The organism is Parabacteroides sp. FAFU027, from assembly GCF_022808675.1.
Taxonomy (GTDB): Bacteria; Bacteroidota; Bacteroidia; order Bacteroidales; family UBA7332; genus CAXXIC01.
Genome location: NZ_JAKZKV010000007.1, coordinates 57,672 through 173,014, shown reverse-complemented (window position 1 = coordinate 173,014; position 115,343 = coordinate 57,672). Strand labels below are relative to the sequence as shown.

At 43.2% G+C, this 115,343-nt stretch carries 70 protein-coding genes and 4 tRNA genes (2 of these 74 cut by a window edge); 35 read left to right on the top strand and 39 right to left on the bottom strand.

The window, feature by feature from the left end:
• From MLE17_RS12350 to MLE17_RS12335, 4 genes are all read right to left on the bottom strand, one after another.
• On the bottom strand, nucleotides 1-765 hold the 5' portion of the coding sequence (locus tag MLE17_RS12350; RefSeq protein ID WP_243349014.1) for a tetratricopeptide repeat protein. Its footprint begins 2,247 nt before the window's first position; 765 of the gene's 3,012 nt are visible here — the first part of the coding sequence; its start codon is at nucleotides 763-765; its stop codon lies off the left edge, out of view.
• Between the two features lie 179 nt (nucleotides 766-944).
• A complete protein-coding gene (locus tag MLE17_RS12345) occupies nucleotides 945-1,472 on the bottom strand; it encodes an NUDIX hydrolase (RefSeq protein ID WP_243349013.1) in 528 nt (175 codons plus the stop codon).
• 106 nt (nucleotides 1,473-1,578) lie between these two features.
• A tRNA-Leu gene (locus MLE17_RS12340) sits at nucleotides 1,579-1,660 on the bottom strand.
• A gap of 183 nt (nucleotides 1,661-1,843) precedes the next feature.
• On the bottom strand, nucleotides 1,844-2,704 hold the full coding sequence (locus MLE17_RS12335; RefSeq protein WP_243349012.1) for a GyrI-like domain-containing protein: 861 nt from the start codon (nucleotides 2,702-2,704) through the stop codon (nucleotides 1,844-1,846).
• A 207-nt stretch (nucleotides 2,705-2,911) separates the two neighbouring features.
• On the opposite strand from MLE17_RS12335, the gene MLE17_RS12330 reads away from it, so the two are divergent.
• From MLE17_RS12330 to MLE17_RS12320, 3 genes are all read left to right on the top strand, one after another.
• The gene (locus tag MLE17_RS12330; RefSeq protein ID WP_243349011.1) at nucleotides 2,912-4,237 is read left to right on the top strand and encodes a metallophosphoesterase family protein; all 1,326 of its coding nucleotides are present in this window, start codon (nucleotides 2,912-2,914) and stop codon (nucleotides 4,235-4,237) included.
• 411 nt (nucleotides 4,238-4,648) lie between these two features.
• Complete coding sequence (locus MLE17_RS12325) at nucleotides 4,649-5,458, top strand: hypothetical protein (protein ID WP_243349010.1); 810 nt, start codon at nucleotides 4,649-4,651, stop codon at nucleotides 5,456-5,458.
• A 48-nt stretch (nucleotides 5,459-5,506) separates the two neighbouring features.
• On the top strand, nucleotides 5,507-6,082 hold the full coding sequence (locus MLE17_RS12320; protein ID WP_243349009.1) for a hypothetical protein: 576 nt from the start codon (nucleotides 5,507-5,509) through the stop codon (nucleotides 6,080-6,082).
• A gap of 63 nt (nucleotides 6,083-6,145) precedes the next feature.
• Here MLE17_RS12320 and MLE17_RS12315 read toward each other — a convergent pair whose 3' ends face one another.
• Nucleotides 6,146-6,823, bottom strand: coding sequence for a hypothetical protein (locus MLE17_RS12315; RefSeq protein ID WP_243349008.1), 678 nt, complete (start codon nucleotides 6,821-6,823; stop codon nucleotides 6,146-6,148).
• 510 nt (nucleotides 6,824-7,333) lie between these two features.
• Here MLE17_RS12315 and MLE17_RS12310 point away from each other — a divergent pair.
• Together MLE17_RS12310 and MLE17_RS12305 are read left to right on the top strand one after the other, a co-directional pair.
• The gene (locus tag MLE17_RS12310; protein ID WP_243349007.1) at nucleotides 7,334-21,949 is read left to right on the top strand and encodes a PKD-like domain-containing protein; all 14,616 of its coding nucleotides are present in this window, start codon (nucleotides 7,334-7,336) and stop codon (nucleotides 21,947-21,949) included.
• An 11-nt stretch (nucleotides 21,950-21,960) separates the two neighbouring features.
• A complete protein-coding gene (locus tag MLE17_RS12305) occupies nucleotides 21,961-22,869 on the top strand; it encodes a PorP/SprF family type IX secretion system membrane protein (RefSeq protein ID WP_243347065.1) in 909 nt (302 codons plus the stop codon).
• Here the strand turns inward: MLE17_RS12305 and MLE17_RS12300 are convergent, their stop codons facing one another.
• The 6 genes from MLE17_RS12300 to MLE17_RS12275 all read right to left on the bottom strand — a co-directional run bounded on the left by MLE17_RS12300 (nucleotide 22,870) and on the right by MLE17_RS12275 (nucleotide 28,857).
• The gene (locus MLE17_RS12300; RefSeq protein WP_243347064.1) at nucleotides 22,870-23,913 is read right to left on the bottom strand and encodes an acyltransferase; all 1,044 of its coding nucleotides are present in this window, start codon (nucleotides 23,911-23,913) and stop codon (nucleotides 22,870-22,872) included.
• Nucleotides 23,914-23,919: 6 nt separating this feature from the next.
• On the bottom strand, nucleotides 23,920-24,492 hold the full coding sequence (locus MLE17_RS12295) for a pentapeptide repeat-containing protein (RefSeq protein ID WP_243347063.1): 573 nt from the start codon (nucleotides 24,490-24,492) through the stop codon (nucleotides 23,920-23,922).
• A gap of 173 nt (nucleotides 24,493-24,665) precedes the next feature.
• The gene (gene ygiD / locus MLE17_RS12290; RefSeq protein WP_243347061.1) at nucleotides 24,666-25,484 is read right to left on the bottom strand and encodes a 4,5-DOPA dioxygenase extradiol; all 819 of its coding nucleotides are present in this window, start codon (nucleotides 25,482-25,484) and stop codon (nucleotides 24,666-24,668) included.
• A gap of 91 nt (nucleotides 25,485-25,575) precedes the next feature.
• The gene (locus tag MLE17_RS12285; protein ID WP_243347059.1) at nucleotides 25,576-26,148 is read right to left on the bottom strand and encodes a YceI family protein; all 573 of its coding nucleotides are present in this window, start codon (nucleotides 26,146-26,148) and stop codon (nucleotides 25,576-25,578) included.
• 435 nt (nucleotides 26,149-26,583) lie between these two features.
• On the bottom strand, nucleotides 26,584-27,408 hold the full coding sequence (locus tag MLE17_RS12280) for a helix-turn-helix domain-containing protein (RefSeq protein WP_243347057.1): 825 nt from the start codon (nucleotides 27,406-27,408) through the stop codon (nucleotides 26,584-26,586).
• A 120-nt stretch (nucleotides 27,409-27,528) separates the two neighbouring features.
• Nucleotides 27,529-28,857 carry a metallophosphoesterase family protein gene (locus MLE17_RS12275; RefSeq protein WP_243347055.1) on the bottom strand — a complete coding sequence of 443 codons (1,329 nt, stop codon included), beginning with the start codon at nucleotides 28,855-28,857 and terminating at the stop codon, nucleotides 27,529-27,531.
• Nucleotides 28,858-29,225: 368 nt separating this feature from the next.
• Between MLE17_RS12275 and MLE17_RS12270 the strand changes: the two genes are divergently transcribed.
• Nucleotides 29,226-30,062 carry a Cof-type HAD-IIB family hydrolase gene (locus tag MLE17_RS12270; RefSeq protein WP_243347054.1) on the top strand — a complete coding sequence of 279 codons (837 nt, stop codon included), beginning with the start codon at nucleotides 29,226-29,228 and terminating at the stop codon, nucleotides 30,060-30,062.
• Between the two features lie 117 nt (nucleotides 30,063-30,179).
• Here the strand turns inward: MLE17_RS12270 and MLE17_RS12265 are convergent, their stop codons facing one another.
• The 6 genes from MLE17_RS12265 to MLE17_RS12240 all read right to left on the bottom strand — a co-directional run bounded on the left by MLE17_RS12265 (nucleotide 30,180) and on the right by MLE17_RS12240 (nucleotide 42,325).
• The gene (locus MLE17_RS12265; RefSeq protein ID WP_243347053.1) at nucleotides 30,180-30,638 is read right to left on the bottom strand and encodes a pyridoxamine 5'-phosphate oxidase family protein; all 459 of its coding nucleotides are present in this window, start codon (nucleotides 30,636-30,638) and stop codon (nucleotides 30,180-30,182) included.
• A 255-nt stretch (nucleotides 30,639-30,893) separates the two neighbouring features.
• On the bottom strand, nucleotides 30,894-32,693 hold the full coding sequence (gene cysI / locus MLE17_RS12260; RefSeq protein ID WP_243347052.1) for an assimilatory sulfite reductase (NADPH) hemoprotein subunit: 1,800 nt from the start codon (nucleotides 32,691-32,693) through the stop codon (nucleotides 30,894-30,896).
• Nucleotides 32,694-32,856: 163 nt separating this feature from the next.
• Nucleotides 32,857-34,683, bottom strand: coding sequence for an assimilatory sulfite reductase (NADPH) flavoprotein subunit (locus MLE17_RS12255; protein WP_243347051.1), 1,827 nt, complete (start codon nucleotides 34,681-34,683; stop codon nucleotides 32,857-32,859).
• 362 nt (nucleotides 34,684-35,045) lie between these two features.
• Nucleotides 35,046-36,878: an NPCBM/NEW2 domain-containing protein gene (locus MLE17_RS12250; RefSeq protein WP_243347050.1), complete on the bottom strand. Its 1,833-nt coding sequence runs from the start codon at nucleotides 36,876-36,878 to the stop codon at nucleotides 35,046-35,048.
• Between the two features lie 383 nt (nucleotides 36,879-37,261).
• A complete protein-coding gene (locus MLE17_RS12245; protein ID WP_243347049.1) occupies nucleotides 37,262-39,538 on the bottom strand; it encodes a GH92 family glycosyl hydrolase in 2,277 nt (758 codons plus the stop codon).
• 129 nt (nucleotides 39,539-39,667) lie between these two features.
• A complete protein-coding gene (locus MLE17_RS12240; protein WP_243347045.1) occupies nucleotides 39,668-42,325 on the bottom strand; it encodes a beta strand repeat-containing protein in 2,658 nt (885 codons plus the stop codon).
• A 395-nt stretch (nucleotides 42,326-42,720) separates the two neighbouring features.
• Here MLE17_RS12240 and MLE17_RS12235 point away from each other — a divergent pair, with 395 nt between their 5' ends.
• The 6 genes from MLE17_RS12235 (at nucleotide 42,721) to MLE17_RS12210 (ending at nucleotide 55,584) form a co-directional block, all read left to right on the top strand.
• Complete coding sequence (locus tag MLE17_RS12235; protein ID WP_243347043.1) at nucleotides 42,721-43,728, top strand: NAD-dependent epimerase/dehydratase family protein; 1,008 nt, start codon at nucleotides 42,721-42,723, stop codon at nucleotides 43,726-43,728.
• 1 nt (nucleotide 43,729) lies between these two features.
• Nucleotides 43,730-44,737, top strand: a complete 1,008-nt coding sequence (locus MLE17_RS12230) for a phosphatase PAP2 family protein (RefSeq protein WP_243347041.1) — start codon at nucleotides 43,730-43,732, stop codon at nucleotides 44,735-44,737.
• A 351-nt stretch (nucleotides 44,738-45,088) separates the two neighbouring features.
• Complete coding sequence (gene secDF / locus MLE17_RS12225) at nucleotides 45,089-48,094, top strand: protein translocase subunit SecDF (RefSeq protein ID WP_243347038.1); 3,006 nt, start codon at nucleotides 45,089-45,091, stop codon at nucleotides 48,092-48,094.
• A gap of 281 nt (nucleotides 48,095-48,375) precedes the next feature.
• Nucleotides 48,376-51,942, top strand: coding sequence for a hypothetical protein (locus tag MLE17_RS12220; protein ID WP_243347036.1), 3,567 nt, complete (start codon nucleotides 48,376-48,378; stop codon nucleotides 51,940-51,942).
• A 360-nt stretch (nucleotides 51,943-52,302) separates the two neighbouring features.
• The gene (locus MLE17_RS12215; RefSeq protein WP_243347034.1) at nucleotides 52,303-54,171 is read left to right on the top strand and encodes a P-loop NTPase fold protein; all 1,869 of its coding nucleotides are present in this window, start codon (nucleotides 52,303-52,305) and stop codon (nucleotides 54,169-54,171) included.
• A gap of 657 nt (nucleotides 54,172-54,828) precedes the next feature.
• On the top strand, nucleotides 54,829-55,584 hold the full coding sequence (locus tag MLE17_RS12210) for a DUF6261 family protein (protein WP_243347033.1): 756 nt from the start codon (nucleotides 54,829-54,831) through the stop codon (nucleotides 55,582-55,584).
• A 1,318-nt stretch (nucleotides 55,585-56,902) separates the two neighbouring features.
• On the opposite strand, the gene MLE17_RS12205 is transcribed toward MLE17_RS12210, so the two are convergent.
• Complete coding sequence (locus tag MLE17_RS12205; RefSeq protein ID WP_243347032.1) at nucleotides 56,903-60,979, bottom strand: hybrid sensor histidine kinase/response regulator transcription factor; 4,077 nt, start codon at nucleotides 60,977-60,979, stop codon at nucleotides 56,903-56,905.
• Nucleotides 60,980-61,456: 477 nt separating this feature from the next.
• On the opposite strand from MLE17_RS12205, the gene MLE17_RS12200 reads away from it, so the two are divergent.
• On the top strand, nucleotides 61,457-63,310 hold the full coding sequence (locus MLE17_RS12200) for a family 43 glycosylhydrolase (protein ID WP_243347094.1): 1,854 nt from the start codon (nucleotides 61,457-61,459) through the stop codon (nucleotides 63,308-63,310).
• A gap of 24 nt (nucleotides 63,311-63,334) precedes the next feature.
• Nucleotides 63,335-65,368 (top strand): DUF2264 domain-containing protein, encoded by a 2,034-nt coding sequence (locus MLE17_RS12195; protein WP_243347031.1) that lies wholly within the window; start codon nucleotides 63,335-63,337, stop codon nucleotides 65,366-65,368.
• A gap of 509 nt (nucleotides 65,369-65,877) precedes the next feature.
• Here the strand turns inward: MLE17_RS12195 and MLE17_RS12190 are convergent.
• Both MLE17_RS12190 and MLE17_RS12185 read right to left on the bottom strand, forming a co-directional pair.
• Nucleotides 65,878-66,906, bottom strand: coding sequence for an inorganic phosphate transporter (locus MLE17_RS12190; protein ID WP_243347030.1), 1,029 nt, complete (start codon nucleotides 66,904-66,906; stop codon nucleotides 65,878-65,880).
• 61 nt (nucleotides 66,907-66,967) lie between these two features.
• Complete coding sequence (locus MLE17_RS12185; protein ID WP_243347029.1) at nucleotides 66,968-67,594, bottom strand: DUF47 domain-containing protein; 627 nt, start codon at nucleotides 67,592-67,594, stop codon at nucleotides 66,968-66,970.
• Between the two features lie 428 nt (nucleotides 67,595-68,022).
• Here MLE17_RS12185 and MLE17_RS12180 point away from each other — a divergent pair, with 428 nt between their 5' ends.
• From MLE17_RS12180 to MLE17_RS12170, 3 genes are all read left to right on the top strand, one after another.
• Nucleotides 68,023-68,631 carry a LemA family protein gene (locus MLE17_RS12180; RefSeq protein WP_243347028.1) on the top strand — a complete coding sequence of 203 codons (609 nt, stop codon included), beginning with the start codon at nucleotides 68,023-68,025 and terminating at the stop codon, nucleotides 68,629-68,631.
• 66 nt (nucleotides 68,632-68,697) lie between these two features.
• The gene (locus tag MLE17_RS12175; RefSeq protein ID WP_243347027.1) at nucleotides 68,698-69,135 is read left to right on the top strand and encodes a TPM domain-containing protein; all 438 of its coding nucleotides are present in this window, start codon (nucleotides 68,698-68,700) and stop codon (nucleotides 69,133-69,135) included.
• 13 nt (nucleotides 69,136-69,148) lie between these two features.
• Nucleotides 69,149-69,961: a TPM domain-containing protein gene (locus tag MLE17_RS12170; protein WP_243347026.1), complete on the top strand. Its 813-nt coding sequence runs from the start codon at nucleotides 69,149-69,151 to the stop codon at nucleotides 69,959-69,961.
• 55 nt (nucleotides 69,962-70,016) lie between these two features.
• Here the strand turns inward: MLE17_RS12170 and MLE17_RS12165 are convergent, their stop codons facing one another.
• The 5 genes from MLE17_RS12165 to MLE17_RS12145 all read right to left on the bottom strand — a co-directional run bounded on the left by MLE17_RS12165 (nucleotide 70,017) and on the right by MLE17_RS12145 (nucleotide 72,805).
• A complete protein-coding gene (locus tag MLE17_RS12165) occupies nucleotides 70,017-71,111 on the bottom strand; it encodes an NAD(P)H-dependent flavin oxidoreductase (RefSeq protein ID WP_243347025.1) in 1,095 nt (364 codons plus the stop codon).
• Nucleotides 71,112-71,310: 199 nt separating this feature from the next.
• Nucleotides 71,311-71,384 (bottom strand) — tRNA-Asp (locus tag MLE17_RS12160).
• A 12-nt stretch (nucleotides 71,385-71,396) separates the two neighbouring features.
• Nucleotides 71,397-71,469, bottom strand: a tRNA-Lys gene (locus tag MLE17_RS12155).
• Nucleotides 71,470-71,505: 36 nt separating this feature from the next.
• A tRNA-Lys gene (locus MLE17_RS12150) sits at nucleotides 71,506-71,578 on the bottom strand.
• A gap of 69 nt (nucleotides 71,579-71,647) precedes the next feature.
• Entirely contained in the window at nucleotides 71,648-72,805 is a 1,158-nt protein-coding gene (locus MLE17_RS12145) for an AI-2E family transporter (protein ID WP_243347022.1), read from the bottom strand.
• Nucleotides 72,806-72,959: 154 nt separating this feature from the next.
• On the opposite strand from MLE17_RS12145, the gene dacB reads away from it, so the two are divergent.
• The 9 genes from dacB to MLE17_RS12100 all read left to right on the top strand — a co-directional run bounded on the left by dacB (nucleotide 72,960) and on the right by MLE17_RS12100 (nucleotide 83,513).
• The gene (gene dacB, locus MLE17_RS12140) at nucleotides 72,960-74,399 is read left to right on the top strand and encodes a D-alanyl-D-alanine carboxypeptidase/D-alanyl-D-alanine-endopeptidase (protein ID WP_243347020.1); all 1,440 of its coding nucleotides are present in this window, start codon (nucleotides 72,960-72,962) and stop codon (nucleotides 74,397-74,399) included.
• A 156-nt stretch (nucleotides 74,400-74,555) separates the two neighbouring features.
• Nucleotides 74,556-75,113: a hypothetical protein gene (locus MLE17_RS12135; RefSeq protein ID WP_243347018.1), complete on the top strand. Its 558-nt coding sequence runs from the start codon at nucleotides 74,556-74,558 to the stop codon at nucleotides 75,111-75,113.
• A gap of 6 nt (nucleotides 75,114-75,119) precedes the next feature.
• Nucleotides 75,120-75,821 (top strand): 16S rRNA (cytidine(1402)-2'-O)-methyltransferase, encoded by a 702-nt coding sequence (gene rsmI / locus MLE17_RS12130; protein ID WP_243347017.1) that lies wholly within the window; start codon nucleotides 75,120-75,122, stop codon nucleotides 75,819-75,821.
• 40 nt (nucleotides 75,822-75,861) lie between these two features.
• On the top strand, nucleotides 75,862-76,737 hold the full coding sequence (locus tag MLE17_RS12125; protein WP_243347016.1) for a hypothetical protein: 876 nt from the start codon (nucleotides 75,862-75,864) through the stop codon (nucleotides 76,735-76,737).
• Nucleotides 76,738-76,863: 126 nt separating this feature from the next.
• Nucleotides 76,864-77,559 carry a YjjG family noncanonical pyrimidine nucleotidase gene (locus MLE17_RS12120; RefSeq protein ID WP_243347015.1) on the top strand — a complete coding sequence of 232 codons (696 nt, stop codon included), beginning with the start codon at nucleotides 76,864-76,866 and terminating at the stop codon, nucleotides 77,557-77,559.
• A gap of 221 nt (nucleotides 77,560-77,780) precedes the next feature.
• Complete coding sequence (locus MLE17_RS12115) at nucleotides 77,781-80,933, top strand: SusC/RagA family TonB-linked outer membrane protein (protein ID WP_243347014.1); 3,153 nt, start codon at nucleotides 77,781-77,783, stop codon at nucleotides 80,931-80,933.
• 19 nt (nucleotides 80,934-80,952) lie between these two features.
• Nucleotides 80,953-82,338 carry a SusD/RagB family nutrient-binding outer membrane lipoprotein gene (locus tag MLE17_RS12110; protein WP_243347013.1) on the top strand — a complete coding sequence of 462 codons (1,386 nt, stop codon included), beginning with the start codon at nucleotides 80,953-80,955 and terminating at the stop codon, nucleotides 82,336-82,338.
• A 19-nt stretch (nucleotides 82,339-82,357) separates the two neighbouring features.
• Nucleotides 82,358-83,005 (top strand): DUF5011 domain-containing protein, encoded by a 648-nt coding sequence (locus MLE17_RS12105; RefSeq protein WP_243347011.1) that lies wholly within the window; start codon nucleotides 82,358-82,360, stop codon nucleotides 83,003-83,005.
• A 19-nt stretch (nucleotides 83,006-83,024) separates the two neighbouring features.
• Entirely contained in the window at nucleotides 83,025-83,513 is a 489-nt protein-coding gene (locus MLE17_RS12100) for a lipid-binding protein (protein WP_243347008.1), read from the top strand.
• Between the two features lie 78 nt (nucleotides 83,514-83,591).
• Here MLE17_RS12100 and lgt read toward each other — a convergent pair whose 3' ends face one another.
• Both lgt and pheS read right to left on the bottom strand, forming a co-directional pair.
• Nucleotides 83,592-84,419 (bottom strand): prolipoprotein diacylglyceryl transferase, encoded by an 828-nt coding sequence (lgt, locus tag MLE17_RS12095; RefSeq protein WP_243347007.1) that lies wholly within the window; start codon nucleotides 84,417-84,419, stop codon nucleotides 83,592-83,594.
• Between the two features lie 101 nt (nucleotides 84,420-84,520).
• Entirely contained in the window at nucleotides 84,521-85,540 is a 1,020-nt protein-coding gene (gene pheS / locus MLE17_RS12090) for a phenylalanine--tRNA ligase subunit alpha (RefSeq protein ID WP_243347006.1), read from the bottom strand.
• 312 nt (nucleotides 85,541-85,852) lie between these two features.
• Here pheS and MLE17_RS12085 point away from each other — a divergent pair, with 312 nt between their 5' ends.
• A complete protein-coding gene (locus MLE17_RS12085; protein WP_243347004.1) occupies nucleotides 85,853-86,833 on the top strand; it encodes an SPOR domain-containing protein in 981 nt (326 codons plus the stop codon).
• A 95-nt stretch (nucleotides 86,834-86,928) separates the two neighbouring features.
• Here the strand turns inward: MLE17_RS12085 and MLE17_RS12080 are convergent, their stop codons facing one another.
• The 4 genes from MLE17_RS12080 to ilvD all read right to left on the bottom strand — a co-directional run bounded on the left by MLE17_RS12080 (nucleotide 86,929) and on the right by ilvD (nucleotide 91,902).
• The gene (locus MLE17_RS12080; RefSeq protein WP_243347000.1) at nucleotides 86,929-87,660 is read right to left on the bottom strand and encodes an acyl-[acyl-carrier-protein] thioesterase; all 732 of its coding nucleotides are present in this window, start codon (nucleotides 87,658-87,660) and stop codon (nucleotides 86,929-86,931) included.
• Nucleotides 87,660-88,190, bottom strand: a complete 531-nt coding sequence (ilvN, locus tag MLE17_RS12075) for an acetolactate synthase small subunit (RefSeq protein WP_243346997.1) — start codon at nucleotides 88,188-88,190, stop codon at nucleotides 87,660-87,662. Before ilvN ends, MLE17_RS12080 begins: the two co-directional genes overlap by 1 nt.
• A 46-nt stretch (nucleotides 88,191-88,236) precedes the next feature.
• On the bottom strand, nucleotides 88,237-89,937 hold the full coding sequence (gene ilvB / locus MLE17_RS12070) for a biosynthetic-type acetolactate synthase large subunit (protein ID WP_243346995.1): 1,701 nt from the start codon (nucleotides 89,935-89,937) through the stop codon (nucleotides 88,237-88,239).
• A gap of 132 nt (nucleotides 89,938-90,069) precedes the next feature.
• Complete coding sequence (ilvD, locus tag MLE17_RS12065; RefSeq protein ID WP_243346991.1) at nucleotides 90,070-91,902, bottom strand: dihydroxy-acid dehydratase; 1,833 nt, start codon at nucleotides 91,900-91,902, stop codon at nucleotides 90,070-90,072.
• Nucleotides 91,903-92,447: 545 nt separating this feature from the next.
• On the opposite strand from ilvD, the gene MLE17_RS12060 reads away from it, so the two are divergent.
• Nucleotides 92,448-93,326 (top strand): DMT family transporter, encoded by an 879-nt coding sequence (locus MLE17_RS12060; RefSeq protein WP_243346989.1) that lies wholly within the window; start codon nucleotides 92,448-92,450, stop codon nucleotides 93,324-93,326.
• Between the two features lie 7 nt (nucleotides 93,327-93,333).
• On the opposite strand, the gene MLE17_RS12055 is transcribed toward MLE17_RS12060, so the two are convergent.
• From MLE17_RS12055 to MLE17_RS12020, 8 genes are all read right to left on the bottom strand, one after another.
• A complete protein-coding gene (locus tag MLE17_RS12055) occupies nucleotides 93,334-94,197 on the bottom strand; it encodes a YkgJ family cysteine cluster protein (RefSeq protein WP_243346987.1) in 864 nt (287 codons plus the stop codon).
• A 250-nt stretch (nucleotides 94,198-94,447) separates the two neighbouring features.
• Nucleotides 94,448-94,732: a GNAT family N-acetyltransferase gene (locus tag MLE17_RS12050; RefSeq protein ID WP_243346984.1), complete on the bottom strand. Its 285-nt coding sequence runs from the start codon at nucleotides 94,730-94,732 to the stop codon at nucleotides 94,448-94,450.
• A gap of 428 nt (nucleotides 94,733-95,160) precedes the next feature.
• Nucleotides 95,161-96,702, bottom strand: coding sequence for a S26 family signal peptidase (locus tag MLE17_RS12045; protein WP_243346983.1), 1,542 nt, complete (start codon nucleotides 96,700-96,702; stop codon nucleotides 95,161-95,163).
• A gap of 401 nt (nucleotides 96,703-97,103) precedes the next feature.
• The gene (locus MLE17_RS12040; protein ID WP_243346982.1) at nucleotides 97,104-97,973 is read right to left on the bottom strand and encodes an isocitrate lyase/phosphoenolpyruvate mutase family protein; all 870 of its coding nucleotides are present in this window, start codon (nucleotides 97,971-97,973) and stop codon (nucleotides 97,104-97,106) included.
• Nucleotides 97,974-98,147: 174 nt separating this feature from the next.
• On the bottom strand, nucleotides 98,148-98,498 hold the full coding sequence (locus MLE17_RS12035; RefSeq protein ID WP_243346979.1) for a DUF6678 family protein: 351 nt from the start codon (nucleotides 98,496-98,498) through the stop codon (nucleotides 98,148-98,150).
• A 490-nt stretch (nucleotides 98,499-98,988) separates the two neighbouring features.
• The gene (locus MLE17_RS12030) at nucleotides 98,989-101,451 is read right to left on the bottom strand and encodes an immunoglobulin-like domain-containing protein (RefSeq protein ID WP_243346978.1); all 2,463 of its coding nucleotides are present in this window, start codon (nucleotides 101,449-101,451) and stop codon (nucleotides 98,989-98,991) included.
• A 143-nt stretch (nucleotides 101,452-101,594) separates the two neighbouring features.
• A complete protein-coding gene (locus MLE17_RS12025) occupies nucleotides 101,595-102,383 on the bottom strand; it encodes a hypothetical protein (protein ID WP_243346970.1) in 789 nt (262 codons plus the stop codon).
• Nucleotides 102,384-102,701: 318 nt separating this feature from the next.
• On the bottom strand, nucleotides 102,702-103,508 hold the full coding sequence (locus tag MLE17_RS12020) for a hypothetical protein (RefSeq protein ID WP_243346968.1): 807 nt from the start codon (nucleotides 103,506-103,508) through the stop codon (nucleotides 102,702-102,704).
• Between the two features lie 896 nt (nucleotides 103,509-104,404).
• Between MLE17_RS12020 and MLE17_RS12015 the strand changes: the two genes are divergently transcribed.
• The 7 genes from MLE17_RS12015 to MLE17_RS11985 form a co-directional block, all read left to right on the top strand.
• Nucleotides 104,405-105,214, top strand: coding sequence for a hypothetical protein (locus MLE17_RS12015; protein WP_243346967.1), 810 nt, complete (start codon nucleotides 104,405-104,407; stop codon nucleotides 105,212-105,214).
• 335 nt (nucleotides 105,215-105,549) lie between these two features.
• Nucleotides 105,550-106,437, top strand: coding sequence for an AraC family transcriptional regulator (locus tag MLE17_RS12010; RefSeq protein ID WP_243346966.1), 888 nt, complete (start codon nucleotides 105,550-105,552; stop codon nucleotides 106,435-106,437).
• A 135-nt stretch (nucleotides 106,438-106,572) separates the two neighbouring features.
• Nucleotides 106,573-108,051 carry a ketol-acid reductoisomerase gene (ilvC, locus tag MLE17_RS12005; RefSeq protein ID WP_243346964.1) on the top strand — a complete coding sequence of 493 codons (1,479 nt, stop codon included), beginning with the start codon at nucleotides 106,573-106,575 and terminating at the stop codon, nucleotides 108,049-108,051.
• A gap of 632 nt (nucleotides 108,052-108,683) precedes the next feature.
• Nucleotides 108,684-109,805 carry a DEAD/DEAH box helicase gene (locus MLE17_RS12000; protein WP_243346963.1) on the top strand — a complete coding sequence of 374 codons (1,122 nt, stop codon included), beginning with the start codon at nucleotides 108,684-108,686 and terminating at the stop codon, nucleotides 109,803-109,805.
• Nucleotides 109,806-109,838: 33 nt separating this feature from the next.
• Entirely contained in the window at nucleotides 109,839-110,273 is a 435-nt protein-coding gene (locus tag MLE17_RS11995) for a cold-shock protein (protein WP_243346962.1), read from the top strand.
• A gap of 198 nt (nucleotides 110,274-110,471) precedes the next feature.
• Nucleotides 110,472-111,680: an exonuclease SbcCD subunit D C-terminal domain-containing protein gene (locus MLE17_RS11990; protein ID WP_243346957.1), complete on the top strand. Its 1,209-nt coding sequence runs from the start codon at nucleotides 110,472-110,474 to the stop codon at nucleotides 111,678-111,680.
• 100 nt (nucleotides 111,681-111,780) lie between these two features.
• Nucleotides 111,781-115,343, top strand: the 5' portion of a protein-coding gene (locus MLE17_RS11985; protein ID WP_243346954.1) for an AAA family ATPase. Its footprint extends 97 nt past the window's final position; 3,563 of the gene's 3,660 nt are visible here — the first part of the coding sequence; its start codon is at nucleotides 111,781-111,783; the stop codon falls past the right edge of the window.

Sequence of the window (115,343 nt, the reverse complement as noted above, 5' to 3'; positions counted from 1 at the left end):
GCTTTCACCGACGATGCGATACAATTCGCTTAAACGGTAGTTGTCCTGAGTTTGAGTAATCAGGCCTTCACCCGCAGAAATTGCCGCGTCGAAATTGTGTTTGACAAAGTAAATCTGAGTCAGGTAGAAGCGGGCGTTTTCACTGAATTCAGGATTATTCTTCACTGCTTCAAAACCGCTTACCGCCTGGTCGAACTGTTTGTCCCGATAATCAAACCACGCCAGATAATAGGTGGCAGCTTCAGCGTATTTAGGGCTGTTGTGTTGCAATTCACGCATCAGCTTTAGAGCCTCCTGTTCTTTTTTTTCGGCTATATAGGCATAAGCCAGGCGATACTGACAGTCGGCTTTTTCCTCTTTATCCAGAAATTCGGTCTTCACCTCACGAAGCGTACTTATGGTCTCTTCAATCTCGTTTTTGTAAAATGAAAGCGTCCCCAGCAGAAACTTAACCCGGTCCACATGACGTGAATCCGGATGTTTACGTAAAAAGGTTTCGAGTTGGTTCCTGGCTGTTTCTTCTCCGGTCTGGAAAGTAGCAGCGGCCAACATATAGTCGGTTTCACTTAACAAGTTTGTCTGAACAGCTGATGAACGGTATTTTTGCAGTTGCTCTATACAACCGGCAAAGTTTCCGTTTGCAAACATCTCTTTTCCCTGATAAAATAAGGCTTCTTTACCTGTCATTCCGTACGCAGCCGGATGCTGTGCAGAAGATAATCCTACGGACATGGTAAGTGATGCGGCAATCAATATTTTCTTCATGAGGATTTATTTCTTTGTTGAATAAATACTTGCGTGTTAATGAGGGAGGCCAACAGGTGGTCTGATTGCAAATGTAGCTGAAAAAGTTGAGGCAACGGGTCGCATAACCTCTGCTTTTTCAGTTACATTTAAAGGAATAAACGAAGAAGAAGGCCGGAAAGTACAAATTCCGGAGTAGTTTATTTTAATCTTTCGGCAAGGAAGCGTTCCAACCCCTTGCGAACGGAAACTAATCCGAATTCAGCCGGGTTGATTTTATCTAATGGAGCAAAGAACGATTCTTCCACATCGTCATTGGCTTGCAGCTTAGTCGCATCTTCTACCTGAATGGCGAAAAACATATCTAATGTATGCACCTCAAAGTCGGAGTAAACATACCGGTTGGGGAGTGAAAATTGGTATTGCAGCGCTTTTGTCTTAAGGCCGGTCTCTTCTTCGACCTCGCGCATGATAGCCTCTTCGCCGGTTTCGTCCATATCTACAAATCCACCGGGAAGATCCAGCGTCCCTTTGGCCGGATCGTGTGCCCGACGGCAAACCAACAGTTCACCCTTTTCGTTCAGGATAAAGGCTACGGTAGCCGATGAGGGATTGAAGTAATAGATAAATTCGCAATCGTCGCACTTATAGGCTTTGAAATTGTGTTCGTGGAAAGTGGAAGAGCCGCACTTGGGGCAGTGCTTGAATTGATGCAGTGGGTGTTTCATAATGTATAGATTGCTAAACCTCCAAGGTTTTTAAAAACCTTGGAGGTTTGGAAACAAACGGATTAAAAACAAAAAAAGAGGTAATCCAACGGAAAACCTCTTTTTGTGCGGATGAAGGGACTCGAACCCCCACGCCTCACGGCACCAGATCCTAAGTCTGGCGCGGCTACCAATTACGCCACATCCGCTTCGGAATTGCGTTGCAAAGGTAGCGCTATTTTTCAAACCTGCAAATTATTTTTTCATTTGAAATGCGATGGATAAAGGGTTTTGTGTCTTGTTGTCTTGATTATCATTGGTTTATTGAAGTGAAAAGTTTTTCATTTCAGGTGATTTTTTTTTCAGAGCCATAAACATTGTATTCGTGTTTTCTATTCAATCGGCACATAAATTTCTGTTTTTAGTTTCTCCGGAGCGGTAACTTTGGGGTTACTGATGTATTTTTCGAAGCAGGGAGCATCGCGCAACGTGCAGCCGCTACCCGGAAGCCAGTGGCCGAAGATGGTGTCGTACACCGCACCCAAATTGTTGTAGCTGCCCTGATAGAGGAAAATCGCATACTTGCCGCCGCTGATGGTTTTGATGCCGACTTCACCCGATGGTGTGGCTGTTTTCTTAATGATCAGACAGATGTCGGTACGCAACTTATCGCTTTCGGTCACCTTCGGGTCGTCGTGATAGACGCAGATATGCTCAATGCCTGCGCTGAAGAGTTTTTGTTCCTTTACACATCCCCATAGTTTGGTATAAGCACTTTCGAAATCAAGCGACGAATACTCTCCCGTTTGACGGATGTAGAGCGCTGTCTTTTCTTCCAGTTCTTTAATCTTGGGAGCTTTCAGGTTCAATTCGGTGTTAATGATTGCCGGTTTCATAATGATAAAGTTTTTATTGTTTCGAAATTCGGTAGGTGAGATACCGTAATACTGATTAAACACTTTGGTAAGGGAAGAGGGAGAATCGTACCCTACACTGAAGGCAATTTCCTGCACCGGCAAGTCGGTATAGCGCAGTGAGCGAGCCGCCTTTTCCACCCTGAGTCGTCCGATGTAAGCGCCAAGCGGCTCCCTCAGGAATGCTTTTACGATGCGATGGAAGTGATAGGGTGACAGATTGCACATTTGCGCCAGCCTGTTGAGGTCCAGTTCATCCTCCAGATGTTCGTTGATGTATTCGGTCAGGCGGTCGATGCGCCGGACATATTCGATACGGGTGTCGGGTTTCGGATTCATCTTGTTTATTTTGATAAAAACAAAGGTACAACAGGTTTCCTCGGAATACTTTTCCAATCTTGCTGTTTTTGATTTAAGAATTGAGCGGGCAGGAACAGAATGATAATTGGTGATTTCCCAATTTGCTCTATATTTGCAGCGTTTGAAAAATCATACCCTTTCTATCTATAAGCCATCAAGTTTAAAATTCTGTACAATTACAAAACCATGAAGAAACAAAATTTCTGCAACTATGTCATAGCGTTATTTCTAGTATTGTTGATTGGGTGTAATAAGGAAGACGGGAATAATAATGTCCCCAGAACGGTTAAGTTTATGGTCATTTCCGATATTCATTATTTTGCCCCTTCTCTGTTTAGCCTTCCGGCAAATGCCAATTTGCAATCCCTTTTGACAGCTGACCGCAAATTACTATTGGAAAGTAGAGCGATTCTACAAAATGTATTGGCAGATGTATTGGTCGAGAAACCCGACTTTCTGCTTGTAACGGGCGATTTGACTAAAGACGGGGAGAAGGTTGACCATCAGGCGGTAGCCACTCTTTTCAAGACGTTGACAGATAAAGGTATTCAGGTGCTGGTCGTTCCGGGAAATCACGATATAGATAATCCGGCAGCCTCCGGTTTTGTGGGTTCTTCACAGACATCGGTCGCCAATATATCAGCTGTTGATTTTGCCTCTATTTATGCCAATTGTGGTTATGCCAATGCGATTGAACGGGATACCGCCTCGTTGAGTTATCTGTCCGAACCTGTCAATGGAGTGTGGGTATTAGGAATTGATGCTTGTCATTATTTTCCCCTTCGTGAGTCTGCTGGAAGTATTTCGGAGCATACACTCTCCTGGGTAAAATCCGTCATTGCTCAGGCCAAAGTGCAAAATAAGATTTTGTTGACCATGATGCATCATGGTATGGTGGAGCATTTTGCCGGAGAGGGGAGTCTTTTTCCCGATTATCTGATTTCCGATTGGGCGAATATCTCTACCTCCCTGGCCGATATGGGGATGAATGTCGTTTTTACCGGGCATTTCCATGCTCAGGATATTGTTAAGAAGAGTGGCGCGGCAGGTTTTATCTATGATGTGGAAACCGGAAGTACGGTTACTTCGCCGTGCCCTTATCGCATAGTTACTCTAAATACCGTCGATAATACCTTGAAAATCGAGTCAAGATACATTGATAATGTTACTTTCAGTACAATTCCCGCGGGAACCTCTTTTCAGCAATATGCCAAAGATTACCTGAGTGTCGGTATGAAAACGCTTGCCGGTAATATGTTGACCGGTTCACCCCATAATCTGTCACAGACTACCATTAGTTATTACGGACTTGACCGGATATTAGCGAATGCTTTGATGGCTCACTATGCCGGTGATGAATCACCTACAGTTGTTGATAATAGCGACATTCAGACGGTTGCCGGAGTGGTACCAACCCTTGCATTTGTGACTCAAAGTATATGGACAGACCTCCCCCCGGCTGATAACAACATAACGATAAATCTGAACACCGGAGTTGCTATGGCAAATTAGCCAATAAGCAATCAGTCTGAATTATGAGGCGGAGCAATAGTTTCCGCCTTTTCTATTTTTACCCCCCAAATGCTGTTTTTGTTATCTTTTTTACTACTCAGAAATACCCTTGCTCTACTGTTGTTGTACTCTTTATATACTCCTGATAGGATGTTTTCCCAGAGATATCTCAGTGTTATCCCAGTAATATCCCTGTGATGTTTCTGTTTAATTATAAACTGAAATATCTCTGGTATATATATGGAATTACTCAGTTTTTGCTAAATTTGTAAATCTTGTATAGAGTATAGCAAGATACTTACAATCGTATAGGAATACCCGCCTTTCATGTCACATAGTGTCTCCGATGATGGGCGACTGTGTGATTCTCTGTTTCATTTAAAATGAATGTTATCTCAAAAACTGACGATTATGGCAAAAGTAAAAGGAGTAAACCTGATGACCGGCACCATTGGCGGTATCACGATGTACACGATGAAGGGACATGATGGGGTTATCGCCCGTGCAAAAGGGGGCCCGAGTAAATCCAAGATAAAACGTTCGGCCAGTTGTGCAATGGTGCGCTTGAACAATGCCGAATGGGTGGGCTGCACCAAGATGGGAAGTGCTGTGCGGACGGCTTGCTATACGGGCAAGCGACTGGCAGACTACAATACTTCCGGACCGATGAATGCCCTGATGAAACAGATACAGAAACTGGACGAATCGGCAGCGTTGGGGAGCCGGGGCATCTACCTGTCGAAATACAAGGCGGTGATTTCGGGCTTCAACTTTAATAAATACCACCCGTTTGACTCAGTGATGAAGGTGGCTCCGCATTGGGCTCTTGACCGACAGGCGATGAAGGCAACGGTGACCATTCCCGCATTCAGTGGCGTGGTGTCGCTCAATAATTTTACCAAACTCCCCCTCTTCCGTCTTGCCGCATCACTGGGTGTCGTGCCCGATATGAAAGGGTATAACGCTAAGTGGGTCGATTATTCGCCAGTGGGCTGCAGCAATGGATTCTGGTTACGGGAATCGACCACCGAATGGACCTCTGCTAAGGCTTCATTCTCCGAACAGGTACTGGAACTTGATCTGAGCGAATATGCCAGCCAGCTGACTGATCACGATACGCTCATTCTTTGTGTCGGGATTGAGTTTGCTTCCTTGGGTCCGACCGGACAACCGATGCAGGAGAAATATGCGGGTTGCGGTAAGGTGTTGGAGGTGGGGTGAGTGAGAGATACGATGTTTTTATAAGTTGAATTGCAAAATGATTCGAAAATGAGGCGATTAGTTGGGTTGGTTGGTGCTTTTCTTATAGCCATTTTAATAGCAAATGCTTCTTCGGGACAAACAACGGATATGTTATATCTGAATTATGTTGCCGCTATAAATAACGAAAGTACATTTCAATATTTCGTAGTAGTCAAAGCAAAAAATGTCAATACAGGACAGGTTAGGGAATATTGCACAAAAGGAGACTTCATAAAGGGGGCTCTACATCGGGAATATCATCTTGGGTATGATGATTTAAGCATACGAAAAGTAAAGTTGTTGGCTTTAGAAAATAAAGCGAGGTATTTTACATTTAAGAACGATAGTGCTATCTGGAATATTGGTGGATCCTGGGAGTATTCGATGGATGAATTACATCAACTTGAGCAGAACGTAAACTTTGATTCACTGGCTGTAGAAATAAAAAGAAGAAAGAGTTGGTCTAAGCAAATATCAGATGATAAGATGATGCTTTTATACGCACATGCTTTATTCAACAGAGGTGTTTTAACCGGAGAAAATAATTGCTTTGGAGGTATACTTGAATATGTAGATGAGAATACGAAGGAGTTTAATTACTAGAGGTTCAGTGAAACGACAACGCCCGACCTTCAAATCAGAAAGCCGGGCGCTGTCATATAATCTTTATCCCTGAACCGCTAAAGACTGAATGTGCATTTCAATATCAGCCGGTCCCATGTAAATACGTTTCTTGAACGCTTTGTATTTCTCTGAAGCCTTAGACTTGTGCATCGCATAGTCTGCCCAATCGTAAAGCTGCCAGCCAAGTCCGTGCTCGATAGTGAGCTTGTCAATCTGGTATTCAAAACGCTTCTTGCGATTTTCTTCCAGATAATCTAATGCCCGTTTCAATAGACCGACATGACTTCTGCGTTCGTAATCCACAATGTGGGCAATCTCGTGCGCCAGTACGCCAATCTGGGCGTTAAGAGGTACATCTTTCATCAGTACGCCGCTGAAATTCTCCTTTTTATTGATACGGATAATGTATTTACGACGGGCATGGGATTTGCTTTTACGGATAGTAAAGATGGACGGTATGGCAGGGCGGCAGGTTGCTGTCGTTTCCAGATTGGAATACTTCACCTTGATAGGGGTATTCCTCAGTTCCGGATAATATGAGAGTGCAGCAAGCATCTGTAATTTATACTCGTCGGGACAATCCAACTGAGTGGCGTAATCCTGAAGCAGGTCTTTTTGCCACGTTTCGGTTACGTCCAGCTTTTTATCAGCATGGACCGCACAGATGCGTTGAATAGATACTCTTTGAAATAAAGAGCGAATGAGAGAATTAAATACCATTGTAACCATTGAAAACCAGAAAAATAAGATAGGTCAAAGATAAATTAATTGTCAAATGTTGATTCCCGTCAAAATGCTTTTTTAACCACAACTGAATTGATTGGCTCGCTTTTAAATGACTATTGTGTTATCGTAGTGAATTTTGGATGAACGAAAGCTGAGGAAATATCTGATTGGGGATTGTAGTTGGGGTATGCATGGCCGATACGGTTGGGCGTTGTTTAGAATTCAGGTGCTATAAATTCTTATAGTCAACAATGATTCTACTTTTAATAAAAGCCTGAAATGTATTATTAAATATAGGTGCAAATGAGATATACCTCAAATATTCAAGTAAATTTGTGATTCAATACTTCTCGTGAGATGTGTTTTTTTTGAGACTTTTTAGGATTATCTTTGGTTAACCCGAACTCTTGATATTTTATTATGAAACGATTTTGCCTTCGATTTTTGTGCTTGGTGATTTTTATTTGTTGTGGTATTCATTTTTCTGTATATGGTGAGAATGCTTTGACGTTTCCTGCAAGTCAGTCTTTTACGGTAGTGGACGGGCAGTCTGGTGGGGTAAATAAAACTTCAGCTGCAGCGGTCATTTCCGACCAATATAAATGTGATGGTGATAAGATTACCACGGTTAATTTTTCTGGTTTAAGCAATCCTACGTGGACTATTGATAACGCGACCATATGGACAGGCCCGGCTTCCGGGGCCGGAACCATTCCTAATAGTTATGTCGTTAAAAATATAGGCAATACCATTGCCCGGGGAATAATCTCTGTTTATCAGAATGGGACTTTTTATACCAGTTTTAGCATTTATGTTTATCCCAAACCATTAGTAAATACAATAGGCGACATTGTCACCTGCAATAATCAGACTCAACCTAAAATTGAATTTACAAGTCCGCAGGAAGGGACTTTATTTTCCTGGACGATTAGCAATCCCGGGATAGGATTGGGGCTTTCACCTAGCGGAGTTGGTAGTATTCCTGCATTTACTGCGGTTAATAACACCAATGCTCCTGTATCTGCTACCGTAACGGTTTCATCCCTGAACCAGGCTAATTGCCCGGGCTCATCCACTTCATTCAATATTACGGTTAATCCTTCTGAGGATATGGATCAACCTTTAGATGTTGTTTCCTGTAATGATCAGTTTGCCAGTGTCGATTTCACGACTCCCGTTATCACCGGTACAACCACTTATTCGTGGACTAATGATAACACTAATATAGGATTGGGATCGTCCGGTAGCGGTAATATTTTCTTTATTACCAAAAACGCAGATACCAAACCTTTGATCGCTAATATCACTGTCACTCCTTACAATGATGAAGGATGTCCGGGGGTATCCAAATTATTCAAAATTACAGCAAATCCGACTTCGCAGGTCAATCAACCTGCAAACCAGACTATTTGCAATAACGAACCGGTGTCAGTCAAATTCTCAACTGTGAATACAGGCGGAACGACTACTTATTATTGGGAAAATACGAATTCAACTATCGGTCTGCCGATCTCAGGAAGTGGTGACTTTTCGTTTAATGCCATCAATAATGGAACCACACCGGTTACAGCGACTATTGTGGTTACGCCCACTTATTACAACGATGGTAAAAGCTGTACCGGAGCTGCTAAAACTTTTACGATCACGGTCAATCCCTCGGGACAAGTCAATCAGCCCAAAGATGTAACCGTGTGTAACGGACAGTTTACGACGGTGAATTTTGATACCGATAAAAAAAACGGAACCACCACCTACAACTGGTCAAACAACAATACGGCTATCGGATTGTCAGCATCGGGAAGCGGGAGTGTTGAATTTACCGCTCAAAATCAGAGCACATCTCCGATGAAAGCAACGATTACCGTAACACCGGTTTATGAAAACGGCGGGGTAAGTTGTACCGGGCAATCCAAAACATTTACGATCACGGTCAATCCCGTTGCCCAGGTGAATAAGCCGGAAGATATCAGGGTGTGTAGTGAGCAGGTTACTTCGGTCAATTTTACAACCTTAAATACCGGTGGTAGCACGACTTATACCTGGACTAACAATAATCCCTCCATTGGCCTTCCGTCAACAGGTAACGGTGACATCTCATTTATTTCTACAAATACATCGACCGCACCGGTCACCGCTCTCATAACCGTCACCCCGACAATTACCAATGGGGGAATAAGTTGTACAGGGGCATCGAAAACATTTACGGTTATAGTCAATCCGGGGGCACAGGTTAATCAACCGGCCGATATGGTGGTTTGTAATAATCAGATTACCGGTGTGGATTTTGAAACGGAGAATAGTAACGGTACGACTTCTTACACCTGGTCAAATAACAACATCAGCATCGGTCTGGCATCAAGTGGTACCGGAAATATCAACTCTTTTGTAGCCCGCAATTCGACAACAGCGCCTATCACGGCACAAATTACCGTTGTACCCACATATAATAGCGGAGGGCAGATTTGTACCGGTCTCGAAAAAAGCTTTAAGATAACGGTTAACCCTGCAGCTCAGGTGAAGCAGCCTGAAAATGAGGTGGTTTGCAACGAACAACCCCTTTATATTGACTTCGGGACTGATAATATGGGAGGAACTACCACTTATAGCTGGAAAAATGATAATCCGGCCATTGGACTTGCAGTATCGGGAACAGGAAATCTCTCCTTTATTACAAAAAATACCGGGACAATGCCTCAAACGGGCACCATCACCGTGACGCCGATCTTTACTAATGGGGGAGCAAGTTGCACCGGTGAATCGAAGACTTTTACCATTACGGTAAACCCCCAGTCGGCACAAGTCAATCAACCGTCCGATTTGGTGGTGTGTAACAATCAGTTTACTTCGGTCAACTTTTCAACTCTGAATACGGGAGGTATTACTACTTATACCTGGACCAACGATAAACCAGGTATCGGACTCGCAGCTTCCGGAGATGGAAATATAACATTTACGGCGCAAAATACCGGATCAATTCCATTGATAGCAACCATTATGGTGACGCCGAGTTATACTAATGGTGGAATAACCTGTATGGGTGTAACCAAAACATTTAAAATAACGGTAAATCCAACTGCACAGGTTAACCAACCGGCAGATGTATCAGTATGCAATAACCAGACAGCCTCTGTCGCATTTAATACGGTGAATGCCACAGGGACAACAACTTATAGCTGGACAAACGATAATCCGGCTATCGGTCTCTCTTCAAGTGGAACGGGTGATATTTATTCATTTACTGCATTTAACAGCGGCACGGCACCGATTACGGCAAATATAACCGTTACACCTACATATAAAAATGGAGAAACGAGTTGTTCAGGTTCATCGAAGACTTTTAAGATTGTCGTTAATCCTACCGGACAAATGATCCAACCTAATAGTATTGTGTCCTGCAACAATCAGGTAACCGCCGTTGACTTTTCATCAATGAATACCGGTGGGATGACCTCATATACCTGGACTAACGATAACCCGGAAATCGGTCTGGATGCTTCAGGAACAGGCAATCTGTCATTTTTAGCAAAAAATACAGGCTTTACACCGCTTACAGCTAAGATTACTGTTATTCCGTCATTTAATAACGGTGGGGCAGGATGCCAGGGATTATCCAAAACATTTACCATCACCATTAATCCGTCAGCACAGGTAAATCAACCATCCAATATGGTTGTCTGCAATGAGCAAGCGTGTGATGTAAACTTCGAAACGATCAACACCGGCGGCACCACCACCTATACCTGGACCAACGATACACCAGGCATCGGACTTACCGGATCAGGCTCGGGTAATATCAAGTCCTTCACAGCCCGCAATACGGGCACTTCCCCGTTGAAGGCCACCATCACGGTAACGCCGACTTATATCAATGGCGGAAGTTCCTGCAGTGGTCCGTCTAAAACCTTTACCATTACTGTGGATCCGTCAGCGCAGGTCGATCAGCCGGCTAACAAGATCCTTTGTAACGAGGAGCCGACCACCATCACCTTTACTACATCCAATGCGGGAGGAACGACGACCTACAGCTGGACCAACGATAACTTAGCGATTGGTCTGCCAGCCACCGGAAGCGGCAATTTGTCCTTCATGACCCGCAATAGTGGCACTACACCCCTTACTGCTAACATAGTGGTCACTCCAACCTTCAGTAATGGTGGAGTTAGTTGTACGGGTAATCCGAAAGCATTTACCATCACGATAAATCCAGTATCCGCCCAGGTTGATCAGCCCGCTGATATAGTTCTTTGCAATAATGAATCCGGTGTGGTTGAATTTAGAACCATCAACAGCGGCGGGGAGACTACATATAGCTGGACCAACGACAAACCCGGTATCGGACTTGCAGCTTCTGGCACGGGTAACATTGCTTTTGTAGCACAGAATAACGGTTTGGATCCAGTATTTGCTACCGTATTGGTCACTCCAATCTATAAAAATGGGGATGCTGTGTGTACCGGCGTTGCCAAATCCTTTAAGATTACGGTAAATCCGGTAGCCCAGGTCAATCAGCCGGGCGATAAAATCGTCTGCTCGGGGGAAACGGCACAGGTCAGCTTTACGACTTCCAATACAGGAGGGACAACGACCTATAGCTGGTCGAATGACAATCCCCAAATCGGCTTGTCGGCCTCCGGAAGCGGCAACCTGTTATTTACGGCAGTCAATGGTACGACCAAACCCATGATCGCCAATATCCGTGTGGTTCCGACTTACAGCAATGGAGGCAATAATTGCAGCGGTCCGGCGCAGACCTTTACAATCACGGTAAATCCGGTGGGTCAGGTCTTCAAACCAGCAGATCTTGTGATGTGCAGTAACGAACGCAAAGCCATCAGCTTCAGCACGCAGAATAGTGGTGGAACGACTACCTATTCATGGACTAACAGTAATACCGAAATTGGCCTGGCGGCATCCGGAAACGGGGAAATCGTCTTTACGTCACAAAATAGCAGTGCCAAACCGATTACCTCTACCATCACTGTCACACCAACCTTTAATAACGGAATAACCTCTTGTGCCGGTTACCCGGAAACCTTCACCATCACCGTCAATCCGATTGCACAGGTGAACCAACCGGTGGATATGGTCGTCTGCAACGATCAGTTGAGCGATATCAATTTTGAGACCATTAACTCTGGCGGTACCACGACTTACACCTGGACCAACGATACCCCCGGTATCGGTCTGGCAGGTTCGGGCTCGGGAAGCATCAAATCCTTTACTGCACGCAATACGGGTACTTCCCCGTTGAAGGCCACCATCACGGTAACGCCGACTTATATTAACGGCGGTAGTTCTTGCTCCGGCCCGTCCAAAACCTTTTCCATCACGATAAATCCGTCAGCCCAGGTAGATCAGCCGTCCAATAAAATCCTTTGTAATGAAGAGCCGACTACCATTGGCTTTACGTCTTCTAATACCGGTGGCGCGACGACCTACAGCTGGACCAACGATAACATTGCGATTGGTCTTCCGGCATCGGGAAGCGGCAATTTATCCTTTATGACCCGTAATAGCGGTACTACTCCTCTGACGGCAAAGGTTGTGGTGACGCCGACCTTCAACAATGGCGGCACAAGCTGTACCGGTGAGTCGAAAGAATTTACCATCACGATAAATCCGGTATCTGCGCAGGTTAACCAGCCGGGCGATTTGGTACTTTGCAATAACCAGTCCGGCATAGTAGAATTCGGAACCATCAATAGTGGGGGAGAGACGACTTACAGCTGGACCAATGATAAACCCGGCATTGGCCTTGCAGCTTCGGGAACGGGTAATATCTCTTTTGTGGCACAGAATAGCGGTTCCGCTCCGGATGTTGCCACTGTAATGGTCACGCCCATCTACAAAAACGGAGACGCAGTGTGTACCGGCGTTGCCAAATCCTTTAAGATTACGGTGAATCCGGTAGCCCAGGTCAATCAGCCGGGTGATAAGATCGTCTGCTCGGGTGGAACGGCACAGGTCAGCTTTGCCACTATCAATACGGGAGGAACGACGACCTATAGCTGGTCAAATGATAATCCCCAAATCGGCTTGTCGGCATCCGGAAGCGGCAACCTGTCATTTACGGCAGTGAATGGCACTACCAAACCCATGACCGCCAATATCCGGGTGGTTCCGACTTACAGTAATGGAAGTAATAATTGCAGCGGTCCTGCACAGACCTTTACAATCACAGTAAATCCGGTAGGTCAGGTTTTCAAACCCGCAGATCTTGTGACGTGCAGTAACGAGCGCAAAGCCATTAGCTTCAGCACGCAGAATAGTGGTGGACCGACGACCTATTCGTGGACTAACAGTAATACCGAAATCGGTCTGGCGGCATTCGGAAGTGGGGAAATCGTCTTTACGTCACAAAATAGCAGTGCTAAACCGATTACCTCTACCATCACCGTTACACCAACCTTTAATAACGGAATAACCTCTTGTGCCGGTTACCCGGAAACCTTCACCATCACCGTCAATCCGGTTGCACAGGTGAACCAACCGGTGGATATGGTAGTCTGCAACGATCAGTTGAGCGATATCAATTTTGAAACGATCAACACCGGCGGCACCACGACTTACACCTGGACGAATGATACTCCTGGTATCGGCCTTGCGGGTTCTGGCTCGGGAAATATAAAATCCTTCACGGCACGCAATACGGGCACTTCCCCGTTGAAGGCCACCATCACAGTTACACCGACTTATATTAACGGAGGAAGTTCCTGTAGCGGGTCTTCCAAAACATTTACTATTACGGTAAATCCGCCAGCCCAGGTAGATCAGCCATCCAATAAAATCCTTTGTAACGAAGAACCGACCACCATTGCCTTTACGTCTTCTAATACGGGTGGCACGACGACCTACAGCTGGACCAACGATAACATTGCGATTGGTCTTCCGGCATCGGGAAGCGGCAATTTGTCCTTCATGACCCGCAATAGCGGTACGACCCCTCTGACGGCAAAGGTTGTGGTGACGCCTACCTTCAGTAACGGTGGAGTTAGTTGTACCGGTGACCCGAAAGAATTTACGATTACTATAAATCCGGTATCCGCCCAGGTTAACCAGCCGGGCGATCTGGTTCTTTGCAGTAACCAGTCCGGCGTAGTAGAATTCGGAACCATCAACAGTGGGGGAGAGACGACTTACAGCTGGACCAATGACAAACCGGGCATTGGCCTTGCAGCTTCGGGAATGGGTAACATCTCTTTTGTGGCACAGAATAACGGTTCCGCTCCGGAAATTGCCACCGTAATGGTCACGCCAATCTACAAAAATGGGGATGCTATGTGTACCGGCGTTGCCAAATCTTTTAAGATTACGGTGAATCCGGTAGCCCAGGTCAATCAGCCGGGCGATAAGATCGTCTGCTCGGGGGAAACGGCACAGGTAAGCTTTGCCACTACCAATACGGGAGGAACGACGACCTATAGCTGGTCAAATGATAATCCCCAAATCGGCTTGTCGGCCTCCGGAAGCGGCAATCTGTCATTTACGGCAGTGAATGGCACTACCAAACCCATGACCGCCAATATTCGTGTGGTTCCGACTTACAGCAATGGAGGCAATAATTGCAGCGGTATTGCACAAACCTTTACAATCACAGTAAATCCGGTGGGTCAGGTTTTCAAACCAGCAGATCTAGTGATGTGCAGTAGCGAGCGCAAAGCCATCAGCTTCAGCACGCAGAATAGCGGCGGAGCGACTACCTATTCGTGGACCAACAGTAATACCGAAATTGGTCTGGCGGCATCCGGAAGTGGGGAAATCGTCTTTACATCACAAAATGCCAGTGCCAAACCGATTACCTCTACCATCACCGTCACTCCAACCTTTAATAACGGTGTAACCTCTTGTGCCGGTTACCCGGAAACCTTCACCATCACCGTCAATCCGGTTGCACAGGTGAACCAACCGGTGGATATGGTAGTCTGCAACGATCAGTTGAGCGATATCAATTTTGAGACCATTAACTCTGGCGGTACCACGACTTACAGCTGGACCAATGATACACCTGGTATTGGCCTTGCGGGTTCCGGCTCGGGAAGTATCAAGTCTTTCACGGCACGCAATATGGGCACTTCCCCTTTGAAGGCCACCATCACAGTTACACCGACTTATATTAACGGAGGAAGTTCCTGTAGCGGCGATTCCAAAACCTTTACTATCACGGTAAATCCGTCAGCCCAGGTAGATCAACCATCCAATAAGATACTTTGTAACGAAGAGCCGACCACCATTACCTTTACCTCGTCCAATACCGGTGGTACGACGACCTACAGCTGGATCAACGATAACTTAGCGATTGGCCTTCCGGCATCGGGAAGCGGCAATTTATCCTTTATGACCCGTAATAGCGGTACGACTCCTCTGACGGCAAAGGTTGTGGTGACGCCGACCTTCAGCAATGGCGGCACGAGTTGTACCGGTGACCCGAAAGAATTTACGATTACTATAAACCCGCTATCCGCCCAGGTTAACCAGCCTGGCGATTTAGTTCTTTGCAATAACCAGTCCGGCGTAGTAGAATTCGGAACCATCAACAGTGGGGGAGAGACGACCTACAGCTGGACCAATGACAAACCGGGCATTGGCCTTGCAGCTTCGGGAACGGGTAACATCTCTTTTGTGGCACAGAATAACGGTTCCGCTCCGGAAATTGCCACCGTAATGGTCACGCCAATCTACAAAAACGGTGACGCGGTGTGTACCGGCGTTGCCAAATCCTTTAGAATCACGGTGAATCCGGTAGCCCAGGTCAACCAGCCGGGTGATAAGATCGTCTGCTCGGGGGAAATGGCACAGGTCAGCTTTTTCACTACCAATACGGGTGGCACGACGACCTATAGCTGGTCTAATGACAATCCCCAGATCGGCTTATCGGCCTCCGGAAGCGGCAACCTGTCATTTACGGCAGTGAATGGTACGACCAAACCCATGACTGCCAATATCCGGGTGGTTCCGACTTACAGTAATGGCGGCAATAATTGCAGCGGCACTGCGCAGACCTTTACAATCATGGTAAATCCGGTGGGTCAGGTCTTCAAACCAGCAGATCTTGTGATGTGTAGTAGCGAGCGCAAAGCCATCAGCTTCAGCACGCAGAACAGCGGAGGAACGACTACCTATTCGTGGACCAACAGTAATACCGAAATCGGCCTGGCGGCATCCGGAAGTGGGGAGATCGTCTTTACGTCACAAAATAGCAGTGCCAAACCGATTACCTCTACCATCACCGTCACACCAACCTTTAATAACGGCATAACCTCTTGTGCCGGTTACCCGGAAACCTTCACCATCACCGTCAATCCGGTTGCACAGGTGAACCAACCGGTGGATATGGTAGTCTGCAACGATCAGTTGAGCGATATCAATTTTGAGACCATTAACTCTGGCGGCACCACGACTTACAGCTGGACCAATGATACACCTGGTATTGGCCTTGCGGGTTCAGGCTCGGGAAGTATCAAATCCTTCACTGCGCACAATACGGGTTCTTCCCCGTTGAAGGCAACTATTACAGTAACGCCGACTTTTATAAATGGAGGAAGTTCGTGCAGCGGCGATTCCAAAACATTTACGCTCACCATAAATCCGGCGCCGCAAATGGACCAACCTGCAAACCGAACCTATTGTAACGAGGAGCCGACTACGGTTGATTTTACCACGATGAATACCGGCGGAACGACTACCTATAGCTGGACAAACAATAATACCGCGATTGGTCTTCCGGCATCAGGTACCGGTAATTTGTCCTTCATGACAAGTAATACCGGTACGGCACCGGCAACGGCGACTATTGTGGTAACCCCAACCTATACCAATGGAGGAATCAATTGCTCTGGTACCCCCAGAACATTTACCATTACCGTTAATCCGGTGACCGCACAGGTTAATCAACCGGCAGATTTGGTATTGTGTGACAATCAGGCCGGAGTGGTCGATTTTACTACTGTAAATAGCGGCGGTGAAACATCCTATATCTGGACCAATGATAAATCCGTTATCGGATTAGCGGCTTCAGGATCCGGAAATATTTCATTTACGGCAAGAAATTACGGAATAGCACCGGTGACTGCCACCGTAATGGTTACGCCGGTTTACAAAAACGGTGATGCAACCTGTACCGGAGTTGCTAAATCTTTCAGGATAACAGTAAATCCGGTGGCGCAGGTTAATGACGTGACGGACAAGGTTATTTGTAACGGACAAACCACTGCGGTTGAGTTTTCTTCCACGAATGCAGGCGGAGCAACCATCTATTCGTGGACCAATGATAATCCGAATATCGGATTACCGACATCGGGTAATGGCGGTCTGACTTTTACCGCATTGAACACCGGAACAAAACCAATAACGGCTCACATTACGGTTACGCCATCTTTCGGCACAGGGAGCAACCTTTGTCCCGGAGTGGCAAAAACGTTTAGCATTACGGTAAATCCTACCGGACAGATCAATAAACCGTCCAACATCGTTATGTGTACCAATCAAACGGCGGCTGTGGATTTTTCTACGCTCAATACTGCCGGAACCACTTCATACTCCTGGACAAACAGTAACACCGAAATCGGGTTGTCCGCATCGGGCAGTGGTAACATTTCATTCACGACCCAAAATAGCGGTACAAAACCGGTAACGGCAACCATTACGGTGACCCCGACATTTACCAATGGAAGCGCCTCTTGCCCCGGTATTGCAGAAACCTTCACCATTACGGTCAATCCGGTGGCTCAGGTCAACCAGACGGCGGAACAGGTCGTGTGCGACGGACAACCGGTTAATGTGAATTTCTCTACGGCAAATACAGGAGGGGTTACTTCTTATTCTTGGACCAATGATAATTCTGCAATCGGATTAACCGCAACGGGTAGTGATAATTTGTCATTTATAGCCCGCAATAATACGAAAGCACCGGTTAAAGCAACCATTACAGTAACTCCTGTCTTTATTAATGGCGGTGAAATCTGTTCCGGATCGGCTAAAACCTTTACCATTACGGTAAATCCGGTGGCACAGGTCAACCAACCGGAGAATCACCTGCTCTGCAACGAAGAACCGACAGTGATTGATTTCTCAACAACCAATACCGGTGGAATAACGACCTATACCTGGACCAATGATAACACAGCTATCGGATTATCAGCTACCGGTTCGGGTAAGTTGTCTTTTGTAACTAAAAACACGGGAACGGTTCCGCTTACGGCAACAATTACCGTTATACCTGCTTTCAACAACGGTGGAACAAGTTGTACCGGAGAGGCGAAATCATTTACCATTACCGTCAATCCACTCAAAGCGCAGGTGAATCAACCTGAAAACCGGGTGATTTGTAATGAGGAACCTGTTTCTATCGGATTTTCTACTCAGAATACCGGAGGTACTACTTCTTATTTCTGGACGAATGATAATCCGGCAATCGGATTGGATGCTTCAGGAACAGGTGATATTTCATTTATCGGACGTAATACCGGAACTTCTCCGGCCACAGCTGTGGTTATGGTAACCCCGACTTATACAAACGGAGGAACAACCTGTACCGGAGTTGCCCAATCGTTTAAGATTACCGTCAATCCTACAGCGCAGATCAATCAGCCATTGGATGTTCTGGTTTGCAATAACCAGTCTGCCGGAGTGAATTTCTCCACCCAAAATACCGGAGGAACTACTACCTATTCCTGGAAAAATGATAATCCTGCTATCGGTCTTTCAGCAAATGGAAGTGGTAACATCTCTTTCCTGGCTAAAAATACAGGGACACGTCCCCTTACAGCCAATATCATTGTTACACCGACATTCAGTAACGGAGGCGTAAGCTGCACGGGAGATGAGGTCTCTTTCAAAATAACCGTGAACCCAACAGCTCAGGTTAATCAGCCCGAAAATGTGGTGTCCTGCAACGGTCAGGAGACGCTGTTTGATTTTATTACAGTAAATACCGGCGGAGCAACAACCTATTCCTGGACCAACACCAATACGAACATTGGATTACCATCTTCGGGAAGCGGGAATTTGTCATTTACTGCTCGAAATCCGGGAACTGCGCCTATATCATCATACGTCACCGTTACACCTACTTTCACGAATGGTAACAGCGGATGCCCCGGGGCATCAAAGACCTTTAAGGTGATTATTAATCCTTCTGCTCAGGTTAATCAGCCCGATAATGATGTGGTTTGTAATAACGATGTGTTGTCTGTTGATTTTAGTACGATAAACAACGGAGGTACCACAACTTATTTCTGGACCAATGATAATACGACGATAGGACTGGCTCCAAACGGTGTAGGCAATATCGGTCAGTTTACCGTTCAGAATTCAGGAAATATTCCGGTAAAAGCTACCGTTACGGTTACTCCTGTCTATAGTAACGGGGGCATGAATTGCGACGGATCTACCAAAACATTTACCATTACCGTTAATCCGATACCATCGGTTATCTCTTCGCAGAAGGTTTCGATTTGTAGTGGAAGTAAGTTTACGGTGGTACCGATGAGTAGCAGTGATAATCTCATCCCGGAAGGAACGCTTTACACCTGGACAGCTCCTGCTATCAATCCTGCCGGAACCATTACCGGAGGTTCGGCTCAGAATTCTGCCCAACCGTTGATTAGCCAGACGCTGACCAATCATTCCACACAGGTTGCAACGGCAATATATACCGTAACTCCTGTGTTTGGTAGTTGCCGTGGTAATTCATTTCCGGTTACTGTGACTGTATTGCCGTCGCCTAATGTCGAGTTCTCCAAATCAAACCAGACGGTTTGCTCGGGAGAAAGTACGGCTCCGGTTGATTTAACCAGCCGGACTACCGGGAATGTGAAGTTTGACTGGGTGGCTAATATTCCGACGGGCGTTACCGGTGTAATAGAGTCCGGGACCAATATTATTCCGGTGCAAAACCTGGTCAACAATACAAGCGGTCCGCTAACGGTAACCTATTTGGCCAAAGCTACATTTGAAAATGATATGGCTTGTTCGGGTGCCGTTTCCGAATACTCGGTTACGGTTAATCCTTCGTTCTCGGTTTCAACCAATGTCTCGGGTTATAAAGGTTATAATGTTAGTTCATTCGGAGGAAAAGATGGATGGGTCAATGTCTCGGCTACCGGTGGAAATGGACAGTTTACTTATTACTGGACAGGCCCCTACGGATTTACCAGCACTCAACAGAATCTGACCGGATTGTCGGCAGGGACCTATAATCTGAGCGTGAGTGACAAAATTTCCGGCTGTACGAAGACTGTTCCTGTGACGTTGATTCAACCTCAGTTGTTAAGTGTTACGACAGCTACTACGCCGATTGTATGTTATGGGGCTAACGATGCTACCATTAAGGTAAATGTAACCGGAGGTATTGCACCTTATCAGATTCAATGGAGTAATTCCGGTACAGGTCCCTACCAGGAAAACCTTGCTGCAGGTGATTATAAAATCACGGTGACAGATGCTTCCGGCATTCAGAAAATTGTAACTGTTAATATCCCGGAAGCTCCGGTGTTTACAGTAGATCCGGTCGTGAAAAATGTAACGCAGCCAGGCGCTGGTGACGGTAGTATCACACTGAATATTACCGGAGGTAAGGCACCTCTGTCGATTCTGTGGAGTGATAATGGAACCGGAGAGGTTCGTTCCAATCTCAAAGCGGGAACATATGCTGTGACAATCAATGATGGAACGCCATGTTCGATTGTCCGGTCATTTGTCATCCGGGAGCCTCAGGAACTAATATTGTCGGCTGAAATCACCCACGTCACCGAATGCAAGGCCGCCAATAGCGGAATGATTAACCTGACCGTATCCGGGGGAATGACTCCGTATCGTTATATCTGGTCAAACGGTGCAACTTCAGAAGATTTGATAAATGCAGCCGCAGGGACTTATCAGGTGACTGTCACCGACGCCAACGGTTATCTGAAAACAATGAAATTCGAGATACTCCGCCAGTCGGCAATGACAATTAATATCGCACAGAACACGACCATAAACTGCGATACCAAAACGCTGCGTAAAGTTTGTACTGTGCAAGTGACCGGCGGGGTTGCTCCATACAGGTTGACCTGGTCAGGCGGGACGGTCAGCGGAGTCAATAATGAAATCATGACAACGGGCCAAAGCGGCACCTATACACTTCAGGTGACAGATGCATCGGGGTGTACGACTTCTTCCTCATTTAACGTGACTGTGCCAACGCAAATAATCGATTACCAGGTGTCGGATTGTAAAAATCGCGTGTACCAGTTTAATGCTTTAGCGCAAAATGATACCAACGGTGACATGACCTATTTCTGGGACTTTGGAGATGGCTACAGCAGCACGCTCAAAAATCCGAAGCATACCTTTGCTACCCAGAATAGCTATAAAGTCCGGTTGACTGTAACAACGCCGGATTGTAGCGGCACCTTCGAAAAAACGATAGTTACAGAAGAGACACCGGTGTTATCTCTGAGTCAGGAGCCTGCATATTGTCCAGGAGACTCTGTTTTAGTCCGTGTCTTAGGTGCAAATGCTTACGAATGGGAGAATGGTTCTACAGCCGATAGCATTTGGATTAATAAGGAGGCAACTTATACCGTTAAAGGAATTTCAAAAGGAGGATGCCTCTCATATCTAAGCTTTAAATCGACGAGTTTAGGTTCCTATAACTATTCCATCCAGACGGATAAAGAAGAGCTCAGTACTGATAATGCGACTCTCAGGCTGAAGGCAGAGGAAGTTCCTTCTTCGCTTTATTACTGGGATTTGGGGGATGGTACGACTATGTCTGGAAATGATCTTACCCACACCTATACCATACCTCAGGAGGGATACTTTGATGTCCGGTTAAGAGTAATCAATCCAAACGGTTGTGTGGAATATGTGACAAAACGCATTCTGGTTACTCAATCCTCTACATCTATTCCTAACACAATTACGCCTGATGGAGATGGTGTTAATGATGTGTTTATGAAAGGCTCTCACGTCCAGGTCTATAACCGTAACGGAATCCTCTTATACGATGGGACCGAAGGGTGGGATGGCACTTACAAAGGTAAAGCGGTGTCGAATGATACGTATTTCTACGTGTTGGAGTATATGTTAGGTTCCGGAATGAAATATAAATCGGGTTATATTACCGTTGTTCGATAATTGTAGTCAATATGAAGAAGATATTATTAATCAGTTTATTCAGTATATTGTCAGTAGGAATGTGGTCTCAGTCTAACATCCGCCTGAATAATTATTGGGACAATTTGTACAGTATTAATCCGGCCTCAATTAATAATCAATATACAGCGATGGTTACAATTGCTGACCGCAAACAGTGGACCGGATTTGAAGGAGCGCCTAACTCGGTATTTGCTTCGGCTTCAGCCTATATTGAGCATTACGCGACTCAGGTGGGGGTAAAGCTGGTGAGGGATAAGATTGGCTATACCTCAACCTCCAATCTGGGATTAACATACGCTTATGCGGTTACGCTGGATACAGAATGGAAGTTGAATCTGGGTTTATCGGGAAATATTCACAGTCTTTCCTATGATCTGGATCAGATTAATCTGGCTTCAGCCGATGACCCCAAAGTATATCGTGTTCTCCAGAATGCGAACGATTTTAATACTGATCTCGGTTTCGAATTTGTAAGTAAATCGCTGCTCATTGGTGGTTCCAGCCAGAATTTTATTTCACTGTTTGCTCCGGAGAAGAACCGCACATACCCATACACAAACTTCTTATATACGATGTATCGTAACCTGAGTGATAATATGCTGGATTTTGGATTTGGAGCTAATGCCATTCAAAACCGTAACCTGTACCAGATGGAGTTGAATACTACGGCTTATCTGAAGAACTATGAGATGGAGGACTTGTTCAAGTTTGGGTTGTTTTACCGGACAAAGAATGAAATGGGGGCTATTCTAGGAGCGAATCTGGGCAATTCATTGTACGTGTCTTACAGCTATGATTTTAATCTTGGAGGCATCAGTCATAGTTCTTTAGGCACACATGAGTTGATGTTGATTCTGAAACTGGGAAAAATCGACAACTGTCGTTGCCTGAAAAGATAATTAACCTGCAAGTGTTTTTAGGCCTGGTATCTTACGCAACAAAAAGATCAGGGTAGCAGATAAAATCAGACAAACGATTGCAGTCACCGGAATAGCAATCACCGGATGGGTAAAGTTCCAGTGAATCTGAAACCAATTGGCCATGCGTGAAAGCACCAATACATGCACCAGAAAGATGCCGTAACTGTAGCGGCTTATAAATGCCAGCACTGACACAATTATCGTATTCCGGATGTGCAGGGACTTGAAAAAGAGAAATACAGAAGAAGCCAGCAAAATCACGTTAGGAGCAGTGGGGCTGAACCAGTCTCCTGCACGATGTCCCGGATGGTATTTGTCGTAAATGGCCATACAAACGGCAAAGGCGAGCAAGGCTATTGATAAGGATAGAAAGACGAAGCTTTTATGCTTAATCCGATGAAAGGAGGCTTTGGAAAGCAGGTAACCCAGCACCAGATAACCCGGGTAATCGGCGAAATAATCAAGCCGGAGCTTGGGCTTGTATTCAATCAGGTAGGGGGTATTCAGGAATTGAACGACAAACCAGATGGCCAGAAAATAGTACATCTCCTTGCGCGGGCAGTTGCGAATCCATTTGCCCAAAACGGGAATGAAGAGGTACAACCCCAGTATCATGTAAATGTACCAGAAGTGGTACGAACTGCCGTTTATAAGCAGCTTGCCTATCCACGCAGGCACATTACTCCAGTTTAAATGGTGACCGTGCAGGCTTTTGTAATAGAGCGAAACTGCGATATATATCAAACTCCAGAACAGGAACGGATAGAGTATTCGGCTAAACCGTTTCTTCAGGAAATCCTTTACCGGAAGCTCTCGGTCGAGCAGCAATGCACCGCTCAGCATAACGAATACCGGTACGGCAAAGCGTCCCAGCCCGTTGTAAAAGCATCCGATTTCCCAATAGCTATCAGGTACTTTGCCGAATTGCAGCAACAGCCCAGAAGAAGCATGCAGTGTGATTACGGCAATGGTTGCAATGGCCCGCAGGTTATCAGCCCATATCAGTTTCGGTCTCGTTTGCATTTTCCCTTAATCAATACGGATGTCGTAATTGCGCAACAATCCCAATACACCGGGATAGGCAAAGCGGGCTTTCTTGACGCGGTTGATAGCCGGGTCAATCGTATAGTTATTGGCGGTACGGAGGTCTGCCTTTTCAAGATTAGTACGGTCGAAAGCAGCCATGTACAGGTCGCATTGGCTGAATACAGCTTCGGTCAGGTCGGTTTCGGTGAAGTCGGTTTCACGCAGGGAACAGTCGGTGAAACGGGTTTTCTTCATTTTCCGTTGAAAGAAAGAGGAGTAGTCCACCTGGCATTTCTGGAAATTGACCTCAAACATAAACTTCGAACAGGGATGGAAGTCAACCCCCATCACCTTGCAGTCGTGGAAGCAAATATCCTTCATGCCGGTATCGTGGAGCTTCACCATAGTCAGGTTACAATGCTCAAAGGAGCATTCCACGAAGTCATTTCCCGAAAGGTCGGCTTTGGAGAAATCGCAGTGACTGAATGTGCAGCGGAGATATTCATTTCCCGAAATCTCTTGTTCGGAGAAATCCAATTGATGAAAGGTCTGGTCTTCGTGAAGTGTTTCGTGCATGGAGGATTTGCTTTTAGTGATGCAAAGGTAGGATTTTTTGTATCACAGAGGACACAGAGCAGGACACAGAGGGCCACAGAGTTTAACAGAAAGCTAAAAAAACAGAGAGCCGCAGAGTTTGATATTCTCTGTGGCTCTCTGTGAAATTCTCCGCGGTTCTCTGTGATACTATGTCAACCGACACGTACCGAAGTCATCGACAATGACCCGTACACCGCTTTGTCGTTGAAGAAGCTCAGCTCTTCGTTCTCCTTTTTCAGACCTAGGATATAAAGCAATGGCAGGAAATGTTCCGCAGTCGGGATGGCCATTTTTACATCATTGCCCAGTGAGGAGTAGTCAATCAGTGACGTATAGTCATTTTTTAGAATGAGGGATTTGACCTTTTCGTTGGCATTGATAGCCCAATCGTAACCCTCGTTGGGATTGCTCCAGTTGAGGACGCGCAGGTTGTGAACGATATTTCCGCTGCCGACGATGAGTACGCCTTTACTTCGAAGGATGGCCAACTCTTTGGCCAGCTCGTAGTGGTGGCGGGGTGACATCAGGTAGTTGACACTGAGCTGTACTACCGGAATATCGGCTTCGGGATAGAAATGCTTTATCACGCTCCAGGTGCCGTGGTCCAGTCCCCACTTCTCGTCAGGGAAGACGGGTGTACCTGTTATTAGTTTTGTGACTTCATTGGCCAGACCCGGATTGCCCGGAGCGGGATATTGTACCTGATAAAGTTCGCAGGGGAATCCACCGAAGTCATGAATCGTTTGGGGCTTAGCCATAGCGGTAACATAAGTTCCGCGAGTTTCCCAGTGGGCGGAGATACAGAGTATCGCCGAGGGGCGGGGAAGCGTTGTCGCCTGATTGCGCCAACCTGTCACAAATTCATTTTCCTCGATTGCATTCATCGGACTTCCGTGTCCGACAAACAGCATAGGCATTACGACGGAATTATCTCTGTTAAGGTTTAGGTTGCTTAAATCGTTGAGTGTCATAATCAAAGAGGTTACTTCGTTAATACTGGTTTGAGATAGAGTGTTATCGGGCAACCTCTTCACCTACCATAAAAAGAGCTGGTGAGGTTGCTTACTCCTGTGCAAAATCTACTTCTGCGCTCAACTTCACCTGATTGCCAACTACCGCGGCAAAAGCACTGGTACCTACGTTATAGTCCTGACGGTTAAGGGTACCGGTGATAGCAAATCCGTGGTGCATTTTATTATCCATCGGGCTTTTTACAGCGGCATGTACTACTGTGAATGCGATAGGTTTGGTTACACCCTTCATGGTCAGGAATCCTGAAAGTTTGTACACATTTCCTTTTACCTTTTTGAATGAAGTGCTTTTGAAAGTCAGCGTCGGGTATTTGGCTGCATCAAAGAAGTCGGCGGATTGCAGGTGCTGGTCGCGTTTGTCGATTTCCGTGTTGATGGAATTTACCTGAGCGACCATTTCTACTTTAGCATCTGTCAGGTCAGCTTTGGAGGAGGTGACCGTTACGTCAAATGATTTGAAATTACCGTCCACGCTGGAGATACCCATGTGTTTTACACTGAATGCAAGACGAGAGTGATACTTGTCCAAAGTGTATTTGTTTTGAGCAAATACAGAAGTTGCTAATACGAAGATAGCGGCGAAAGTTAATGCAAATGATTTCATAAGGCTTTGAATTTAAATTGTTTTTGTTTTTTGTAGTCAGAGCACCTGATTCATTATCCTCAGATACTCTGACTGTTTGATTGTTTTGATATTGCAAAGATAGGGCGGTGGAGAGAGGTAGGGGTAACACTTTTGAGAAGGGGTGTGGTACTTTTAGGAAAAGGTGCAATATTACGGTCGAATAGCCAGATATACGACGACCGCATAGCCTAATATACGGGCAGTGCATAGCCTAATATGCGACATCCGTATATTAGGCTATACGTTAGTTGCATATTAGGCTATACGTCGGGAATATATTATGGAGTAAAAAGGAGTCTTAGGAAAAGATAGGCACAGATGACACGGATGCAAGCAACACAGATTTACACGGATAAGAAATCTGTGTAAATCGATTCAAATCAGTGTCATCTGTATGCTAAAAAACGCCGCTATTTATTTGAGAATAACGTTATTCATCTGGTTGCGGAATTCTGTAGGTGTGATGCCTTCCTTTTTGGAAAATACGCGGGTGAAGTAGGATTTCTCGTTATACCCCAGCTCAAAGCCAATCTCCGAAACGGTAAGGCCGGAATTCATCAGCAGTTGTTTGGCTTCAATGAGCTTACGGGTCTCGACGATTTCCGATACGCTTTTGTGGAATACATTCTGGCAAATGAGGTTGAGATTACGGACAGAGGTATTCAGCTTATCGGCGTAGAACTGCACGCCAACGGGGCGTTTAAAGTTTTCTTCCAATATCTTGAGGAAGTTGTGAAAGGCAATGCGCTGGTTGTTGGATGCATCGCTGAAGGCCTGGGGTTCGTTGTTGCTTTCAGCTTCGAGCTTGGCCAGCAGGGCAGCCAGCAGGTGGCGGATAATATTGAATTGAGGTACCGGCTTGTTGTATTCATATGCCATCATGTTGCAAAGGTTGAAGATGGGGCTAATGCACTCCATCTGCTCCAGCGAGTAGTTCACCCGGTCGGTAAAGTTGGAGTAGAAATGAAAGCGGCTATCCGGAACCAGCTCATTTTCATAGAGGACAATCCATCCGCTGGCCCCGTCATGAGGAAGAAACTGATGTGCCTTTCCTTTTGAAACATACACAAAGATAGGCGCTTCAATCACTTCACGGTCAAAGTTAATAACGTGGTCGGCTTTACCTTCGGTAAGGATAATCAACTCTTCGAAGTTGTGCTGGTGCATATTCTCGGGCGAGGAGTTGATTTTATCAATCAGCTCTTTATTGACTTCTACGATGCGGAAAGGTTCTTTCATAGCTCTATTCATTTTCGGATAAGCAAAGGTAGCATTTGTCCATAATAAAACCGACCTGGTGAAGAAGTCGGTTTCATTGAACTGCTATAATTAACTGTTTATGCAGGGAAAATGTTTAGTTTAATTGGCTGAAAATGTCCCATCCACCATATTGAGAGTAACATTGTTATCCGGTACACCCAAGTCGGTCCAGAGAGATTCCATGGCTAAGCCGAGGCCGTAGGTTTGAGAATTACCTTCAAGCATACTGATAACACCCAGGATTTGCATTGGAATAGCAGGCTCGTCTCCGGCAAAGTGCGTCATAGCTGACCATGCAAATGCAGGAGCCAGAGCTGCTGCATCAGATTGCGGGAATCCTTTTGACATTAACATATTAGTGAAGTAGATACCCAGATATTTTTGTGAATATAACTGAGCAGCGCTTCCCGGCAGACTGTACGGGAGAATAGGCTGAAATTCAAATTTAAACTTATTGTCCTTGATAGTTAGCATGCGGTAAGCGCATGGATAATTTACGTTTGACCCGGTTTCTACGTCAAAGACGAATTTATCACCTTTTTCCCGTTTGGTGATGTCGTTGGCATGGTAGTGTCCGGTAAAGATGACTTTCAGACCGGCCTCAATCAGTTGGTCAGCAACGGCAGGATAATCATCGATTACATAACCCGGGTCAACAGCGTTTTGCATGCTGTAATGTTCCACCAGGCCATGGTGCATCATACCGACTACCATCTTACCTTTTTCAGCGGCTTCTGCCAGTCTGGCTTTAACCCAGTCTAATGTTGCGGGTTTTATCACGCCGGAAGTAATGGGTTTGTCTGTATTATCATAATACTTGTTTGCATCAATGGCGATAACCCAGAGTCCCTGTATCGGTTCGGCTACATAGCTGAGTGAATTGGGGTCTTTGTACAGCGCTTCAGCAAATCCGAAATGAGAATAGATAACCGGAATTTTATTGGCCTGAACGGTTTCTGTTTTCATCGTCTTGTTCATGGCAAATTTCTTTGCATCACCATTGTTTATGTCATGGTTTCCTATGGTAACCAATACCTTGATTCCGTTCTCTTCCAGTTTTTTCAACTGAGCCTGTACCAGCTCATGGCTTATCAGTTCACCGTCTTTAGTCATATCACCGGGAATTAATACCAGGTCCGGCTTTTGGGATATAAGCTGATTTACAGCCGCTTTAAGAATGTTGTAACTTTCCACTAAATATTTGGGGTCCTGCTGGATATAAGCTTCATAGTCAGGATTGGCTCCAATAAGCAGAGAGGGGTGCATGACGTGCAGGTCTGACATGATAGCAATCTTAATTCCATCTTCAGATGTCACCGACTTCAGCGAAACGGCATCCTTTGCAGCATTGTCATAGACTTCATCACTCTGACAAGCAAAGAAGAGGGTTAAGAATGCGAATGAGATAATGAATGATAATGATTTCATATGTCTTCAGATTTAGGTTAGAATAAATAATTGAGGCGTGGTTTGGGTTTTTAGATGAATGAATAAACAATCGGTTGTAATGCAATACGTAGTGCTGTATTGGGGAGAAACAGGTAGAAAGAAAAGAGAAAAGCTCCGGAATACAGATGACCAGAGGAATAATTCAACAGTTTAGGTTAATACTTTTTTGATATGAAATTCAGTATTGGTAGGTGCAGCCCCTATCGCGGGGGAGATGCTCTTTCATTATACAACAATGATATTTATAAAACAATTCAGAAATGGTTAGGTTGCAGGAATTTGTATAATTAACATGCTGGTTTCGTGGAAATGAGCTAATTTTGCCGCCGGATTCAAAATCGAATTAAATGTCAACGACTACATCATCTACTGACTTAAACTACAAAATGCTGGTGCTCGACCTGGACGACACCTTACTCCGCGATGACCACTCCATCTCTGAAAGAAACAGAAAGATGCTACTCAAAGCACAGGAAAAGGGTGTAAAAGTGGTGCTTGCATCAGGACGTCCCACTCCGGCCATGACTCAATATATCGAAACTCTTCAACTGGATAAATACGATTCATACTTAATCTCTTTCAATGGAGGAATGGTTACTTCGATACGTGATAATGAAGTGATTTTCGAACAAAGCCTCACCAAAGAGGAGATTCACAGTCTGCACGATTTCTGTAAGGTAAACGACCTGCACATTATCACCTATTCAGATAAAGGGGTAATCAGCGAAACCGAATCTGAGTACATCGACGTGGAAATCAAGCTTACCGGGCTTCCGCACCACAAAGTACCCTGCTTCAAAAGCGAAGTGCAGACTTCTGCCGTAAAGTGTATTCTTCTGGAAAATCCGGATTACCTCAAGACGATGGAGACAAAGCTAAAAGCTGAACGTACAGACCTGAGCATAGCCCGTTCCAAGCCCTTCTTTCTCGAAGTCATGCCACAGGGAATTGATAAAGCGGCGAGTCTGGAGCTTTTGTCCAATATGCTGGGGATTCAGCAAAGCGAAGTGATTGCTGTGGGAAATGCAGGAAACGACCTTTCGATGGTTGAATATGCCGGACTTGGTGTGTGGGTGGATAACGTTACTCCGGAACTTCGCGATAAAGCTGATGTTATCGTAGCTTCCAATATGGAAGATGGTGTGGCAGAGGTGGTTGAGCGCTTTATCCTGGGAGAGAATTAATCTTTGCATGATATAATCGCTGAATAAAATCAGCGATATTTGCGAAAAACGCTAATCTGAATCAGTGATTTCTTTAGTGAAATACTGATTTGAATTAGCGTTTTAATGTTTATCTGATTACCTGAAATATTTCCCCGTAATATCAAACGGTTCAATTTCAATGACTCCGGTTGCCTTGAGCATGGCCGGAGGATATGATTTGCCGGCGTGTTGAGGTGTGTATTTGGCTACGACGGCATCAAGTACTTTGATGCAAAGGTCTTCTTCGGTTACCATTTGTGCTTTTCCCTGCATAATAACGCTCTGATAGTCGGTATTGGTGTCGCAAGGCAGTTCGGCATCATGGATCAGTCTATTCATCCGGAAGACCTCAAACCCGACTTTCGGATTTCGGGTCAGGTAGTCAATTTTCTGACCGACGCGTAATCCGTGGATGTATATCTTTTCATCTTTCCAGACAAAGTGTACCGGGGTGATGTAAGGATACCCATCTTCTGAAATGGTGCCCAGGTTACCGACTGATTCTTCTGTAAGTAAAGTCTCTATTTCAGCTCTTGATAGTTGGTGTTCTTTCATTCTGCCTTGCATATTCTTCGTATTTATGATTTGACTTTACGGATTTAATCCAAATACTGTGCCGTAAATTTAGATTCCGGTTGTAATAGAATTAAATATCTGGAAATGAGAACTCTTTTTTTTTAGGCAGAATTCTATGTAAGAAGTGAATGTAACTTTTGGTATGGATAACTACGAAAATGTAGTTAGTTGGTGTAATGAAAAAGGAGAGTATCCGTTTCCGAATCCCCTCCTGATATACTAATCCGGCTAAGATTATTTCTTCTTCTTTTTCTTATCCTTTTTCACGAAAAGAATAGAGTCAAGCGTCTGTTTCTTCTTTGGCAATACTGGTTTGATATCGTGAAATTTTGCCAGTTTGATATTTTGGTGAAAATCAAGTCCGCTGGTGGTTGCCTGCACATATCCTTTGCGGATAACAAAGTCGCCAAACCGTTCGCCTTCCAGTCTCTCTTTGGAGAAACGTTCGAAGATAGGGGTTAAAAGGCCGATTACCTCGTGCTCTTCCACCAGTTCAGCATAGAGCTTGTTGAGGCGTTCACCCGTAAATCCGGCACCAAGGTAAAGATTGTATTTACCCGGCGATTTTCCCACCAATGCAATCTCTCCGAGGAACGGACGGGCGCAACCGTTTGGACAACCGGTCATACGGAAGAGAATATCTTCGTCCAGCAGGTTGTATTTTTCCAAAATCTTTTCGAGCTTGTCTATCAACGAAGGAGCATAACGTTCCGCTTCGGCAAAAGCCATCGTACATACCGGCAATGCCACGCAGGCAATGTTGTTGCGTCGCAATCCGCTGAGCGGCTTGACAAGGTTCCATTTCTCGAGTAAAGCTTCGATTTCCGCTTTGTCCTGTTCGTCGATGTCTCCAACTACAAGGTTTTGATTACCGGTCAGGGTGAAGTTTCCTTTCAGTACCGATGCGATTTCGCGCAATGCAGTTTTGAGTTGCAGGTGTTTATCATCGCGGACTTTACCGCCCTGGATGAAGAGGGTAAAGTACCATTTCCCGTTGTAGCCTTTGCTCCACCCCAGTTTGTCACCGTTGCTGTCAAACTTAAATGGACGGGCTTCACTCAGTTTATCCCCGAGGGCATCTTTGATTTGTTCGTTAAAATAGGCCAGACCCAGACGGTCGATGGTATATTTCAGACGGGAGAATTTACGCTCGGAGCGGTTTCCGTGGTCGCGTTGGAAAATCAGTACAGCTTTGGCAGCCTCCACGATATCCTCTTTTTTGACAAAGCCGATTACGTTAGCCAGTCGTGGATAGGTGGTTTCCATTCCAAAGGTTGAACCCATGCCACCACCCGCAAGGAGATTATATCCGACCAGTTCACCGTTTTCGACAATGGCGATAAAGCCCAGGTCATTGGCGAAAACATCCACATCATTACGTGGTGGAACAGCGATAGCCACCTTGAATTTACGAGGAAGATATGTTTTGCCATACAACGGTTCGTGATCCTCTTTTTTCTCACCTCCGACTACCAACTCGTCATCTAGCCAGATTTCATGGTAAGCAGTCGTTCTGGGTGTGAATTCCTTGTGAATCTTCAGTGCATCGTCGAATACCAGTTGGTGAACCGGAGATTCCCACGGGTTGGCAGAAGTCATCACATTACGGTTCACATCACCGCAACCGGCTAATGAATCGAGCAATGTGGCGTGAATACCCTGCATGGCTGTTTTCATTTTGCGTTTTACCACGCCGTGAAGCTCCACCGCCTGACGTGTAGTCAGCTTCAGGGTAGGCTTGCAATGTTTCTCGGTCAGTTCGTCCAGGTCGAGCCACTGTTTTGGGGTTAGCACTCCGCCCGGTACACGCACGCGAATCATGAAGCTGATAAGTGGTTCCAGCTTTTGACGACGGCGTTCTTCATCGAAGTCGCGGTCAGTTTGCTGATATGCACCATGAAATTTGATCAATTGCTGATCATCGGGAGCCAAAGCTCCGGTTATCGGGTCTGCCAGACTTTCTACTAATGTACCGCGCAGGTAGTTGCTTTCGGTCTTGATACGTTCTAAGTCTGATAATGGTTTGTTGCTCATATTGTGTTTATGCGTTTAGTCGTAAGTAATAAGTCGTAAGTAATAAGTTGTGAGGCGTGAGATTTGGGTAGAGTAGTTTCTTCTAACTCTTTTTGAGTGAAACAATAGTGCCTCTTATCTACTTATAACTCCCTTTTACTCCCAATAACTCCTGAAAAGAGAATCAATACACATCCGTCTGATACCGTTTCTCGCGTTGCAGGTTGTTGATGTATTCCAATGCCAGGTCATGTTTGTAACCGCCCTCTTTTTCAATGATTTTTATCAGGGCATGGTTCACGTCACCGGCCATTTTCTTCATATCTCCACAGACGTAGAAGTGTCCGCCGTTTTCGAGCCAGTCAAATACTTCACGGCTATTTTCCAAAAGTCTGTCCTGTACATACACTTTCTGTTCGGAATCACGGGAGAAAGCGACACTCATTTTCGTCAATGTTTTTTCTTTCAGGAAACGTTGCCATTCCAGCTGGTAGAGGAATTCACTTTCAGAGAAGCGGTTCCCGAAGAAGAGCCAGCTTTTGCCCGCATTATCCTGTTCGGCACGATGCTCAACGAAGGCACGGTATGGTGCAATTCCCGTACCGGCTCCCACCATGATGATGGGTGTTTGTGGGTTTATCGGTAAGCGGAAATTCGGATTCTTTTCAATAAATGCCGGGGCAGTTTCCTCTTCATAAACCCGGTCGGAGAGGAATACCGAACAGAGACCTGTCTTATTACGGCCTTTGTTGTTGTACTTTACAACTCCTACGGTCAGGTGTGCTTCATCGGGATGAGCCAACGGACTTGATGAAATGGAGTACAGGCGGGGCTGTATTTTTCTCAACAGTCCCAACAATTGCTCCGGATTGAATTTTTCAGGATAATGGGTAAACAGGTCCACAATGTCTTTACCATGTATGAATTTCTTCAATTCAGCCGGATCGGTCAGAATGCCTTTCAGCTCTGCATTGTCTGTCGTAGTCGCAAAGCGGTTCAATACATCCGGAGTCAGCGTTGTCAATTCAACCTCTTTATACAATGCATCACTCAGTGTTGTTTCACCACGTTCAGTGGTTATTTTATCATTTGGATTGAGCTGTAAAGTCTCCAATACCTGGTCTACGAGTTCCGGTGGATTAGTCGCGTAGACACCCATCGAATCCCCGGGCTCATACGTAATACCCGAACCTTCGAGTGATAATTCAACGTGCAGAGTCTGGCGGTCGCTGTCTCGTCCGTGAAGGAAGGTTTTATCCAATACCGTTGCCTGAAACGGATTGAGTCGGTTATGCTCCTCATGCTCTTCTGTGGCTACTGCAGTTTGCACTACAGAAATGTTTTGAGTAGCACTACCTGATTCTTTTTCAAGTACACTAAGCAGTTTGGAGATGGCTCTCATGCCTTCACCACGGAAATCCACGTCGCAGTCGGTGCGGTCATTGATTCTTTTCGCGCCCAGTTCGGCCAAACGTTTATCCAAATCTACGCCTACCTGGCAGAATTTCAGGTAACTGCGGTCACCCAGTCCGATGACTGCAAACTGAGTATTATTCAGTTGCGGAGCACGCTTACTGTGGATGAATTCGTAGAACTCTTTCGCCTGGAAAGGAGGTTCACCGTCGCCGTGCGTGCTGACGATAACCAGCAGATTCTTCTCGTCTTTGATTTCGCGGGCTTTGTAGTTCTCCATGCTTTTGAGGGAGACCTCGAAACCCGATTCTACGGCCATCTTTTGAGCCAGTTTGGCTAATGCTTCTCCGTTTCCGGTGCGTGAGCCGTATAATATGGTTAATACTTTTGCCTTTGCGGGGATAGCTTCGGCAACGACTTCAGGTGCAATAACCGCACTTATTTCGGGTGAGGGTTGAGCGGCTATAGCGGGCTTTTGGGCTAACAATCCAGCAAAATAGCCCGATACCCAGTAGGTTTGCTCCCGGGAAAGGTGAGCGATTAGCTGTGATAATTGTTGAGCCTGTTCAGCTGAGAGAGGTGTTGTCAAATTATTCATTATCTGTTGGGTGTAATTTGATGTTATTTAGATTGATGCAAAATTACAGCGATGTGACAGGGGTAACAATACCACAATCCATGTAAATCATATACCCTGAATGTGGTATGTGAAAGAGAGGGTTAGCCAGTTGCTTCTGTAAATTGCTATTTCCACGAGCCTATAAACAGGGAAAAGAGTGCTGGGGTTTAGCCGGATAGGCAGATTTAAGGAAAAATAGGGGAGTGGTTATAACCAAACGGAATGATGGATAAACGAAATGGAGTCTGGATAAAACAGAAAGCGTGAATACCTCGCTAAAAGGATATCCACGCTTTGCTCAATAGTGAATCTTATTTCCCGGACATAATCCGGTAATCAGTTTACTTTTTCACCGAGATGCGGTACAGTCCTCCCGCATGACGTTTCAGTGTCTGGGTGAATTTTCCTTTAAAGGTACCGAGTTTGGCGCCTGACCACAGGTCGGTGACTGTGCATTCACCGTTGATGCCCAATGATTTCAGGTCAACCGACACCTCTGAAGTTTCGGCTGGCATGGGTCCGCTTGGATTCTCGGTAAAGACCATAAACTTGATGGTACCTCCTTCGTTCTGAACGGCGCCGGCATTATCCAGTCCCACCGTTGCGCTGAATCGATCATATCCTTCAGGCAGGTCGTATTCAATCACCGAATTGGCGTGTGTGCCGATGCCGTTGGCATATTTTACCTTATTTACCATCAGGTCGGAACCCGAAACCGCTTTCCCGATGGAGACTTTGCCCCATCCGCAGGACGCTTTCTTCCATTTGAGGGAAGTGAGCTGGATGGAATCTTTTCCATTTGTCAAAACAGGATTAATCCAGTCGGCGTGATCCCATGAGGTACCGTCTTCTCCACCCGAAACAATCAGGTAGAGTTTCTTTTTCCCTTTAATATCGACGTTGATATTGGCGCATTGCCCGGGAGTCTGGCGGGTAATCAGGCCACTGTTGTAAACTGCCTTTTCCTCCGAAATCTGTTTCTGGTCGGCAATGTAGAAAAGTGCCACATATTTGTCCTTGCTCTTGGTATCATCGGCAGCCCACGCCACTTTATCGTTTTGCTTGTAGAGTTCGCGGTTGTTTTTGCTGTACTTCATCACATCAAGCACACGCGGATTAGTAATCATCGAGAGCGTGAAGGCATCATTCGAAGGCAAATCACCTCCAAACATCAGCGGTGAACGGTTGATGCACCAGAGCGACATCATCAGTTGCTGCTCTTCATGGGTGAAGGCGCTCATGCGGTCATTGCCCCGTTCGGCACGGATACCGAGGCGACCCATTGGCAACATATCACCATCGGGGAATGCTCCGTCCATGATGAAAGGCGCCCAGCGGTGGAATACGTCGAAATGCTCCTTCAACTGGTCCCAACTGTCCCAGTAATCACCCACGGTGCGCCACATGTTGGCATGTTGCTGCACGTGTTTGGCTTTATCAATCGGAGTCTCGCCCGGTGAGGTGCTGAAGACGATGTGACGGCCGGTGCGGTCGATGGCCTTGCGTATCATCTCGATTTCACCCTGATGGTAAATCGGGGAGGAGAGGTCATCCACCTTGATAAAATCTACTCCCCACGAAGCGTAAAGTTCGAGGATAGAGTTGTAATACTCCTGCGCCCCGTTGCGACCCGGCACGACGGTGTACATATCGCGAAGCCAGGTACATTGCTCCTCTTTGCTGTAAATGTCGGAGGCTTTGGCCGAGCTGCCTTTGATGGGCAGATTGCGTTTTACTGCTTCGATGGGTACACCGCGCATGATGTGGATACCGAATTTCAGCCCTTTGCTGTGTATGTAGTCGGCCAGTGCTTTGAAGCCTTTGCCATCGGCAGCCGACGGGAAACGGTTTACGGCAGGAGTCAGGCGTCCGTATTCGTCGATGTTGTATTGCGCATCTTTCTCGTTGTAGCCATGCGCCTTGTCATTGCTGATGTACCAGCGGATATCGACGATGACATATTCCCAGCCATACTTTTTCATGTATTTAGACATGTAGTCGGCGTTGGCTTTGACTTCGCTTTCGACCACGGTGGGGCCATAGCAGTCCCAGCTGTTCCAGCCCATCGGCGGGGTTTTCGCCCAGTCGTGATAGTCGCTTTTGTTTTGGGCAAATGTGTTTGTGCTCAACAGGCATGCCAGCAGGGCACCGGAAAGAAGGTGTTTTTTTATCATGGAAAAATGTGTTGTGTGTTATTTGAATACAAAAATAACGGTTTTGGTACAATGAAAACGGTTGGAATTTCCACCTAATCCCGATTGACAATATTTCTGCGCTATTTGACTGATTTACTTCTCCTGTAAATGCTGTTTACTGAATGCAGTGACAGACAAAATGAATTCAAAAACCCATCACTGCGCTCAAGTATGGACAAAAAACTTTCAAAAGCTCATACTTGAGCTCAAGTATGAAGAAAAAAATCTTTGCGGTTCATCGTTGAGCTCAAGTACGAAGAAAAAAGTTTCTACCGCCCATCGTTGAGCTCAAGTATCGTTAAACCTGACAGGTTTTTAAAACCTGTCAGGTTTCGGACTATCTGTCAGGTTTCGAAGAGCATCTACCTCGGACACATCCCCACGCCCCAACCGGACGGTTTAGCCCCCATCACGAAGACCATTTCCCCGCCTTTTACGATATCAAAATGGGAGATATAGTTTTTCGTGTAAGGCTTCCCGTTGAGGGTGACCGATTGGATGTAGATGTTGGCGGGCGAATGATTCTTGGCAATCAGAGTAAATGATTTCCCCTGCGGCAAGGCGATGGAAGCCCGTTCGAAGGTCGGCCCCGAAATCAGATAGTAAGGCGTGGCCGGTGTGACAGGGTAAAATCCCAATGCGGCAAAGATGTACCAGGCCGACATCTGCCCCGCATCATCGTTGCCCGAAAGTCCACCGGGTGTGTCTTTGTATTCGCTTTGCAGATTGGCGTTGACATACTTCTGCGTGCGCCAAACTTCTTGGGTATAATTGAACAGAAACGCCACCTGATGGCAGGGCTCATTACCGTGCCAGTAACGGTTTTGGGTAAACATCGAATCAAGCTTCAGGCGAAAGATTTTCTCACCGCCCATCAGCGACATCAGTCCCGGGATATCCTGCGGCACGTACCAGGTGTAGTGTGCCGGGTAGCCTTCGGTGATATAGCTGGCAAAGTTAAACGGATTAAATTCCTTGATAAATGAACCGTTGGCATAGCGACCACGCGCATAACCGGTGGCCGGGTCTATCACGTTGCGGTAGTTCATCGCCCGTTTGCCCAACGTGGCCGCATCGTCTGACTTGCCCAACTTATCCGCCAATCGCGACAAGGCATAGTCGTCAAAGGCATATTCGAGCGTGCGCGCTACCTGTTCGTTTTTGTGAAATGCCTCTTTCACCGAATCCTCCAACGGCACATAACCGTATTTGAGGTAGGAGGAAAGGGCGCGGCGCCCCATGCCGTTTTTGTAATCTTCGAAATTGGTGGGCGACTCAAAGGCATTTTTTCGTAATCCTTCATACGCCTTTTGTACGTCGAAATTGGTAATCCCTTTCACATAAGCATCGGCAATTATGGCGCCGCAGTGGTCGCCTATCATCGCCGCGGTATAGCTGTTCCAACATGGAAAAATGGGGAACCAGCCGCCCTGCCGGTATTTGTCCACCAACGACTCCATCATATCGGCCGACTCCTCCGGACGAATGATGTTCATCAGCGGATGAAGCGCACGGTAGGTGTCCCACATGCTGTAGTCGTCGTAGTAGTTTCTTCCCTTTTGGGTAAATAGAGTATTGCCTTTGGAAAATGCGGGATAGACCCCATCCACATCGTTCATCACCCGCGGCAGGAACAGCGCGTGGTACATTGCCGTGTAAAACTTGCGTTTGGCGGCATAATCTTTATTGGTAACAGAGACTTTGGATAATGTTTTGTTCCAAGTCTCTTCCAGTTGTGATTTGATTTTATCGAAATCGGGAGTCGGAATCTCCGCTTGCAGGTTCATCTCCGCATGTTTCAGGTCGGTGAAGGAGGAGGCCATGCGGACGATAACCGTCTCGCCCGCCTTCACCGGAAAGCCCACATATCCACCGAGGCGGGGCTGGTTGGCTAGTTCGGTCGTTTGCTCTAAAATCCTGTTTTCCTGAAATACACCATAAGTTGTAACCGGTCGCTCTATTTTCACTAAAAAATGACCGGCAAATCCTGCCGGCTTTCCCCATCCCTGATAAATGCGATGTACCGGATTGGAACCGGTGATGATGCCTTTCGAAGCATTTACCTGAATGGAGCCTTCCCTCTCGTCGCTGTTGGGATTGACGGCAATGTAGGCCATCCCCGCCTTGTGAAAGGTGAAGCGGAAGATAGCGCAGCGGGTAGTTGCGCTCATCTCGCTCTGAATATGGTAATCTTCCAGGTAAACCGAATAATTGGCGGGAGTCGAAATCTCATCTTTATGGCTGAAACGTGATGCCCGTTGTTCCGGCTGGAAAGCCATCTTATCGAGCATCGGCATCAGCGTCATGCTGCCGTAGTCCTGTGTGCATCCGCCCACTATCCAGTGAGAGTTGCGGAAGCCCTGTAGCAGTGTATCTTTATAGTAATAGGGGGCTATACATTTCTGTTCCGTGTCACGGGTTTGCGGCGTCATGAAGTTCATCCCGTTGGGGGCGAGTACTGCCGGAAGGGTCTGCCCAAACTCTTCGGTCTGCTTGCCATGCTTACCGGCATTGTCGGTCGTTGCGGCTGCCGTTCCCACAAAGGTATTGACAAATGGCAGCAGGTATGGCGATTTATTGTTTCCTGCAAATGTGATTTGGGAAAAGAGGAGGGTGGCGAGGAGCAAAGTGTGTCTCATGAGAGTATCGACTGATTTTTAAAAGAGAGCCCAAAGATAGGGAATCATCTAATTGGTCTTACTCCCGGAGAACAAAAAAGCGCTCCGTTTCCGAAGCGCCTTTGATGCATTTTGATACACTCGTATTCTTTATTTCTGAAGAATCACTTTTTGAACTTTTACTGAACCGTTAGCCAAACTAACTTTTACGATGTAAGCTCCATTTGACAATGCCGACAGTTGAAGAGAAGTGTTGTCGTCAGTTGATTTTACGATCTGAACAGTAACACCAGCTACGTTGCTAACTTCAATTGTTGCAGCTTTTGCATTGGTAACATTAATGCTACCTTTTGTCAGGGTAGGATAGATGCTTACTGCACCTGCTTTACCATTGTTGATGGCGGTAGGGACACCAGTTCCATTGTAGGTAAGAGTTCCTGTTGCTTCGGTGTAAGCGTATCCGATAGGAACATTTACAGTTGTGAATCCACCAGCGTAAGAACCTGCATTGATCAATTTGATTGCAGTGCCTACTTCCGGAGCAGTCGCAGCATTTACAGTCACGTTCAGTGTTCCACCGGTAGTTGCAGCACCTGTCACATTAACAACGTTGTATTCACCGGTATTGAATCCATTCACTGTCAGATTGGTTGTTCCTGCAAGTGAAAGTGTGCTTCCGAAGTTAAGGTTTCCTTCAAGTGTTCCGTTTACGGTAGTTGCACCGTTGATGGTACCGGTACCGCTAAGAGTTCCGTTAGCTCCTACAGTTGCAACAACAGCAGTAGTTCCTAAAGATCCATTTACAATAAGTCTACCGGCGCTAACAGTGGCTGTACCTGAAAGATATGCAGAATTGTTTCCTGTCAGAGTTAAAGAGCCAGTTCCTACTTTTGTGATGTTGAGTACTGGTATATTACTCCATGCATCAGCAGCAAAATTTTCAAAAGTACCAGCAAATACAGCATCAGTATTCAAACCTCCGATCGAGTAAGTAAGAGTTCTTAAACGCGCACCCATTATTTTTGATGCTGAAGTTCCTGTCAATTCACCGATAGAGACCGTTGTGGAGCCATCAGTTGCAGGGTTTGTTGTGTAAACCATTGATACATTATCCCCTAAAGCGACTTTGTTGCTGGTGAAATTAATGGTTGAGCCAAACATTGCAGCCGTAAGTGAAGTGCCCACGTTAATCGCTCCGCTGTAATTATTATTCAGAATCGGCATAGAAGAAAATACCCCAGCGGTAGTTACTGATCCGGCTGATGGCAATGCGTAGTTTAATGCATCAACGCCTGTAATGGCAGATGAATAAGTAACATTAGATGTCGGCAGGATATTCAGAGAACCGGTTGCTCCGGTAATAGCTTTGCTAAATGCTGCGCCTGTGCTAAGATTTAATGTTGCTCCGTTTGCAACAGTAAGTTTAGACGCTGCTGCATCTTTAAGGATAACAGCAATACCTCCATTAATGGCAACACCGCCGGTCAGATTATTTGTTAAGTTCAATGAAGCTGTTTCGCCCGTATTTAGATTCAGGTTCAATGTACCTGTACCTGTAAGACTTCCTGAACCTGCAAGAGTATAACCATCTCCTGCAAGATTTACATTATTGCTGCCAAGATCTAAGGCTCCGGTCAGAGATACGCTTTTCTGTGTTGCAGTAGCAGGGAAGGATACCGCATTGCTGTTTTGGTAAGCAAGACTATTGCTTCCGTCTGTTGTGAAGTTTGCTTCTGTTTCGTTCCAGTTTGCACTGCTGGCATTTGTCCAGGTATATGTACCGGCTGTCAAGGCTGTTTTTTTGAATTTCAGATTGATTGCAGAGCCTCCAGATGCAACAACTACATTGTCGGCTGTTGTTGCTGTTGCATCATAAGCATAGTAGAATGAACCGTCATTGAAGGACGCTTTGTCTGTAGAGAGTGCTGGATATGTAGAACCAATAACTTGATCTGCCTCTGTTCTGGCAGTTTTAATAGTATTACCGTCAGTATCCAGATAGTTGATTGTAACATTTGCAGTTCCTGTAATTTCCACCATTTTATAGGTTTTGAAATTGTCAATAGCATTACTAAAAGTAACAGTACTACCATTGGTACCGGTATTATTTGCTCTTGAATTAAAAATACTTATTTTCGAGATATTGGCAGCACTAGTATTTAGAAAGTTAAGACTTCCAGTAGTTTCATAAAATGCGCTTGTTGAATTATTTGTGATTTTTAAATAGGTGACAGTATGATTAGAAATGTCTAATGTCGCTTTGACATTATAAGTGGTTCCTGTAGACCAAGATAATGTGGTTATTGTTGAGGCATTTAATGTGTTACATGACGTATTATCCGCAGCAGCTTTATTGAAGTTTCCTCCACTAAGAAAAGCAGCAGTTGAATTATCTAAATTCTGAAGGTGAAATTTAGCATCGTTACCAGAGAGATACAATCCCAAAATGTCATAACCATTGCTGTCATGTAAGTATAGGCCGAGTGCATTTCTGTACCCAACTGTTGCAGACGTGATTGTCCAATCGAAATCGACATATACAAGTGTTTCTGAACCACTACTTGGATGATTTATTGTAAGACCTCGGTTACCACCACCAGCAGATGCGGAAACAGTTAATTTATCGCTGGCAATTGTTGCTCCGGCAGAACCACCATAAAGAGCTGTTCCTGTACCCCACCCTGTAGGATAAGCAGTTAAGCCGGTAAAAGCCTCATTTACAATATAACTCGGAGCAGTAGTGGCCAATGCGGTCATTGCTCCAATAAACGCCGCCGCAGCGACCAAAAGAAGTCTAATTTTTCTCATAGATAAATTGATTAAGTGATTAACAAAAATGAAAATAATGGTATGATACATACTATTGCAATCTGTCAGTGCAGATAAGCAATTCTCCGTTAAACCATTTGCAAATTAATGGATTAGGCGTGTTGTGGAAAATGGAAAATTGTACTTTGTGATGGAAAGAGATACAGTTGGGAATTTGGTCTTTATTAAGATTGTTTCTGATGATTAAACAGGTGGACAAATTTTCAGAGAAAGTGGATTCTTTTCCAGTGATGTGAAAATCCCAAAGAGAGAGGTGTGAGTTCACGCTGAAAAAACATTATAGAATAGAGGGATAATAAGAGCTTAACCCGAATAGCGCTAAAATTTCCCTATTTTTGCAGCCGCCAAAGTTTTGAAATCAGATATTGATAGTCATGAGTAAGATATTAATCACCGGAGCCAGCGGATTTATTGGCAGTTTTATTGTTGAAGAGGCGTTAAGACGTGGATATGAAGTATGGGCCGGAATACGGAGTACCAGTAGCCGGGAGTATCTTCAGGACTCACGAATTAAATTCATTGATCTGAACTTCGGGAGCCGGGATAAGCTGATTGGTCAATTGCATGACTGCCGTAAGGAATTCGGCGGCTGGGATTATGTGGTACATAATATGGGGGCAACAAAGGTGGCTAAACCGGAGGATTTTGACCGGATCAATTTCCATTTTACTCAAAATCTGGTCGAGGGGTTGCGTATGGCTGGCATTCAACCTAAGAAATTCATTTACATGAGCAGTCTCAGTGTTTGCGGACCGTTTGATGAAGTGACGATGCAGCCGATACAGCCTGATTATTTGCCGCAGCCGAATACCGCTTATGGACTGAGTAAAAGAAAGGCAGAACAGTATCTGGAAAACCTTAAAGATTTTCCGTATGTCATTCTCCGTCCGACCGGCGTTTACGGCCCGAGGGAGAAAGATTATTTTCTGATGATCAAGACTATCAAAGCCGGATTTGATTTGGGTATGGGGCGTGTTCCACAGCTTCTTTCATTTATTTATGTCAAAGATTTGGCCCGTGTGGTGTTTCTTGCCATTGAAAGTCCGGTGACCGGCCGTTCCTATTTTATCTCAGATGGAAAATCTTATCTGGCCAGTGATTTCAGGGAGTTGGTGCAACGCTATTTGCCCAAAAAACGGGTCATTGCCGTTACATTGCCATTACATATAGTAAAAGTTGTATCTTTGTGTGCTCAGAAATGGGCCTCGCTTTTCGGAAAAGTCAGTACGCTGAATGCCGATAAGTACAAAATAATGAAGCAGCGCAATTGGCTTTGCGATATTTCCTCCCTTCAATCGGAGCTCGGCTTTGTACCCGAATACGATTTGTCAAAAGGACTGGAGGAATCCATACAATGGTATAAACAACAACACTGGCTCTGACATGGCTAACAGACTCCCTATCCGATTTCTTGCAGTTGAGAAAATCACATTTGCATATATCCTTTTTACTACCATCCTTATTCTTAGTGTGATGGGCCGATTGGCCAATCCGCTTGAACTGGTGGGATTGCGCCTGATGATTGCTGTGACCATTTTTATCCTCGCTTACTTCAATTCGCTTCGTCACTGGTGGGTAGTTAAGCTGGCAAGATACGCTTTTGTAGGGGCTTTGCTTTCCTTTTGGTATCCCGATACCTATGAGATAAACCGGGCACTGATTAACCATGACTATTTATTGGCGGGGTGGGAGCAGATGATTTTTGGGTGTCAGCCGGCTTTGTTGTTTCGGCAGGCAATTCCGCAGCACTGGTTTAGTGAGTTGGTTAATATGGGCTATTTTGCCTATTATCCGATTATTCTCGGCTCTAGCCTCTATTTCTTTTTTTTCGGGAAAAAGCATTTCGAGCACTTCTTTTTTGTAGTACTTTGCTCATTTTACATTTACTACATCATCTATATTCTGTTTCCGACTGCCGGTCCACAGTATTATTTCCCCGCGATAGGACTTGAAAATGTACATGCCGGAATCTTCCCTGAAGTGGGACGCTATTTTAATTACCATTCTACTTTAAATGAGACGGCTAATAATTCGGGTATCTTTTTTAAGATGGTTGAACATACACAACAGGTGGGAGAACGTCCTACCGCTGCGTTTCCGAGCTCTCATGTCGGTATTTCAACCCTGATTTTACTTCTGATCTGGCGTAAGCGTCGCTATAGGTTGCTGGCAGCCATTATACCTTTTTATATTTGCCTGGTAATGGCAACGGTTTACATTGAAGCTCATTATCTGATCGATGTGATTGCCGGATTGATTACAGCCGGGTTATTTTATTACCTGAGCAATGTGTTATTCGTCTATTTTAACAAAAGGTATCACGGATTGATGGAGCATGCTGAGTTTTTCGAAAAGAGAAAACCGTACTGGAAAACGAAAAGCATTGAGTAAAATATAGTTTGCGGGAAACAATCCGGATTTCAGAATTAGTTGTCAGAATAAATAAGCTTTTCTATTTAATCAAATGGCCGGTTTCTTATTTTGGGTTTTGCTAACTGACAGAAATTCTGATGTATATCGTGTTCGCATGAACAAACCGTACAATTTGCTCTCATTTTTATAGGGAGAACGGAAAAAACATCTATATTTGCAAGCTAATTTAACACTAACCATGGGGTGTAGTTAGTTTTAGATGCTCGTTTTTTCCATTGTTTTGATGGTTTACGATAACTAAATCTAATGTGGTACTCCCGATGAATAGCGTAAAATAATTATTAACCAAACAATAAATGTGATTTTCAAATGTTAAACAGAGGATTCGTAAGAGTATTTTCGGTATTGCTTACCTTAGTCTGCTTATTCTACCTCTCTTTTTCGGTGGTAACGCATCATTATGCCAAACAGGCAGAAGAGGCATCTCACGGAGACAGAGTAAAAATGAGCCAGTATATTGACTCGCTTTCTTCTCAGAAAGTGTGGTTGGGCTATACCTTGAAAGAATGCCGTGAAATGGAAATTAATTTGGGTCTTGACCTGAAAGGTGGTATGAACGTTATTCTGGAACTTAATGTTGCAGATGTATTGAAATCGTTCTCCGGTTACAATCAGGATGAGAATTTCAACAAGGCCCTGGCGGCAGCATCTGCCCGCCAAATGAAAGAACAGGGTAACTATATTGACTTCTTTGCTCAGGAGTACAAGAAGTTGGAGCCAAATGCACGATTGGCAGCATTGTTTAGTTTCCAGTTTAAAGATAAAATCTCGACTACCAGCTCGGATGCAGAAGTAATCAAAGTTCTGAAAACCGAGCTTGAAAGTGCAATCAGCAACTCTTTCAACGTACTTCGTACCCGTATCGACCGCTTTGGTGTGGTTGCGCCGAACATTCAGCGTCTGGAGCAGGATGGTCGTATCCTGGTCGAGCTTCCGGGTGTTAAAGAGCCGGAACGTGTGCGCAAACTGCTTCAGGGTAGCGCTAACCTCGAATTCTGGACAACATACAATCTGGAAGAGGTTTACCAAAACCTGATGACTGCGAATAACGTTATCCGTGACCTCAAGAAATCGAAAAAAGGAGCTGTAGCTGAAGTAACAGATTCAACTAAAGTTTCAGCCGATTCGACTAAAACAGCTTCAGCTGACACTACGGGGACTTCTGAAAAAGCACTTTTGGCAAAAATCAAAAGTAAAGCACAAGGTCAGGGAGCCGGAGAACAAGCTGCAGGTAAAAACGACAAAGATATTAAAGCTCAATATCCTTTGCTCTCTTTGATGAGCATGCAGGGATTGCAGCCCAAAAGTCCGGTTGTTGGTATCGCTCACTACCGTGACACAGCTCAGATCGGAGCATTCCTTCGTATGAAAGCGGTTCGTGACGTAATGCCACGTAACGTTCAGTTCCGTTGGACTGTTAAAGCTATTGATAAGAATGAGCAATTCTATCAACTGGTAGCTATCAAGGTAATTAACCGTAACGGTAAAGCACCTTTGAGTGGCGATGTGGTAACTGATGCAAATGCAGACTTCGAGCAACATGGCGCTAACGCCAGCGTAAGCATGACTATGGATGCTGAAGGAGCTAAAGAATGGGCTCGTCTGACTAAAGAGAATATCGGCAAATCAATTGCAATTGTTCTTGATAATTATGTATATTCTTTCCCTCGCGTGAACGATGAAATCACTGGTGGACGTTCCTCAATTACCGGAAACTTTACACCGGATGAAGCAAAAGACTTGGCAAACGTATTGAAGTCAGGTAAAATGGCTGCTTCCGTGAGAATCGTACAGGAAGATATCGTAGGTCCTTCTTTGGGTAAAGAAGCTATTCATAATGGATTGCTTTCTTGCGGTATTGCCTTGCTGTTGATCTTTATTTATATGATCAGTGTCTATGGAGTTATTCCTGGATTGATTGCAAATGCAGCACTGATTGTGAACCTCTTCTTTACTATGGGTATTCTGGCGTCCTTCCAGTCAGTACTGACTCTGTCAGGTATTGCCGGTTTGGTATTGGCGCTGGCAATTGCTGTGGATGCGAACGTACTTATCTACGAACGAACTAAAGAAGAGATGCGTGGAGGAAAACCGGTTCGCAAAGCCGTAGAAGAAGGATACAAACATGCTTTTGCTGCTATCTTTGACTCGAACTTAACTTCGATCATTACGGGTATTATCCTGTTCTACTTCGGTACAGGTGTAATTAAAGGATTTGCGACAACAACCATTATCGGTATCGTCTGTTCATTCTTTACCTCTGTGTTCCTGACTCGTTTGATGTACGAAAGTGCATTTGCTAAAGGTAAATTCAATGACCTGACCTTTACAACCAAGGCTTTCAAAAATATCTTTGTAAATCCGACTTACAAATGGGTTGCAGTTCGTAAGAAAGGTTATATGGCTTCAGCTATCCTTGGATTAGTTATTGTGGCTTCATTCGTTTTCAATGGATTGAAACCGGGTATTGACTTTACAGGTGGTCGTAACTATATTATTCGTTTTGATAAACCGGTAGAAACTGCTAAAATCACAGACGATCTGAAACCTTTCTTTGGTGATTACGCTGTTGGAGCTATCACGATTGGTTCAAGCAACCAGATACGTGTAACAACCAACTACCGTATAGCAGAGAATGATCCTGCAATTGACACAGAGATTAACCAGAAGTTCTATCAGGGACTCAAACCTTTATTGCCAGCCGGAACGACAATGGAGCAATTTGTTTCTAATAATATCGTAAGTTCTCAAAAGGTAGGTCCTGCAATTGCTAAGGATATTCTTCAGGGAGCGATCTGGGCAGTATTCTTTGCGGTGATTGCAATGGGTATTTATATCTTTGTCCGTTTCCGTGATATGGCATTTAGTGTGGGTACGATTGCATCATTGCTTCACGATACATTAATTATTGTCGGTGTGTACTCGTTCTTCTATAAGATTGTACCGTTCTCTATGGATGTGGACCAGTCGTTTATCGCTGCGGTGTTGACCGTAATCGGTTATTCTGTAAATGACACGGTGATCATCTTTGACCGTATCCGTGAGATTATGCACAACTATCCGAAACGTGACCTGAAACGACTGATGGATGACTCATTGAACTCGACTCTGTCTCGTACCATGAGTACTTCATTATGTACGTCGATCGTATTGCTTTGTATCTTCATCCTTGGTGGTGATACCATCCGAAGCTTTACCTTTGCGATGTTTATCGGGGTGGTAATCGGTACATATTCTACATTCTTCATTGCGATGCCGGTGGCTTACGAAATGATGAAACGTAAACATAAAAAACAGGAAGTAGAAGGCGCTTAATCAGCCCGGCTTAACTGAATTTATTTTCTACTATATAGAGAGCATTCTGCAAAGGATGCTCTCTTTTTTTTGACCTGATTTTAATCATCACCTATTTGAATGATTTTTAGACACGTTTCCTTTCGGTAGAACTTATTTTTGTACTATCCTAAATTGGGGGAGTTTATTTTAGCTATAACCTTATTACCATGTAATTCATTGATAAAAACAGAAATGCTATTATCCATTCCCTCTAAAGAGAAATTCATCCCTTTTGAAATAAAACCCTGTAAAATAAATCTATGAGAAAACTAAAGTTACTTTTTGTGATGGCTTTTGTCGTTCTGGCGGCAAATGCACAAACGATTGTAGGGGGTACCGAAGATCAGGTATCGTCGCCAACAGAAGGCGTTATTAATTCCAGCTTTGTCAGCGAAACGAACATGAAAGGAGACCTGCTGCAAATGCTGGCCAACTTCATGACTTATGTGAAAAACGATTATATAGATGCCGCTGCAACTAATAGTGCAGGAGAAGCTTGCGGTTATTTTAAAGGTGAAAATAGTGCGGGAAGTAATGAGCAAGGTGTAAGACCTAATGCTGATCTTTCCATGATCTGTGCATTTTTGTACAAATACGGAAAAGATAAAGTGACACTGCCCACCGGTGTAACCTGGGACGATGTGAATAATATGGCAAGAAAGAGTTTGATATTTGCTTATTCTACCCATAAGGCCAATAAATTGAAAACCTGTGCGGCCGGTGATTACTGGGGATCTACCAGCACTTCCGATTACGTCTGGGAAAGTTCATTATGGTCCATGTCGGTTGCCTATTCTGCCTTTTTTCAATACGATCAGCTGACAGCTGCACAGAAACAATATGTGTATAATCTGGTAAAATCAGAATGTAACTATGAGTTGACCCGCACTATCCCTACCGGTTTCTCCGGTGATACAAAAGCAGAAGAGAATGGTTGGGAAACCAATATTCTGGCTTGTGCTTTGGGCTTATATCCGAATGATGCTTTGGCTTCGCAGTGGTATGATCGTTTGCGAGCATTTGCCATTAACTGTTATTCTCAGTTTACTGATGTCTCAGATGTGACCGTTATCGATCCGGAGTACAATACGAAGACTGTGAAAGATCTCTATTTAGGAAAAAACCTTTATGACGATTACACACTTCAGAATCACAACTATTTCCATACCTCTTACCAGAATGTGGTGATGCAGGAGTTGGGTGAAAGTGCATTAGCCCTGAAAATGTTCCAGAACGGAATTGCAGGTACTGAGAAATGGAAAACAAATGCCCTGATGCACAACAACCAGAATGTAATGGATAAAGTGCTCAACAAACTTGCCCTTGCTGATGGTGAGTTGGCTATGCCAAACGGCAATGACTGGAGTTTGTTCCTGTATGACCAGATAACTTCATATTCAACGATAGCCTGTTTCCTGAAAGACCCGAATGCGTTGATGCTGGAAAATGTGGCGTATAAAAATATCAAAGCCAGACAAGGAACAACTACCGATGGCAGCTGGTTGTTGCGTGCAGATGTAGGCGCACGTCGTATGGGGGTTCAGGCTCACCGTGTAATGATGAGCTGGCTGATGCACGAAATGGCATCCACTGCTGATGTAACTCCAACGAACTGGACTGACTTCAGAAAGAATCATGACGCAGCTGAAGTGTTTACTTCACAAAATATCGTAAGAGCCAATACAAAAGATCGTTTTACCTGTTTTTCCTGGAGCAGCGGTATCAGTAGCTACACCGGATATTTTACTCAGAATTGTCCGGACAAAAATAAAATCGTGGTTCCGTACAAAGCCAATAACACCGGTAATATCCTGGGTTGGTACACCGTGAGTGGAAAAGCGACCAATGCAGCACCTGTAACAAGCGGCATTTACAATCTCCAAGGCAACAGCTACACCATGAACGGCGTAATTAATACCAACGATGTTTCATTGACCAATAACTTCGCTCTTTATTCTACTCCGGGGAATGCGTTGATCTATCTGGATTATGTAAAAGCCAACAGTGCGGTAACGATTACCGGAGCCAGAGGTGGATTGCTTGCAATCAGTACGGATGACCTGACCAAAGTGAAACGAACAATCTATCATCAGAACGGACGCTATCAAACAGATGGTGCAACGACAGTTCCTTTTGCCACTTCATGGGCAAACATTGACAACCAGATCGGTATTGTAACACCCGGAAATAGCAGCATGGCTTTTGGTGACAGGGCTGCAAATAACTCTATCAATACTACAAATTTTTATCCGTTGTATAGTGCCGCCAGTAGAACAGTGGCTAGTGGAGATGTCGTTGATCGTCGTCAATTGATTTATTACAGCGGAGTTAGCGCCGATAAAACCAAAGAACTGGCAGCTAACACTATTGTGCTGAAAGATTCACTTCCGACAGGATGGAACGGGGTTATTGCAACAGATCCGGACAGTGTACGATATATGTTGGTCAGTAACTTTGTCGGTGCTACAACGGCTGATATGAAACCAATCAGATTATCCGAAGGTGCGCCGGTATTCTCTGTTCCGACCGATATTTCAGGAGGAAAGTCAACTGCTCATTTTAGCCTCGCAACATCCAGAAGTGTAGGTAATGCTCTAAGGGTGTTTGTTACATCGGGTGACATCACCGCTCAGCAAACTGCAGATTCAATCAGTGCATTGCTGATTAATACAACAGCTTCACCAAAAACGATCGGGGTAATGATTATCACGGGTCAGGGTAAAATCACTGGTAACATTGATGTTCCGGCTAATAGCCGCGTCGTAGTAACCGCTAAAAATGGAGAATTGCTAGCTTCGAATGCACCGGTACCGCAGACTCCCAGCAATGACATCACCGTTCTTGCGCTGAAAAATGCCAGCTTCGATGCATCACCGGTAACCTACAACGTGGCGGGAACATTAAATACAAGTGCGGTAAACATGTGGACCGGAGCGGGCTGGACCAGCGCGTATGCCTACAATGTGACCGACTGGACCAACCGCAGTATCGTTTCATCCAATTCAACATTTACAGCAACCTACGCTTTGGGATCATCGGCAACTTTCAATAGTATAGCAGTTCCAAAGACAGATAAAAGCGGCAGCAGTGCCGGAGCCTGCTTAGGTGCATCATCCGGATGGGGTTCCGGTAATGCAGTGCAATTTACCCAGAAAGTGCTATTGCCTGCCGGTAATTACAAAATGAATTACGATGCGTATAACGGCAACACCAGTGCAACTACCCTTCTTGCTAATTTAAACGGCTTTCGTAACGGCTCTGCGACCTATTATGACCCAACGACCACTATCGCGGCATCTGCATGGATAACCTCTTCTGCCAGCGCCTATTTTGCAACACCTACTCAGTGTGAGGTAAGTGTAGGTGCGAGCTGTTCAAGTGGGGGGTCGGGAGCCGGTCCCAAATTATTTTTAGACAATGTCCGTATCCTGACCGACCAGAGTGTGGAGAGTGTAGAAAGCTTTTATTGGGGCATGGCCAGGGACAGCGCACAGGCGGCGATGAATCGTTATCCGACCGTTACAAGCGGTGATTTGTATAACAATCTTCAAACGGCTTTACAGCAGATCTACACTACGATAACAGAATGTGCCACAGCCATACAGACGCTTAAGGATGCAACAGCTAAATTTCTGGCGGGAGCAGGTATTATCAATGGCGTAAATTCGGTAAATGTGAATGGCCTTGAAGATACTCCCCAGACTGTGTACAATGTCTATGGTCAGATGATAGGTTCGAGAAAGTATACAAAAGCAGAAGCTTTGAAAAGCCTTAATAATGGCATATATATCATCGGTCATGAAAAAGTAATTATTCTTTCAAAATGAAGATTCTCATTGCTTGTTTGAATATAGATTGACTCAAACTTATCTATAGGCTACAAGTGTGGACGGAATAATAGAGCCGTTTTGGTGGTGTTCTATTGTTTTTTGATGGTGAGAGCCGCAGCGTGAGTTGCGGCTCTTTTGCTTTTTATGAATGAGCACGGAATGTAGTAAAAGGTTTCTAGTTATTGGAATCGATTCTCAAAACCGTTGTTATGGTTGTGTGCGGTAGAATGTGTTAGGTAGATGTGGCTTTTTATTTTTCGGATTGTGTGGATTCCGGAAGTATTGATTTTTGATAACAATAATCGTAAATTTGGAGAGTATAACCACGTATTCAAGATTTAATCCAAATCAACTATTATGCAGCAACTAGATGATATCCTTAAGTTTTATCTCAGCTCTGACACCAATCACGCATTGATGATTACAGGTGAATGGGGAACAGGAAAGACATTCTATTTTAAAAACACACTTCATTGTCAAATATCAGATACATCTGTTTATTGTAACCAAACAAAGAAATATAAGCCCATTCATATTTCTTTGTTTGGCTTAAAATCGGTAGAACAGATACAGTCAGAAATATTTCTTTCAATTTATCCTTTGCTAAAGAATAAAGCTGTAAAGCTAGGTGCAAGTATTTTTAAATCATTGATTAAGGGGATTTCAAAGTTGAAGCAATTAGATGGATGTTATGAAATAGCTTCTGATATTGAAATAAAAAAAGAGGAATGGATAAGTTTTGATGAGCTGGTAATTTGTTTTGATGATCTTGAGCGAATTAGTGAGTCGTTAAAACTTGAAGAGTTTATCGGTTTTGTGAACTCATTAGTAGAGAATGAGAATGTGAAGATACTGATTATAGCAAATGAAGGTAAAATTGATCACGAGAGATACCATGTTCTAAAAGAAAAAGTTATAGGTAATTGTATTGAGTTTGTTCAGGATTTGAATGCAATCTATGACAGTATTATTTCTGCTAAGTTTGAAGGATCTCCAAAATATAAATCTTTTCTGGAAACCCATAAAGACTATATTCTTAAAGTCTTTTCTCCGTATTCTACCAATCTGAGAACACTCATTTTTGCGCTCTCGTATTTTCAAAGTATATTCTCTAAATTTGAAATCAATATTGATAAGCAGCACATTCTTAGATCAAAAGAGAAGGAGATAATGGAGGCTTTGCTCAAATTTACTATTGTAATTTCTATTGAATACAAAGAAGGAAAAATAACTTATCAAAGACGAAATGATTTGGATTCAGATGGAATTCATATGGTTTTGGGCAGGATAATGTATAATGGAATACAAAATGAACAAGTCGAAGAAGTTGAAAAGGAGAAAACATATTGTGAGATGTTTATCCAAAGATTTTATTCCGATTTAGATTATCATTTCTATGATTCTGTTTATAGTTTTCTGACAGGAGGTGAAATTTTCTCTTTTAATAAACTGAGAAAAGAATTGGAAGAGAAATACAATATTTTAGACGATAAAATATTACCTCAATATGAGCTCTTTAATATGCTGAGTTACCCTTCGGTTTTCTCAATATCAGATGCCGATTATAAGAATTTAGTCATCGAGTTAATGAAATATGTTGATTTAGGTGCGTATAATATAAAAGATTATCTTACTGTTTTTTATTTCGCTTCTACTTTTGGTAATCCAATAGGATATAATTTAGATAGACTAGAGAAACGTGTAATTAATGGAGTAAAGAGATATAAAAATGAATATGTGCCAAATTTGAATGTATTCTTAAGTATTGATGATCAAGCGCAAAATAAAGAAAGACTGCATCGAATAAGGGCTGTTGCTTTAGAAATTAATCAAAGGCTTGAAGAAAAACAATTAAAACTTGAGGCCAAACGATTGGAAGAGTTGTGTTATACGGATTTTTATGCATTCAAGCAAGAACTGTTTAACAATCAAATATTACTTTCTGGAGTGAGAATTCTGTATAAGCCGATTTTGTCATATTTCAGCCCAGATAAGTTTTATAGATTATTTCTTAATGCTGACAATCATATGCGATATGAGATTCGTCTATTTTTACTTAGCCGTTACTATGAAGTTCCACCAGAACTAATTCTGGCAGAAAGAGATTTCCTTACTATACTTAAAAATAAGATTGATCGTAAAAGTAAGTCCTTGGAGAAAAAAGGAATAGGTTACTATTTGTTTGAAAAGTTCCAAAAAGAGTTGCATGATAAAATAGAGTCTTAACATTGACTTATTTGTGAGTATTATAGGAATTAAATATTTGTCCTTGATTCCAAAGTTCCAACCCTCAGAAAGGATTACGCTATTCTCCCCGGAAACTCAGTTTCCAGCTCCCCCTCACCACCCCCTGGAAACTCAGTTTCCAGCCCCAACCGAGGTCGGTTCTTGTCAGAAACTCAGTTTCCAGGCAGAACTGACCTCGGTTCTTATCAGAAACTGAGTTTCCGGGCAGAACCGAGCTCCGTTCTCGTTAGAAACTCAGTTTCCAGGTAGAACTGAGCCTGGTTCTTGTTGGAAACTGAGTTTCCAGGTCAAACTGACCTCAGTCCTGATTGGAAACTGAGTTTCCGGCAATTATTCCTGATTTTTCATTACGAAAAAACGTGCGAAAGAGTCTGGTTGAGACAGAGAGTACATCCAATGAAGCATTCTCTTGCTAAAAAGCAGGAATCTCTTTGTGGAGGCATTATGCAAGGATTCCCGCACTGTCGTTTAAGTCTGTAAATGGGGTCTTATGTACTGTTATATTGAGGTTGATTGTTGTTTGGAGTGATTCTAAATGTTTAATTTGTGGTTAAATTATTCCCCTTTGTGTGTTTAATGTTTCAAATAAAATTCCCAAATTGAGCCACGTATTTTACCACATTAAAACTTTTCTTTATGAAGTATCAACTAGAACCACTCCGCTTGGCGGGTCTGCCTAACCTCGATGCCGGGCAGCTTATCAGACGGCACCTGAGCGATATCGCAACGCTCGATCCGGCTCTGATTACCAACGAGCCGTTAAAAGATTACCTCACCCGCTTAAACGCCAGTGAGGCAACTTATGAAAAAGCACTGTTACAGGTGCAAGTCAATGAAGAGTCAGCTAAAATCGCAGCAGCCGATGGTAGCCGTGATAAGTCAGTATCGGTTATCATATCGGCCATCAGCCTGCATTCCAAATCGGATGATGCGGCTGAAGTGGAGGCAGCACACAGTCTCTCTATCCTGATGAATACCTACAAAGGAATTACGGAAGAGAAGTATGAGGCTGAGAGTCTGGGATTGGATAAAATGGTTGAAGCGTTGGAGAGTGACGCGTACAAGGCGAAAGTCGAATTGTTGGGCATGGGCCGTTACGTGACCCGTGTGAAAGAGACCAATGAGGCATTCAAGTCATTGTTTGGCAATCGACTGGTAGTGGAAGCCGCCACGGTGTCATACAATGCCAAGCTGCTGCGCAAGGAGTTATACTCCCTCTATAACGAGACGACGCAATACATCGTGTCGATGGACAATGCACTGGATACCCCGGAATTTGTCAAAGTGCTGGAGTTGATCAATGAAGCCCGCAGTTATTATGCCAATCAGCTGGCACGTAGCCAGGGCGTGAAAGACAAAGCGACAGAAGAAGCTAAGGGAAGCGTGAATTGATAATTAGCTAAGATAACTTTTCAAAGTTTCAAACTCTGGAAAAATTACGATAGTTGCTAAACCTCCAAGGTTTCTAAAACCCTGGAGGTTTTTCATGTAACATCAGGCTCAGTTTTTCAATTTCTATCCATCCGACAAGCGGCCTGAAGCCGCTGTTCGGTGTGTGCCAGCAATCTTGAAGATTATTTCTTAGGATCAGAGCTGGCAGTTTAGAAACTGTATTAATTTTGAGTCCAGGTTCCCGTTGTGCTCAAACTTGACCCAGGCACTGAGTGCTGATTCGGAAGATTTGAAAATGAGAGACATTATAACACCATAAATAATATGATAAGAAGTGTAAATAGAAACGATAGACGTTTCTCTAATATTTCATCGTTTATAGATTCAATAGTGATATGTTTAATCATTTCGGCTATTATTAGCTTGTTTCTTAATAGCCTATTATTATGGTTGTTTAGCTTTGTAATAATGGGATATATAAGTTCTCTTTTCACTCTGAATATCTTTACTCTAAATGATGATTATATCGAGGTCTGTTATCCTCTTCGTTTATTTAATCGAAAAAGAAGAATAGATTATATGATTATCAGAAGTGTTGTTTATTGCCCAGTTGTAAGGTATAGAGGTGCAGTAATAGGTTTATTAACTACATCAGATAGGATTAATTATTCCAATTCATTTTCTTGTTTTAGACCAAGACGAATTATGAGTGTTTTGAAATATTTACAATTGAAAGGGCTTAAAATAGATATAAGAAGTGATTCAGAAAGGGACAATACTATTTTGGATAAATAATTGAGGTGTATCTAGATTAAATGAATGCCTAAAGGTTGAATTGGAGTTCTAAAAGGGGAGAAATAATTATGATCAAGTTTGTATTACTATTACCATTCTCTATTGTCTGCTTTGTATTGGGATATAATTTTATCTTTAATACTAACAAGACAATTTCAAAATTTGTCTTGTTAGCCAGATATGAAGAGGGCTCAAAATTCTACAACATATTAAAGAGTAAGTCTAATGCAATATGGATGAAAATATGTGGTGTCTTTATGATTGTCTTTGCGTTAGCATTATTATTAGTTGGAGTAATCCGACAAGCGGCCTGAAGCCGCTGTTCGGTGTGTGCTAGCGATCAGCGGCTTCAGGCCGCTTGACGCGTAATAGAGAAATGTAAGTTGTATTGGATATTGATAGTTTGAAAACTTAAAACAGTTTTGATACCACTCACCTCTACATTTCAGCTAAGATTATCCTTTTATTCTTACGATAACCCCCAAAAACAAAGCCGCCGGACAACCATCCGGCGGCTTTGCTATTATGCTTTGTGAGAATCGATATACTCTTTCGGAGTAAGACCAAATTCAGTCTTGAAGCAGCGACTGAAGTATTTCGGGTCATTAAATCCTACCGCATAAGCGATATCCGAGATATTACCCACGTGGTTGACCAGCATTTTTGCGGCGTGCTTCAGGCGGATATTGCGGATAAATTCGCCGGGTGACAATCCTGTCAATGATTTCAGCTTACGGTGCAGGGTCGATTTGGAAGTCCCCATATCGATGGCAAACTGGTCGAAGTCGAAAGCGATATCCGCCAGTTTATCCTCTACCGCTTTCACCGCCTGTTGCAGGAAGGTCTCGTCGATGGAACCGTATTCCATTTCGGTGATGTTGATATCCTGGTTACTTTGGAAGGAAACATTCTTCTGTCTTCTCCGGCTGATCAGGTTTTCGGCACGGGCATCGAGTACACGGAGTTCAAATGGCTTGGAAATATAAGCATCAGCACCGGCATTGTAACATTCGATACGATCCTCGATACTGTTTTTCGCCGTCAGCATCAGCATATTGATGTGGCTGGTGGAGATGTCGTTCTTCACCAGCTTGCAGAAGGAGAGTCCGTCCATCTCCGGCATCATGATATCGCTGATGATCAGGTCCACCTCGTTTTCTTTCAGGAGTTCCAATGCCTGCACCCCGTTTTCGGCAGAGAGGACATTGTATTTCGGACGGAAGTTCTCAACAATCAACGTGTTCAGCTCGCGATTGTCTTCCACTACCAGGATTGTCTGGTTCTCCTGAGTTTCCTGTTGCTCCGGAGTCAGGATCACATCATCGTGTCCGGTGAGTTCGGGTACCGCCGGGATTGTCTCCTGAGGTTCTTCCTCTACATAAATCTCATCGTCGGAGTAGGATTCTCTCGATACCGGGATTTCAAAGGTAAATACAGCCCCTTCGCCCAACTGGCTTTTCACTTCGATATTTCCTTTATGCAACTGGATAAGATCGTAGGTTAATGCCAATCCGATACCGTGACTCTGGCTCTGGTCAGAAGCGCTACTGATGTAAAAGCGCTTAAAGATATGCGGAATATCTTCCTCGGCAATACCTGCTCCATTATCTGAAACGGAGAGGCGGAGGATAACATCCTCCATCCGGGGAATGAAGCTCATCTTAACAGCAATCTCACCACCGTTTGGCGTATATTTAAAGGCATTTGACAGCAGGTTGTAGAGAATCTTATCCAGCTTATCCGGGTCGAAGTAGGCCATGTAGCTCTGCTCGTCCGAGATAATGGAGAATTTGATATTCTTCTCTACCGTCAACGGTTGGAAGTTGGACTGGCAAATGCTATTGACAAATGCAATCACATCGCTCTCCTGAATCTTCAGCTTCATATTTCCGCTTTCTGTTTTCCGGAAAATAAGAATCTGCTGAATCAATCTTTTCAGGCGGTTGGCATTTGCCTTCATAATATCAAACTGCGCAGAGTCGCTTTTGTAGCGTTTTTGCAGCCCTTCGATAATCAGCATGATGATTGTTAACGGCGTCAGCAGTTCGTGGGAGATATTGGTAAAGTAGCGCAGCTTGATTTGCGCCAGCTCTTCCGACTTCAGCTTCTCGATGTTGGAAATCTTCAGTTCGTTACGGAGGCGGATACGGTTAACCACCATTCTTGACATAAAATAAGCCGCAGCACCCAGCAGTGCCAGGTAGATCAGATACGCCCACCATGTTTTGTAAGCCGGGGGAAGGATTTTGATCTCCAGCGAGGTAACTTTATCACTCCAGATGCCGTTTTCATCACAGGCTTTTACCAGAAACGTATAAGTTCCGGTAGGGAGGTTGGCATAGTTGACGAAGCGGCGGTTATTTCCAACATAAGTCCAGTCTTTATCAACGCCTGAAAGCATGTAAGCATACTGAATTTTCCCTGCTGATGCGATGTCAAGAGCCGAGAACTCAATACTCAGGTTACTTTCGTCGCTTTTCAGTACAACTCTGTTTTTACGTGCGTTGAAATGCTGGAAATCGGTATCGTCAAAGATTGATTTATTCTGAATCAGGATATCTGTCAATGCCACCTGTTGTTTACTTGAGTGAGAAGGGTTGATGTGGCTGGCCGGATTGAAGGCGCAGATACCGTTATTTCCACCATAGAGGATTTGGCCTGATTTGAGTTTCAGATGTGAGTCTTTGTAAAAGGAAGAGATCAGCATCCCGTCAGAATTGGAAAAATAGGTCGCAGTATGGGTTTGCGGATTGTACTTGATGATTTTTTTCACCGAAGTAATCCAAAGCATGCCGAAATCATCTTCCAGAATATCCATGATTCCCTCTTCGGTAATGCCGTAAAGACCGCTGATATCGGTAGCGGTATGCTCTTTGGCATTGTAAAAGTAGATACATCCCTCTTTTGTTCCGATATAGATATCGCCGTTTTTCGTACAGCAGATGCTTTGTACGCTCAGGCTTTGGTAGTTATCTATGGTCAGGTTTAACCGGGATGAGGTGTAGGTTATTTTCCCACCCTGATTCTGTGGGTGAAATATATAGACGCCCTCTTTTTCGGTTCCCACCCAGATGTTCTTCTCTTTGTCTTCGCAAATGGTATTTACAAACTCTAACCCGGGCGACATTTTTCGGATATCGGCATTACCTGACTGAATAAAAAGCCCACGGTTTGATCCGATCCATACATTTCCACGAGAGTCTTCGTAAAGCGTTGAAATACTATTTTCAGAGGAGTGTGTTTTATCCAGAGGCAAGGTTTTTACATAATCCAAATCTCCGGAGCTGCTTTTACGGAATGTCTGGATGTAGTTATCCCCTTCATTTGCCATCCAGATTTCATTGTTTTTTGAGATGTATTTCAAAGCACTGATGCTTCTCATGTTTTTGGCAACAGTGTTGGCGGGACGTTTGATATTGCCGCTTTTCAAATCAAACTGGAACAAACCGATCCGGTTGGCTACAATATAGATTTCGCCAGATGGTAGTTCGCAAAAACGGGTGATATAAGGGGCGAAATTGTAACTGCTGATAAACTCGCTCAACGGATAGTTGTTGATGACAAGCTTATTGAAGTCGAGCTTAAACAGACCATCACCAACAGAACCGAGCCACAAATTGCCCTTCCGGTCTTTGATGATTTCGTGAAATAGTTTATTGGAAGAGGAGGTGAAAAACTTATCTGCATCAGATACGACGTAGGAATTCGCGTTATCTTTGGAAATAAGGATTAAACCATTGAATGTGATAGCCCAGATGTATCCGTACTTGTCGTCCTGAACGATACTATATACAATATCATCTACCTTTTTAGACGATTGGGCTGAGACCGGCAAAGGGCGAACCGTGATTCTGTTAGCCGCATCGACTGTCATATTGAAAATGCCGTCGCCCCAGGTACAGACCCAGTAGAGTCCGCTCTTATCCTGCATAATGCGGAACGGATTATTAGATGCACCTATTTGAGGGGCAAATGAGATCTTCTTTCTCGATTTGTCTATCCAGCAAGCCCCGCCTTTCCAGGTTGAGAGCCAGATGCGACTCGCACGGTCTTCGAAAATCTGGCTGACTGAGTTGTATTTTAACTTTAAAGGAGAGTTTGCATCGGTGGAATACCGGATGTAATGTTCTGAATTGGGTTCAAAACACAATACCCCGTTATTGGATGTCGCTACCCAGATGTAGCCTTTAGAATCAATAACCAGGTTGTTGATTCGTTCTTTTTTAAGATAAGGATTATCGAGCGTGGTGATCGAATAGCTTTTCTTGTCAATAATATTAATACCTTCCAGCGTACCTACCCAGATCCGGTTATTATTGTCTTCGGCAATGCATTGAATTTCATTGTTGGTCAATTTGCCGGGAGTAAAAGCGCTCGAACGGAATACTTTCACATCGTAACCGTCAAAACGGCATAACCCGTCTTTGGTCCCAAACCACATGTAACCCTCCTTATCGTTAAAGATGCGGATGACAGAGTTGGATGGAAGCTTATCTGAGTAAGGAAAATTCTCGAAATGGAGACGGGAGGGCTCAGAAAATAGATTCTGAAAGAATACAACTAAAAGAAGAATAAGAAAACTTAGTCTGTATCTGATCATGGTCAATAAATGGTGATGGTGAATTTCACTGCAATATTACGAATTTATAAGGGGTTATCGGGATTTGAGCCTCTGAAAATTGCTTAATACAAAGTACTCCCCGGGGGATATTCGACTGCTTACTCAAGCAACAGAATAGATTTTTCCGTTGTATAATGTGTTATGTAATGAAACTGGCGAAAAATAAATCAGGAGAAGACGATCAATTCAGTTACAATAATAATTCGCCCTGAGATTAATGACAAAATGACCTGATAATGTACTATTCTGACTAATTACTGTATCTTGCTTTTTATTCAATTGCCCTAATTTTGTAATATCAATAGTTGTGCTTGATGATGAGAAAAGCATAATGTTTACAGGTTTTCAAATCTATCGTTGGAATCAAATTTAATCTATAATTAATCATTAACGTACATGAAAAAAGGTCAGTGGAAAAGAGCGCTTCTCTTTTTCTTATTATTTGCCGGCAAATTAATGAGTTCATTCGCTGGAGAATTGTTACCGGCATTACAGCCGAAAGATTTTGTGGCTTATCTTTTTGTCTATTTTACAGGAAATGCCAAAGCCGACGAGTCTATTCACTTTGCCGTCAGTAGCAATGGGTATAACTATTATGCGCTGAATAATAATCAGCCCGTACTGAATTCCGCAGCCATCAGTGAAACAGGAGGAGTACGCGATCCGCATATCCTGCGTGGCGAAGATGGTACATTCTACATGGTAGCGACGGATATGGTATGTGCCAAAGGTTGGGATTCCAACCGTGCTATGGTATTGTTGAAATCTGATAACCTGGTAAACTGGAAATCGACTGTAATCAATATTCAAAAGAAATATGCGGGGCAGGAAAACCTGAAACGCGTATGGGCTCCGCAAACGATTTATGATGCCAATGCAAAGAAATACCTGATCTACTGGTCAATGCAGTATAGTGGCGGACCGGATGTCATCTATTATGCTTATGCCAATAAAGATTTTACCGATCTTGAAGGTGAACCCAAACCGTTGTTTGTTCCGGCTGATAAGAAATCGTGTATCGACGGTGATATCGTTTATAAAGACTCTACCTTTTATCTGTTTTATAAAACCGAAGGCCACGGCAATGGCATCAAAAGAGCGACAACAAAAGATCTGACTTCCGGAAAATGGGAGGAATATGATAAATACCTTCAGCAGACACCAGAAGCTGTAGAAGGAGCCGGAACCTTTAAACTGAATAACACTAACGACTATGTCCTGATGTACGATATGTACATGAAAGGAAAATATCAGTTTACCAGAAGTTCGGATCTGACAAACTTTACGGTAATTGACCAGGATGTGACTATGGATTTCCATCCACGTCACGGAACGGTAATGCCTATTACCCGCCAGGAGCTGAATGCCCTGATTGCAAAATGGGGAAGACCTGCAAACTTCACATTTACTCAGAATAATCCGGTATTAACCGGTTACTTTGCCGACCCAGAAGTGCTTTACGCTAAAAAGACCGGCAAATATTATATTTATCCGACCAGTGATGGCTTTGACGGATGGAGTGGAACTTACTTCAAAACATTCTCATCTTCCGATTTGAAAAACTGGAAAGATGAAGGAGTTATCCTCGACCTGAAGAAAGATGTTTCCTGGGCAAATCGCAACGCGTGGGCTCCCTGTATCATTGAAATGGGCAAAGGCAAGAAGTATAGATACTATTATTATTTTACAGCTGCTCAGAAGATTGGAGTAGCAGTTGCGGATAATCCAACCGGTCCGTTTAAGGATTCAGGCAAACCGATTGTTGCAGAAAGACCTGCAGGCGTAAGAGGTGGTCAGGAGATTGACCCGGATGTTTTTCAGGATCCAGTCAGCAAAAAATGTTATCTTTACTGGGGGAACGGATATATGGCGGTTGCCGAATTGAACAAAGACATGGTTTCAATCAAAAAAGAGACAATCAAAACCATCAAGGTTGACCGTACTTTCCGCGAAGGAACTTATGTTTTCTACAGAAAAGGCACTTACTATTTCTTGTGGTCGGATGATGATACCCGCAGCCCGAACTATAAGGTTCGTTACGGTATGTCTAAGTCTCCTCTTGGTCCATTGGATATTCCGGCTAACAATATTGTCATTGCTAAAGCTCCGGAAAAAGGAATTTACGGAACCGGTCATAATTCTGTTTTGCAGATTCCTGGAAAAGACGAATGGTATATCGTTTACCACCGTTTCCCATATCCTGACGGAATCAAAATGGGGGATCCAGCAGGTTTCCACCGCGAAGTTTGCCTTGATAAGATGGAGTTCAATGAAGACGGAACCATCAAACAAGTTACACCGACTTTTTAATGTCTCAATCAAATTCATAAGAAAATGAGATTTCACCTGAAATTATTTTTGCTTGCGGGTTTCCTTTCAATGGGAATTGCGCAAGCAAATAATCAGGCTGCTTCTAATCCGGAAAACGATAATGTTTTCTGGTTGGAGCAGCCTGATTATGCTTTAAGCCCGAAGACGGGAATGACCCGCAAGCACTGGAAAGATGCCGCTCTTTATCTGTTGAAAGGAACATTCGGTTATGTCAAAACGATAGATGACCCGATGAAATTCCCCAAACAGCCGGGAAAAAGCTATCCGCAGAATGACAATCAGATTCCGACAGAGAAACTGGAAGGTCTTTGCCGTACGCTCTTTGTGGCTGCTCCTTTGCTGAAGGAAGATCCTAATCTGGAAATCAATGGAATCCGGGTAGGGGAATATTACCGCCATCAGATTCAGAATCTGATTGATCCGAATAGTCCGGCTTACATCAAACCCCGTTCTAAGAACGGTGGCCCAAGCCAGATACTGGTGGAGTTTGGTGGTCTTTCGGTAGCTCTTTTTGCCATCCCCAATATCTTGTGGGAGCCTCTGTCGAAAGAGCAGAAAGATGCCCTGGCATCGACCATGCTTAGCTATGGCGATGGCCCTACTGTCGATTCCAACTGGAAGTTCTTCAATATTTTCGTAATGAGTTTTTTCAAGAGCCAGGGATATACCGTCAATGATAAATTGCTGGAGGAGTATTTGCAAAAATCACTCAAAGCATATCGTGGCGAGGGTTGGTATAACGATAGCCCGGCTTTCGATTATTACAGCATGTGGGCATTCCAGATGTATGGCACGCTTTGGTCGGAGTTTTTCGGAAAGAAAAATTACCCGGAATATGCCAAGCAGTTTCAGCAAAACTTTTATGATCTGAAGGATAATTATCCTTACCTCTTTAGCCGTGATGGCAAAATGATTATGTGGGGACGTAGTATCTGTTACCGTACCGGAGCCATTGTGCCGTTTCCATTGATGGGCTTTTACAACCAACCGGATGTTAACTATGGCTGGATGCGCAGGATTGCCTCCGGGGTATTGCTCCAGTTCTTTCAAAATCCCGGTTTCCTCAAAGACGGAGTTCCTACTTTAGGCTTTTACGGTGCATTCGAACCGGCTGTACAGATATATAGTTGCCGGGGAAGTGCATATTGGTTGGCAAAAGCTTTTCTGGGACTTTTAGCTCCGGCCGATAGCCCTTTTTGGACGGCCAAAGAGAATGAAGGCCCATGGGAAAATGAACTTCAGATAGGTCAGGTTTATAATAAATTCGAGAAAGGGTCGAATATCCTGATTACCGACTATCCGAATATCGGAGCTTCAGAGGTACGTGCATGGTGTCATGAGAAGGTAAAAGACGACTGGCAGAAGTTCAGATCAACAGAAAATTACAACCGTCTCTCTTACAACAGCGCTTTTCCCTGGCAAGCTGATGGTGAAAACGGTGAAGTGGCGATGAACTATGTAATTAAAAACAAACAAAACAAATGGGAAGCTCTTCGTCTGTATGATTTCAGGAAATTTGAAAACGGAGTGTACTACCGTGATGTTATCCTAGAGACAAATCCGAACGTAAAACTACAGTTGGCGGATATTCCTCTTGCCAATGGCATTTTGCGAGTGGATCGGAATATCAGCACCGATACCGTAGATATGCGTTTAGGCCACTACGCACTGCCGGAGTTGAATACACCGATTCGTGAGGAAAGCCGGAAGGTAAACGGACATCAGGTGCGCATCATCAATAATGGCGAGTACCAGTTGGCGATGATACCGTTGAAGGGATGGGAGAAAATACAAAATGTTCGAGTCTCAGGATTACATCCGGTCAGCGATAAGAGTGCCGTGATTGATGTCTGCGGCCGCTTTATCCCCGGTGACAAGGGTAAGGGCGTTTACATCACTCTGATGCTTTGGAAAAGGGCAAATGAATTGTGGACTAATGACGAGCTGGATCCGGTGAAGAAGATTATCGGGTCAGGAGACGGACAGACCATTGAGGTACTCTTAAAAACGGGAGAAACTAAAACGGTGGTATTTTAAATATGTAAATTTTTGATTCATGGATAGTACAAAGGCAGGGGATATTCTTCTGCTTTTGTTTTTTACTTGAAGCAATGCCGGAAATGTTTTTGCTGAATAAAAATTAGCTCTTCTCAGAATCGAAATGCCATAATCGACGAAAAATAACTCGTTCTCAAACCTGTGACGCACTTAATTGACGAAAAAATGATTGCTCTCAAACCTTGATACACATAATTGACGAAAAAATAGTTGTTTTCAAACTGTGATGCAAGTAATCAGCCCCAAAATAACCGTTCTAAAATCAAAGAATAGTCGTTTGTCGAGTAATTGATAGTATCTCAAGCTGGAAAATGATTAGTTGACAAATAAACTTCAAGTCAATATTTGATCAGGTTGAGGGTCGCTGAAAAAATAGCGTTGCTGCAAAACAAATCTTTCCAGAGGATCACAAATGAAAACAGCCCTGGCAATATGTCATAGACACAATGCCAAGGCTGTTCTTTTTATAAACCTGAAGATTCTAAAAATCAGAATCCGCAATGTAAAGCTCTGATACCCCAGAATACCAATGCACTAACAATCCCTGCTGCCGGGATCGTTAATACCCATGCCGCTACGATACGGATTGCTGTTTCCCATTTTACACCAGCCAGATTCTGAACAGAACCTACGCCAATAATAGAACCGGAAATAGTGTGAGTAGTGGAAATCGGAATTCCCAAATGAGTAGCGATGAAGATTGAGCAGGAACCTGCTAACTCAGCACAGAACCCGTGAACAGGTTTCAACTGGGTCAGTTTCATACCCATGGTTTTTACAATTTTCCAACCGCCCATCATGGTGCCGGCTGCCATAGCGACCTGACAAGCCATAATAATCCAGAGTGTTTGGTTACCCATAGAAAGCTCAATATCAGGAGTGTAAATTTTACCGGCTACAAGAATAGCAACAATAACCCCCATTGTTTTCTGGGCATCATTGGCACCGTGGCTGATTGAGTAAAGAGCGGCTGATATCAGCTGTCCGGCACGGAAGGTTGTATCTACCTTTTTCGGAGTCCATTTATGCACCAACCAGATTACTCCTATCATTACAAAGAAACCTAAAACAACACCAACCAGTGGTGCAATAGGGATAAAAGCAGCTGTTTTAGTTACTACATCCCAGTTAATGACAGAAGTGCCTTTATATGCAAGTCCTGCACCCACCAAACCTCCAAGCAGTGCGTGAGAGGAACTGGCCGGAAGTCCGTACCACCAGGTGATAAGGTCCCAAATGATAGCTCCAAGCAGTCCTGCTAATACCACATAAATAAAAGCATTGTCGCCTTGGTCTATTTTAATGATTTTAGCAATAGTGTTTGCTACTTTGGGAGCAAAGATAAACATTGCAATAAAGTTGAAGAAAGCCGCCCACATCACGGCAAAGCGCGGCGAAAGCACGCGTGTGGAAACAATCGTGGCGATTGAGTTAGCCGCATCGTGAAAACCATTGATGACGTCAAAAATCAACGCCAGGGCAACAGTAATACATACGACTATAAAGATTGACCCCATAGATTCTTGTTTTTGTTAAATGAATGAACTGATTCTTCCAAAAAAATGAAGGAGTCGGGGATTATGATTGTTCAATGATTACAGTTTCGATGATGTTTGCTGCATGATTCAAACGGTCAACAGCGCGCTCCATACGTTCGAAGATTGATTTCCATTTCAGCAACATCATTACATCGTTTTGTGAAAACAATGCTGCTACTGCTTTACGGTTGATTTCGTCTGATTCATCTTCAAGATCGTGGATCAATACGCATTTTTCACGCATAACCTGATCGTTCTTTTTGATGTTTTTCAACCCGTGCATCGCAACGTCAAGTGCGTCAACTGCAGCAATAATCACTTTTGCAAATTCAAAAGTTTCATTGCGTACTTCTTCCACACCATAATTAGCAAAACGGTATGCTGATGAATTAATGTTGTCGGCAAAACCGTCAAGGCATTTCACCAGGTTAAAGATATCGTCACGATCGATTGGCGTAATAAATGTACGGTGCAAAAGATCAAGACAAACACGTGAGATGCGGTCTGCATCACGTTCCATTTTTTTGATACTTGTCGATGCTGATTCAAAGCTTTGCTTTCCTTCGACCATTTCAAGGAATGTACGACTGATGTTTTTGTTGATATCCATCAATTGATCGAAATAATCGAAAAAAGCGCCTTCTTTGGGCAAAAGTCCTCGTAACATAAATTTTTGTTTTTGGGTTTTTAAAAGCGACATCAAAGATAGGTATTTTATTCGTAACATCAATAAAATCAAGTTGTAACAGGTTTGTAACATCTCTTTCAGAACTGATAAAATGTGTGACAAAATGAAAGCTGGAACCCTCGAAATACCCCTTATAGCTAACCATTTGCGAATTTGTCAACAGGAAGTCCGAAGTTTCATCAAGGGGGACTTATCGCATGTTTAACAGCGTATTTTTTACATTCTTTATTATTCAGGTCGTGGATTATCAGAAGCCTAAAGCCTGGAAACAGGATGGTTAACCCACTTGAGCTTATCTTGCAAAATAAAAAATTCAACCCTCTATTATTCGTCTTTGTCGATTTTATTCATAAGTGTGCTGCATTAGTATTATATTTGCTTTGAATCACTTATAAATTGAATGAATTATGAAACTGTCAAAAGGTTGGATTGCATTAATTGTTATCGTTGGTCTTATTTTTATTTTGGGAACATGGATGTCGGGTACCTATAACGGTATGGTGACAAAGGATGAAGCTGTGGCCAAAGCCTGGTCGCAGGTAGAAAATGTCTATCAACGCCGCGCTGATCTTATTCCTAATCTTGTTAAAACGGTTGAAGGAGCTGCCAATTTTGAAAAATCGACATTGAAGGAGGTAATGGCAGCCAGGGCTAGTGCGACGTCTGTTAAGATAGACCCGACTCATTTGAATGAGTCGAATATTGCGGCTTTTCAAAAAGCTCAGGATGGTTTATCTTCAGCGTTAAGCAGATTGATGGTTGTAGTTGAGCGTTATCCTGAGCTCAAGGCAAACCAGAACTTTCTTGAGTTACAGGCACAACTGGAAGGCACTGAAAACCGCATCTCGGTTGAACGTGGGAAATTTAATGACGAAGTAAATGGATATAACAATGTAATTCGTCATTTTCCGGGAAATATCATGGCTGTAATGTTCAGTTTTGAGAAAAAAGGTTACTTCCAGGCTCAGGCAGGTGCGGAAAAGGCTCCGGGTGTGAGTTTTGATTTTGGGAAATAGGAGTATATTTATTCTGTCATGCTGAAATAAATGGTTTCGGCATGACTAAATCTAAATGAAAAACACATGGGAGCTTCCAGTTATTTTACAAAAGAACAACAGCATAAAATTACAGAGTCTATTCGGCAGGCTGAATTAGATACTTCCGGTGAGATTCGGGTCAGAATCGAACGATTTTGCAGAGAAGACGTACTCGATCATGCAGCCTGGCTATTCTATCAATTGGAGATGGAAAAGACAGTACAACGTAATGGCGTATTGATTTATGTCGCTGTAGAATCCCGAAAGTTTGCCGTAATAGGAGATAAAGGGATCAATTCCATTGTTCCTCCTGATTTCTGGGATAGTGTAAAAGAGATAATGCGGACTCAATTTGCTCAGGGCAATCTGACAGACGGTATTTCACTTGCAGTGCTTGAAGCCGGGAAATTACTGAAACAGCATTTCCAATACCGTAAAGATGATACAAATGAATTGCCTGATGATATTTCATTCGGGATTTAAAATAAACAAGATAATGAAACGTAGAAATATCAGATCTATTTTCCTGATGATGCTGGTTGGGGTGTTTGCGATAACCATTCAGGCGCAGATTCCTGCGAAGCCCAATCCGCCAAGGTTGGTCAATGATTTAGCGGGCATCTTTTCTGATGAACAACGACAGGAGTTGGAGCAGTCACTTGTCGCATTTAATGATAGCACCTCCAATGAAATTGTTATTGTAACAGTTAATGATTTGGGTGGTTATGATAAAATGACCTTTGCCCAGCAGATTGGTTCGAAATGGGGAGTGGGGAAGGCAAAACGCAATAATGGTATCGTGATTCTCCTGAAGCCTAAAAATGAAACCCGGGGCGAAGCCTTTATTGCAACCGGATACGGACTGGAAGGAGCATTGCCGGATGCCATCTGCAAGAGAATTGTAGAGAATGAAATGATACCTTATTTTCGCCGGAATGATTATTTCGGAGGTGTAGTCAGTGCATTGCGGGTGATTATGCCGGTTGCCCAAGGGGAGTACAAGTATAAAACAGAAAGTCCTAAAAAAGGAGGAGGCTCAGGAATCGGACTCGTCGTCATTATATTTGTCATTATCGTCATTGTGCTGATTAAAAGAGGGAATCGCGGCAATGATGATTTTACTGGTCGTGGAGGCGGAAGCTCAGGACCTGATCTTTGGACGATGATTTTCCTTGCCGGCATGGCTAATCGTAATCATAATGGCTCCTGGGGAAATTTTTCCGGAGGAGGTAGTAGTGATAGCGGTGGCGATTTTGGCGGTTTCGGTGGCGGTGACTTTGGTGGAGGAGGTGCCGGTGGTAGCTGGTAGATATAAAAAAGACCTTCAGCATGAACTGAAGGTCTTTCTTTTAGTATATCAATCTTTATTTCTTGATTTTTGCTAATGTTTCCGTTTTTGCTTTTTCAAAACGGCTCATCAGGTCATTGATAGTCTCTTTAACCGATGATATTTTGGGTGCAAGATAAGCATTACTACCTGCAAATGCATAACCATTGTCCAGATTTCCTTTGTAAGCATTGTAAAGTGCAACAATGATGCAATAAGGGCTTTTTTGGTAGTCGCAGGTTCTTAAGCACTGATAAGGGCATGATTTTGGTTTGGTCAAACCTTGTTTTACTTTTTCAAGGAAATTATTCTTTAAAGCACGACCTGGCATTCCCACCGGGCTCTGGATGATCTCAACATCATTTACATCTGCCTTTACATATGACATCTTGAATTTTTCGTCAGCATCACATTCGTGAGTAGTTACAAAACGGCTGGCAATTTGAACGCCTTTAGCGCCTTTCTGCATGATGTTGTACATATCTTCACCTGTGTAGATACCACCGGCAGCAATTACAGGAATTTCTACACCATATTTTTCTTCAAAAACGGCAACCTCTTTTACAACTTCCGGAATCAAGGTCTCCAGAGAGAAGTTAGGGTCGTGAATCTGATCGCTTTTAAAGCCAAGGTGACCACCAGCTTTAGGGCCTTCCACCACGATCATATCGGGTAGATAGTCGTACAAAGATTTCCATTTGTCACAGATCAGCTTGGCTGCTCTGGCAGAAGAAACAATAGGAACCAGCTTGGTTGTACAATCGGGAGTGCGATATTTGGGAAGATCCAATGGCAGTCCTGCTCCGGCAAAAATAATATCAGCTTTTTCCGCAATGGAGGTCTTAACCATATCCGCAAAGTTGGTAAGAGCCATCATTATGTTTACCCCGACTATACCGGATGTTTTTTCTTTTGCTTTTCTGATTTCTTCTTTGAGACCACAGATGCACGCTTCCATATAATCTTTAGCAGTGTTTCTGTAGATAAGACCAAGACCGGCGCATGAGATAACACCGATTCCACCTTCGTTAGCAACGGCAGATGCAAGTCCGTTTAATGAAATACCTACTCCCATACCTCCTTGAATAATAGGTACACGAGCCGTTAGGTTTCCGATTTTTAATGAATTCATATATTAAGATTAGATATAAACTGAGCAAAGTTACATATAAAAAATCACCTGTATTGATTCCGTTTTTGAAAGGGGTGATTTTTAACTGAATTTGGGGATAAATCCTTGTTAATTCGTTATTTATAGCACGTTTGTCAGTTTGTTATTCTGTAATGTTTTTGTATAAACAAAAAAAGCAAGCCTTTCGACTTGCTTTTTGCGGTATGGACGGGACTCGAACCCGCGACCCCCTGCGTGACAGGCAGGTATTCTAACCAGCTGAACTACCACACCGTTTGAGTTTTGTGATCCGCCTGGGGTTCGAACCCAGGACCCCAACATTAAAAGTGTTGTGCTCTACCAGCTGAGCTAGCGAATCATCGGGATTTCCTTTAGAAGGAAAAAATGTTTTTTGTGATCCGCCTGGGGTTCGAACCCAGGACCCCAACATTAAAAGTGTTGTGCTCTACCAGCTGAGCTAGCGAATCATCAGTTGCTTTGTTTTTCAAAAGCGATGCAAAGGTAGGGGTTTATTTTTAATCTGCAAATGTTTTCGCTTAAAGATTTTCCTGGTTTTTGTGCTGAATATCTCTATTTGTCATGGAATCAGCATCGTAGGTGGATGGATTTTTTTTATCGATTTCGTGTAAAATGTATCTTTTGTAGTAACTCAGGCAAAGAGTTGTCGCAGGAAGTGCAATTATCAGACCGATCAAACCTAATAAACTACCCCAGATAGAAAGCGAAAGAAGGATGATTGCAGGGTTCAGTCCGGTTACCCGTCCCATTACGTTTGGCACAATAATCATATCTTCGATGCCTTGCACGATTGCCATAACTAAAAAAGCAAGACCTATAATTACCCAGAAACTTTCGTTGGTTTCTGCCGCTTTTAGCAAAGAAAGAAAGACAATGGGGAGTAGCCCAACGAATTTCATGTAGGGGATAAGGTTAAGTAAACCCATCAATAGACCCATAATAATACCTAGGGGCATCCCTATGATTTTAAATCCGATCGCCAGCAAAGTACCTACAATTAGAGAAACCAGAGCTTGCCCACGAAAATATCGGTTCATACCGTAACTTACATCAGAAATGATTTGTTCGACCAGATTTCTGTATCTTACGGGGAATAATTCTATAAAACCATTACTGATGCGGTCAAAATCTTTCAGAATAAATATGGTGTAAAGCAGGATGATTACAGATGCCAGTACACTCAAGACCAGGTTTAGAGAACTGGAGAGGAATTCCCAGAATCTGGGGGCGACCTGTTGAATTAATTGTTTAATATCTTCCTTTGTTAATGCTGAAAGAAGATAATCTAGACTGATATTATGTTTGAAATAAATGGTCCATTCAGCCGGAATCAGAGGTATTGGCCCTTTGCGGTTTTGGTATTCATTAATTAAAAGTTTTAATTTGTAAATTTCATCCGTAACCGATGGTGCTAGTAGCCAGGAAGCCCCGATTATGATGGATATTGCAAATATAATAGTGGCGATGATGGCAAGAATCCTGTTTTTGAACTTAAGCTTATTCTGAAAAAATCCAACCAATGGGTTCAGAAGGTATGCAATAAGCCACGCAATAAGAAATGGGAGTAGTGCTTCCTTTATCAGTATAAGAATATAAATAATAGCTATTGCAAATATTATACTGAAAAATATTCGCGAAACCCGGTCAAAGGTAAATGGTTTTCGAAGTTCTATCATAATAATGGATATAAGAAAAATGTGGTATATGATGCAGAAATCAAGAGGTAATTCCCCGCCTTATGTTGATGTTCATTGCAAAAATAATACTTTTGTCAGTCGGTTAGTTTCCTGTCATTGTTTTTCAAATATAAAATCAGACCACTATTTCTTTATGAACAGAAAAATACTCCTTACGGTTTCATCATTGTTTCTTTTCTTCAGTGGATTTGCGCAAAAGTCGGAGGCTTTGCAGCATTTTATCTCAAATAACTGTTTTTCATCAGCAGGCCTCTCAGTTACTGTTAAGAATGTTGGTAATGGAAATACAATTGTATCGCATAATTCTCAACTCAATCTTACACCAGCGTCTACACAGAAACTGCTTACGACTGCTACAGCGTTAGAGATGTTTGGTCCGGAGTTTCGTTTTGAAACCAAGGTATATTATAGCGGTAAGATCAGTTCGGCCGGAGTGTTGACCGGAGATATTGTCGTTAAAGGAAGTGGTGATCCTACTTTAGGGGCACAGTATTCCTCTCAGGGACAAAGTGCATTTTTTGATACTATTTTATCAGCCTTGAAACGTAACGGTATTCGCGAGATTTACGGTAAAATAATCGGTGATGAGAGACTTTATAATACGGAAATTGTGCCATGGAAAACTCCCTGGGAGGATATGGGGAACTATTATGCGGCCGGAGTTTCAGCGTTGAATTATTCGGATAATAGCTATAAGCTGACATTTAAGACCGGAGCAGCAGGAAGTCGTCCCCGGATTGTAGGTGTTGAACCGAAAGTGATAGGTCTAAAGTTTCAGAACTTTCTGATAGCAAAAGATAATGATAAAGATAGTGCATATCTGTATGGTATGCCATATTGCCATGAACGTTATATTTATGGTTCTGTTCCGGCCAATCAATCGTTTTTTTTCATAAAGGGGGATGTTCCTGATCCGGCTTTATTTGCGGTGCAATCTTTGGCCGTGTATTTAAGAAGTCGTGGGGTGAAAGTATCGGGGGAGGAGACTACCAGCCGGATTTTAGAGCAGCAGGGTAGTGCCATAATTCCCAACGGAGAGATCTTGTGTACTTTTAGATCAGACTCTTTGGGCGAAATTATAAAAGTGACTAATAAGAAAAGCTATAACTTTTACGCCGAAGCATTATTGCGACTTATAGCATCCAGGTATAGCAAAGACGGGTCCTTACCAGCTGGAATTGCAGCCGAAAAAGCTTTCTGGGATAAGAAAGGCCTTAATGCAGGGAAAATATTGATTTATGATGGTAGTGGTCTTGCTCCATCAAACAGGGTTAACTCCGGTTTTCTGGTTGATCTGTTGCGCTATATGATTACGCAAAGTCACAACAAAGAAAGTTATGTCCGGTCATTGGCTATTGCTGGAGAAGATGGTACGTTGAAGAGCTTTCTTGCGAATACAGCTTTAAAAGGGAAAGTAAAGGCAAAAAGCGGAAGTTTTGAAGGAGTGCTAACATACGCCGGTATAGTAAATAAGAATGGTTCGGAATATGTCTTTTGTGTAATGGTAAATGCTTTCACCTGTCAGACATCTGTCGTGAAAAGGGCCATTGAACAGTTTTTGATGGATTTATGATTGTCTTTTACGGGGTAATTTGCCCAAAGTCTATTCAGATTGGATAAAAATCTGATTCAAAAATATCAGTTTTCCGTTTTATACATTACTTTTGTTTATCTAACAACTCTATATTTTGTTCTTGAAAGGTTTATGGCCGAAAAAAGGAATATTGAAATGATTGTAAGGGAGCTTAAAGAATTGCAGTCTTTGAGTGATGCACTGGCAGTATGCAATCCATTGCCACAGTCCCTTTTACAACTGATTAAGGATAAAGCTCAAAGAGTCGTTACTCTTACGGAGCAGGTAATGACTCATTCCGGGGAGATTTCTGCTGATTTTTCCACATTGGAAGCTGTAGAAAAACCAATTAACGATGCCGCTCCAGTAAACAATGAGGATAAAGGGATTGTTTTGAATACAGTTTCTGAAGAATTTATTCAGCCGGAAGAGGTTTCGGTTTCAATGCCTGTCGTTCCTCCGGTTTCAGTTGAAGAGGTTTCTGAAAAATCGGTTTCCACTCTGGCTCAAAAACTGACTTTGAATGAACGCTTCAGATTTCTTAGGAATCTTTTTTCGGGAAATGAATCTCTGATGATGTCTGTTTTTGCAGAATTGGATAATAAATCCGGTTTGGACGAAATGGAAGAATACCTGAAAGTGAAATTTCAATGGGATTGGGAAAGTGCACCCGTTCTTGATTTTGTACAGTTTCTCGAACGAAACATTAAATAATTGCTGATGGCAAAATTGATTATTATACCTACGCCGATTGGCAATTTAGAAGATATTACGCTACGTGCGGTCAGATTATTGAAAGAGGTTGATTTGGTTTTAGCTGAGGATACCCGCACGACTGGGAATTTGTTGAGACATTTGGATATTTCTGTAAAAATGCAATCGCATCACAAGTTTAACGAGCATAAGACGATTGAACAAATCGTTAACCGGATAAATGCCGGAGAAAATGTGGCGCTTGTATCAGATGCCGGAACGCCTGCGATTTCGGATCCGGGATTTCTGGTTGTTCGTGAATGTGTAAAAGCCGGTATCGAGGTGGAGTGTCTGCCTGGCGCTACAGCTTTTGTTCCTGCGTTGGTTGTTTCTGGTTTACCCAATGACCGCTTTTGTTTTGAGGGGTTTCTTCCTCAGAAAAAAGGGCGGAATACGCGCCTTAAAGAGTTGGCGGAAGAGTCGCGAACCATTGTCTTTTATGAATCTCCATATCGTGTACTCAAGACATTGACTCAGATTGCCGAATTTTTCGGTTCAGAAAGAGCTGTTTCCGTTTCAAGAGAGTTGTCAAAGCTGCACGAGCAGACCGTCAGAGGTACATTGGCTGAAGTTATTGCTCATTTTGAACAAAATGAACCGCGCGGAGAATTTGTTATTATTGTAGGAGGAAAGCCTTCTGAAAAAGGAACAAAAGAACCCAAAGAATAATATGACATATCACCATTATTAATCTAAAATAGATACTAAGATGAAAAAGCTGCTTTTACCATTGCTTGCAGTAGCCCTGATGGTTGCTTCATGCGGAAAAAATTCTTCAGAGTATAAAACTCTGAAAGCTGAAAACGATTCGCTTAAACAACAACATGAGCAAGTCGTGAAAGAGTATGATGACGCACTTACCTTGATCAATGAGGTACAGGACGGGCTTGGCAAAATGAAAGATGCAGAGAATTACCTGAAAGTGCAGGGTGCCCAAGGTAAAGAACTGACTCCTTCTGCACGAGAGAAGATTGTAGGAGATATGAAATTTGTTTCTGAAACACTTCAAAAAAACAAAGAAAATCTGGATAAATTGAATGCGATGGTTAAAAATGGCCGCATTCAATCGGCACAGATGAAAAAGACCATTGAGAAGATGGTGGCCGAATTAGAAGAAAAAACCAAAGCTATTGCAGATCTTCAGGCTCAGTTGCAACAGAAAGATGTGAAAATTGGAGAATTGGTTGCTCAGACTGAAAATTTGACAGGACAGGTTACAAGCCTGACAACAGAATCAACAAAGCAGAAGGAGGAAATCGCATCACAGGATAAAGCCATCAATACAGCCTGGTATGTGTTCGGAACTAAAGCTGAGTTGAAAAAACAGAATGTAATCACCGGTGGGGGTTTGTTCAAGAAAGCAGATGTGATGAAAAAAGAGTTCAGTAAAGAATACTTCATCGCTATCGATATTCGTAATACTAAGTCTATTGAGCTTTTCTCTAAAAAGGCAAAATTCCTTACTACCCATCCGGCAGGAAGTTACTCTTTGGAAAAAGATAATTCCGGTATGTTGATTCTGAAAATTACTGACTATAAAGCATTCTGGAGCGTTTCTCGCTATCTCGTAATCCAGGTAGACTAAGAAAAGAACGTTCAGATAAATCTTTTAAAAGACCTGCTTTTTTGAGGAAAGGCAGGTCTTTCTATTGATATAAAATTGAAAGTAAGAAAACAGATAGGATTTTGATTTATATATAAATTGTTGACAATGAGGAAGTACAAAAGTGTATTTGTAGATCTTGATGATACGTTGTGGGATACCAAATCAAATTCAAGAGAGGGTATGACAGAAATCTTTTTTCAGTATAAACTGGAAGAATATTTTGAGAGTTTCGAACATTACTATGGGATTTATACGGAAAGAAACCAGGAATTGTGGCATCAGTACCATCATGGCCAGATTGGGAAACAATTTCTAATTAGTGAGCGGTTTCTTCACCCTTTGCGTTTTGCGGGTTTGGCTGACGAAAATCTTGCTATACAAATGAATAGCGATTATCTTGACGCTGTATCATCTAAAACCCAACTGATACCTAATGCAAAAGACCTTCTGGAGTATTTGTATCCCAAATACAGATTATTTGTTTTATCAAACGGTTTTAGGGATGTGCAGCAAAAAAAACTGGCTAATTCCGGTCTTCTGGGTTATTTTGAGAAAATCATTACTTCCGAAGATGTCGGGGTAAATAAGCCTTACCCTGGAATATTTGAGTATGCTCTCAAATCAACAAATTCCCGCAAAAAAGAGAGTATAATGATTGGTGATAATCCTGAAGCGGATATAGCGGGTGCCTATAACTACAAATTAGACCAAATCTATTTTATGAATTTTCAATGTCATTCACTTCCGTTTACTCCGACCTACTCTGTAGATACGCTTGATGAGGTGAAATCTATACTTTAATGCAGTTTATGCATTTCTGACATAAAGAAAGCCTGTTTTAATGCAAACTTTGTTCTGGTTGTACTGTTTCTAATAATAATTGAATATATTTGCTGACGTGTAAGTGATAGTGTGACAAAATGTTTTATAGTATGTGTATGTATAATGTATGATTCTGTATAAATAGACGTATTTAGTGTATTTGGGATAGTTGATATAAGTTTTAATTTAAAAGTGGTTTTATGAGAAAGTTGACGCTCTTCTTTCTATGTTTGATTGTAAACATAGCGCTCGTTTCTGCACAGACCAAGGTCAGTGGATTGGTCATATCTGCTGAAGATGGGCAACCCGTCATCGGAGCTTCGGTAGTCGTAAAGGGTACCAAAGTGGGGACTGTAACAGACCTGGACGGTCGTTTTAGTTTAAATGTTCCTTTCGGAACAAAGACTTTAGTCTTTAGGTACGTTGGGTTTGATTCAAAGGAAGAATCAGTTAAAGCCTCAATGCGTATTGTGATGCAGCCCTCTTCGCAGGCGTTAAGTGAAGTGGTTGTTACTGCCTTGGGCATAAAAAGATCAGAGAAAAGTCTCGGTTATGCAGCAACCACAATTTCTAATCAGCAATTGACTACTACAGGAGACCGAAGTGCGTTAAATGCACTTCAGGGAAAGGTCGCCGGTGTTGATATTTCTTCAGCGTCCGGCTCTCCGGGTGCATCTACACGTGTGATACTGAGAGGTTATTCATCGCTAAGATCAAATAATCAACCGTTATATGTAATTGATGGAGTGCCAGTCAGTAATGGAGTAGTAAATCAAACCGACATAAATGGAGGATATGATTTTGGGAACAGAGCCAATGATATCAATCCTGATGATATCGAGTCAATTACAGTTTTAAAAGGAGGTTCTGGTACAGCTCAATATGGTTCTAGAGCAGCAAACGGAGTTATTATTATTACTACAAAAAACGGATCAAAAGCTAATAATAAGGCGAAAATTGAAGTCTCATCAACGACAACTTTTGATACACCTTTGAAATTGCCATTGATGCAAAATGAATTCGGTCAGGGATGGTATGATGTAGGGGGAACAGCTACAAACCTAGAAGAAAATGGCAGTTGGGGACCTCGATTTGATGGGAAAATCAGAATTTGGGGACATGTTGTCGATAACCAACAACAGATTAAACCCTATGTTGCACTACCTAGTAATATCAAAGACTTTTTTGATGTTGGTGTAACTACCAATAATAGCTTTTCGTTGTCCAATGGTGATAAGGACAAAAGCTATTTTATTTCATATGCCAACATCAATAATGATGGAATAATGCCTTCCAATGCAGATTCGTATAAAAGAAATAATCTTTCATTGAGAGGTTCTTCTACTTTTTTGAAAAACCTGACACTCTCCGGTTCACTTAACTATGTGAGAAAGGATACAAAATTCGTCCCAACCGGTCAGGAGCAGTCTGTATTAGACGCTATTTGGCAGAGTGCGCGTGATATCAGCCTTGTTGACTTGAAAGATTACAATAACAAGTTTAACAACGTGGATAATTATTATACTGTGTACGCTCAGAATCCATATTATGTGTTGAATGAGCACGGCAATAAATTTATGGAAAACAGAGTCTATGGCAATACGGCTTTAGACGCTAAGATTTTACCATGGTTGACAGCCACTTTCAGAATCGGAGAAGATGCCTCTAACAGTACCTTGAAAACCTGGCGGGCAATAACCAAATCTACAAGAGCAGATTATAACAAAGAAGTAGGTCGGGTAGGGGAAAACTCTTACTATGCATCTGAGTTTAATACTGATTTCCTATTGAAAATTGAAAAGAAGTTACAAGATAAAGTTTCTTTGAATGCAATTCTGGGGCATAACTTTAATCAACGGGATACCAGAGTTCAGACTGCAGAAGTGGTCGGTCTTGATATTCCCAATTATTATAATCTGTCAAATAGTTCATCTACACCTTCTGTTACCGCAACTACAACTCAAAGGCGGTTGGTTGGTGTATATGGTAGCTTTGACCTGGGATACAAAGATTGGTTATTCCTAAACTTTTCTGCCAGAAATGACTGGTCTTCAACGCTTCCCGTTAATAATAGATCGTTTTTCTTTCCAGGAGGAAGTCTCAGTGTTGTATTTACTGAGTTGATGGGTAAATCTGTGCAAAATATTCTATCTTATGGAAAGATACGGGCAGGTATAGCACAGACAGGTAATGATGCTGATCCTTATTTGATTAATTCTGTATTGGTTCAAACAACCCATACGGATGGATACAGATCTCTGGAATATCCCTTGGCTGGTTCGATAAATGGTTTCTCTGTATCCAACAGAATAGGAAGTGATAAATTGAAGCCAGAGATTTCAACCGATATGGAGATTGGAACTGAATTGAAGTTCCTGGATAATCGATATGGTATGGATATTGCTCTCTATAATAAGACTATTACCGATTTGATATGGCAAGCATCCATTCCGGCTAGTACTGGATATACAAGCATGATGATGAACCTTGGTAAAATAACGAATAAAGGGGTAGAAATCAGTGTGAGTGTGATACCGGTTAAAGTAAAAGATCTTGAATGGGAGGTTTTTGCCAATTATACAAGAAACATCAACAAACTAGTGAAACTAACCGAAGGTCTTGACCAAATTTCATTAGGAGGAACCAGCTCCATCAACTATATGGCCAGACCTGGTTATGAATTAGGATTATTTGAAGGAAATGTATTAGAGACAGATCCGGATGGTCATACAGTAGTGGATGCTCAGGGACTTCCAATTTTCAAATCAGAGAAAGGCTATCTTGGTTCATCGCAAAGTAAGTATAGGATAGGTGGCGGAACTTCCATTAAATTTAAAGGGATTACTCTCAAAACGGTATTTGATTTTAGAAAAGGAGGGCATCTCTATTCCAGGACTAAAGAAATTCTGTACTTTACCGGTAATGCTCCGCAAACAACCTATAATGACCGTCAACCATTCATTATTCCAAATTCAGTCCAGTTGGTTGATGGAAAGTATGTTGAAAATACAACTCCAATTGCCGGATGGGATCATAATCTTAATTTGTACTACAATCAAACATATAATGCAGGTATTGGAGGTGCATATGCTTTGGTAGACAGGACTTTCCTGAAAATGCGGGAATTAAGTTTATCATATGCTATTCCTAAGTCAGTTTTGGCATCGTCATTCATTAATTCCGCAGAGATCGCTTTGGTTGGACGGAATCTATTCATATGGACACCCAAGTCTAATATTTTTACAGATCCGGAGCAAACGACTTTTGGTAATGACATTGAAGCCGGTTTTGGTGATTATGGTGCAACACCTTCTACTAAAAGCCTGGGATTTAGCGTGAAATTAGGATTTTAATCTATAAAAAATAAACCTTATGAATAAGATAATATATAAGTACTTGCTGGTTTTGATAAGTACGTTTTCATTACTGGGATGTAGTGATAAATTCTGGGATATAAATACAGATCCCAATAATCCATCTGTGGTTACACCTGCTTTAGCATTACCCAGTGGAATATCAGGTAGTGTCTTTGTTATAGGAGGATATTATCACGCATTAGGAAGTTTCTGGACACAACAATATGCACAGGCTCCTGCGGCGTCACAATGGTTAGAATGGGAATCATATAACCTGACTGATGATGATTTTGACAGACAGTTTACTACTATGTATTCCGGTGCATTAACCGACCTACAATATGTGAGAGAGCAGGCTAAGAATTCGTCTAGTTGGCCATATTATTCAATTGCAACCCTGGTTCAGGCTTACGATTTTCAGGTGTTGGCTGACTTGTATGATCAAATACCTTTTACAGAGGCTTTAAAAGGATCAACTATTTTACAACCGAAATATGATAAGGGGGCTTTAGTTTATGATAGCTTATTTGCCCGGATCGATGATGCAATATCCCGGAACTTAACTAATGTTCCTGCTTCCCTCGAAACGTCTGACGTATTATTAGGTGGAGATATGGATGCATGGATCGCGTTTGGAAATACACTTAAACTTAAAATGTATCTGAGGTATGTGAATGTAGATCCTAATAAATATAAGAGCCAAATCATTGCGCTTTTAAACGAAAATAATTTCTTAACGAAAGATGTCCGTTTTACGGCATTCAAAGCGCAGGAAACCGGATATAATCCCTTCTATAATACTTTTGTTGATCGTCTGGCAGGAAATATTGTCGCTAATAAAACATTGGTAAATTATCTGGAGAATAATAATGATCCAAGACTTCAAAAATTTTTCAATGCTTCTGTGACGGGTTCAATTTATGCCAGTGTTGCTACAGGTGAGTCTAAAACCTTATTGGGAACGATTAATAACTACGCCACACCTAATATTGGACAAATAGATCCGGTTTATTTATTTACTAAAGAAGAGGTTTTGTTTATGATTGCGGAAGCTCAGGCCAGATATAAAACGTCAGCAGAAGCCCAAGCGACTTATCTGAAGGGCATTAAAGCATCATTGAGTAGATATGGACTTCCAGAGGACACTGTTTCATATTCATATAATGGAATAAAGTCAATTATTGAACAGAAATGGATTGCAGCAACAAACCTGAGAGCCATTGAAGCTTACTTTGATTTTAACAGGACTGGTTACCCTGACTTTTTTAGTACGTCATTAACCTCTGTTTTATCCGGCAATGCTAGACCAAAACGTCTGTTCTTTCCGGCAACAGAGAGAAAGACTAATGCAAATACACCTGATAGAGTTCCTCTTACAGAGAAAGTCTGGTGGGGACTATAACTTCTAAAACTGACTAGATATGAAAAAAATAATTATGATCATAAGTTTGTTAGGAGCTATTATGGCTTCTTGCAATAAGGACTCTGAAGGAGTTTCAACAATGACTACTTATCCGACTGTCGAGTTGAAGGGCGATGAGGCGTTGACTATTCTTGTAGGAGGCTCTTATACAGAATCAGGCGTAATCGCTAAAGAGGGCGATACCGATATTAGTAGCACTGTGGTCATTGATGGCGCTGTCAACACATCTACCCCAGGCGTTTATACTATTAAATATACTGCGACAAATAAAGATGGCTTTACGGCTACAGCCAGACGCTATGTTGGTGTAATAACAGCAGAAGCTGCCGCTATGGATATTTCAGGAACTTACAAGCGAAATGCTGGAGCTTTGGGGTTGGTGAGTGTGACAAAGACAAATTATCCGGGGCTTTATATCAATAATAATCCGGGAGGAGCCAAAAATTCGGATGGTACAAACGTCAGTGATATTTATGTTTATATGTTCCAGACGAAAGCGACTGTAGTGAATGCTCCATCTCAGGATACTAAGGTTGGTGAATTTGCCTGTATAAATGGAGTCTATGATGCAACCAATAATCTGTTTAAATGGGTATGTGTAAATTCTGGTTACGGAACGGCTTTACGTACTTTCATCAAGCAATAATAATAAAAAGTATAGTCTTATGAAAAAAATAAATTATCTATTGTTGACATTGTTCATGCTATTGGCTCTTTCTTGTGAGCAGGAATATAAAAAAGAGTACAGCTGGGCATATCCTTTGTCTGGAGACTGGATGCTTAAAGAGTATGTAGATGGAGTTGCCAGTGGATCTCCGTTTGAAATAAAGATCTATAACTCTTCATTTGGGAAAGATTCAATTTGGATTGATGATTATGGTACCGGAGTTGCAAGTGCCAGTCAATATGGTAATTATTGGACAATGAAATTCAAGGCAAAAGCGGATATGACTTCCAAAACATTTCAAACAGGTTTGTCAACATCTGTAATTCCGGGATATGGCATCGGGATTAAAGTCGCTAATGGAAAAGTCATAAACAATGACAGTATCTATTTTGAAATAATGTTTGAAGACGATGCTACTCCATATGGCGTTACTCATGTTTTAGCAGGGCACAGATCAACCTCGTATGAAGAATACATGAATCATTAAGTGATTCAGGAAATGATAACCAATAAAAAAAGGCATTGAAAAATGCCTTTTTTTATTGGTCGATTTTTAAGCTGATATTTATATAATAGCTTTGGGCTTGGTCAATGCTCTATAAATCAGATAACACCCAATAATTATAAACGGCAGACTCAACAATTGGCCCATATTTAATAGCATATTAGCCTCAAATGCTTCCTGGTCGTTCTTGATAAATTCTATAAAGAAACGGGTTAGGAATATCCCATTCAGGAAGATGCCGAATATAAGCCCTTCTTTTTGCCACGCCTTCTTTTTGAAATAAAGGTTCATCAACAAGATAAAAACAAGGATATAGCACACAGCTTCATAGATCTGAGTCGGATGTGACGGATCGGAGAAAATTGGTTCTGCCCCATGTCTCCAGGCCTGAAGATTGGTCACATAGCGGAATGCCCAGGGCAAATTGGTTGCATGGCCATAAATTTCGTGATTGAATAGGTTGCCGAGACGAATTAATGCACCAACTAACGCTACAGGTACAACCAGACGGTCAAATGTAAAGAGCATACTCCGGTGCGTTACCTTCTTTGAATAGATCCAAATGGCAATGATAATACCGATTGCTCCTCCATGGCTGGCCAGTCCGCCTTCCCAGATTTTGAAAATTTCGATCGGATTAGCCGAATAGTAATCCCAGGCATAAAAGAGACAATGTCCCAAACGGGCACCTATCACCGTTCCGGCGATGACATAGATAAACAGGCTGTCGAGCCATTTCAGGTCGATATTTTCCTGCTTAAACATTTTCTCTACAATCTTGTATCCGATCCAGAATCCAATGGCAAACATCAGTCCGTACCAACGGATTTCACGGCCCAGGATATTGACAATGGCCGGATCTACAGTCCAGGTAATATAATTCAGCATAGTGGTATTGGTTTAACGTAAAAAGAGTTGTGAGCGGCAAAGATAAAATTTACCCTGTTAACTCACAACTCTTTATATTATTTGTTTCTGATTTCCTCAGCTTAGTAGGCGGATTCAAATTGTCGCAGGAACCGCACATCATTTTCGGAGAACATCCGGAGATCTTTTACCTGGTATTTCAGGTTGGTGATACGTTCGATACCCATACCGAGGGCATATCCGGTGTATTCTTTGCTGTCTATACCGCAAGCTTCCAATACGTTCGGATCCACCATGCCACAACCTAGGATTTCTACCCATCCGGTATGTTTGCAGAATGGACAGCCTTTTCCTCCGCAAAGGTTACAGGAGATATCCATTTCAGCCGATGGCTCTGTAAACGGGAAGTAAGACGGGCGGAGACGAATTTTGGTTTCGGTTCCGAACATCTCCTTTGCAAAGTATAATAAAGCCTGTTTCAGGTCAGCAAATGAAACGTTTTTATCCACATACAGCGCTTCTACCTGGTGGAAGAAACAGTGTGCACGGTACGAAATCGCTTCGTTGCGATACACGCGTCCCGGGCAAATGATACGGATAGGCGGTTGGGTTTTCTCCATGACGCGAGTCTGAACAGAAGAGGTGTGTGTGCGAAGCAACACGTCCGGACTACGCTGGATGAAAAAAGTGTCCTGCATATCACGTGCAGGGTGGTCTTCGGCAAAGTTGAGTGAAGAAAATACGTGCCAGTCATCTTCGATTTCAGGCCCTTCGGCAATGGTAAATCCAAGACGGGCAAAAATATCGCAAATTTCGTTTTTGACGATAGAAAGCGGGTGGCGTGTACCTAATGCAATCGGATAGGCCGTGCGGGTCAGGTCTTCTTCTACGCTGCCCAGGTTTTGGCTTTCCAATACTTCTTTGAGCGTATTGATTTTTTCCTGCGCCTTATCTTTCAGTTGATTGATAAGCTGTCCAACTTCACGTTTTTGTTCAGCCGGAACATTTCGAAAATCATTCATCAGGCTGGTGATTTCGCCCTTTTTACTGAGGTATTTGATACGCAACGCTTCTACCTCGTCAAGGTTTGCAGCGGTGAGGTTGGATATTTCGTCGAGCAACGATTTAATTTTGTCAATCATAATCATCGTGTTTTCTGATTCAGAGTGCAAAAGTACAAAATTAAGTTACACGTATGTCTTTGCTAAATGAAAAAAGCTTCTCTTCTGGTGAATCTTGAACCGGATAGGTGCAATATGTCAGAATCAAAAGCGAAATGTGCTGCAAATCATCGTTTTTGTTGCTAACTTTCTTTAGTATATTAGCGGAAAAGTGCGAATAAAAATTATCTTTGCACTATGAAACGAAGGTGGATCCGCAATTCGGTGTTTATTAGCCGTAGCAAATGGATTTATCGAGAGTTTCCCATCTGTTTCAAAGATTAAATTATTCGGATGAAGCTTCTGATATCACATATTGAATACCTGTTAACCGAGAATGATTGCGTGATTGTTCCCGGCTGGGGTGGTTTTGTGGTACAGCAGCATAATGCGTTGATTACAGAATCAAGCATTCTGCCTCCATCGCGGGAGATCTGTTTTAATCCGGGTTTGGTGCATGATGACGGGATTCTCATCTCATCAATTTCTCAAACGCAGGGGATCAGCTATTCTGAAGCACGGCGTCTGTTGAATAATGAGGTCGGGATTTTCAATGCCGAATTATCTCATCAAAAGAGTATTGAATTTGGGGAAATAGGAAAGTTCTCTTTCGATGAAGAGCAAACTTTGCTATTTGAACCAAAAGATAATGTTTCCACAGACCTTGAATGTTTGGGTTTTGCTCCGCTGCAATTGAAAACATTGGATCAGATTCAGCAAAAAGCAAAACCACAACCAGCCGAGCGCAAACCGTTTGCTGAGCAGGAGGGAGATATTATTCATATCCGTTTCAGTAAGCGCAAAATGCTTCGGGCTATGGCTTCTGCTGCGGCGATAATGATATTGTGGGTGTTTTCATCTCCGGTAAAGGATCAACGCTCAAACATCAGTTGTGCAGGTATGATTTCGCGGTTGGAGTTTTCGAAACCACATTCCCCTGTAACGCCTTCGGTCAAGAAAGATACGGTCATAATGAAGGATACAGTCGTCGTGGAGAAAAAGATAGAACAAGCAGTCGAACCTAGGGATTCCGTAGTCGAAGAGTTGCACTATTTTATCGTGCTGGGTAGTTTCCAGACCGAACATGCAGCTAACCGGCATAAAGAACAGCTTTCAGAGTTGGGTGTCCCTCATGTTGGAGTGAAAAAGATGGGAAGCAAGATGCGTACCTATCTGAAGGGATTTGCTGATAAGGATTCTGCCATGAAATATCTGAACAAGATCAGGGATGACCGGGAGGAGTATAAAGAGGCTTGGTTATATTGTATGAAATAGATTTTAAGTTTATTATATCAGAGTACCTTCTGCGATTGCAGGGGGTATTTTTTTACCAGTAAATGAGAATAAAAAAGCCGGACTAAATCCGGCTTTTATTTCTTAAATGTAATTTTAGCTCTGCAAATTGACCGGGAGTTATGTCCCGTGATTTCGATCTGAGTTTCGTGATCGGAGGCTGTTGCCCGGTGAAAATGAAGCTTATCTCCGGGTTTTGATTCCGACATGAATGTGATGTCAAATCTGTTTAGTTCTCCGATTTGCTTAATGTCTGATGAAAACAGGTTAATGATATGCTCCACATACTTGCAGGTATTGACATGTCCGTTGAAATCCAAATCTGAATATTTCACATCATGAAAATATTCCGGTTCGCTTGATACAATCCCGATTTTGCCAGGTTTATCGATTGGACACTCTTTGTCAACTTTGTGATTGCTGATGTCGCTTACAGCTGTTAGATCTGCAGCCTTTCGGGTGTTCAGGTCTATCATTGACCACACAGTGCGTGCGTAACCTAAAATTTCACCTTTTTGATTCTGAAAACAGAAATTCCGGGTAGAGAAATGTTTATTCAAATCTTCAACCCAGGTCTGAATAACAATATGGTCATAGATTTCAGGAAAGCTCTCCAACTCAATAGCAGCTCTGGCTAATACCCAGGAACAGTTCCCTGCATTTAAATGGCGGAGCCCCCAGCCTCGTTCGTCAGCATGGTATCCGGCGCAGTCAAGCATCTTTCGCACGAGTACCGGTAACGGATATTTTCCAAAAATATCGACGTCTCCCGCTTCTATACTAAAGGTGTAACTACCTATCCGGTTCATTAGTCTGCTTTTTCAGCCCTCTTTTCAAGGAAATTACTCAGCAGCTCCTTTGAGCTCTTGGTAATGGCAATCCGTCCTGAACGAACAAACTGCATTACTCCGTATTGTTTCAGCTCTTCAAAGAATAACTGGGTATCTTCCGTATGTCCTGTAAGTTCAAGTACGGCGTAATCGCGGTTGATTTCCAGAAAACGGGCATTGTACTTACGAACCAGATTTTCCACTTCTACATGGTCAACGATGATGTTGGTTGCCACTTTGTAGAGTGCAATTTCCTGATAAATAACCTCTTCATCAGTATAGAAGTAAGCTTTAACCACATCTACGCGCTTTTCGATCTGCTTAACCACTTTATCCACCATGTCTTTGGTTGAGAAAACGGTGATGGTGTATTTGTGGATACCCTCGATCGAAGAGGCAGAAACGGTCAGGCTTTCAATATTGATCTGACGACGTGTGAATATATTCGAAACCTGGCTCAGGAGTCCGGGTTGGTTTTCCGAAAAAACGATGATAGTAAATAGTTCCATAATTCGGTGCAAAGTTTAATGTTCTACGTTACCGTTATTGGTGGGATTATTTATCACCCAGTAAAATGTTAGAAATAGATGCTCCGGTAGGGATCATCGGATAAACCATACCTTTGGTTTCAACTTTCACCTCAAGCAAATAGGGCTGGTCATCGCTGAGCATCTCGGCAATGGCGCCATCAAGATCCTCACGCTGAGAAACCGAACGACCTTTGATCCCGTATGCTTGGGCAATCATGATGAAATCCGGATTCTTCATGTGGGTTTCCGAGTAACGGTCATTGAAGAAGAGTTCCTGCCACTGGCGTACCATACCTAGGAAGTTATTATTCAGGATAATCATTTTCACACCTGTACCTTCCTGCAGTATAGTTCCCAGCTCCTGGATGGTCATTTGCATACCACCGTCACCGGTAAAGAGACAAACAGTACGGTCTGGTGCTCCGATTTTAGCCCCGATAGCAGCCGGAAGTCCGAATCCCATCGTGCCCAATCCGCCCGATGTAACCATGCTGCGGGATTGGGTAAATTTGAAATAACGGGAAGCCATCATTTGGTTCTGACCTACGTCGGTTACCAATACCGCTTTGTTTTCGGTGGCTTCCGAAACTTTACGGATTACTTCACCCATGGAGATTTCGTGACTTGTCGGATTAAGTTCCGGTTCGATTACTTTCTCTTGTTCGGTTTGTTCGTATTCGGTGAATGAATCAATCCATTCGGTATGTTTAGCTGCATTCAGTTTTTCGGTAACCAATTCCAATGTTTGTTTGGCATCACCCAATACAGCTACTTCCGCTTTTACATTCTTGTTGATCTCAGCCGGGTCAATGTCGAAGTGAATCACACGGGCCTGTTTGGCATAAGTGTTCAAATCACTCGTTACACGGTCGTCAAAACGCATACCGATAGCGATCAAAACATCGCATTCGTTGGTTTTTATGTTTGGACCGATGTTTCCGTGCATTCCCAGCATACCTTTGTTCAGACGGTGCTCAGTCGGCATTGCAGACGAACCAAGCAAAGTCCATCCCGCAGGAATGTCTGCTTTTTCAAGGAAGGCATTCAACTCTTTTTCAGCATTGGCAAGGATAACCCCCTGGCCAATCAATGCAAAAGGTTTTTTTGCTGAGTTGATCAACGCAGCAGCAGCTTCAATGGACCATGGTTCCACATCTGGTACCGGAACGAAGCTGCGGATGAAGGTGCATTTTTTATAGCTATATTCGAGTTTTGCGATTTGAGCGTTTTTAGCAAAGTCAATCACAACAGGACCCGGACGGCCTTCTCGTGCGATATAAAATGCACGGGCAATTGCACCGGGGAGATCTTCTGCATTGCGTACCTGGTAGCTCCATTTGGTAATAGGCTGGGTAATACTTACTACATCCGTTTCCTGGAATGCGTCTGTTCCCAATAGTGCAGCTCCTACCTGACCGATGATGACAACCATAGGTGTGCTATCAATCATGGCATCGGCAATACCGGTAATGGCATTTGTTGCTGCCGGACCGGAAGTAACAAGTGCGACACCTGTTTTACCACTAACGCGGGCATATCCTTGTGCCGCATGGGTTGCACCTTGTTCGTGACGAACCAAAATGTGTTTGATTTTATCCTGATGGTCGTGTAAAGCATCGTAAACCGGCATGATGGCACCGCCGGGATATCCAAAGATGGTATCAACCCCTTCATGGATCAGTGATCTCATTAATGCTTCCGCGCCTGAAATTAGTTCTTTGCTCATAGCAGATCCCTTTCTGATTTTATCGTTTGGGAAAATAGTTAAAACTTGATGTTATTGTAGCCCTAACAGGTTTTAAAAACCTGTTAGGTTTTAACTGAATGTTCTCAGTTATGAATTCTTTAAGATAGAATTTTATTCCACAATTCTTACAGCACCCATATCAGCCGAAGCTACCATGCTGGCGTAAGCGCGGAGTGCTTTAGAAACAACGCGGTTTCTGTCTTTGGGTTTAAAGGCATCTTTACCTCGTGCTTCTTCGGCTTTGCGTCTTTCGGCTAACTCCTCGTCACTGACCAACAGGTTGATAGAACGGGCCGGGATGTTGATCTCGATGATATCGCCTGTCTGAACCAAGCCGATATTACCGCCCGAAGCTGCTTCCGGAGAGATGTGGCCGATAGAAAGACCTGAAGTACCTCCGGAGAAGCGACCGTCGGTAATCAACGCACACTCTTTACCGAGGTGGCGTGATTTGATGTATGAGGTCGGATAAAGCATCTCCTGCATACCCGGGCCGCCTTTAGGCCCTTCGTGAGTGATCACCACGACGTCTCCGGCTTGTACTGTTCCTCTCAGGATTCCATCACAGGCTGTATCCTGCGATGTGAATACTTTCGCCGTTCCTTTGAAAAGGAAGCAGCTTTCATCTACTCCGGCGGTCTTAACCACACAGCCGTTGAGCGCGATGTTTCCGAAAAGGACAGCCAAACCGCCGTCTTTTACATAAGCGTTATCGTAATTGCGGATACAGCCGTTTACACGGTCAGTATCCAGCTCTTTGTATTTAGAATCTTGTGAACCCATCACCAGATTGAAGCGGTGAGCAGGGGCACTTTTGTATTTGTCAATGGCAACCTCGGTAACATTCGGGCTGTTGATGTCAAATTTGTCGATCGCTTCGCCCAATGTCAGACCGTCAGCACGACTTACATTTGTGTCAATCAATCCGATTTTGTTCAACTCCGACATGATGGCCATGATACCTCCGGCACGGTTAACGTCCTGAATGTGGTACTTCTGCGAGTTTGGAGCTACTTTGCACAAACAAGGAGTTTTGCGTGAAAGTGCGTCAATGTCAGCCATTTTGAAATCAACTTCCGCTTCGTTGGCAATAGCAAGGAGGTGAAGAACCGTGTTGGTAGAACCACCCATGGCAATATCGAGTGCCATCGCATTCATAAAGGCAGAACGGGTAGCGATAGAGCGTGGCAATACGCTGTCGTCTCCGTCGCGGTAATATTTGTATGCGTTTTCAACGATCAGCTTGGCTGCGTCAACAAACAGTTGGGTACGGTTGGCGTGAGTAGCCACGATAGTACCGTTACCCGGCAGGGCCAGACCGATGGCTTCGTTGAGGCAGTTCATCGAGTTGGCGGTAAACATTCCCGAACAGCTACCACAGGTAGGACAGGCCGAAGCCTCTACTTTAGCTACTTGTTCATCGCTAACGCTGTCGTCAGCTGCCTGTACCATGGCGTCGATCAGGTCAAGGTGTTTGCCGTCGAGCTCTCCGGCTTCCATCGGACCACCTGATACGAAAACTGCAGGGATATTGAGGCGCATAGCAGCCATCAGCATACCCGGAGTGATCTTGTCACAGTTGGAGATACACACCATAGCATCGGCTTTGTGTGCATTAACCATATATTCAACGCTGTCGGCAATCAGGTCGCGTGAAGGGAGGGAATATAGCATACCGTCGTGTCCCATTGCGATTCCATCGTCGATAGCGATGGTGTTGAATTCAGCAGCAAAGCAGCCCAGTTTTTCGATTTCGGCTTTCACCTTTTGTCCGATTTCGTGAAGGTGGACGTGTCCCGGTACAAACTGAGTAAATGAGTTGACTATGGCGATGATAGGTTTGCCTAATTGTTCACTTTTCATCCCGTTGGCTTTCCAGAGAGAGCGTGCACCGGCCATTCTGCGGCCTTGTGTGCTGAACGAACTGCGTAACTGATTTTTCATTGTTTGTTTGAATTTAATCGGCGGTCAGAATCTTTTTCTGGGGAGTTGTTCCCGATTGATAAAGAGCTGTTTGCCACGTATAATTTCGATGTTTCTATGTAAATCCTGTTATGTTGGATGACTATTTTAACAGTCGGCCATTTTTGCCGTGCAAAAATACGGATTAAAACTGAAAAAGCCTTTCCCGACAACGAGAAAGGCTTTGACAATAACTGCTTATAGTTCTTTTAACTACATACCTTTCTCATTTGCGTTTCCAGACCACTAGAACGACATTAACAGAGACGATATGTAAGTTGTAAATCATTATGCTTTGATTCTTTGATTTTGCAAATATAGCGATTCTATTTATTCTTCCAAATTTTCTGTTAGAAAAATGTTGTTATTTCTGCGAAACTGAAAGTTGGGGCGTGGTATTTGTTTGATATTATAAATGATGGAAGGTTTCATTCAGTATTATAGCCAGAATGTAATCATTGATACTCAAGTTTGCAAAGATTGAAAACTGATAGAATAGCTCTACCTTTGCAAAAAAAAAGATCATTATGTTAGCACATATAGGAGAGATAGCCGGGCTGGGAGTGTCTGTTTGCTGGACACTGAGCGCTTTGTTTTTCGAAAAGGCAGGAAGTAGAATAGGGTCATTGCCTGTCAATTTTATCCGCTTGTTTTTTGCAATTTTGTTTTTGGGTATCACCACTTTGCTTACCAAAGGGATTTTCTTTCCTTCAGATGCTACCGGATATCAATGGTTTTGGTTGGGCTTATCCGGTTTTATCGGATTTTATCTGGGTGATTTACTGTTGTTTAAGTCCTACATGATTGTCGGTTCGCGCACGGCAGCGTTGATAATGAGCTTTTCACCCATGCTGACAGCAATGATTGGCTGGTTCTTTCTGGAGGAGAAGCTGAATGCCCTGGAGGTTACTGCCATTATGGTCAGTGTGACTGGTATTGTTACCGCTATTTCCAACCGGAAAATGAAACTGAATATTCCTTTCAAAGGACTGATGTTTGCTTTGGGAGGAGCCCTTGGGCAATCCGGAGGTATTATTCTGAGTAAAAAGGGTATCGGAACGTATGATGCTCTGGCTGCTACACAAATCAGAGCTTTGTTTGGCTTAGTTGGCTTTATCGTGATGATTACCCTGATGAAACGTTGGTCTCATGTTATTCGGGCATTCAGGGATAAAGCGGGTATGCAGGCAGTAACAGTAGGCGCAGTTTTTGGCCCTTTTGTCGGTGTTGCACTGGCGCTTTTTTCCATACAGCATACCAATACGGGGATTGCCTCTACACTGATGGCTCTCGTTCCGATATTTATTATCTGGCCTTCTTCTGTCATGTTTAATGAAAAGATTAAGATTCAGCAGATTGTAGGGGCCATAATCAGTATTATTGGGGTGAGTCTGTTTTTTATGTAATTGATCTTCAATTCAAAGCCCCGTTCTCTTTGGCAATATTTATCCAATGCTCCGACAGGTGTTGTGGATTTGCTCCGAGGCTACGAGCCAAATGTAAGGCCATTGCCATGGTCAAAACGGAAGCTTCGTGCAACTCTTGTTCAGTTTTCAGGTTGCCGCAAGCGAGTTGTAGTTTTTCTTGCAATAACTCATTGTGTTGTTGTGAAAACAAAACCGGGTCGTTTGAGTAAGGGATTTCAGGAAGCATCAGGTCGTCCATCCACTCGTTGCCGATACGGGTGACCAACGCGTCGGGGTCTTCTTTACCCATTTGTTTCCAGGCTGCCAGGGTTTTGCGGTCACCAGACGCAGCTAAACCAGTATCGAGTAATAACATAAAAGCAATATCCGCCAGACTTTGCATCAACTCCAGATAGGCGTCCTGTGCCTGCTCAAATCGTTCTGTCTGCTGACCTTCAAGGTATTCCGCTACGGTTAATTGGGGCAAATCCAACACTTCCGGACAGCTATCCAGGCAAGGGAACTGACTGCCCTGATACATATAGCATACCTCTCCGTTTTGAATTTGTCTGGCTATCGGAAACAATCTGCAAGCCAACGGACGTCCCGGATGAACGCTGCACCCAAAGTTCTCAATGTATTGATTGCATGCCTGTCTGCTCTGATTATCACTCTTACCGTTAAACAGCAAACGAATACCGCCAAAAATGGAATGCAAATCCCGGAATTCCCGAACAGAAATGCCTTTCTCCGTTGCCAGACAAAGCAGTTCCCACGGATTTAACCAGACTCTGTTTCCGTGGCAGCAGATTCCGGTGCGTGAACAGGTGAGCGGTAGTTTGGTGTCAGGTGTGAGTCGGGTTGTTTGCATAAATATTTGATAGACTTTTGTTTAAGCTGATATAACGTAGGTAGTCATTTGATTGAAATAACTTTCAGCCTTCAAAAGTACGGGATTCTCCGTTACTCCCGGTCAATTTGCAGGAAAGATTGAGGATATTTAGTGGTGACTTCATTCGTTACACTGACATTGATGTGGTCGGTGGGATGCTTGTATGCAAATGCCGTAGGTATGACCGATAATGTAGCATCGGGGTTTTTAACCTGATGCAGTATTTAGTCTACCCCCTCACATCCCGGATGTTTTCATCCCTCTCAAAAGTCGCTTTGACAAACGGACATACCGGGACGATTTTAATTCCTTTTTCCCTGGCAAATTCAACCGCTTTCATTACCAGTTGTTTACCATACCCTTTTCCACCAAAGGCATCTCCGATACCTGTATGGTCTATTTTGATTTTTGTATCATCTGTCCATGTATAGGTCATTTCCCCTGCAAACTGTTCATTTTCGTAAATGACAAATCTACCTTTTTTGCCATTTTCTTCCTGTTCTATTTTTACCATAGTTCGTTTATTTGTCAGTATATGTTTTTTTCTATTTGAAAACTATGAAAACGATCGTTTGTTGACCATATTTATGGCACTATAACGAATAGTGTGGGTAACTCTATTACTTAGGAAAAATATTTTCCTAAGTTTCGTGTAATTATTCAGTGAAACAGGATATAAATCAAAATAGTAAGCCACGAATGCACGAATGAATATAGAGAGGCTAACTTGCTGAAATATTGAATAAATATATATCGAATATCACAAATGCTTTTCCAAAACTGGAAAAGTAAAGATACTTTCTTATTCGTGGATTCGTGGCTAAACAATTAGGTAGTTCCAGACTAAGATAATACTATCCATACAAACCGTTATAGAGCCATATTTATTACTTTATCTGTCCATTGTTTCGGAAAAAAAGTATGTAGGATAGAGAAAGGAGTTTATCTCTCCGCACTTTTGAAAAACCTGTTCCAGCGAATCTTGCCACTAAACCAGCCTTTGTCTTTGTCTAGAGATAACCATACGAATAACGGACGGCCCACGATATGATCTTCCGGAACAAAACCCCAGTAACGGGAATCGGCTGAATTATGACGATTGTCTCCCATCATCCAGTAGTAATCCATTTTAAAGCGGTAGGTAGTTGTCGCTTTATCGTTAATGTAAAATACGCCGTTTTTCACTTCCAGTTTATTGTGCTCATATACGCGGATGATTCGTTCGTAAATCGGAAGGTTGTACCGGTTCAGCACTAAGCGCATACCCCGTTTAGGGATCCATAAAGGCCCGTAGTTGTCCCTTGTCCAGGTTTTCTTCATTCCCAGAGGGAAAACCTCGCTATTTTGACAGATTACAGACAGGGTAAATCCGTCTCTTTTTACGATCGACCGGTTTTGATCTACCAGCGCCTGACATGAAGTGTTTTCCGGTTCAACCTTCAGTCGCTTTACCCCTTTCTGATGAAGCAATTTCTGGTAGCCATCCTGTGTTAAAGGAAAATGATATACTGGTAATCCCGGATTGAGATTTAGCGCTTTTAGCTGTTTCACATTTTGAGGATTATCCAGCATCATTCTGTCTTCATCACTAACTCCAAGATTATCCAGTGTTTCGTTATTCAGAGGTGTTCCATCTGTCTGGATGTAATAATTGAGCTGTATTCCGGGAATCTTTTCCTGTTTTTTGCTGTTTACATACACCTGATTGTTTTTGATCGTCAGCCAGTCATCTGCAATTGCCACACAACGTTTGACATAGTTTTCACGACGGTCAACAGGTCGGTAAACGATTTTTCCGTACACTCCCGGATTTACATTTACTATCTCACGTCCATACCGGAAACATTGTTCTGCTGTTGGGGTTACGTTGGGGAGTTGGTTTTTTATAAAAGCTAACCCTTCTTCATAGCAACTGGTGTAATAATCCGGATTCTGGCGGTTTATAGCCACCGTATCTCCGGTCGGAAAGTTGAATACCACAATGTCATTGCGTTTTATATTGTCGAACCCTTTCAGGCGTTTGTAGTCCCATTGCGGATTTTCAATAAACGATTTGCAATTGAGTATCGGAAGGGTGTGCTGAGCCAATGGGAAGGAGAGTGGGGTATTGGGTATACGTGGGCCGTAACTGGCCTTACTGACAAGCAGGAAATCCCCAACCAACAGAGACTTCTCAAGCGAAGAGCTCGGTATCTGGTAATTCTGAAACAAAAAGGAATTGATAAAATAGACAGCAACCAAAGCAAATGCAATTGCATCAAACCACCCCATTATGGTTCGTACATGCTTGTTTTTCGATTTTTTCCACCAAGTCCAGGGTATGTAATGAGTAATGAAGGCATCAAAAATTACAGGCAAGCCCAAAAGCCACCAGAAATTACCAACCCAGGCAATAAATAGGATATAAATCAGACTCCACACGCTGCACTTAATCCATTGTTTCAGCGGTTGTTGAAAATGTTTTGTTCGTTTGTCTTCGTTCATTTCTGTAAATTGTAGATTCGGGATTTAACCCAAACAGGTCATTGTCTGTAAAACTATGTGGTCACCGGATAATGAATTCCGGAAAAAGCATATCTCTCTTAAACGGGATGTTGTAATATTTCTTGTTATAGATGCTTTCAAAATTCAATATCGATTCTTCGGTTGTATGAAGTAAGAAGCAAAAACGCCAGACCCATCCCCTTTATTTCGAATGATATATTCTCTGTCTGGTACTCAGCACTGAGTTATAAGGCGGGTATTGATTGGAAGAAAACAGGCAAGGGGGGAGACTCATCCTAAAACTCCATATCTGTTGGATTTTTATTTACAATGACGCTGTCAGTGTTAAAATCCTCCGGACCTTTGAATTGCCTCCAGCTTTAGCTGGAGGTCAATGTTCATTACTTGTTTAACCCAATTGCCATTTTATAGGCTAATGCAGCTTCGGTACGTGGTGTCATTGTATCTGATAAAATGGTGTATGTTCCTTTTTCGGAGAGTTCGTCAGCCACTTTTTTGATTAAAGCCAAAGTCGCTTTCATCAAACCAGACCCCATGCTTAAACGGGCAACACCCAAATCCTGAAGTTCACGTACAGAAGGCGGTAACTCAGCCCCGATTGTCGGGTTTGATAGAATATTGATTGGCGCATTGATTTCCTTAACCAGTGTTCGGATTATTTCTTTTTCCCATACTGGCTGTACAAATATGCAGTCGGCACCTGCTTCCCGGTATTTATTACCACGCCTTATGGATTCTGCCAGTTTTTCCTGTGTCGAACCTGACGAAGTATAAAAAGAGTCAGTTCTTGCATTGATTACTAAATGAAAGCCCAGTGAATCCGATAATGCGCGAATGGCCGATATCCGCTCACAAAATTCCATTTCGTCCACTAGGACAGGACTTAACTCGATGCTGTCTTCGATGTTTATCCCTACTATACCGGTGGCAATGATTTTCTTAACCGACTCAATGATCTCATCCAGATTATTTCCGTATCCGGCTTCAATATCTACTGATACCGGAACCTGTACCGCATTTACGATTCCCGTTATAACCTGAAGCATTTCCGATAATTGTATGATCTGGCAGTCGGGGTAACCTAATGAAGCGGCTATTCCCATACTGGTTGTAGCGATTGCCTTGTAGCCACAAGCTTCTATTAACTTTGAACTTCCGGCGTCCCATGAGTTTAACAGAACCAAAATTTCTTCGTCAAGATGAAATTTGAGGAACATTTCAGCTTTTTCTTTTTGGATTGTTGGTACCATAATTCTGCTGTATTTGATGTTTACGTAAATGTAGCCAGGTTATCTATGAACTGAAAAGTTTCTGCAACTTCAAATATTGACAAAACTGGTGCTTTCCTTTTAGCTTGATCGAAGCGAGGTGCATGCTTAAACTTTTGCTTACAATCCATAGTGGCAAATCCACCGGTTTAGTACCTAACTCTCAATCGTAAATTGAAGCCTGTTTGTAGGTATTTTTACTATTCCATTATCAACGCAATATTCTATGTTCAAGTTGTCCAACATTTGACAAATTTCAGAGGAATGGTTGATTGTTTTATCCGGGACTAATCTGCCAATCTTTTTATTTTCAATGGGATTTATTTCAATCCACTCAATTTCTGAAATCAAGACAGGCTCACTGTTTTCAGTTTCAATATATTCACCTGATGGGTTTAATATCCATTTACTCCAATTTGACGAAATATCTCTGTCTGCTAGTTTTAGCCTATATTGCCAGGGTTTACCACTGAGATATTTTTTTATGAGGGGAATATTTGTCTTCAAGTTTTTCTTTCTTTTTTTATACCTCTATTATACGATCAATGTGAGCTTAAGTCAATTTCTCTACATCCCAACCATCATAAAGTTCTACATCACAATAATCAGCTAAGTCGTTAAAGGCCATATTTCTCAGGTTGCCCGCAGTCTGTAAATAACCCAATCAACAATAACAACACCGTAGTAGGCCGTTCGGCGACAGCCTCTGGCTTCGTCGTTATAAAATCAAAGCCTCCAGCTTTACCTTAAATGGACAAAGCCTCTGGTCTTATCAAAATATATAACTCCTGCTTCCCGATTATTGGCAAAGCGGGAGCTTTGCTTTTAGTTTGAACGAAGCGAGACGCTTCGCTCAACTACTGAGGGATATCCCAAAAGTCAAACTAAACACAAAGTTACTAAGGTGCAAAGTGTTTATATTCAATGATGTCTTTCTTTGCGTTCAATTAAGACCTCTGGGATACGTGCATCATTACAACTCACGCCAGAGAGGCGTTTACAATACAATAAACTTTGAAAAGCCCAAAACTCTGTCTTTCGTTTTGCAACAAATCACATATATACCGGAAGGCAACCCGGACACGTCAATTTGTGCCTTATTGGCCTGGATTGTTTTAGAAATCAGTTCCTTTCCGGTTAAATTGTAAATTGTTGCTGTGATTTCCGTGTTGTTTTCATTGATAGATAGGTGAAGAATGTCCTTTACCGGATTGGGATAGACAGCCAAAACATTCTTTTCAGAGATTGATTCTATGCCGGTAGTTCCCCATTTAGCATTCAATGCTTGTTTTTCTGCAACTGTAATCGGCATGACCGTTCCATGAACAGGGTAAAAATCATAGGATGCTGTTTTGGTAATAGCGTAAAAATTCTCCAAATCAGTACTGGTTGAGGTGACATAACCATTTATCATCATGATATAGGTATTGGAATCGAATTGTTTAAATACACACGATCCTTCAAAACCCTGAACCAAATTAGCGTTATTATCAATCGCATATCCTCCGGTCAGGTTGCTTGATATTGCCTTTTGCAGCCCCGATGCATTAATTTCATTTTTGAAAAACAAATGATAGATTCCGTCTTTGAGGATGATGTCCGGGTCAATAATTCCGGTGTTGGGTTTTTCGTACAATACCTTAGGACTTGCTTCTAATTTGGTAAAGTCAGAGTTGGCATACGCGTAATATATTTTTTGAGTGTTGGTCCCAAGACGCATAGCATAATAGATCATGTATTTTCCTACAGTCGGATCATAGATCGTTTGAGGAGCCCAAACCTGAGTGGCTGAACTATACTCAGGGTAAGTGTTCGGGATATTAACCACGCTTGATTTCCAATCGGTTAGATTGGATGACTTCAGAAGTACCATAGCCCGGTTTGAATCCCATCCCAATGCCGAGACCATATCTGTGGCTACCATATAATAGTTGCCGTCTTCTCCTCGAAAAATGTGTGGATCGCGCACTCCTCCCGACGAACTGATGGCAGACGAACTAAGCACAGGATTGTTTTTGTTTAATGCCTTATAATTATATCCATCATCGCTCAGGGCAAAATGGATGGCTTCTGAGCCATTTGTAAAATAGACAAACAGATACCCGGCGTAAGTATCTGCTTCGACAATATATACTTCGAAGGTTTTGGTGATTGATTCACTTCCTTTCGATAGGGTAGCGGTCAGTATTACTTTAGTCTTTCCGGTATTTTTAGCAGAATAATTCAGAATAGAGCCCGTATTTGATAAGGTGTCGGGTTTGTTGGAGCTCCATGTGATGGTTGACCCCTCAAAACCTTTCACCGGAAGGATCAGGTTTTGTTTAAGAGCATTCAGGGTTCCATAGAGGATCAGATTAGCAGAATCTTGTTTTACACTTAAACGATCGGACAGGAAAGGAATGACATATGCAATAAATTCTTTTGTTGCAGTAAATCCGTTTTTTGAAAGTGTTGCCGTCAGTTTTACTGTTGCAATTGATGCTCCCGATGCAGGACGGGTAACTACTCCTGTTTTTGAAATGACATTCACATTGTCCGAACTCCAGGTTATGACCACACCGCTTTGTCCTGAGGTGGGTAAGGTTAGATTAGATTTGACAGAATCTAATCCGCTCAATATTAAGTTGGATTTTGCATCCTCAATTTGTTGAATCACCAGGGCGCTGTCTAATCCTGCTTTTTGGGAAGCCAAACTGACAACTTCTTTAGCGGTAAGTGCCCGGCTATAAAGTTGGAAGTCATTCAGCATGGATTTCTGCAGATACACATCACTTGCATAACAGGATTTTCCTAAATAGTTGCTTGTGGTGGCCCCCAAAGTTGAAGGTTTAGTCTGGATGGTTCCTGATAAATATGCTATTCCATTGATATAGATCGTTCCGGTATTTCCTGATTGAGTATAAGCGATATGTTGCCAAGCTCCCTGAGTCAAAGGACTATATAAAGTGAGCGTTGTTTCACTTAACCAATTGTTTGGAGAAATGGCATAGCGTGTCTCTTTGGCAGAGAAAAACATATTTCCATTAGCTGTATTTGCCATATCATCGGATTTGGCAAATGTCCAGATAAAATTACCATAAGCACTAAGATCCGTAGCCTGATCCACATACACATTTAGAGCAATAGAGAAATCACTTAAGGATTTGATGATAGTCCCCGTCTTCTTCCCCATATCAAGGTATCCGTTTGCCGACCCCAAATCCAGAATATTGAAACGGCCTATTTTCCTTACTGTTGCACCATTTTTCAATGCACCATTGCATCCATTCCCGGAATTGTCTGTAACACTATCTGCGTAGGTTCCTTTTTCGAAAGTGTAATGGACTTTCAATGTGCTGTCTTGTGCATTCGTTCGCAATGAAATCATAATTGATGCAGCACACAAAATAAATGCAAGAAATGCATTCCTGTTTGATGCATTGCGGTGGTTTGATTTGTTTCTTAATGTTCTGGTTCTCATAGTGATTAGATTGGTTATTTCTAAGGTTATAAAAGGTCAGTTGAAATGAGTTCGCGGTCATTCGTTTTTCTTCGTTTATTCGTCTTGCACCAAAAGTTACAATTCAAACTCGCGCGAACGAGGGCAGGCTGTCGTTTTTTTCTTTATATAGTCGTCATAGCTGTTCCTTGTTGCGTTTCATTAAAATCATCCTTGATTTCAGTCGTGATATTATCGTGATCTTTTTGTCTTTTTAGTCTGAAATAATAGTTTGCTCTAACAACAATGAAATAGGTTTCTAATAACTTGGTTGTTACACCAAGAAGCAAGGACATAATATTGGATTCTGAATTCAAAAATAATGGTATTACAAACAGAAGCTCCAATAATACTTGAAGCAAAAACATTAAGGATGAGAAGCCAAATACTCTCCACCAATGATTATCTACCAATTTTTCACTAGCATCACATGAATCAATCGTTTTGTCATCGTTTGTTGCAACTTCACAATCAATAAATGATAAACGAACAGATTTATATATTCCAGGAACGATTAATAAAAGAGCATAACTTAAGATTTTTATTCCAGCAATAAATCCGACACCTATAAAAGTTGGCCATTTTCTTAGCCCATGTAATATAATGTCTTTAATACTTTGTTCTTCGTCATCTTCTTTTTCCAGTCTGTTTGTGATAAAATTTAAAATACCGAGCAAAGCAACAGAGCCGATTAAATACCTTATCATATCGTACGTATTGTTTATCAGACTTAGGTTATTTAAGTTTTCTTCAATGGAGAATACCTTCTCGAAAAGGACTGATATTAATTCAATACAAATTTGAGTAGGAAAATAAACAATCAGCCCAACAACCATTATTTTTTGAAGGTGCTTTTTCCATAGTTGGAAGCCCGATTTCATAGAATCAGAAATAGATAATTTAGTTTCAGTCATAAGTGTTTGATTGTGTTTGTTTTTATGTGTGTTGCCAATAGTTGATTTATGGTATTTGAGTATCCAGGTTAATCCCCCTCTAGCGAGGTTTAGCGCAGCCTACCTCGTGCTGGAAATTCGAGCAGCTTGTAGCTGCGGTATTGTCAGGTAAGCTGCAATATTTACTCCGTCTATGTTTTTCAATAATACCAGTCCACTACTTATAATTAATTTACGACAGCTACAAGCTGTCTTTGTTTTGGGCACGGGTTACGCTTTCGCTAAACCCGCGCCAGAAGTTACCCTGTAAACTCGCGCGAACGAGGGAAGATTATGACTCTAAAAATATTTTTTTAAGCACCATTTGATGTATTCTTGTTTTACGTTGTTGATGTCAAGTATTTTGAATGTAAGTGATCCTTTAGGAAGAAAAGCTCGTGCAAAGATATTTGCTTCAAGATTGATGATATTTATTTCGTTTCTATATTTATAGTGTTCATATCGTGAGATAGGTTGTCCGAATGGATCCCAAAATTGACTTTGGTATATTGTTGAGTCATTGTTATTAATCACTTCTATTCTAAGATTATGCCAGACATCAGTAACTACAAACGAGTTTTCAATATTGGGTTTTGTTTGAATCAGAAATGAATCGAGCCTGTAAAAGGTTTGGATTTTCTTAGTTATGGTTTTCCGTTCTTTTTTGAAGTCTTTGTCAAAGAAAAGTTCCTGATCTATTGATTTTGCCACATAGGCAATTGTTTTTTTATCAGGCTTTGTCAATAATGGTTTTACAAATGCGTCATTATAGTTCTCTTTATGAGTGTTCAGTTGAATAAGCCAGTTTTTAACGTAATGTTTATTTGGCATAGCATGTTTTTTAGTGGAAAACTCGGTTGTGTCTTTTGTGAATGTCCTGCCGTTTTTGCCAGCAGAACATGCAACTCTAAAGAAACGCGTTAATCTAAAGTTATTATCATTCGTTTGTGTATATTCAATCTGCTCACTATTTCCGTAGATTCCTGGGTTGTTCCAGGAATTATGTCCTTTGCTGTATTTAAAAATGATTTTTGTAGATGAATATGCTACAGGACCAAAAGCAAGAAGTCCTAGTAAAAGTGTCAGTGGGGATAGTAGTCGAATCATAGTTTTATCCAATTTGTGTCTGATTGTAATATCTGTTTAGAAGGTTATTTACGGTAGTTGATTATTATTCTTTCAGGATACCCAAGCATAAATACAAATGCAATCAATCCATTTCCCATTAATCTTTCTGAATAGTATAATTCTACCGTATTTCCCTCTAGCGCGTTTAGTAAAGCCTAACTCGAGCAGCTTGTAGCTGCGGTATAGTCAGGTAAGCTGCAATATTTACTCCGTCTATGTTTTTCAATAATACCAGTCCACTACTTATCATTAATTTACGACAGCTACAAGCTGTCTTTGTTTTGGGCACGGGTTACGCTTTCGCTAAACCCGCGCCAGAAGTTACCTTGCAAACTCGCGCGAACGAGGGTGATTTGGTCAAACTCCTTGACGGTTTGTTGGTGCTTAATTGCTTCCTGACTTTCATTTTGGTTAATTCAGAAAGAAAATTCAGATTAGCAAATATAAACAAAAAACGGAATAAGCTATTGTCTTTTGGAATGATTCATTTATCCGGCATCTTGCACATTTTAGCATAAGGGGTTTTGCTCTCCTGTTCAGCAAAGACCTATGGGCTATCGTTATTATATCAAAGCATCTAACTATACAAAATATGATTGTATTCCAAATTCAATATTCCTCCCTACCTACTTCTTACCCTAAGCGTACCTAAAGGCTCCATAAAACAGGGATAAACCAGCCATATAACAGGGATAAGACAGGGATATAACAGAAATAAATAGTGTAATATCCCTGTGATATCCCTTTTTAGTCCCCAATTATTGTATCTTTGTTATACTCCTTACATAGCCTTAGCTATCCCCTATACCACCGGTTGCATAAGAAGGGCAGGGTAGGTGCAGACTAATTAATCACATAAAAAAAAACGATATATTATGGCCAAACTGAAAGGACTTTTGAATATTACGGGCAAACTGGAAGATTTGTCCATGTATAAAATGCATGGTGTCGATGAGATTGTTGTCCGGAGGAAAGGCGGACCGACTAAAAAAATGATTAAGAATTCGGATAGTTGTATCCGTATCCGTGAGAACAATACTGAGTTTTCCACCTGTAGCGCGATGGGCAGGGTGATTCGGGATAATCTTCAGATTAATACGTATAGCTCGGACTACAGCAGTTCCGGTAAGTTGAATGCACTGATGATGCAGATGCTCAAAAAAGATGAACATCATGACCGGGGAGTGCGGGGGATTTGTTTATCCCAAAACCGGGAGATGCTGGATGGCTTTGACTTTGGTAAGAACCAAAGCTTCAATAACGTGGTCAAAAAATTGCCGGAGGTAGTGGTGGATCGGGAGCATCTCACTGCACGCATACGCATCCCGGAAACGCATGGTGAGAATCACCTGTATAACTTCCCCGGAAAGAGCTGGATGCGGTATGAAATCCGGTTTGCCATCATTTCGGATATGCAGTATAATGCAGAGCGGGAAAAAGCGATGCCAGTCAATGAGCTGTGTCACGGTATCAGTGCATACTATGAGTCGGAGTGGATTCCGGCCAAAGGTGTCATTCCGGGTCAGGAAGTTGTGTTGAGTGTGGCGGAACAGGCAGGAGGGAAGCTGAGCGAAAATGATTCTCTGGTGGTGTCGGTGACACTGCATTATGGAGATGTGGGTGTCGACGGTAAACCTCATGATGCGAAATATGGTGCCGTGACACGGATCTTTGCCGTGAAGTGATGTGGTGGGATACGACTGATCAGATGACTTGGAATCATCCGATCAGTACCTAGCCGCTTCAAGTCATAACAACAGGTTTTAAAAACCTGTTAGGCTTGACCTTTTGAGACACGCCCAATTTCACGAAGTTCTGAGTTCCTGCAAAACCGCGACAGATAATTTCATCGTGAAATTATTCGCTGCAATTTGCAGGGGCATTCTTGCCTGGAAATTATCTCCTGCAAAATCGTGGCACTCGTTCTCGCTGTGAAACGACCGGTTTTACCACGAAGTATTGCAAAATGACCCCGCATTTTTTTCATTATCTTTGTGGTCATGAAAATATATCCCGAAAATTGAAAACCAGCACAACACTTCCCGTCTATTCGTTGCGCAACTTCAGCAAGAGCGAGTTGGGCAGCCGTGCCTTTCAGGTAGAGGTGTTTGATGCCAATCGTCACTTTGCGGTGGAATATCCGCACCGGCATGATTTTTTCGAGGTGCTCTATCTCTATAAGGGTTCGGGAGTACATGTGATCGATGATAAACAGTACCAGGTACAACCGCCCTGCATCTTTTTCATGTCGCCGGGGCAGGCGCACAAACTGGAGCTGAGCAAAGACATTGAAGGCTACATTTTCCTATTTACATCTGATTTTTACCTCATCAACCAAAGCAACCAGAATCGCTTGCTGGAGTTTCCCTTCTTCTTTACCGTCCAGCAGACCAACCCTCCATTGCATCTGGAAAACGAGCAGGAGACTACATTTCTGGAAAAGCTGTTCATACAGGCGGTTAGCGAAGTGGGCAAGGCTGAGTATTCGGAAGAATTGCTGCGCTCGTTGCTGGATCTGATACTGGTGTATGCCGCTTCACTCTACAAAGTGGATGAGCAGATGCTGGTCAAAGGAAAAGGCCATTTGCTGGTCAAACGCTTTTTCCAGTTGGTCGAAGAAAACTACCAAAATAACTATTCGGTCAACGAATACGCCTCAATGCTGGCCATCACGCCTAACCACCTCACGCAAACCGTGAAGCAACTGACGGGTAAAACCAGCAATGATATTCTACAGCAAAAACAACTGCTTGAAATAAAGCGCCTTTTGGTGCATACAAACCTCGGTGTTTCGGAAATTGCCAATCAGCTCAATTTCGTGGACCAGTCCTATTTTACCAAGTTTTTCAAGAAAATGACAGGTATGACCCCGCTGCGCTTTCGGAGCGAATCCATGAAAAGTACCTAAATAACATGCCTTTTTACACGCGTATGTAATAAATATTGATTTCCTTTGCATCCGGAAAAATTCCTGCAATCCTTACGGTGATGCTTTTACCGTCAAGAATACAGATTATCATTCACTTAAATAATAAAAAACAACATGGCTAATTACTTCAACACGCTTCCTTTGAGAGAGCAATTGAATCAATTGGGAGTTTGCGAATTCATGGACAAAAGCGAATTCGCTGACGGCGTTAACGCGCTGAAAGGTAAAAAAATCGTTATCGTAGGTTGTGGCGCTCAGGGTTTGAACCAGGGTTTGAACATGCGCGATTCTGGTCTGGATATCTCTTACGCATTGCGTCAGGAGGCTATTGATGCAAAAAGAGCTTCTTACGTTAACGCTACTGAAAACGGATTCACTGTAGGCACTTACGAGCAATTGATCCCAACTGCTGACCTCGTAATCAACCTGACTCCAGATAAACAACACTCTGCAGTTATTGATGCAGTTATGCCATTGATGCAACAAGGTGCTGCTCTTTCTTACTCTCACGGTTTCAACATCGTAGAAGAAGGAAAGCAAATCCGTAAAGATATTACCGTTATCATGGTAGCTCCAAAATGTCCGGGTTCTGAGGTTCGTGCTGAGTATGTTCGCGGATTCGGTGTACCTACATTGTTGGCTGTTCACCCTGAAAACGACCCTGAGGGTAAAGGATGGGCTTATGCAAAAGCGTATGCTGTAGCTACCGGTGGTGACCGTGCGGGATGTCTTCACTCTTCTTTCGTTGCTGAGGTAAAATCTGACCTTATGGGTGAGCAAACTATCCTTTGCGGTATGTTGCAGACAGGTTCTATCCTTTGCTTTGACAAAATGATCGAAAAAGGTATCGACGCTGGTTACGCATCTAAACTTATCCAGTACGGATGGGAAACGATCACTGAAGCGTTGAAACACGGTGGTATCACCAACATGATGGACCGTCTTTCAAACCCTGCTAAAATCAAAGCATTCGGTTTGGCTGAAGAATTGAAATCTATCATGCGTCCTTTGTTCTGGAAACACATGGATGACATCATGTCTGGCGAATTCTCATCTACTATGATGAAAGACTGGGCTAACGATGATATCAACCTGTTGACCTGGAGAAAAGCTACAGGCGAAACCAACTTTGAGAAAACTCCTGCCGGTGACGTAGAAATCTCTGAACAAGAGTACTTCGATAACGGTGTATTGATGGTAGCTATGGTGAAAGCCGGTGTAGAATTGGCATTCGAAACCATGACTGAAGCAGGTATCAAAGAAGAGTCTGCATACTACGAGTCATTGCACGAAACTCCGCTGATCGCTAACACTATCGCTCGTAAAAAATTGTACGAAATGAACCGTGTTATCTCTGATACTGCTGAGTACGGATGTTACTTGTTTGACCACGCTTGCAAACCGTTGTTGACTGACTTCATGAAGAAAATCGATACTAACGTAATCGGTAAAGCTTTTGCTGAAGGTAAAGGTAACGGCGTTGACAACCAGGCTTTGATCGCTGTAAACGAAGAGATCCGTTTCCACCCAATCGAAATCGTTGGTGCTGAACTTCGTCAGGCGATGACTGCAATGAAAAAAATCGTAGGTTAATCCGCTGATTTTAAACTCAATTCTTTTAAGCATCAGTTTAAAGGATTCTATAAATAATAAGAAGGTGTTCTATCAATGATGGAGCACCTTTTTTATTTGAACGGAATAAAGAGAATGAGTTGGGGATAGATAAACTTTCATTTTCAGCAGAACCTTACGGGTGCAGCGGTTTTTAACCGCTGATTCTCATTATATCGTGTTTTTACACTAAAAATCAGAGAGTTTCTGAATCTCAGATAAATATCGTATCTTTGTACTCTCGACAATCAAGTTAATATTGAAATCATTCTCTGCAATGCTTTGATTCGCCCTTGTCGGCGGAACTTCTCATCGTTAAAAATCGACCTCAAAATCAGCTTCCTTGTTTGGATAACCCGGTCGCGAAAGTGTGAAAACAATGGTCGTGACACACTTTTACGAATATGATTAAATCGTTTTCTTTGGGGAAAAGTATATTGGCAGCAAATTAGCCAGGATGCAATGGAGATCAGAATCTTCATTGGCTTTTGCGTGCTTTTACCCTCTGTTGGTTCCGGAACAGATTCCCGATTGAACAATTTAATCCCGACATTCCAGCATTTTATTTCAATTAATTATCAAAAGATGGCCGCAGTGATGCAGCTGAACAAATTATGACATTTAAAGAATTACAAATATCAGAGCCGATATTGAAGGCACTGACGAACAAAAAATACGATAAGCCGACTCCCATTCAGGGGCAGGCAATCCCGGTCGCTCTTGCCGGCCGCGATTTATTAGGTATCGCACAGACGGGTACGGGGAAAACAGCAGCTTTTGCCATTCCCATTATCCAACAGCTTTGCCAGTCAAAATCGGAAAGAAAGCGGGAGATTAAGGCTTTGATTCTTACTCCGACACGTGAATTGGCGATTCAGATTGACGAATGTTTTACTGATTATGCCAAATATACGAATCTGCGCAATACAGTGATTTTCGGCGGGGTGAACCAACGCCCGCAGGTGGATAAGATTAAGCAGGGTACAGACATCCTGGTAGCTACTCCGGGACGATTGCTCGACCTGATAGCCCAGAAGCACATCAGTCTGGCGAATATTTGCCATTTTGTCCTCGACGAGGCCGACCGTATGCTCGACATGGGATTTATCCACGATATCAAACGCATACTCCCGATGTTGCCCAAGCAGAAGCAAACGCTCTTCTTCTCGGCAACGATGCCGAATGCCATTGCCAGCCTGTCAAAATCGATGTTGCAGAATCCGGCAAGGGTAGAAGTCGCTCCCGTATCATCGGCTGCGGAGACTGTGGATCAGCATCTCTATTTTGTAGAGAAACCGCAAAAAAGCGACTTGTTGATTACGCTGCTGAATCAGCAAAAAGATAAATCGGTACTGGTCTTTTCCCGTACTAAACACGGTGCGGACAAACTGGCCCGAATCCTGAATAAAAAAGGAATAGGCTGTGAAGCAATTCACGGTAACAAGGCCCAGAATGCCCGTCAGAGAGCCCTTACCAACTTCAAGTCGGGTAAAACCCGCGTAATCATCGCTACGGACATTGCTGCCCGCGGTATTGATATCGCCAATCTGGAGCTGGTAATCAACTACGATTTGCCGGATATGGCTGAGACGTATGTTCACCGCATCGGCCGCACCGGACGGGCCGGGAATAACGGAACGGCTCTTACGTTTTGTTCTCCGGAAGAAAAGGCGATGGTCAGGGAGATTCAAAAGCTGACGGGTAAGAAGCTGAATACTCTGTCGGTTCCAGCATAAGATAAGAAACAATAAAAAACAAATACTAAATAAATGGCGATTTCATTTAATAAGAAAGAGTTAGAAAAGAAGAAACAGTCTAAGAAACTGGAAAAACAGAAGCGCAAAGAGGAGCGCAAAGTCAGTGGTAGCAAATCGTTTGACGATATGATTGCCTATGTGGATGAAAATGGTATGATTACCGACACTCCACCGGATCCCACCAAAAAAAGCAAAGTGGATCTGGAATCCATCGCAGTTTCCACTCCTAAAAAAGAAGACGTAGAAGATCCTATACTGAAAGGTCGCGTAGAGCATTATAACTCAGCTAAAGGGTATGGCTTTATCAAGGACCTGGGTAGTACGGAGAAATATTTCTTTCACATCAACAATGCTCCCGATACGATTGCTGAAGGCAATATGGTGTCGTTTGAACTGGAGCGTGGCCAGAAAGGAATGAATGCGGTCAGAATTGAGTTGACCAAATAATCATTCTTTTATAACAGAATAGAGTTCCGGTTTTATCCGGAGTTATAAATACTCATTGAAGCGGTTTCAGCGATAGGCTGAAGCCGCTTTTTTCATGGTAAAAGTAAAGACATTTTCTCCGGTAAATTAATTTGTTGTTGCATCCGAAAACCGTAATTTTGTTCTTCTCAAAAAAAATTCTCCTCATTTGATCCTATAATGAAAATACTCCATACTTCCGACTGGCACCTCGGCCACCGGCTACATGAACACTCCCAATACGAGGAGCATTCGCTCTTTTTACACTGGCTGTCAGACTATATTTTACAAAATCAGATTGATGTGCTGCTTTTGGCGGGGGATGTATTCGATACGGGAGCGCCCTCGGCCCAAAGCCTGAAGCTTTACTATGACTTTCTGGTGAATCTGCGTCAGACGAATTGTCATTCCGTGTTTATCACCGGAGGAAACCACGATGCTCCGGGTACGCTCGATGCTCCGAAGGAGTTGCTGCATGCACTGTCCGTACAAGTGGTGGGAAAGGCGACTGAAGAATTGTGCGATGAGGTGTTTACTGTGGAGTGCAACGGTGAAAAGCTTCAGGTCGCTGCCGTTCCTTTCCTGCGTGACCAGGATATTCGTCGGGCTGTGGCGGGAGAGAGCTTCGATCAGATTACGGAGCGCTACAAACTGGCCCTTATGCGGCATTACCACGACGTGGCACGTATCTGCGAGGAGAATAAACCGGAAAAAGCATTGACTATCGCGATGGGACACCTCTTTGCCATTGGCGGAAAGGTATCGGACAGCGAGCAGAGCATCTATGTTGGTAATCTGGGCGATATCGGAGCAGAGGATTTTCCCGAAACCTTCGACTACATGGCGTTGGGACATTTGCACCGAGCACAAAAGGTAGGAGGGAAGGAGCATATCCGCTATTCGGGTTCGCCACTGACGTTGAGCTTTAGCGAGGTGAATCAGGAAAAACAGGTATTGCTTATCGAGACAAAAGATGCTCAGATAAAAGAGATTAGTCCCGTTGTGGTTCCGGCTTTTCGTCACATCAACCGCATCCGGGGAACGTATGACGAATGCGTGGCGAAATTGCAACTGATCGCACAGCAAGAGCATGCCCTCACTCCCTGGGTAGAGGTGATATTGGAAAGAAAACCTGATGCAATTCTCAGTTATACTGAAATCAACAAAGTGGCTGAACCGCTGAATGTTGAGGTGCTTCGGGTAACTTATAGCCAGACGAAAGAGGTCAATGGGGCAGGGCAATATGCCGAACAGGAACTGGATATCAATGACCTGGATCCGGTGGAAGTTTTCCGTCTGAAATGTAAAGAGGAAGATTTCGATTTGGAACAAAACCCCGAAATCGTGGATGCCTTTCACGAGATATTGCAATTGGTACAGGGGCAGTGAGGTGTTTGTATTTGTTTTCGGATGCGATGAATCGCGTCAGAATAACCCAAAACCTAACAGGTTTTGAAAACCTGTTAGGTTTGTAAAAGAAACAATTCCAATGAAAATCATTCGCATAGAATTACAAAATATCAATTCGCTGAAGTCAGCATCCCCCGTGGAGATTGACTTCGAGGGCGAAAAATTCCGCGGTGTCGGCCTCTTCGGGATTACCGGACCGACGGGTGCGGGAAAGACCACCATACTCGATGCCATTACCATCGCACTCTATCACGATGTGCCGCGATTCAACCAGTCGCAGGCTGCGACCGGATTAGTAGATGTGGTGAGCCGCGGAGCAGAAGACGCCTTTACACGGGTAACATTCGAGACCAACGATGCGAAATACGAAGCGTTTTGGTCCATTCGACTGACCCGCAAGGGGGGTGTCCGCCTCACGAAGCCGATTGAAACCGTCCAGCTCAAGAACCTGACAGACGGAACCATCATCGCCGAGAAGAAGAGCGAGAAGGAGCAGAAAATCGAAGAGATTACCCAGCTCAACTACAAGCAGTTTCTCCGCTCGGTGATGCTGGCACAGGGCGAGTTTGCCGCTTTCCTGTCAGCCAAACAATCGGAAAAAGGGGCTTTGCTGGAGCAAATCACCGGACAGGAGATTTATAAGAAAATCGGGGAGGCGGTACGCAGCCGTATCAACGCGGAAAGCAGCTCCCTCGATGCCATCAAATCCAAAATCAATAATGCAGACCTGCTGACAGAGGAGCAACGAACAGAATTGACGAGTCGTCAGGTCCTTCTAAATGACGAAGTAAAAGCGTCGGATACTTTATGGCAAGAAGCCAACCGGATGGTCGCCTGGTACGAAGCGGAGGAAAAATTAACGGCCCGGAAGCAACAACTTGCCGCCCGCCAGGTGGAACTCACTACCCGAAGTGAACAGCTACAGCCGGAATTGCTGGCCCTTGAAACCCATCAAAAGGCGGAACCTTTCAAACCGTTGATTACAGAACTGCAACGCACCGAAACCGAGTTGCAACGGAAGCAGGAGCGGAACAGACAACTTTTGCAGCAACAGGAGGAACAATCCGTGCAGTTGAAGAATGCTGACGGAGAATTGCAGCAAAAGCAATCGGCCCATCAGACCGCCGAAGAGCATTTCCGCAACTGGCAACCGCAACTGGATAAAGTGACGCAACTCGATACTGAACTTCGTAGCATCGGGGAGCAAATCACCCGAACCGGTGATGCGAAGAAGGCGGACGCTCAAGCATTAGACCTCTTGCAGAAGAATATTTCCACCAAACAGTCGGTATTTACCCAATATCAGGCTCAACTGAAAGAGGTAGAGGCTTTTTTGCAATCAGAAAAGGATTTACCCGAAATCGAAACTTCGCTGGCAGAATGGGTGAAGCACTTCAGCATCCGTTCACAACTGGCCATGCAACAGGTGAAAACCGTTTCCCGTCTGGAGGAAAACGGCAAGCTGCTGCAATCGGTCGATGAGCAAATCGCGAAACTTCTGGCAGAATATTCGACCAGGAAGACGCAATTAGCAGAATCGCAAACGAAGGAAAAGTCGCTGGCCGAAACGCTCGAAAAGCATCCGTTGGAACAATACCTGAAGCAGAAGGATGAATGGGTGGCTAAGCAGGCCTTGTTTGGCCGTTTGCAGCAGATATCGGCTTCTTTTCTGAGTTTATCTCAGCAGAAAAAAGAGCTGGATGAAGGATTGAAGGTGCAAATGGAAAATCAGAAAACGCTTCAATCGCAACAAAAGAGACAGCAAGAGGCGTTGGGAAATGCCAAAGCATTGATGCAGAAGTCGGAGCAGATTCTGGAGCTAGAATCACGCATCAAAAGCTACGAAGAGGAACGGAAAAAGCTGGTGGAAGGAGAGCCTTGCGCCCTTTGTGGTTCCACCGTTCACCCTTATGTGAAGCAGTACGCCGGGTTGGAGCTAACTGCCACGCAGAAGCAAGTCGCGGAGGAAAAAGCTTTGGTCGAAAAGCGGCAAAACGAACTGAATGCCATTTCGGCAAATGTCGCAGCCGTGCAGGCTCGTATCGAGTCAGGCACAACGCAATCAGCACAACTGGCCGCACAACAGGCGCAATTGGAAGCCGATTTTCAGGCCGGAAATGTTTCCTTTGCAATCACCGATAAAGAAACTCTGGCTGCCGGATTGGTTGAGGCTAATCAGGCATTGCAGACCCTGGAGGGGCAGATTGCCGGAGCGCAACAGCTACAGAAGGAGCGGGAAAAGTTACAGTCCGACATTCAGACACTCTCCAATGAATTTGCCGATATCACCAATAACGGGACGGAGCTTCGGGGAAAGCAATCGGCGTTGAAGCAACAACTGGAAACTGACCAGAAAGAGGCGGAGCGATTGCAGTCGGAGTTGGCAATCGTGGTCAATCAATTGACGGAAAGTATTGACAAATACGGATTCGCATTGCCGCAGGTGGAAGAGACCGAGTCGTTTATTGCCAGTCTGCAAAAACGCATTAGTCAATATAAGGAACAGTCCACGTTGCAAAATAAGCTTTTGACGGACATCCATACACTGGCTGCCGAACTGAAATCACAGGGTGAACTGGCTGCCGAAAAAGAGACCGCCCTGCAACAATTGCAAAAGCAATACGATGAGTTGACAGTTCAATTTACCGAAAAGGAGCAGCAGCGGATCTCCATTTTACCGAAAGAACTGTCGGTGGAAAAGCAGCGGGAGGAGTTGACCCGACAAGTGCAATTGGCGCAGCAACAGTTGAAGTCGGCCACTGACCAACGGAGTGTGATTCAGGAAAAACTGCTTGCTACCCGCACCGAACTGGAGACGCTTTCGAAGGATTCATTGACACAAAAAGAGAATTACGATACCTTGCAGCAGCAACTGGCTGCACAGCTCTCCGATACGCCGTTTCTCACCCGGGCAGCGGTGGAGGAGGCCTTGCTCTCCGATGAGCGGAAGCGACAACTTGATGTGCTTAAAAAGCAGCTTGACGATACCGCATTGGAACTCATTACCCTCGAAAAGCAGCGACAGTCGGAGTCGGATTCTCACTTGCAAAATAAAAACTTCGAACAGTCTGCCGAAGAGGCATTGGCACAAAAACAGCAGTGCGAAGCTGATCGCGGTGCGATGCAAAAGCAGTTGGGCGAAATCACAGAGCGTTTCCGCAAGGACGGTGAGATTCAGCTACGAAATCAGGAGGTAGTGGAGAAAATCAATGCACAAGAAAAGGTAGTCAGGAAATGGGAAAGCCTCTACTCTCGGTTGGGCGGTTCAAAGGATTCGTTCAACACCTACATCCAGCGGTTGACCCTGAAGCACCTCATTCGATTGGCTAACCACCATTTATCCAAACTCAACAACCGCTATTCGCTCTATATGGGCGACAAATATAAAGCGGGTGAGGAGCTGCAATTTGTCCTCATCGACCACGACCAGACCGACGAAATGCGTTACGTGGAGACCTCCAGCGGGGGTGAGAAGTTCCTCATCAGCCTGGCATTGGCGCTCGGCCTTTCCGACATCGCCAGCCGCAATGTCCGCATCGGGTCGCTCTTTATCGACGAAGGTTTCGGAACGCTTGATGCCAATACCCTGGAGACGGTGATTGCCACCCTCGAAACCCTTCAGTCACAAGGCAAGATGATCGG

Coding starts and splice junctions, on each gene's coding strand:
- MLE17_RS12345 (WP_243349013.1), bottom strand. CDS start 1,472: ATGAAACACCCACTGCATCAATTCAAGCACTGCCCCAAGTGCGGCTCT.
- MLE17_RS12335 (WP_243349012.1), bottom strand. CDS start 2,704: ATGAATCCGAAACCCGACACCCGTATCGAATATGTCCGGCGCATCGAC.
- MLE17_RS12330 (WP_243349011.1), top strand. CDS start 2,912: ATGAAGAAACAAAATTTCTGCAACTATGTCATAGCGTTATTTCTAGTA.
- MLE17_RS12325 (WP_243349010.1), top strand. CDS start 4,649: ATGGCAAAAGTAAAAGGAGTAAACCTGATGACCGGCACCATTGGCGGT.
- MLE17_RS12320 (WP_243349009.1), top strand. CDS start 5,507: ATGAGGCGATTAGTTGGGTTGGTTGGTGCTTTTCTTATAGCCATTTTA.
- MLE17_RS12315 (WP_243349008.1), bottom strand. CDS start 6,823: ATGGTATTTAATTCTCTCATTCGCTCTTTATTTCAAAGAGTATCTATT.
- MLE17_RS12305 (WP_243347065.1), top strand. CDS start 21,961: ATGAAGAAGATATTATTAATCAGTTTATTCAGTATATTGTCAGTAGGA.
- MLE17_RS12300 (WP_243347064.1), bottom strand. CDS start 23,913: ATGCAAACGAGACCGAAACTGATATGGGCTGATAACCTGCGGGCCATT.
- MLE17_RS12295 (WP_243347063.1), bottom strand. CDS start 24,492: ATGCACGAAACACTTCACGAAGACCAGACCTTTCATCAATTGGATTTC.
- ygiD (WP_243347061.1), bottom strand. CDS start 25,484: ATGACACTCAACGATTTAAGCAACCTAAACCTTAACAGAGATAATTCC.
- MLE17_RS12285 (WP_243347059.1), bottom strand. CDS start 26,148: ATGAAATCATTTGCATTAACTTTCGCCGCTATCTTCGTATTAGCAACT.
- MLE17_RS12280 (WP_243347057.1), bottom strand. CDS start 27,408: ATGAAAGAACCTTTCCGCATCGTAGAAGTCAATAAAGAGCTGATTGAT.
- MLE17_RS12275 (WP_243347055.1), bottom strand. CDS start 28,857: ATGAAATCATTATCATTCATTATCTCATTCGCATTCTTAACCCTCTTC.
- MLE17_RS12270 (WP_243347054.1), top strand. CDS start 29,226: ATGTCAACGACTACATCATCTACTGACTTAAACTACAAAATGCTGGTG.
- MLE17_RS12265 (WP_243347053.1), bottom strand. CDS start 30,638: ATGAAAGAACACCAACTATCAAGAGCTGAAATAGAGACTTTACTTACA.
- cysI (WP_243347052.1), bottom strand. CDS start 32,693: ATGAGCAACAAACCATTATCAGACTTAGAACGTATCAAGACCGAAAGC.
- MLE17_RS12255 (WP_243347051.1), bottom strand. CDS start 34,683: ATGAATAATTTGACAACACCTCTCTCAGCTGAACAGGCTCAACAATTA.
- MLE17_RS12250 (WP_243347050.1), bottom strand. CDS start 36,878: ATGATAAAAAAACACCTTCTTTCCGGTGCCCTGCTGGCATGCCTGTTG.
- MLE17_RS12245 (WP_243347049.1), bottom strand. CDS start 39,538: ATGAGACACACTTTGCTCCTCGCCACCCTCCTCTTTTCCCAAATCACA.
- MLE17_RS12240 (WP_243347045.1), bottom strand. CDS start 42,325: ATGAGAAAAATTAGACTTCTTTTGGTCGCTGCGGCGGCGTTTATTGGA.
- MLE17_RS12235 (WP_243347043.1), top strand. CDS start 42,721: ATGAGTAAGATATTAATCACCGGAGCCAGCGGATTTATTGGCAGTTTT.
- MLE17_RS12230 (WP_243347041.1), top strand. CDS start 43,730: ATGGCTAACAGACTCCCTATCCGATTTCTTGCAGTTGAGAAAATCACA.
- secDF (WP_243347038.1), top strand. CDS start 45,089: ATGTTAAACAGAGGATTCGTAAGAGTATTTTCGGTATTGCTTACCTTA.
- MLE17_RS12220 (WP_243347036.1), top strand. CDS start 48,376: ATGAGAAAACTAAAGTTACTTTTTGTGATGGCTTTTGTCGTTCTGGCG.
- MLE17_RS12215 (WP_243347034.1), top strand. CDS start 52,303: ATGCAGCAACTAGATGATATCCTTAAGTTTTATCTCAGCTCTGACACC.
- MLE17_RS12210 (WP_243347033.1), top strand. CDS start 54,829: ATGAAGTATCAACTAGAACCACTCCGCTTGGCGGGTCTGCCTAACCTC.
- MLE17_RS12205 (WP_243347032.1), bottom strand. CDS start 60,979: ATGATCAGATACAGACTAAGTTTTCTTATTCTTCTTTTAGTTGTATTC.
- MLE17_RS12200 (WP_243347094.1), top strand. CDS start 61,457: ATGAGTTCATTCGCTGGAGAATTGTTACCGGCATTACAGCCGAAAGAT.
- MLE17_RS12195 (WP_243347031.1), top strand. CDS start 63,335: ATGAGATTTCACCTGAAATTATTTTTGCTTGCGGGTTTCCTTTCAATG.
- MLE17_RS12190 (WP_243347030.1), bottom strand. CDS start 66,906: ATGGGGTCAATCTTTATAGTCGTATGTATTACTGTTGCCCTGGCGTTG.
- MLE17_RS12185 (WP_243347029.1), bottom strand. CDS start 67,594: ATGTTACGAGGACTTTTGCCCAAAGAAGGCGCTTTTTTCGATTATTTC.
- MLE17_RS12180 (WP_243347028.1), top strand. CDS start 68,023: ATGAAACTGTCAAAAGGTTGGATTGCATTAATTGTTATCGTTGGTCTT.
- MLE17_RS12175 (WP_243347027.1), top strand. CDS start 68,698: ATGGGAGCTTCCAGTTATTTTACAAAAGAACAACAGCATAAAATTACA.
- MLE17_RS12170 (WP_243347026.1), top strand. CDS start 69,149: ATGAAACGTAGAAATATCAGATCTATTTTCCTGATGATGCTGGTTGGG.
- MLE17_RS12165 (WP_243347025.1), bottom strand. CDS start 71,111: ATGAATTCATTAAAAATCGGAAACCTAACGGCTCGTGTACCTATTATT.
- MLE17_RS12145 (WP_243347022.1), bottom strand. CDS start 72,805: ATGATAGAACTTCGAAAACCATTTACCTTTGACCGGGTTTCGCGAATA.
- dacB (WP_243347020.1), top strand. CDS start 72,960: ATGAACAGAAAAATACTCCTTACGGTTTCATCATTGTTTCTTTTCTTC.
- MLE17_RS12135 (WP_243347018.1), top strand. CDS start 74,556: ATGATTGTAAGGGAGCTTAAAGAATTGCAGTCTTTGAGTGATGCACTG.
- rsmI (WP_243347017.1), top strand. CDS start 75,120: ATGGCAAAATTGATTATTATACCTACGCCGATTGGCAATTTAGAAGAT.
- MLE17_RS12125 (WP_243347016.1), top strand. CDS start 75,862: ATGAAAAAGCTGCTTTTACCATTGCTTGCAGTAGCCCTGATGGTTGCT.
- MLE17_RS12120 (WP_243347015.1), top strand. CDS start 76,864: ATGAGGAAGTACAAAAGTGTATTTGTAGATCTTGATGATACGTTGTGG.
- MLE17_RS12115 (WP_243347014.1), top strand. CDS start 77,781: ATGAGAAAGTTGACGCTCTTCTTTCTATGTTTGATTGTAAACATAGCG.
- MLE17_RS12110 (WP_243347013.1), top strand. CDS start 80,953: ATGAATAAGATAATATATAAGTACTTGCTGGTTTTGATAAGTACGTTT.
- MLE17_RS12105 (WP_243347011.1), top strand. CDS start 82,358: ATGAAAAAAATAATTATGATCATAAGTTTGTTAGGAGCTATTATGGCT.
- MLE17_RS12100 (WP_243347008.1), top strand. CDS start 83,025: ATGAAAAAAATAAATTATCTATTGTTGACATTGTTCATGCTATTGGCT.
- lgt (WP_243347007.1), bottom strand. CDS start 84,419: ATGCTGAATTATATTACCTGGACTGTAGATCCGGCCATTGTCAATATC.
- pheS (WP_243347006.1), bottom strand. CDS start 85,540: ATGATTGACAAAATTAAATCGTTGCTCGACGAAATATCCAACCTCACC.
- MLE17_RS12085 (WP_243347004.1), top strand. CDS start 85,853: ATGAAGCTTCTGATATCACATATTGAATACCTGTTAACCGAGAATGAT.
- MLE17_RS12080 (WP_243347000.1), bottom strand. CDS start 87,660: ATGAACCGGATAGGTAGTTACACCTTTAGTATAGAAGCGGGAGACGTC.
- ilvN (WP_243346997.1), bottom strand. CDS start 88,190: ATGGAACTATTTACTATCATCGTTTTTTCGGAAAACCAACCCGGACTC.
- ilvB (WP_243346995.1), bottom strand. CDS start 89,937: ATGAGCAAAGAACTAATTTCAGGCGCGGAAGCATTAATGAGATCACTG.
- ilvD (WP_243346991.1), bottom strand. CDS start 91,902: ATGAAAAATCAGTTACGCAGTTCGTTCAGCACACAAGGCCGCAGAATG.
- MLE17_RS12060 (WP_243346989.1), top strand. CDS start 92,448: ATGTTAGCACATATAGGAGAGATAGCCGGGCTGGGAGTGTCTGTTTGC.
- MLE17_RS12055 (WP_243346987.1), bottom strand. CDS start 94,197: ATGCAAACAACCCGACTCACACCTGACACCAAACTACCGCTCACCTGT.
- MLE17_RS12050 (WP_243346984.1), bottom strand. CDS start 94,732: ATGGTAAAAATAGAACAGGAAGAAAATGGCAAAAAAGGTAGATTTGTC.
- MLE17_RS12045 (WP_243346983.1), bottom strand. CDS start 96,702: ATGAACGAAGACAAACGAACAAAACATTTTCAACAACCGCTGAAACAA.
- MLE17_RS12040 (WP_243346982.1), bottom strand. CDS start 97,973: ATGGTACCAACAATCCAAAAAGAAAAAGCTGAAATGTTCCTCAAATTT.
- MLE17_RS12030 (WP_243346978.1), bottom strand. CDS start 101,451: ATGAGAACCAGAACATTAAGAAACAAATCAAACCACCGCAATGCATCA.
- MLE17_RS12025 (WP_243346970.1), bottom strand. CDS start 102,383: ATGACTGAAACTAAATTATCTATTTCTGATTCTATGAAATCGGGCTTC.
- MLE17_RS12020 (WP_243346968.1), bottom strand. CDS start 103,508: ATGATTCGACTACTATCCCCACTGACACTTTTACTAGGACTTCTTGCT.
- MLE17_RS12015 (WP_243346967.1), top strand. CDS start 104,405: ATGGCCAAACTGAAAGGACTTTTGAATATTACGGGCAAACTGGAAGAT.
- ilvC (WP_243346964.1), top strand. CDS start 106,573: ATGGCTAATTACTTCAACACGCTTCCTTTGAGAGAGCAATTGAATCAA.
- MLE17_RS12000 (WP_243346963.1), top strand. CDS start 108,684: ATGACATTTAAAGAATTACAAATATCAGAGCCGATATTGAAGGCACTG.
- MLE17_RS11995 (WP_243346962.1), top strand. CDS start 109,839: ATGGCGATTTCATTTAATAAGAAAGAGTTAGAAAAGAAGAAACAGTCT.
- MLE17_RS11990 (WP_243346957.1), top strand. CDS start 110,472: ATGAAAATACTCCATACTTCCGACTGGCACCTCGGCCACCGGCTACAT.